Here is an 85,179-nt window from a genome sequence, read left to right as displayed (position 1 = left end):
CCCGGGCGGGGGCGGGCGGCCCCCGGGGGGTGGGGCGGGCGGGGGGGGGGGGGGGGGGGGTGCGGGGGGGGCGGGGGGGTCGTTTGGGGGGGGGGGGGGGGGGGCGGTGGGGGGGGGGGGGGGGGGGGGGGGGGGGGGGGGAACGAAAGTCCGCCGCCCAACCGATGTGAACGAACCGGCGCCCGTGCGGTGACGCCCACCTTACCGTGACGCGCGTCACTGTCCCGCCGGTTCCGGACCGGTGCGGCCCGCCGCGCCCCGCACCGGAGCAGGGTGGGATCATCGGGGGGTGAGCAGTTCCGACACCGTCCGGTTCCGGCACAACCAGGCCATCGCGGCGGCCGCGCTGATCGCCTTCATCGGCGCCCTGCCGCTGGCCAACGCCGGGTGGTACTTCCTGCCGGTGCTGCTCGTCCCCCTCGCCGTGGGGGTGTGGGCGTGGCGGGCCGGCACCGACGCCGACTCCCGCGGGTTGCGCCTGCGGGCGCTCACCGGCGAGCGCCGCATCGCGTGGGACCAGGTCGTCGAGCTCGCCAGCGATCCGCGCGGCCGGGCGGTCGCCCGCCTCGACGACGGCCGGGAGGTGCCGCTTCCGGCGGTACGCGGGAAGGACCTGCCCCGACTCGTCGCGGCCACCGGCCAGAGCCTGCCCGACGAGCCGGCTCAGTAGCCGTCCGCGACGGCGTTCATCAGCGGCTCCCCGGCGGCGAACCGGCGGACCTGGTCCCCCACCAGCCGGTACGCCCGCGGCAGCAGGCCACGTACCGAGCCGGCGACGTGCGGGGTGAGCAGCACGTTCGGCATCGTCCACAGCGGATGGTCGGAGGGCAGCGGCTCCGGGTCGGTCACGTCCAGCGCGGCCGAGATCCGGCCGGTACGCAGCTCGGCGACCAGCGCCTCGGTCCGGGCCACCGGGCCGCGCGCCGCGTTGACCAGCAACGCGCCGTCCCGCATTGCCCCGAGGAACGCCTCGTCGACCAGCCCACGGGTCTGTTCGGTCAGCGGCACCAGCAGCACCACCACGTCGGCCTCGGGAAGCAGCCAGGGCAGCTCGGCCACGCCGTGCACGCCCGGCCGGGCCGTCCGGGCGACCAGGGTGATGCTCACCTCGAACGGTTCGAGGCGCCGCTGGACCGCAGCGCCGATCGAGCCGGCCCCGACGATGAGCACCCGCTTGCCGATCAACTCGTCGGTCGGCGTCACCCCGGCGTACGCCCACTCGCGGCGGGCCTGGGCCCGGGCGAGCGCCGGGAAGGCCCGCAGGTGGGAGAGGATCGCCGCGACCACCCACTCGGCCGTGGCCGGGTCGTGCACCCCGCGCGCGTCGCAGAGCGTCACCCCGGGCGGCATCCGGCCGACCCACGCGTCCGCCCCGGCGGAGAGCAACTGCACGACCTCGAGGTCGGGCAGGTCCCGCAGCAGGGCGGTGGCCGCCGGGCCGGCGAGGAAGGGCGGCACCCAGAACCGGACGTCGGACACCGCGGAGGGGAGTCGCTCCGGGTCCGGCGCCACCTCCACCGTGACGCCCGGTGGCAGGTCACCGAGCAGGGACGGGCCGCTCTCGTGGGGGATCCACACCTTCACGCCCGCCGACGATAGGCCCTCGGCCCGCCGGCCGCCGTTCGGGGCGCTCTCCCGCACCCGAACGGGCGCCGGGTCGCGGGTGATCAAGGTGACAAAGTGGCGGCATCGATCCACCCCTCAGGGGGGTATAACGGGACCCGGAGCGCCAGCCGCACTCCGCATTATCCGTACGCGGCCAGACAGGTGGTTCGATGAGCGACGGCACCGACCGACCCTCCGGGCGGTCCGTCCCGATCCCGGGGCTCGGCGACCCCGCCCGGCTGCGGGCGCTCGCCGAGACGCGCCTGGACGCCGCACCCGACGACGCCTTCGACCGCTTCGCCCGGCTGGTGGCGGACCTGCTCGACGTGCCCGTCGCGCTGGTGTCCCTGGTCGACGCCGAGCGACAGTTCTTCCCGGGTGAGATCGGGCTGCCCCCACCGTGGGCGGACCGGCGCCAGACCCCGCTCAGCCACTCGTTCTGCCAGCACGTGGTCGACCTGGAGACGCCCATGGTGCTGCCCGACGCGCGGCTCTACCCCCGCGTGCGGGACAACCTGGCCGTCCCCGACCTCGGTGTGGTCGCGTACGCCGGGATGCCCCTGACCGACCTGAGCGGTCGGGTCCTGGGCTCGCTGTGCGCGATCGACAGCAAGCCCCGGGCCTGGACCGCCGCCCAGCTGCGGACGCTCGCCGACCTGGCGGCGGCCTGCTCGTCCGAGCTGCGGCTGCGGATCGCGCTCGACGGCGCGGAGCAGGCCCGGCGGCGGGCCGAGGAGGCGCACTCACGGCTGGCGCTGCTGGCCGGGCTGAGCGAGACGCTGGCCGGCACGCTCGACATCGGCACCGCGCTGCGCCAGCTCAGCGCCACCATGGTCCCGCTGCTCGCCGACTGGTGCGTGGTCAGCGTGGTCGGCCCGGACGGCGGGCTGCACGACGTGGTGGCGGCGCACCGGAATCCGGCCTGCGCGCCGGACGTGGCCCGCTTCGCCGAGCTGATGCGCACCCGGCTCGGACCGGAGTCGATCACCCTCACCGTGCTGCGCACGGGCGCACCGGTGCTCGGCAGCGCCGCCACCCTCGCCGACGTGCGGGACGGCACGATCGGCCCTGAGATGCCCGAGATCGCCGAGCGGCTGGGCTTCGCCTCGCACCTCACCGCGCCGATCACGGACACCGGCCGCGGGCGCGTGCTCGGGACGGTCACCCTCGTCAACGGTCCGGCCCGACGGCATCTCGACGACGGCGACCTGCTCACCGCCGTGGAGATCGGCCGCCGGGCGGGGCAGGCGATCGGCAACAGCTCGATGTACGGGGAGCAGCGGCACGTCGCCCACGTCCTGCAACACAGCATGCTGCCGCCGCTGCCCACCGACGACCGGCTGGAGCTCGCCGCCCGGTACCAACCGGCGGCGGACCGGGTCGAGGTCGGTGGCGACTGGTACGACGTCTTCCGTCAACCCGACGGCGACCTGGTCGCCGCGATCGGGGACGTGGCCGGGCACGACATCGAGGCGGCAGCCACCATGGGGCAGCTCCGCAACCTGGTCCGGGGCAACGCCTACGGCCGGAAGGACGCCGTCGCCGACCTGATGTGCCACCTGGACGACACGATCCGCGGGTTGCGGATCCCCGCCGCCGCCACCGCCGTCCTGGTCCGGCTCCGGCCCGACGGCCGGGGCGGGCTGGCGGTCACCTGGTGCAACGCCGGGCACCCGGCGCCACTCGTGGTCCGCGCGGACGGCGCGGTGGAGGCCCTGACGGCGCTGCCGGAGCCGCTGCTCGGCCTGACCGTGCCGGTACGGCGGACCACCCACCACGCGACGCTCGCCGCCCGCGACACGCTGCTGCTCTTCACCGACGGTCTCGTGGAGCGGCGGGACGAGCCCATCGACGTCGGCCTGGCGGAGCTGGTCGACCGGCTCCGGGGTACGCACAGTCTGTCCCTGGACGGGCTGTGCGAGCTGCTGGTGACGTCGGCGCACCACCGTGAGGACGACATCGCGCTGCTCGCCGTCCGCGCCCGCTGACCTCCGTTCCGTCGACCGTCGACGCCCGGCGGGCCCGCATCGCCGCCGCCGCGGGCTACCCTGGGCCGGGTGAGCGCCCGTCCCCCGTACCCTCGCACCCGCCGCCTCCGGGCGGCCCTGGCGGCGTCGTGCGCGGCGCTGCTGGTGACCACCGGTTGCACCTTCGGCGAGCCGGAGCCGGACCCGGCCGGTGAGCCGCCCACCTTCCCCACCCCGTCGGCGACGGCGAGCCCCGGCGGTGTCGGCCAGGAGGTCGTGGCCACCGTGCTCGCCAAGGGGCTGCGCGTGCCGTGGGGCATCGCCTTCCTGCCCGACGGGGGCGCGCTGGTCACCGAACGGGACACCGGCCGCATCCTCCAGGTCGGCCCGGAGTCCGGGCCCGACGGCCTGAAGGTCACCAGGGTGCAGACGATCGCCGAGGTGGCGGCGGGCGGCGAGGGCGGGCTGATGGGCATCGCCGTCTCGCCGGGCTACCAGCGGGACCGGACGGTCTTCATCTACTACACCGCCGGGCGCGACAACCGGATCGCCCGGCTCCGGCTGGGCGAGCGGCCCCAGCCGATCCTCACCGGCATCCCGAAGGCGGGCATCCACAACGGCGGCGGCCTCGCGTTCGGGCCGGACGGCCAGCTCTACGCCAGCACCGGCGACGCCGGCGACCGGACCCAGTCGCAGGACGCCAAGCGCCTCGGCGGCAAGATCCTGCGGATCACCGCCGACGGGAAGCCGGCGCCCGGCAACCCGTTCCCCGACTCGCCGGTCTGGTCGCTCGGGCACCGGAACGTGCAGGGGTTCACCTGGGCCGCCAACCGGAAGATGTACGCGGTCGAGTTCGGGCAGAACACCTGGGACGAGATCAACGAGATAGTCAAGGGGCGCAACTACGGGTGGCCGGAGGTCGAGGGGCGCGCCGAGGACCGCCGGTTCGTCAACCCGATCACCCAGTGGCCCACCTCGGACGCCTCGTGCTCCGGGCTCGCCCGGTCGGAGTCGGTGCTGGCGACGGCCTGCCTGCGGGGCCGGCGGCTCTGGCTGGTCGAGCTGACCGACACCGGGACGGTGCTCGGCCAGCCGCATGACCTGCTGACCAACCGCTTCGGCCGGCTGCGGGCGGTCGCGGCGGCGCCGGACGGCTCGCTGTGGGTGAGCACGTCGAACCACGACGGGCGCGGCGACCCGGCGCCGGAGGACGACCGGCTGCTGCGCCTGGTGTTCGCTGAGGGCGGAGCCGGACGAAGTTGACGTCGGGGGACACCACGCGCGCAGGTTTGCCAAGATCCGTCGGCGGGCAGGTCAGAATCTCAGCATGGACGGGCAGGAGAACGAGCAGCAGGAGAGCCGGGACGGCCAGGCCCCGCAGGCCGGCCGTACGCGGCGGTTCACCCTCCGCGGATTGACCGGTGGCCGGCGGGGGTGGCGGGTCCTCCGCGTCACCGGTGTGACGCTGGCCGTCCTCGCCGTCACCCTGGCCGGGGTCATGATCGGGGCGCTGGCCGGCGGCCGGGTCAGCACCGACATCGGGCCGTTCCAGGCGGACCTGACGGTTTCCCCGGCCCTCGACGGCAGCACCACCGTCGACGTCCCCCCGCTCGGCGCGCTGCTGCTCGACAGCCACGACGGGCCGACCCACCTGACCGTGGAACTGGGTGCGCTCGACCAGAGCCGCACCGAGGCGCTGCTCGACGACCCGGCCAGCATCAGCCAGGCGAGCCGCACCGCGGTGGACGACGTCCGCGAGGGCGTGATGCGGCTCGGGGTGCGTACGGTGGCCTCGACCGTGCTGGTCACCCTGGTGCTGGCCCTGCTGGTGTTCCGCGACGCCCGCCGGGCCGCCTGGGCGGGCGGGCTCGCGCTGGCGGTGACCGCGGGCAGCCTCGGCACCGCGGCGGCCACCCTGCGGCCCTCGGCGATCGAGGAGCCGCGTTACGAGGGGCTGCTGGTCAACGCGCCGGCGATCGTCGGTGACGCCCGCCGGATCGCCAACGACTACACCCGGTACGCCGAGCAGCTCCAGCACATCGTCGGCAACGTCAGCCAGCTCTACACCACCGTCTCGTCGCTGCCCGTGTACGAGCCGGACCCGGACACCACCCGGGTCCTGCACATCTCCGACATGCACCTCAACCCCACGGCCTGGCAGCTGATCCGTACCGTGGTGGAGCAGTTCAACATCGACGTGGTGGTCGACACCGGCGACATCACCGACTGGGGCAGCGAGCCGGAGGCGTCCTACGTCGGCGCGATCGGGCTGCTCCAGAAGCCGTACGTGTTCATCCGCGGCAACCACGACTCGGGCCGTACGGCGGCGGCGGTGGCCCGCCAGCGCAACGCGATCGTGCTCGACAACACGACCACCACCGTCGCCGGGCTGACCATCGCCGGCATCGGCGACCCCCGGTTCACGCCGGACAAGAGCACCTCGCCGGCCGGCAGGGGCCTGACCAGGGAGACCGCCGACCAGCTCATCAGCACCGGCGACAAGCTCGCCGCCACGGTACGCAGCTCGCCCCGGCCGGTGAACATCGCGCTGGTGCACGATCCCGCGTCCGCCGGACCGCTAGCCGGCACCTGCCCCCTGGTGGTCGCCGGCCACACCCATAACCGCCAGGTGTCCAAGCTGCCGCAGGAGCCCGGCCAGTCCCCCACCCAGCTGATGGTGCAGGGCTCCACCGGCGGCGCCGGCCTGCGCGGCCTGGAGGGCGAGCAGCCGACGCCGCTGTCGATGAGCGTCCTGTACTTCGACGACGAGGACAAGCTGCTCCAGGCGTACGACGACATCACGGTGGGCGGCACCGGGCAGGCCCAGGTCAACCTCCAGCGGCACATCGTGGAGGACCCGAAGGCCGGCGCCCCCGCCCCGGTCACCCCGACCCCGACGCGCTGATCCGACCCCGGCGCGGGTGGCGCGCCGGGGCCGTGACCGGCGTACGGCCCGCCGGTCCCCTCGTCAGCGCAGGGACAGGGCGGCGAGAGCGGCGTTGACGATGCTGCCGGGGAGCAGGTCGTGCAGTTCGTACAGCTCGGTGACGCTGCCGGACTGGCCGAACTCGTCCACCCCGAGGGGCACCGCCGGGGCGCCGACGGCCGAGCCGAGCCAGGCCATCGCGTGCGAGGCGGCGTCGTGCACCGTCACCACCGGCACCCGGTCGGCGAAGGCCGACCGCAGGGCACCGGGGACGCTGGGAACCGTGGCGGTCCGCACGCCCTGCCGCAGGGTCCGCTGCCAGGCCCGGTAGAGGCGGTCCAGGCTGGTGACGTCGACGACGTGCGCGGCGACGCCCTCCTCGGCGAGTTCCGCGGCGGCGGCGAGCACCTCCGGCAGCACCGCGCCGGACGCGGCGAGCTGCACGACCGGGGCGTCGGCCAGGTGCGGGTACGCCTGGTGGGCGTCGACCAGGCGGTACGCACCGGCGAGCGCCTGCCGGCGCAGCACCGCGTCGCCGAGGCGGGCGCGGGCCGCCTCGAAGGGCGCCTGGTCGATCGGGCGGGTGCTGAGCCGGAAGTAGTAGGCGCCGTCCTCGGCCGGTGCGGCGGTGGCGGCGGGTGCCGCTCCCTGCGCGATCTGGCCGAAGGCGTCGCAGAGCAGCCAGTCCAGGGTGGCCGCGTACGCGGGCTCGACGAAGGTGACCCCGGGCAGCTCCAGACCGACGCTGGCGGTGATCGTCGACTGGTGGGCGCCGCCCTCGGGCGCGAGGGTGATGCCCGACGGGGTGCCCGCGACGACGAACCGCGACCCCGAGTAGGCGCCGTACAGGAACGCGTCGAGGCCGCGCAGCACGAACGGGTCGTACACGGTGCCGACCGGCAGCAGCGGCTGCCCGGACAGGTCCCAGGACAGGCCGAGCTGCCCGAGCAGCAGGAACAGGTTCATCTCCGAGATGCCCAGCTCGATGTGCTGCCCCGCCGGGCTCTCGGTCCAGCGCAGCATCCGGTCCTCGCTCCAGGAACGCTGCGCGGTCGGGGCGAACACCCCGGTCTTGTTGATGAACCCGGCCAGGTTGGTCGAGGTGGCCACGTCCGGCGCGGTGGTGACCAGGTACCGCCCCACCTGCGGGTCGCGGGCCAGGTCGACCAGCACCCGGCCGAAGACCTCCTGGGTGGAGATCGGCTTGTTCGCGCGTACCCGGGTGGTCTCCGGGACGGTGACGCCCAGCGCCCGCGTGCGGGGCGCCCGGGACAGCGCCTCCCGGCGCTCGCCGGCCCGGATGCCGGCCGGGGACGCCGGGTCGAGGCGGTCCCACTCGGTCTCGGGGGTCAGGCCCTGCGCGGCGCGCAGCGCGTCGACCTGCTCGGTGGTGAGCAGGGCCGAGTGGTTGCGCGGGTTGCCGGCGATCGGCAGCCCCCAGCCCTTGACGGTGTACGCGAAGACGACGCTGGGCCGGTCGGTGACCACGTCGCACTGGGCGTACGCGTCGAGCATCGCCTCCAGGTCGTGCCCGCCGAGGTCGGTGACGAGCGGGCCCAGCTCGTCGTCGGAGATGTCCGCGATCAGTTCGGCGATTCCCGCCGGGGCGCCGTCGAGGAACTGCTTGCGCTGGGCCGGCCCGGCCAGCCCGAACAGCGACTGGTACTGCTCGTTCGGCATCGCGTCGATCCAGTCGCGCAGCGCCTCGCCGCCGGGCCGGGCGTACGCCTCGGCGAGCCGGCGGCCGTACTTGACCTCCACCACGTGCCAGCCGGCCGCCTCGAACTGCCCCCGCCACTGGTCGATCCGGACGCCGGGAACCACCCGGTCCAGCGACTGCCGGTTGAAGTCGACCACCCACATGACGTTCCCGAGGCCGGTGGTCGCCGGGTCGGCGACGGCCTCCCAGATGTTGCCCTCGTCCAGCTCGGCGTCACCGATCAGCGCGATGAACCGGGACCGCGGGCGCTCACCGAAGTGCGCGTCGACGTAGCGGCGGGTGGCCGCGGCGAACAGCGGCGCGGCGGCGCCCAGCCCGACCGAGCCGGTGGAGAAGTCCACCTCGTCGGGGTCCTTGGTCCGCGACGGGTACGACTGGAGCCCACCCCGCGCCCGCAACCGGGTCAGATACGACCGGTCCAGGTTGCCGAGCAGGTACTGGATGGCGTGGAACACCGGCGACGCGTGCGGCTTCACGGCGACCCGGTCCTCGGCGTCGAGGTGCGCGAACCACAGCGCGGTCATCGCGGTGACCAGCGAGGCGCTCGAGGCCTGGTGCCCGCCCACCTTCACCCCGTCACCGGTGTCCCGGTCGTGGTTCGCGGCGTCGACGATGCGGGTGGCGAGCCAGAGCACCCGCCGCTGGATCTCGTCGAGGGCGTCGGGGTCGTGCTGGTTCACGGTGACTCCATTCGGGCGTCGCCGTTGACGCCCTCCGAGGGGGGTGGGAGTTGGGAAGGGCCCCTTCTTGTGCACGAGGTGTTGAGAAGGGGCCCTTCCTTGCACGTCAGCCCTGGACGCCGAGGCGCTCCAGGATCAGCTCGCGGACCGTCTTGGCGTCGGCCTGGCCGCGGGTGGTCTTCATGACCGCGCCGACCAGCGCGCCGGCCGCGGCCGTCTTGCCGCCGCGGACCTTGTCGGCGATGTCCGGGTTGGCGGCGATCGCCTCGTCCACGGCGGCGGTCAGCGCCCCGGTGTCCGAGACGACCTCCAGGTTCCGGTTGGTCATGATCTCGGTGGGCGTTCCCTCGCCGCCCACGACGCCCTCCAGGACGGTCCGGGCCAGTTTGTCGTTGAGCTTGCCCGCGTCGACCAGGCTCTGCAGCTCGGCCACCTGCGACGGGGTGGCCCCGACGTCGGCCAGCTCCACGCCGGCCTCGTTGGCGCGGCGGGACAGCTCACCGAGCCACCACTTGCGGGCGGCGGCCGGGGTCGCGCCGGCGGCGACGGTCGCCTCGATCAGCTCGACCGCGCCGGCGTTGAGCACCGACTGCATGTCCAGGTCGGACAGACCCCACTGCTCCTGCAGGCGACGCCGGTGCAACCGGGGCAGCTCGGGCAGCGCGGCCTTCAGCTCGGCCACCCACGTCGGGTCCGGCGCGAGCGGCACCAGGTCGGGCTCCGGGAAGTACCGGTAGTCGGTCGCCGTCTCCTTGGACCGGCCCGGCGTGGTGTCGCCGGTGTCCTCGTGGAAGTGCCGGGTCTCCTGGGTGATCCGGCCGCCCGCGTCGAGCACCGACGCCTGCCGGATCATCTCCGAGCGGACCGCCCGCTCCACCGAGCGCAGCGAGTTGACGTTCTTCGTCTCGGTGCGGGTGCCCCACTCCTCGCCCGGCAGGTTGAGGGAGGTGTTGACGTCGCAGCGCAGCGAGCCCTCCTCCATCCGCACGTCGGAGACGCCGAGCGAGCGGATCACGTCGCGCAGCTCGGTCACGTACGCGCGGGCCACCTCCGGCGCCAGCGCGCCGGTGCCGGTGACCGGCTTGGTGACGATCTCGACCAGGGGGATGCCGGCCCGGTTGTAGTCGACGAGCGACTCGGTGGCGCCGTGGATGCGACCGGTCGCGCCGCCGACGTGCAGCGTCTTGCCGGTGTCCTCCTCCAGGTGCACGCGCTCGATGCCGATGCGCACGGTCTCGCCGTTCACCTCGACGTCCAGGTAACCGTCGACGCAGAGCGGCTCGTCGTACTGGCTGATCTGGAAGTTCTTCGGCATGTCCGGGTAGAAGTAGTTCTTCCGGGCGAACCGGCACCACTCGGCGATCGAGCAGTTCAGCGCCAGGCCGATCCGGATCGTCGCCTCGATGGCCGCCTTGTTGGCCACCGGCAGCGAGCCGGGCAGGCCCAGGCAGACCGGGCAGACCCGCGTGTTCGGCGCGCCGCCGAAGTCGGTCGGGCAGCCGCAGAACATCTTGGTGTTCGTGCCCAGCTCGACGTGGGTCTCCAGGCCGATCACCGGTTCGAAGCGCGCGACGACCTCGTCGTACGCGGGCAGTGTCGTCGTCATCGGTGCTCCTGCCTCACAGTGCCGGTGGGGTGAACGTGCCGACGGCGCTCTCCAGCGCGGCCGCGACCCGGTACATCCGGTCGTCGGCCATCGTCGGCGCCATGATCTGGAGCCCGACCGGCAGCCCCTCGGACAGGCCGCACGGCACCGAGATGCCCGGACCGCCGTACAGGTTGGTCGGGATGGTGAACAGGTCGGCCAGGTACATCTGGTACGGGTCGGAGGTGCGCGCCCCGATCGGGAACGCCACGAACGGCGTCGTCGGCGAGATCAGCGCGTCGACCTGCTCGAACGCGGCGGTGAAGTCCCGGGTGATCAGCGTACGGACCTTCTGCGCCTGCCCGTAGTACGCGTCGTAGTAGCCCGACGAGAGGGCGTAGGTGCCGATCATGATGCGGCGCTTGACCTCGGGGCCGAAGCCGGCCTCGCGGGTCAGCGACATGACCTCCTCCAGCGACCGGTTGCCGTCGTCGCCGACCCGAAGGCCGAAGCGGACGCCGTCGAACCGCGCCAGGTTGGAGGAGCACTCGCTCGGGGCGATCAGGTAGTACGCGGGCAGCGCGTACTTGAAGTGCGGGCAGGACACCTCGACGATCTCGGCGCCCAGCTTGGTGAGCGTGTCGACCGCGTCGCGGAACGCGGCGGTCACGCCGGGCTCGGCGCCCTCGCCGGCGAACTCCCGCACCACGCCCAGCTTCACGCCGGTCAGGTCGCCGGTCGCGCCCAGCTTCGCGGCGGCCACCACGTCCGGCACCGGGGCGGGGATGGAGGTGGAGTCGCGCGGGTCGTGGCCGCCGATCGCCTCGTGCAGCAGGGCGGCGTCCAGCACCGTACGGGCGCACGGGCCGGGCGTGTCCAGCGAGGACGAGAACGCCACCAGGCCGTACCGGGAGGTCCCGCCGTACGTCGGCTTGGCACCGACGGTGCCGGTGACCGCGCCGGGCTGGCGGATCGAGCCGCCGGTGTCCGACCCGATCGCGAGCGGCGCCTCGTACGCCGCGAGGGCCGCGGCGCTGCCGCCGCCGGAGCCGCCCGGGATCCGGCTCAGGTCCCACGGGTTGTGGGTCGTGCCGTACGCCGAGTACTCCGTGGAGGAGCCCATCGCGAACTCGTCCATGTTGGTCTTGCCGAGCATCACCGTGCCCGCGTCGCGCAACCGCTGCACGATCGTCGAGTCGTACGGCGGGCGCCAGCCCTCCAGGATCTTCGACCCCACGGTGGTCGGCACGCCCTTGGTGGTGAGCACGTCCTTGACCGCGACCGGCACGCCGGCGAGGGGACCGAGCTTCTCACCGGCGGCACGGCGCTCGTCCACCGCGCGGGCCGCGGCCAGCGCGCCGGCGGTGTCGACGTGCAGGAACGCGTGCACCCGGTCGTCGACGGCGGTGATCCGGTCCAGGTGGGCCTGGGTGACCTCGACGGCGGAGGCCTCGCCCTTCGACACCAGGCCGGCGAGCTCCGCGGCGGTCAGTCTCGTCAGATCGTTGCTCATGCCGGCACTCCGCTTCGCTCCGTGCCGTCATGAGGCACGATGGCGCTGAGCCTGATGATTCGCTCGCTGCGCTCGCTCATGAGGCCACATCCTCGTCCAGGATCCGCGGGACGCGGAACCGCTGCTCCTCGGCGTCGGGCGCGCCCGACAGCGCCTCCTCGGGGGTCAGGCAGGGCGTCACCACGTCCTCCCGCAGCACGTTGGTCAGCGGCACGGAGTGGGAGGTCGGCGGGATGTCCGCCGCGGCGACCTCGCCGACCTGGGCGACCGCCTGGAGGATCACGTCGAGCTGGCCGGCGAAGGTGTCCAGCTCCTCCTCCGTCACGGCGAGCCGCGACAGTCGCGCCAGGTGCGCGACCTCCTCGCGGGAGATGGCGGCCATCGGTGCCCCCTTCGTGGCTGTCCTGCTGGGTCCTCCTGCGCCGACCGCGCGGCGGTGGTGCGTGACGCGCGGTGACCGGAGCGAGTCTATTGTTCCGCTTCGGCCGCGCGTCCCCGACTCCCCCTCCGAACCCGCCGGCCGCCGCGACCCCGGCCACGACGGGAGCCGGCGGCGCCCGCGTCCCGCGCCCGCTCAGCGCGGGTGCCGGCGCGGAATCGCGGTGTCCGGGCCGGCGGCCGGGCGGACCGGGCGGTACCGGGCGAGCCAGGCGACGAGTTCCTCGGCCGGCATCGGCCGGGCGTAGAACCAGCCCTGCGCGGCGTCGCACCCGGCCGCGTACAACATCCGCCAGGTGCGCTCGTCCTCGACTCCCTCGGCGACCACCCGCAGCCCGAGCGCGCCCGCCAGCTCGATCATCGACGTGACGATCGCCGCGTCGTCGGCGTCCTGCGCCATGCCCAGCACGAAGGAGCGGTCCACCTTCACCTCGGACAGCGGCAGCCGGCGCAGGTGCTGCAACGACGAGTACCCGGTGCCGAAGTCGTCCAGCGCGATGCCCACCCCGAGGCGGTGCAGCCGGGAGATGGTGGCCAGCACTCGGCGCGGGTCGGCCATCAGCGCCCCCTCGGTGATCTCCAGCTGGAGGCGCTGCGGCGGTACGCCGTACCGGGTCAGCCGGTCGGCGATCCGGTCGGCGATCTCGCCGGTGTGGAGGTCCCGCACGCTGACGTTGAGCGAGGCCCGCAGCCCGAGGCCGGCGGCCGACCACTTCGCCACCTGCTCCACCACGTCGTCGACCACGCGGAAGGTGAGCAGGCGCATCACGGCGCTCTGTTCCGCCACCCGGATCAGCTCCTCCGGGTCGACCATTCCCCGCCGCGGGTGCCGCCAGCGCAGCAGCGCCTCGACACCGACCACCTCCCCGGTGGCGATCGCGATCTGCGGTTGGTAGTACATCGTGATCTCACCGGCGTCGGCGGCCGGCTCGCCGGAGCGCCGGTCGGCCGCGCTGTGGTCCCGGCGGTGCGGGGTCCCGTCGGGGCGGTCGCCGCCGCCCCGGCCCCGCGATCCGTTCCGTCCCCCACGGGCGCGGTCGTCGCGCCGCGCGGGCTCGGTCCGGTCGGCGGCGGTCGACGCGGCTCCGGTCGGCTGGGTGGAGGCGCCCGTCGGGTGTGCGGCGGCTTCGGCCGCGTGCGCGGCCCGGCGACGGATCGGGTCGGCGGCGGTGACGATCTGCTGGATCAGCTCGTCGGTGTGGGCCAGGTCGGCGCGCTGCCGCCGGCCACGCAGCCGCCAGCGGCCGGTACGGGATCCGTCGTCCCGGGCCGGGAGCGCGGCGCCGTCCCCGCCCCGCGCGGTGGCCGGGACCGCCGCGAGCGCGGGCCCGCCGGGGGCGAGCACCGGCTGGGTCACGTCTCCGTTCCGGCCGTTGGCCCCCGCGCCCACGCTCTCCGCTTCCGCCGGTCCGGCGTCGGGGTCACCGACCTCCGCTCCCGCCCGGCCGGCGTCGAGGCGCGCGCCGCCCGCCGCGCCCTCGGCGCCCTCCGCGTCGCCGGCCGGCGTGCCGCCCGCCGCGCCCTCGGCGGTCGACGGGCCGGCCGTTGCGCCCTCGGCGGCCGACGGGCCGGCCGTTGCGCCCTCGGCGGTCGACGGGCCGGGCATCGCCCGGTCGCCCGTCGGGGTGTCGGTGGCCGACGTTCCGGATTCCAGGACCCGGCGCAGGTCGGCCAGGAGCCCGAGCCGCTCGGCGGAGTTGTGGTCGGACTCGGCCGCGTACACGGCGACCGTGTCGTTGCGGTGCTTCGCGTCGTACATCGCCACGTCGGCGTGGCGCATGAGGGTGGCGAAGTCCTCCCCGTGGTCGGGGAAGAGCGCGACGCCGATCGACCCGCCGACGTCCAGCGGCAGCCCGTCCAGCGGCACGGGCTCGGCCAGCGCCGCGACCACCCGGTCGGCCAGCTCGCGCGCCTCGCCGGCGTCGGTCAGCCCCGTCATGACGATGGCGAACTCGTCCCCGCCGAGCCGCGCGACCATGTCCCGCCCGACGACCTCGGTGAGCCGGGCGCTCACCTCGACCAGCAGGCGGTCACCCACCGCGTGCCCGAGCGCGTCGTTGACGTGCTTGAACCGGTCCAGGTCGATCAGCAGCAGCGCCAGCCGGGCGTACGGCTCACCGCGCGCCGCCCGCTCCGCGTGCAGGTGCAACTGCTCGCCGACCTCGGCGAGCAGCGCCTTGCGGTTGGGCAGCCCGGTGAGCGGGTCGAGCGAGGCGAGTTGCTGCTGCTCCACGCTGAGCCGGGCCATCCGGTAGACGGCGAACAGCGGCACGAGCACCAGCGGGATCAGCGCCGCGCTGGCCCGGGCGGCGGTCACCAGCACCGGGGCGAGCAGCAGCAGCGAGCCGGTGGACAGCAGCTCGAACCCCAGACCCTGCCGCAGGCCGGGCATCCAGCGCTCCCCGAAGCGCAGCCAGACCGCCGAGCTGACCAGGCCGTAGTTGACGGCGAACCAGGCGAGCATGGCCGCGCCCACCACCGCCACGTCGGCGCCCCGCAGCCGGCCGCCGTCGAACAGATCGCCGGGACCGAGGCGGGTGACGGCGTACGCGGCACCGAGCGCGCAGGCGTACTGCCCGGCGTTGAAGGCGGTCCGCCAGGGGGCGTACCCCATCCGGGCTCCCGACACGACCACGGCCACCGCCTGCACGGCGACCGCGGGGCCCAGCCCCCAGCCGAGCAGGATCGCGAAGGTGAAGCACGTCGAGGGGAACACCGCCGACGACTGGCGCCGCCCGGGCGGGACGAACGGACGGGCGTCGCAGGCGACGGCCAGCACGGCCATGGTCCAGAACGCGGCGGGCAACCGGGACACCTGGTCGGCGAACGCCAGCAGAGGAGCGGCCGAGAGCAGCGTGGCCACGGCGATGACCGCGGCCACGAAGGCGGAGAACGGCGCCACCCGTCCTGGTGGGACGGAGTTGCGCGGGTCGGCGGTCTCCATCACACCTCCGGCGATCACGAACGGCGTACCCGTCCGTACGCCGTGCCCCAATGAAACGCCCCAGGTGCCGGGTTTCCCCCTACGACAGTCACGAATCGGTCGTAGTCGTAATTAAGTTGGTATACGCGCGCAAGATCCCCACTCAGCCCTCGATACGGGCGACCTTCTGGGCGGCGCCCGGACCGGAGTCGAGCAGGACGCGGAAGCCCTCCTCGTCGAGCATCGGCACCTTGAGGCTCGCGGCCTTGTCGGCCTTGGAGCCCGGGTTGTCGCCGACCACCACGAACCCGGTCTTCTTGGAGACCGACCCGCTGACCTTGCCGCCCCGGGACTGGATCGCCTCGGCCGCCTGGTCGCGTGAGAAACCGGCGAGCGTGCCGGTCACCACCACGGTCACGCCCTCCAGGGGGCGCGGCCCCTCGTCGACCGCCTCCTCCGCCATCCGGACGCCGGCCTCGGCCCACTTCCGCACCACCTCGCGGTGCCAGTCGACGGCGAACCACTCCCGGATGCTCGCGGCGATGGTCGGGCCGACACCGTCGACGGAGGACAGCTCCTCCTCGCTGGCCTTGTCGATCGCCTCGATCGACCGGAAGTGCCGGGCGAGCGCCTGCGCGGCGGTCGGACCGACGTGCCGGATGGAGAGCGCCACCAGCACCCGCCACAGGTCGCGCTCCTTGGCCACGGCCAGGTTGTCCAGCAGCTTCACGGCGTTGCTGCCGAGGCTGCCGTCCTTGTTGACGAAGAACGGCGACCGGGCGAGCTGCTCGGCGTCGAGGGCGAACAGGTCGCCCTCGTCCGTGATGATCTGCGCGTCGAGCAGCGCGGCGGCGCCCTTGTAGCCGAGGACCTCGATGTCGAAGGCACCCCGCCCGGCGAGGTGGAAGACCCGCTCACGGAGCTGCGCCGGGCAGCTGCGCGTGTTCGGGCAGCGGATGTCGACGTCGCCCTCCTTCGACGGGGCGAGCGGGGTGCCGCAGGCCGGGCAGGTGGTGGGCATGACGAACGGCCGGGCGTCCGCCGGACGCAGGTCGACCACCGGGCCCAGCACCTCGGGGATGACGTCGCCGGCCTTGCGGATCACCACCGTGTCGCCGATCAGCACGCCCTTGCGCTCGACCTCGCGGGCGTTGTGCAGGGTGGCCAGCGCGACGGTCGACCCGGCCACCCGGACCGGCTCCAGGACCGCGAACGGGGTGACGCGGCCGGTGCGCCCGACGTTCACGTCGATGTCGAGCAGCTTGGTGTTGACCTCCTCCGGCGGGTACTTGAAGGCGATCGCCCAGCGCGGGGCCCGGCTGGTCGAGCCGAGCCGGCCCTGGATGGAGACCGGGTCGACCTTGACGACCACACCGTCGATCTCGTGCTCGACGTCGTGCCGGTGCTCGGCGTAGTAGGCGATGAACTCCGCGACGCCGGCCAGGTCGGGCACGACCCGCCACCGGTCGCTGGTCGGCAGGCCCCAGGCCTTGAGCGCCGCGTACGACTCGGACTGGGAGGCCGGCTGGAAGCCGCGGCGGGCGCCGATGCCGTGCACGACCAGGCGCAGCGGGCGGGACGCGGTGACCCGGGGGTCCTTCTGCCGGAGGCTGCCGGCCGCCGCGTTGCGCGGGTTGGCGAACGGCGCCTTGCCCTGCTCGACCAGGCCGGCGTTGAGGTCCGCGAACCCGGCCACCGGGAAGTAGACCTCGCCCCGGACCTCGATCAGGTCGGGCACCTTCGGGAACTCGGCCGACGGCGTCAGCTCACCCGGCACGTCTCGGATGCTGCGCACGTTGGCCGTGACGTCCTCGCCCGTGCGGCCGTCACCCCGGGTGGCCGCCCGCACCAGCCGACCCTTCTCGTAGGTCAGGTTGATCGCGAGCCCGTCCACCTTCAGCTCGCACAGGTAGGGAACCGGGCCGCCGGCGTCGCGTTCGACCCGCTCGGCCCAGACCGCCAGCTCCTCGTCGCTGAAGGCGTTGTCGAGCGACATCATCCGCTCGGCGTGCGCCACCGGGGTGAAGTCGGTGGAAAAGGTGCCGCCCACCCGCTGGGTCGGCGAATCCGGCGTGCGCAGGGCCGGGAACTCCGCCTCCAGCGCCTCCAGCTCCCGCAGCTGCCGGTCGAACTCCGCGTCGGAGATCGTCGGCGCGTCGAGCACGTAGTAGCGGTACTGATGTTCGGTCAGCTCACGGCTGAGCGTCGCGTGCCGATCCCGCGCCTCCGGGGTCGGCTCGGCGCCGGCCGCCGCCTCCTGCGCCGGACTGGCCTGCTGGCCGATGACATCCTCGGACACCGCCGTGACCTCCCGTTGTTCCGTTACCCGGCACGGTATCCGGAAGGTGGGACACTCCGCCGCCCACCCGCCGCACGGACGGGCGACCCCGCCCGGAACGTGCGAGGATCGCCGGACGACGCGCCCACCGGCCCCGGCCGGCCGTCGCGCGGCGCGTGCGGCGTCCGCGCCGCGCCGACTCATGATCAAGGGGGTACGCGTGCCCGACTGGCTCCTCTGGGCGGCGGCGATCGTGCTGGCCGTGGCGGCCGGCTGGGCGTGGAACGAGTGGCGGCACCGCGCGGCCGGTCGCCGCTCGGCGGGGCCGGGCGACACCCGTCCCGAGGCGGGCGGCGGCACCCGCGACCGGCGCGGCGGCACCCGTGGCGGCGGCAGCCGTGGCGGCGTCGGCGGAACCCGACCCGGCGGGCGTGGCGACACGCGGACCCGCTCCCGCCGGGGCAGCCGCGACCGTGTCCCCGCCCCGCCCCGCCCGCGTACCGGTGAGGCGACACCGGCCCGGACGCCCCGCCCCGGGGAGATCTGGTGGGCCGACGTCCCGTACGCCGACGGCAGCGGCTCGAAGGTCCGTCCCTGCCTGGTGCTGCGCGCCGACGAGCGGGCCGCCGACGTCCTGAAGATCACCAGCCAGGACAAGAGCGACCGGGACGACCACGTCCCCATCCCGACCCGGAGCTGGGACCCGGACGCCGACCACGACAGCTTCGTCAACCTCACCGAGCCCGTCCGCGTCCCGCTCGCCGACTTCGCCAACCACGCCGGGACCTGCGACCCGACCCTCTGGCGCCAGATCCGCCGCCTCCCCCACTGACCCCCCGCCAGCAGAGAGTTGACCAAGAAGTTCTGGCTCCGGGGAACGCCTCCGAGGACCGAAAACCTCTTGATCAACCCAGCGGGGGCCCGGTCAGGGGGTGTCGGGTGGGCAGGGTGCTGAGGGTGAAGAGCTGGTCGGCGTACTCGATGCGGGTGGCCCAGTCGGCGGGCCAGGCGGGCGTGCCGAGGGCCGCGCCGACGAAGGCACCGGCCAGCGCGGCGATCGAGTCCGAATCGCCGGTGGTGGTGGCGCCGCGGGCCAGAGCGGCGACCGGGTCGTCGGCGTGCCGGATCGCGCAGTACAGGGCCGTGGCGAGCGCCTCCTCGGCGATCCAGCCCTCACCGGTGTGCCGGCACGGGTCGCCGCCGTCGTCCGGTCCGGCCAGCGCCGCCCGGAGGCGGTCGAGGATCGCGAGGCACTCGTCCCAGCCGGCGGCGATGAACGTCTCCGGGCTGGCGGCACGAGCGACCTGCCACAGGTCGCCGAGCCACTCCTCCCGGTAGGTCTCCCGCTGCTCCCGGGCCCGCTCCGCGAGCAGCGCCGGCACCTCGGCCGGCTCGGCGCCGTCGCGCAGCAACCGCACCGCGTACGCGGTCAGCTCGCTGGCCGCCAGACCCGTCGGATGGCCGTGCGTCAGCCCCGCCTGAAGCTGGGCCAGCCCGGCGAGCGTGTCGAGGTCGACGTCGAGCAGACCGACCGGGGTGACCCGCATGTTCGCGCCGCAGCCCTTCGACCCGATCACCGCAGCGTGCTGCCAGCGGGTGCCCCGGGCCAGCTCCGCGCAGGCCCGCAGGCAGGTCACGCCCGGGGCCCGGTCGTTGTCCGGGCTCACCGACCAGGCCACGAAGCGCCGCCGCAGCAGCGGCTCCACCGTCTCCGGCGTAAGCCGCTGCGCCTCGTGGAGCGCCCAGCCGACCGCCAGCGCCATCTGGGTGTCGTCGGTGACCAGGGCGGGGTCGCCGGTCAGCTCGCGCGGGCCGGCCGGCCCGTACCGTCGGACGATCTCGGCGACGGTCAGGAACTCGGTCGGCTTGCCGAGCGCGTCACCGTAGGCCAGGCCGAACAGCGAGCCCGCGGCCCGCCGGAGGGAGGGGTCGGTCATTCCCGCGATCATGCCGTCCACCGGCGACCTCCGCCAGACCCTCCGGCAGCCCGACGCGCGCCACGCGGGGCGAGATCGTGGACGGGTCGACCCAGCGGGGCGCCCGACACCTTCCCGGGCGTGCGGCCGGCCGGCTCAGACGTCGAAGACCAGGCAGAACGGGTGACCGGCCGGGTCGGCGTAGACCCGAAAGTCCTGCCCGCCGCCGGGCAGCCGGCGCGCCCCGAGCGCGAGCACCTGCTTCTCCGCCGCCTCCACGTCCTCGACCTGCACGTCGAGGTGGAACTGCTGGGGGACGCCCGGCTCCGGCCAGGTCGGCGGACGCAGGTTGAGAGCCTGCTGGAAGGCGAGCCGGTGCCCGTTGCCCGAGATCACCACCCAGCCGTCACCGTCGGTGCCATCCGGGTCGAGCGGCAGGCCGAGCAGCTCCGAGTAGAACGACGCGAGGGCCCGCGGATCGGGGCAGTCGATCACCACTGAACGCAGCTGTCCAATCATGCCGGCCATCCTGCCCCGCCCGTACGACGGAAACCTCAGAGCGTGTTTGAGGAGTGTCGGTCGAGCCGAGCCGGAGGCCAGGCGTCGTCCGGCAAGGCGTCGGGGGTCCGGAACCGGTGTTGTATCCGGACCTCCCGACAACGCCGCCGGGCGGCGGCTGGGCCCGGCGCAGGCCGGCCAGCACTCCTCAAACGCGCTCTCAGTCCTCGGCGAGCCGCCGCCCGGCGTCCCGGCAGGCCGTGAGCACCGCCCGGGCGTACTGCGGGCTGGCGTTCGCGAGCCCGCACGCCGGCGTGACGACCACCTGCTCGGCGAGGCGGCGGCGGGGGAACCCGAGGCGGTCCCAGAGCTGGCGTACCCGGTCGGCGACCTGCGCCGAGGTCGGCGCGCGCCCGCCGGACGGCGGTCCGGTCGGCGCGGCGCCGGCCAGCAGCCCGAGCCCCGCGTCGACGGCCTCGCCCAGCGGATCCAGGTCGGTGACGAGGCCGAGGTCGAGCGCGACGCCCACCGCGCCGGCCGTCCGGATCAGCTCCAGCGGCACGTCGGGCGCGCAGCAGTGCACGACCACCGGCACCCCGGCGGCCTCGACGACGTCGCGGAGCAGCGTGCCGGCCACCCCCGGCTCCATCGCGCGGTACGTGCCGAAGCCGCTCTCGGTCGGCACCCGGCCGGCGAGCACCGCGGGCAGCGACGGCTCGTCCAGTTGCAGCAGCACCGAAGCCCGGGGCAGGCGGCGGGCCACGGCGGCGACGTGGTCGCGTACCCCCTCGGCGAGCGACCCGGTCAGGTCCCGGACCGCTCCCGGGTCGCGGACCATCCGGCCGCCGATCGGAAGTTCCAGCGACGCGGCCAGGGTGAGCGGCCCGCCGACCTGGATCTTGATCGCACCGGAGTACGTCTCGGCCTGCTCGGCGAGCTGGTCCAGGTCGCGTTCCATCAGGTCCCGCGCGCGGCGCAGGTCCCGCCCCGGGCGGGGGGCGATGCGCCAGCGGGCCGCGTACAGCTCTACGGGAAGCTCCACCAGCAGACCGGCGGTGCGGCCGATCAGGTCCGCGCCGGGACCGCGGGCCGGCAGCTCCGGCAGGTGCGGCAGGGCGGGAAGCTCACCGAGGACGATCCGCTGGGCCTCGGCGATGTCGGTGCCCGGCAGCGACCCGATACCGGTCGCCGCCCCGGCCGGCCACGGCCACCCCTGATCTGTCACGGCCCGAAGACTATCGGGTCCGCCGTGCCGCGCCGCCCGGACCGCCGCCGCCGGCCCCGGACGGGTCCGTGCCCACCGGTCAGGCGGCGATGGTGGCGGAGCCGAGCACGACGTCGCCGGCCGGGTCCGGCCGGTACGCCACGATCGCCTGACCGGCGGCGACGCCCCGGACGGGGCGGCGCAGCTCGGCGCGCAGGCCGTCGGCGGCCACCGTCACCGTGGCGGGCACCACGTCACCGTGGGCGCGCAGCTGCACCTCACACTCGACCGACGCGTCCGGACGGGGCCCGCCGGTCCACACCGGACGGTCGGCGCGGACGTGCGACACCTCCAGGGCCTCGGCCGGGCCGACGGTCACCGTGTTGGTCTTCGGGGTGATCGACAGGACGTAGCGCGGGCGGCCGTCCGGTGCCGGGCGGTCCAGGTGCAGGCCCCGCCGCTGGCCGACGGTGTACGCGTACGCCCCGGCGTGCGTGCCGACGACGGCGCCGGTGGTCACGTCGACCACGTCACCGGGCGTCTCGCCGAGGCGCTGGGCGAGGAAGCCGCGGGTGTCCCCGTCGGCGATGAAGCAGATGTCGTGGGAATCCGGCTTGTCAGCCACGGCGAGCCCGCGGCGCGCCGCCTCCTCGCGGACCTGCGCCTTCGTCGAGTCGCCCAGCGGGAACATCGACCGGTCCAACTGCTCGCGGGTGAGCACGGCGAGGACGTACGACTGGTCCTTGGCCAGGTCGACGCTGCGCCGCAGCAGGCCGTCCGGGCCGAGCCGGGCGTGGTGGCCGGTGACCACCGCGTCGAACCCCAGGGCGACGGCCCGGTCCAGCACCGCGGCGAACTTGATCTTCTCGTTGCAGCGCAGGCAGGGATTCGGCGTACGGCCGGCGGCGTACTCGGCGACGAAGTCGTCCACGACGTCGGCGTGGAACCGGTCGGCCATGTCCCACACGTAGAACGGGATGCCGATGACGTCGGCGGCCCGGCGGGCGTCCCGCGAGTCCTCCAGGGTGCAGCAGCCCCGGGCGCCGGTGCGGTACGTCTGCGGGTTACGGGCGAGCGCCAGGTGCACGCCGGTCACGTCGTGCCCCGCCTCGACGGCCCGCGCCGCCGCCACGGCGGAGTCCACGCCGCCCGACATCGCCGCCAGCACCCGCACCCTGACCACCCTTCCCCGGCCATCCCGGTTCCCACCCGAGCGTAACGACCCGAGCCGGCCTGCCGAACTCCCCGCGCCCCTCCTGCGACCGACCCCACCCGACCAGCCCCGCCTCAACCCCCACGATCTTGCACTTCCTGCCCGGGCGAAAAGGGCGGATCACCACAGAAGGGGGACCGAAACCGCAAGATCGCGGGAGAAGGAGGGGGTTAGCGGGGGGTGCGGTAGTTGGCGGCGCGGCGGGCGCGGTCCACCGCCCCCGGGAGGGCCTTGATGACGGCGTCGACTTCCGACGGCGTGCTGGTGTGGCCGAGGGTGAAGCGCAGGGAGGAACGGGCGCGGTCGTCGTCGGCGCCCATCGCGATCAGCACGTGGCTCGGCTGGGCCACCCCCGCCGAGCAGGCCGACCCGGTGGAGCAGGCGATGCCCTGCGCGTCGAGCAGGAGCAGCAGCGCGTCGCCCTCGCAGCCCGGGAAGGAGAAATGCGCGTTGCCGGGCAGCCGGTCCACCGGGTCGCCGTTGAACACGACCTCCGGCACCGCCTGCCGTACCCGCTCGACGAGGTCGTCGCGGAGGGCGGCGACGCGGGCCGCGTACTCCTGCTGGCGCTTGACCGCCGTCTCCACCGCCACCGCGAAGGCGACGATGCCGGCGGTGTCGAGCGTGCCGGAACGGACATCCCGCTCCTGACCGCCGCCGTGCAGGAGCGGGGTGGCGGCGACGTCGCGGGCGAGTAGCAGCGCACCCACGCCGGCCGGCCCGCCGAGCTTGTGCCCGGTGACGGTGAGCGCGGAGACCCCGCTGGCGGCGAAGTCGACCGGCACCTGGCCGACCGCCTGGATCGCGTCGGTGTGGAACGGCACCCCGTGCTCGGCGGCGACCGCCGCCAGCGCGGCGACCGGCTGGACCGTGCCGACCTCGTTGTTCGCCCACATCGTCGTCACCACGGCGACCCGGTCGCCGTGCGCGTCGAGCTCGGCGCGGAGCTGATCCGGGCCGACCCGGCCGGCGGCGTCCACCGGGAGGAGGGCCACCTCGGCGCCCTCGTGGGCGGCGAGCCAGTCGACCGCGTCCAGCACGGCGTGGTGCTCGACGGCGCTGGAGACCACCCGCGTCCGCCGGCCGTCCACGGCCCGCCGCGCCCAGAAGACGCCCTTCACCGCGAGGTTGTCGCTCTCCGTCCCCCCACCGGTGAAGATCACCTCGGAGGGTCGGGCGCCCAGCGCGGCGGCCACCCGCTCCCGCGACTCCTCCACCCGCCGGCGGGCACGACGGCCCGCCGCGTGCAGGGAGGACGCGTTGCCGACCTCGCGGGCGGTGGCGACGTACGCCTCCAGTGCCTCGTCGAGCATCGGAGTCGTCGCCGCGTGATCCAGGTAAGCCATCAGGGTTCAGCCTAACGACCACCCGGGCACCCGCCGGACGCCGGAGTACGCGGGCTGCGAACGGCGGAGGTCGCCCGGGTACGCCGGAGCCGGGGCGGGGGTGCTTCTCCTCCCCCGCCCCGCTCGGCGCGGCCCGGTCGGCCGGCAGGTCGGGCGGCCGGCGGGCGCGTCCCAACGGTCACGCCGGCACGGCCGTGAGCTCGACTCCGCCGGACGCGAACGGCGAGGCCCGGGTGTTCGACAACGGGCGACTGCACCTGCACGTGGCGAATCTCCGGGACGTGTCGGGGTACTACGAGGTGTGGCTCATCACCCGGACACCACGGAGATGTTCTCGGTCGGCGTGCTCGGTTCGGAAAAAGACGAGCTGCTCCCGTTGCCACCGAACGTGGACCTTGAGGCATACTCGGTTGTCGACGTTTCCGCCGAGGCGTACGACAACAACACCGCCCAGTCCGGCAACAGCTTGCTGAGGGGCACCCTGACGGGCTGATCGGCGGGCCGGCTCAGCTCCCCGGCCCGCCGATCAGCTCCCCTTCCGCCGCACGGGAGGGGCCGCAACGACGAAGGAGGGGCCACCCGCCACGGGTGGCCCCTCCTTCGCGTGGGGGCGGGGCGCCGCGCGCGGCGCCCGCTGCCGTCACTTGCGCTTGCGGATCTCCTCGGCGGCCTGCGGTACGACCTTGAACAGGTCACCCACCACGCCGAAGTCGGCCAGCTCGAAGATCGGCGCCTCCGCGTCCTTGTTGACGGCGACGATCGTCTTCGAGGTCTGCATGCCGGCCCGGTGCTGGATCGCGCCGGAGATGCCGAGCGCGACGTACAGCTGCGGGGAGACGGTCTTACCGGTCTGACCCACCTGGAACTGGTGCGGGTAGAAGCCCGAGTCGACGGCGGCGCGGGACGCGCCGACCGCACCACCGAGCAGGTCGGCCAGCTCCTCGACGAGCTTGAAGTTGTCGGCGTTGCCGACCCCGCGACCGCCGGAGACGACGACCGACGCCTCGGTCAGCTCCGGGCGGGAGCCCTTCTGCTCGGCGACCCGGTCGACGACCTTGGCCAGCTTGTCGGTGTCGGTGACCGACACGGTGAGCTGCTCGACCGCCGGGCTGGCCGCGGCCGGCTCCGGGTTGAGCGAGTTCGGCCGGACGGTGACCAGCGGCAGGCCACGGGTGACCTTGGACTTCACGATGGTGGAGCCGGCGAAGGCCACCTGCGTGGCGGTGCCGTCGGCCGCCAGGGCCACCACGTCGGTCAGGATGCCGTTGTCGAGCTTGACCGCGAGGCGGGCGGCGATCTCCTTGCCCTCCTGCGACGAGGCCAGCAGCACGGCGGCCGGCTGCACCCGCTGGACCAGCTCGGCCAGCACGGTCGCCTTCGGGGCGACCAGGTAGCCGTCGATCTCCTCGCTCTCGGCCGCGTAGATCTTCTCCGCGCCGTACTCGCCCAGCTTCGCGCTCAGCGCCTCGGCGGCGCCGGGACCACCGAGCACGACCGCGCTGGGCGTGCCCAGGCCGCGGGCGAGGGTGAGCATCTCCAGGGTGACCTTCTTGACGCCGAATTCCCGGGTGGCTTCGACGACGACGAGAACCTCAGACATGTCCGTACCTGCTCTCACACGAACTTCTCGGTGGCGAGGAACTCGACCAGCTTCACGCCGCCGTCGCCCTCGTCGGTGACCTTCGCGCCGCCGGAGCGCGGCGGGCGCTTGCTGTGCTCCAGCACGGTGCTGGTCGCGCCGTCGAAGCCCACCTCGGTGGGGGCGACGCCGAGGTCACCCAGGGACAGGGTCTGCACCGGCTTCTTCTTGGCGGCCATGATGCCCTTGAAGGAGGGGTAACGCGGCTCGTTGATGGTGTCCCAGACGGAGACCACGGCCGGGGTGGAGGCGGTGACCACCTCGTAGCCCTCCTCGGTCTGCCGCTCGGCGGTCAGCGTGGAGCCGTCCACGGTGAGCTTGCGCGCGCCGGTCAGCGCGGCGACGCCCAGCCGCTCGGCGATCATGTGCGGCATGACCTGGACGCGGCCGTCGGTCGACTCGGCGCCGCAGAGGACCAGGTCGGCGTTCAGCTGGCCGAGGGCGGCGGCGAGCACCTTGGAGGTGGCGACGGCGCAGGACCCGTGCAGGGCGTCGTCGACGACGTGCACGGCCTTGTCCGGGCCCATGGAGAGCGCCTTGCGGATCGATTCGGTCGCCCGGTCCGGACCCATGGTCAGGATGGTGACCTCGCCGCCGTGCGCCTCCTTGATCTTCAACGCCTCCTCGATGGCGTACTCGTCCATCTCGTTGATGACGTTGTTCGCCGAACCGCGGTCGACGGTGTTGTCGTCAGTGCGCAGGTTGCGGTCCGCGCCCGAATCGGGCACCTGCTTGACGAGTACGACGATGTTCATCGCGCTTCGACGACCCTCCTGTGGTTGTGGCGATCGCTCGCCCGGTCTGGGGCGCAGCCTCCCGCGTGACTTAACGCTCGGTCAACCGCGGGCCGCTGTGCAGTTGCCCACGGCGCAATGTTACCCACAAGTAGGTTGCCCTCTTCCGAGGGCGGGAGTGACTCAGCTCACGCAGCTCAGGCCGGCTGTGCCAGCGCGGCACGGATCCGTTCGATCATCACCGCCTCCTCCGGACTGACGCCGTGGTGCGCCTGGGCCACCCGGTCCGCCGCGGCGAGGACCACCTCGCGGTAGGTCCCGACCTCCGACGGAGCCTTCGTCCGCAGGATCGTCACCGCCCGGGTGAGCGCGGGCAGCACCACCGACTCGATCTCCAGCGCCGAGTCCCTCGGCAGCTTCGGCAGCGGACCGGTGGTCAGCGCCTCCTTGACGATCCCGCTGGCGTCGGCCATGGCGCCCGAGGCGGCGAAGCTCTCCCGCACCAGCGCCAGCATCCCGGGGTCGGCGTTGGACACCAGGAAGACCGCACCGAACGCGCCGGTCTTGAGAGTCAGCCGTTCCTCGGCCGTCAACCGCTGCTCCATGATCACGGAGTGTAGACGTACGGCGTGGTCGTGGTGACGGCGACGAGGCCGAGTCGCTCCAGGATCGGTCGGCTGTCCGCGGAGGCGTCCACCTGGAGCAGCGTGGCGCCGCGCTGGGCGGCGAGCCGGGCCCGGTAGGTGACCACGGCCCGGTAGACCCTCCGGCGGCGCCAGGCCGGCAGGGTCGAGCCGCCCCAGAGGGTCGCGAAGCCGGACCCGTGCGGGTACCGCACCCAGCCGGCACAGACCACCTCGTCGCCGGCCTCGGCCACCACGACGGTGATCGACTGCGGATCGGCGGCGATCTCCTTCTCCAGGCCGGGCCCGAGGTGGCTGCGGTCGGTGCCCCACACCGCCTCCTCCATGGCCACGATCCGGTCCAGGTCCGCACGCGAGGTCACCTCGCGCAGCCGTACGCCCTCGGGAACCACCGGGAGCGCGGCGGCCAGCGGCGCGACCGGCCCGATCATGACGGTCTCCGGCTCCTCCGGCACGAACCCGCCGGCGCGCAGCCGGTCCGGCAGGTCCGCCGGCTCGTCGTGGCCGTGCAGTTTCCACTCGACCGGCTCGCCCCGCTCGCGGAAGATCGCCACCTGCCGGGCGATCAGCTCGTCCAGCTCCGCACCCGTCAGGCCGCCCAGGTCGTGGTACGTGAGGAAGCCGCCGTGGTCGAAGCCCAGCAACCGCAGCAGCGGGCCGTCCCGCTCGACCGACACGCCGGCCGGCAGCGGGTCGGGGACGAGTGCGCGCAGGTCGCGGTCGTACGCCCTCCGGAGCGTGTCCACATCAAGATCCGTCATCAGACCAGGCTACGACCGGGCGGAAGCGGATAATCGGCCCGTGTGGCAGGCGATCAGGCGGTGGTTCGACCCGCAGGAGCTGCGTTCGGTGGGGACGACCCCGGACTACCGCTTCTCGCTGGCCAACGAGCGCACCTTCCTCGCCTGGCTGCGGACCGGCCTGGCGCTGGTCGCGGGCGGCCTGGCGGCGGCACAGTTCCTGCCGCCGCTGCCGCTGGCCCACCTGCGTGAGGTGATCGCCATCGCCCTGCTGCTGCTCGGCGGGGCTGTCGCGGTCCGCGCCATCGACCACTGGGCCCGCACCGAGCGGGCGATCCGGCTCGGCGAGGAGCTGCCCGCCTCCCGCTTCCCGGCCGTCCTGGCGCTCGCCGTGGGCATCGGGGCGCTGCTCCTGGTCGCCGCGGTGCTGGTCCGCGCCATCGGCGGGGATGGCTGACGGGCCGTCCCGGGTCAGCCGGCCTGATCCGGGCCTGCAGCCCGAACGGACCCGGCTCGCCTGGCGGCGCACCGCGCTGGCGATGACGGTCGTCATGGTGTTGACCGTGCGCTTGGCGCTGCCCCTCGGCAGGGCCGGTGTGGCGCTCGGCGCGGTGGCGGTGCTCGGCTGGTCGGCGGCGTTGCTCGTCTGCTGGTGGCGGGTGACCGTCGCCCGGCGCGCCGCCTACAGCCGGGCGCTGCCGCTGGCCGCGCTGGCCACCGCCGGGTACGCCACGCTCGGTGTCGTGGTGCTGATACGCGGGGTGTGGTAGCCGGCACGGGTGCGCCATCATGGAGTCATGGCCCGGCTGTACGTCCTCCTCTTCCTCGCGCAGATCGTCCTCGCCGTCTGCGCACTGATCAGCTGCCTCTCGGCCGAGGAGGGCGACATCCGCGCCCTGCCCCGGGTCGCCTGGGTGCTGATCATCCTGTTCTTTCCGCTGGTCGGCTCGATCGCCTGGTTCGTCGCGGGCCGTGACCGCGGTGCCGCCGCCACCCGGACGGCGTGGCCGGTCGGCAACGGCTTCGCCGAGCGCAAGCGCCGACGGGTCGCCCCGGACGACGACCCCGAATTCCTCCGCTCGATCGAGGAGCGCACCCGCCACCAGGACGAGGAGCTGTTCCGCCGCTGGGAGGACGACCTGCGCCGCCGCGAGGACGACCTGCGCCGCCGCGAGGGCGACCCGCCGCGCGAGGAGAAGAGCCCCGACGCCTGACCGGCCGCCGGCACCGCGTGCCGGCGGCCGGTTCGTCTCAGGCCAGGTTCGACGAGCGGGGGTACGCGTCGGTCGGGTCGGTCAGCACGTTCACCAGGTACGGCACGCCCGCGTCGAACGCCCGCTTCAGGGCCGGCCCCAGGTCGGCGGCCTTCGCCACCGTCTCACCGGCGCCGCCGAGCGCCCCGACCACGGCGTCGTAGCGCAGTTCGGGCTGGAGGTCGGCGGCGACGTCGTAGCCGTACATGGCCCGCATCGGGTGCTTCTCCAGGCCCCAGATGCCGTTGTTGCCGACCACGATCACCACCGGCAGCTTCTGGCGGACCAGGGACTCCACGTCCATCAGCGAGAAGCCGGCCGCGCCGTCGCCCATCAGCACGCAGATCTGCCGGTCGGGGTGGGTGACCCGGGCGCCCATCGCGTAGCCCATGCCGGTGCCGAGGCAGCCGTACGGGCCGGGGTCGAGCCAGGTGCCGGGCTGCGCCGGTTCCAGGTAGCGGCCGGCGTACGAGACGAAGTCACCGCCGTCGCCGATGGTGATGGCGTCGCGGGCGAGCACCTTGCGCAGCTCGCCGTAGACGCGGGCGGGGCGGATCGGGTCGGTCTCGGCGGCCATCTCCTCGGCGTCGCGGGCCTTCGCGGCGTCCTCGGCGGTCCGCAGGCCGGCGATCCAGTCGGCGTGGTCGGCCCGGTCACCGGCGTGACCGGCGAACGCCGAGAGGATCAGCCGCAGGTCGCCGGTGGGAGCGGCGGCCGACTGGACGTGCCCGGCGCGCTGGCTCGGCGCGTCGACGACGTGCACCACCTTCGCGTCGCCGAAGCCGCCGAAGTTGAGCCGGAAGTCGAGCGGGGTGCCGACGACCACGACCACGTCGGCGCTCTTGAGGGCGGCCCGCCGGGCCTTGGCGAAGGCGAGCGGGTGCTCCGGCGGCAGCGCGCCGCGTCCCATGCCGTTGGTGAAGACGGGCACCTGGAGCGCCTCGGCCGCCTCGCGCAGGGCGGTGACGGCGTCACCGGCGTACACGTCCGAACCGGCGATGATGACCGGACGCGCGGCGCCGGCGATCAGGCTTGCCGCCTTCGACACCTCGTCCGGGTCCGGCTCGATCGGGGCGATGCCCGCCGGGGCGGGCAGGTCCGCGTCGGCGACCGAGAAGACCGCCTCGAGCGGGAAGTCCAGGAAGACCGGGCCCCGGTGCGGGGTGAGCGCCGCGGTCAGCGCGGCGCCCACCGCCCGCGGGATGTCGTCGGTGCTGAACACCGTCTCGGCGTGCTTGGTCACCGGGGCGACCAGGGGCAGGTGGTCCATCTCCTGGAGGCTGCCCGAGCCCCAGCGGAACTGCGGGGCCCGCCCGCCGAGCACCAGGACCGGCGACGCGTTGAAGTACGCGCTGGTCAGCCCGGAGATCCCGTTGGTGACACCGGGGCCGGCGGTGAGTACGGCGAGACCGGGCCGCCGCTGAAGCTTCGCCACCGCCTCGGCCGCGAAGACCGCCGACTGCTCGTGCCGCACGTCGTAGATCGGGAAGTCAGCCTTGTGCGCGGCGTCGTAGAGCGGGAAGACGTGCCCGCCGGAGAGGGTGAACATCTCCCGCACCCCGTACGCGCGCAGCGCCGCGAGCGCCAGCTCGCCGCCGTGACCTTCGATCCGCTCCGACATCGCCGCTCCCCTTCGTCCGGATGACCGGTGTCACACGCTACTCAGCGGTAGCCCGAATGTGAACACTCCTCGGGTCAGCGGCCGGTGAAGTCCGGCTTGCGCTTCGCCACGAACGCGGCCATGCCCTCGCGCCGGTCGTCGGTGGCGAACAGCGCCGCGAAGAGCTGGCTCTCCCAGGCGAGGCCGGAGTTGAGGTCCATGTCCAGGCCGCCGTCGACCGCGAGCTTCGCCGCGCGCAGCGCCTGCACCGGCCCGGTCAGGTACGGCTTCACCAGCGCCACCGCCGCGTCGTACACCTCGGCGGCCGGGACGACCCGGTCGGCCAGGCCGATCCGCAGCGCCTCCTGCGCGTCCACCATCCGGCCCGACATGATCAGGTCCTTGGCGCGGGCAGGGCCGACCAGGCGGGCCAGCCGCTGGGTGCCACCGGCACCCGGGATGATGCCGAGCTTGATCTCCGGCTGGCCGAGCTTGGCGTCCTCGGCGACCACCCGCCAGTCGCAGGCGAGGGCCAGCTCGCAGCCGCCGCCGAGCGCGTACCCGGTGATGGCGGCGACCACCGGCTTGGGGATCCGGGCGATCGCACCCAGCGCGCTGGACAGGTCGGCGGCCCGGTCGGCCATGTCCACGTAGGACATGTCGGCCATCTCCTTGATGTCCGCGCCGGCCGCGAAGACCTTCTCCCCGCCGTACACGATGACGGCGCGGACCGCCGGGTCGGCGGTGGCCGCCGTCGCCGCGGCGCGCAACTCCTCCTGCACCTGGGTGTTCAGGGCGTTCATCGGCGGCCGCTCCAGCCGGATGGTGCCGATGCCGTCCTTGGTCTCCAGCCGCACGAACTCGCCCACGCTGAGCCTCACTTCCTCGTCGAAGTCGCGTGCCAACCTTACGGCGCGGGTCGTTCGGGTACGTAGTCTGGTGTCAGGCCCGCCACCGGGAGTTCCGCCATGGTCACGTACTACGACGACAGGTCCGTCCAGGTCACGTCCACCGCCGTCCGGGTGGACGGCCGCACCTTCCCGCTGACCGAGATCAGCGCGGTGTGGCACCACCGCGGCAACCGCTCCTGGCGGGTGCTCGCGGGCCGGGGTGCGATCGGCGCGGCCCTCGCCGGGCCCCTGGTCGCCGCCGGGCTGGGCATCGCGCTCGCCCTCTGGCTGGACCGCTCCGCCACCGTCACGGTCGCCATCGTCGGCGCCTCGGTGCTGGTCGGGCTGGCCGTCGGGCCCGTCGCCGACTTCCTCTTCGAGCATCTGGACCGCTCGTACGCCCGGGGCGCCCGGCAGCTGGAGATCTGGGCCCGCTGGCGCGGCCGCCCGGTCCAGCTGCTGACCACCAGGGACGCACTGCGGTTCGGTCAGATCTACCGGGCGGTGCAGCGGGCCGTCGAGGCCGGCCAGCCGCCCGCGGTTCGCGGCCGGAACGCGATCGGCGCGGGTCAGAACGCGATCGGCGCGTCCGGCAGCATGCCCAGGCCCCGCAGCAGGCCGTAAAGGTCCTGCTCGCCCCAGAACTGGACGATCGGCTCGCCCGCCAGCCGTACATCTCGACGTCGCGGTCGACGACGGCCCGCAGCTCCGCGAGATCCTTGGTGACGAAGGTCCGCAGGTACCGCCGGACCACCTCGACGTTGCGCTCCTGCTCGGTCGCCCCCGGCCCCCTTGCCGGTGTGCGCCCGGAAGCCTGTGTCCCCATTCGACGCACGCTACCCGTAGCTCATCCTGGCCCTTTGGAGCTGACGTCGTTGATGGATCACCCGCGTTGACACTCGGGTGACAGGGTCTCCGCCGCGCGGCATTCGCGCCGAGCGCCGCTGCGAGTTCAGGGCCGGACCGCCGAACGCCCCTGGGGGCCCGGAACGGACGCCGAACCCCGCCGGGAGACCCTGGTAGGGCGGCTAGATATCGGCTGATGTCGTAAACGAGTCAGTTCCAAAGGCGGCGGCCGGCAACCATGGGACCGGCCCGCGTGCGACGAGGGTGAGCCGCCACCGGCACGTCGCGGCGCACCGACGGGGGCAGTCCGACGGACTCGACGAGAGATGCCGACCCGTCCTCTCGGGCACCGGGGGTTCGCCGCGGGATGGTTAGGCTTAGTGATGGCCCTCTATTACCGGGACGACGTGGTGCAGGTGACGTCCGAGTCGATCCGGGTCGGTGGACTGGCCGTGGCGATCGCCGACGTGACGTACGTCTGGCACGCCAAGGGGCGGACGACCCTCGCCGTCCGGGGACGGGTGCTGGGCCGCGGCGTCCTGGTGCTGCTGCTGTCGCTGCCGCCGCTGGTGGCCGTCGTCTGCGCGCTCTCGCTCGCGTGGTCGGTGCCGGACCGGGGCTGGGTGCCGGTGCTCATCACCCTCGTCGCGTGCGTCGTGCTCGCGCTGGCGCTGACGCCCTTCCTGGAGATCCCGCTCGGGTGGCTGGACCGCTCGTACGAGCGGGGCAACCGCGTGCACGAGCTGTGGGTGCAGGCGCACGGCCGCGAGGTGCTGCTGCTGCGCACCCCGGACGCGCTCCGGTTCGGACAGATCTACCGGGCCGTGCAGCGCGCCGTCGAACAGTACGGGGACCACCGCTGACCTCCGGCGGCCGGCGCCACCCGGATCCCTCGACCGGCGGGACGTGCGCGGCCGACGCACACTGGGTGCCATGGCGATTCCCCTCCCCCGGCCCGCGTCGGTCGTCGGCCTCACCCGCTCCGCCTTCGACTCGGCGGTCTCGTTCACGGCGATCCCCGCCCGCGCCTTCGCGGTCCTCGACGGGGTGGAGGCGCTGCTGACGCGGATCAACGGGGTGGTGGACCGGATCGAGACGTCCCTGGACCGCACCGACCGGGTGCTCACCGACGCCGAGGCCGCGGTGGCCGAGGTGGCGGTCATCAGTGCCGCCGCCACCACCGCCATCGAGAACGCCGCCGAGGTGGCCGCCGCCGCGACGGTGGCGGTCGGCGAGGCGGAGAAGGTGTCCCGGACGGCGGGCGCCGTGGTCGGCGCGGCCGACGCGATCGCCGGCCGGGCGGCCGAGACGGTGGGTGTCGCGGCGGAGGCGGCGGCCACGGCGGCCGAACTGCTGACCGCGTACGAGCCGGCGCTGCGCCGGGGCGCCCCGATGGCGAACCACTTCGTGGAGCAGCTCAGCCACGAGGAGGTGACCGCCGCCATCCGCCTCGTCGACGAGCTGCCCAAGCTGCGGCAGCACCTCACCGCCGACGTCCTGCCCATCCTGGCCACCCTCGACCGGGTCGGCCCGGACCTGCACGACCTGCTCGACGTCACCCGCGACCTCAAGCTGGCCGTCGCCGGCATCCCCGGCCTCAACATGCTGCGCCGGCGGGGCGAACGGCTCAGCGACGAGCCGGCCGAGTGACCGGCCTCGCCGCCCGGCGGGCGGCGGCGGCAGGGATCAACAGTCGCAGGTGATCGCGGCGCGCGGCGCGGTCAGCACGTCGACCGGCCGGCGGGTGAGCCCGCCCGGCGTGACGACGGGGAGCCCTTCGCGGACCCAGTACTCGTAGCCGCCGAGCATCTCCTTGACCGCGTACCCGAGCCGGGCGAACTCCAGCGCCGCCCGCGTCGCGCCGTTGCAGCCCGGACCCCAGCAGTAGGTGACGACCCGCGATCCGGCCGGTACGAGCCCGGCGGCACGGGCCGCGACATCGGCGGTCGGCAGGTGCACGGCACCCGGCACGTGCCCCTGGTCCCAGGCGGCGACGGTCGGCGCGGCGGCCGGCATGGCGAAGGTACGTGTCATGCCGTCGATCCTCGGCCGAGCCGCGCGTGCGGACGAGTGGCGCGTACGCCGTTCTCCGCTAACATTCCGCCATGCCGCTCCGGGCCCCCGGCGACCGCAGCGTCGCCGTCCTCGCGTACCCCGGGATGTCGGTCTTCGAGACGGGCATCGTCACCGAGGTGTTCGGGCTGCCCCGACCCGAGTTCGACGTCGACTGGTACGCGCCCCGTCGCCGGAACTGGTCGCCGCGCTGCGCCGGGCACATCGATCCGGCGCCCGCATCATGTCGATCTGCTCCGGGGCGTTCGCCCTCGCCGGCGCCGGTCTGCTCGACGGGCGCCGCGCCACCACCCACTGGCGGTACGCGGACCGGCTGGCCCGCCGGCACCCCCGCGTCACGGTCGACCCGGACGTGCTCTACCTGGACGACGGCGACATCCTCACCAGCGCCGGCAGCGCCGCCGGACTGGACCTGTGCGTACACGTGGTCCGCCGCGACCACGGCGCGGCGGTCGCCAACGCGGTCGCCCGCCGCCTGGTGATCCCGCCGCACCGCGACGGCGGGCAGGCGCAGTTCATCGAGGCGCCGGTGGCGGTCGACCCGGAAGACCACCGGATCGCCGGGAGCATGGCGTGGGCGCTGGCGCACCTCGCCGAGCCGCTCACCGTGGCGCGGCTGGCCGCGCAGGCGCACATGTCGTCCCGCACGTACCTGCGGCACTTCGCGCGGGCCACCGGGACCAGCCCGATCCGGTGGCTGGTGGACCAGCGGATCCGGGCCAGCCTGGCGCTGCTGGAGACGACCGACGCCCCGGTCGAGGAGGTCGCCGGCGCGGTCGGCTTCGACGCCCCGGTCACGTACCGGCACCACTTCGCCCGCGCGATGCGGACGTCGCCGTCGGCGTACCGCCGGGCCTTTCGCACCGGGACGGCGGGCGACCGGCCGGCGTAGCGCAACCCGCCACGGACCGGCCGACCGACGTGGTGCGGCGCGGCCACACGCCGGCCGGCGGTCAGCCCGGCTGGTACAGCTCGTCGATCTCGGCGCGGCGGGGCAGCGCCACGGAGGCGCCGAGCCGCCGGACGCACGCCGCGCCGGCGGCCGCCGCCCAGCGCACCGCGTCCACGATGTCCCGTCCCTCGCCCCACCCCACGGCGAGGGCGGCGGTGAACGCGTCGCCGGCGGCGGTCGAGTCGACGACCTCGACCCGGACCGCCGGCACGTGCACGGCGGTCCCGTCCCGGTCGCCGTACCACGCACCCGACGCGCCCAGGGTGAGCACCGCGCGCGGTGCCAGGTCGAGCAGGGCGTGCGGCTCCTCCCGACCCCGGCCGGTGAGCGCCTGCGCCTCGCTCTCGTTGACGACCAGCAGGTCGGTGGCGGCGAGCAGTTCCGGCGGCACGGGCCGGGCGGGAGCGGCGTTGAGGACCACGCGGGTGCCGGCGGCACGGGCCGCCAGGGCCGCCTCGGTCACCGTCTCGACCGGGATCTCCAGCTGCGCGACCAGGACGTCCGCCTCGCGTACGGCGGTCAGCTCCGGCTCGGTCAGCGCGGTCAGCGTGGCGTTCGCGCCCGGGCTGACCAGGATGGCGTTCTCCCCCTCGGCGTTGACCATGACCAGCGCGACGCCCGAGGTGCCGTACGCCACCCGCAGGTGACTGGTGTCCACCCCGGCGGCGGTGATCCGGGCGCGGAGGGTGACGCCGAACGAGTCGGAGCCGATGGCGCCGAGGAACGCGCAGGACGCGCCGGCCCGGACGGCGGCGACCGCCTGGTTGGCGCCCTTGCCGCCCGGCACCATGAGGAAGTCGGTGCCGAGCAGGGTCTCGCCCGGCCTCGGCAGGGCCGGGGCGGTCGCCACCAGGTCCATGTTGGCGCTGCCCACGACGACGACGCGGGTCTGCGGCACGTGGACACCTCCCCGGTGTCGAGGAGAGGCTCAGGCGGCGCGGGCGGTGTACCGGTCGCCGTGGCGTTCGACCAGCAGCGGCAGGCCGAAGGTCTTGGAGAGGTTGTCCCCGGTCAGCGTGTCGCCGAGCAGCCCCTGCGCCACCACGCCGCCCTCGCGCAGCAGGAGCGCGTGGGTGAAGCCGGGCGGGATCTCCTCCACGTGGTGGGTGACCAGCACCAGCGCCGGGGCGTCCGGGTCGTACGCCAGCTCGGCGAGCCGGCCGACCAGGTCCTCACGGCCGCCCAGGTCGAGCCCGGCGGCGGGTTCGTCGAGGAGCAGCAGCTCCGGGTCGGTCATCAGCGCCCGGGCGATCTGGACCCGCTTGCGCTCGCCCTCGGAGAGAGTGCCGTACGGGCGGTCGGCGAGCGCGCCGACCCCGAGCTGGCCGAGCAGGGCCCGGGCGCGGGCCTCGTCGCCGCGGTCGTAGCTCTCCCGCCACCGGCCGACGACCGACCACGCGGCGGTGACCACCACGTCGGCGACCCGCTCGTCGGCGGGGATCCGCTCGGCGAGGGCGGCGGTGGAGAGCCCGATGCGGGTCCGCAGCTCGGTCACGTCGGTGCGGCCGATCCGCTCGCCGAGCACGTGGGCGGTGCCGGTGGTGGGGTGCAGCCGCCCGGCGGCGAGGTTGAGCAGGGTGGTCTTGCCGGCGCCGTTGGGGCCGAGGACCACCCACCGCTCGTCCAGCTCGACACGCCAGTCGAGGTCGTGCAGGAGGGCCGTGCCGGAGCGGCGTACGGCGACACCGTCGAGGTTGACCACCAGATCCGCGTCCACGGGCGAGGGGGCGGCAGCGGCGCCGGGGGCGCCTGGGATCAGGTCACCAGTCACGAGCCCATCCAACCACGCACCGCCGCGGTGCCCCCCACGGGCGGCGTGCCGGGCCTAGGCTGAGGCGCCGTGTCGTTGATCACCCCCACCGGAGGACCGCCGATGCCCATTCGGAGCCCGGAGCTGCGCGGATGAGCGCGGTCATCGAGATCGAGGGTCTGCGCAAGACGTTCCACAGCCTGCGGCGCGGGCGTCGGGTGGCGGTCGACGGGTTCGACCTGCTCGTGGAGGCCGGCCAGGTGCACGGGTTCCTGGGGCCGAACGGATCGGGGAAGACGACCACGCTGCGCGCCCTGCTCGGGCTGGTACGGGCCGACGACGGCCGCATGCGGGTGCTCGGGGAGCCGGCGCCGGACCGCCTGCCCCGGGTCGCCGGGCGGGTGGGCGCGATCGTGGAGAGCCCGCAGTTCTTCGGCAACTTCACCGGCCACCGGACGCTACGGCTGCTGGCCCGCGCCGGCGGCGTACCGACGTCCCGGATCGACGAGGTGCTGGAGCAGGTGGGCCTGCGCGATCGGGGCCACGAGCGGGTGAAGGGCTACTCGCTGGGCATGAAGCAGCGCCTGGCGGTGGCGTCGGCCCTGCTCAAGAGCCCGGAGCTGCTGATCCTCGACGAACCGGCGAACGGGTTGGACCCGGCCGGCATCCGGGAGATGCGGGACCTGGTGCGGACATTGGCCGACTCGGGCGTGACCGTGCTGCTCTCCAGCCACATCCTGGCCGAGATCCAGCTGATCTGCGACCACGTGACGATCATCTCGCGGGGCCGCCGGGTCGCGGCGGGGCGGGTGGACGAGGTGCTGGCCGGCTTCGACCGCCACGAGGTGCTGGTGCGGGTCGACGAGCCCGACCGGGCGGCGGAGCTGCTGCGCGCGGCCGGGCTCACGGTCACCGAGCACCCCGACCACCTGGTGGTGCACGGGGTGGACGACGGCGCCACCGTCAGCCGGACCCTCGGCGAGCAGGGGGCCTGGGTCCGCGAGCTGACACCGCTCCGGCCGGATCTCGAAAGCGTGTTCCTCGAGCTGACCGGGCCGGCCGGGCACCCGGCGGTGCCCCGGCAGGTGGACGGCTCCCCGGAATCCGGCGCGGACGCCCGCGACGGCGAGATCGACCTGGACCGCAGAGGAGTGGACGCGTGAACCTGGTCCGTGCCGAGTTGGAGCGCCTCGGGGCCCGGCGCTTCGTCCAGCTGATGGTCGTGCTGCTGGTGCTGGCGTTCGGCGTCACCGCGCTGACGAACGTGGCCATCTCCCACCAGCCGAGCCCGAGCGAGATGACGGTCGCCCAGCAGAAGGCCGACAGCGAGCGGCGCGAGATGGATCTGCTCCACGAGCGGTGCCTGGCCCGGCAGCGGGGCGAGTTGCCGGCCGAGCCCTTCGACGGCAGCTACTACCCCGCCGACTGCAGCGAGGTGGATCCCGGCCTGCGTGAGCGGTTGCCGGTGGCCGCCGACCATCTCGTCGGCGTCTTCACCTTCAGCAAGGACACCCGACCCCTCCTGTACTTCCTGATCGCCTTCCTCGTGCTCTTCGGCTTCCTGGTCGGGGCCTCCTACATCGGGGCCGACCTGAACTCGGGCGGGGTGGTGAACCTGCTGCTGTGGCAACCGCGCCGGATCGCCGTGCTCGGCGCGAAGCTCGGCACGCTCATGGCGGCGGTGCTGCTGCTGTCCCTGCTGGCCACGGTGGCGTACCTCGCCACGTTCTGGATGATCGCCCTCGTCGACGGCCACGTCGGTCCGGTGGACGCGGAGTTCTGGTCCGACCTGGGGGCCGTCTGGGCGCGCGGCCTGGTCGTCGTGCTGCTGGCCACCGTGATCGGCTTCGCCATCGCCACGCTGGGCCGGCACACCTCGGCGGCGCTCGGCGCGGTCGCCGCGTACGCGGTGGTCTGGGAACTGGGTGCCCGGCTGGTGCTGGAGATCCTGGAGGTGTCCCGCCCGGACCAGCTGATGCTCTCCAGCTACCTGGGTGCCTGGCTGGCCGGGCGGGCGCAGTTCTGGGACCGGAACGCCTGCACGGATCCCTTCGCCGGGTTCTGCGACGGCACCTACACGCTGACCTGGCCATCGGGCCTCGTGGTCCTGCTGCTGCTCGCCGGCGGCCTCACCGCGGCGGCCTTCGCGGTGTTCCGCCGTCGCGATCTCCTCTGAGGCACGTCGCCCGGCCGGCGAGCTGCGGCAAGAGCTTGCAGCCCGCCAGCCAGGGGTGAAATATTCCTTCACATGGCGGACGGCGGCGACACCCGGTCAGCCGACCGTGGAGCCGAACACCTCGTCCCGAACGGCTTCCAGGGCGGTGTGCAGGGCACCCCGCAGGATCGGCTCCTCGGTCAGCCCGGTCGGCACCACCCTCGGGCGGACCAGTGTGATCGCCGCGACCTCGTGCTGCACCCGCTCGGCGAGCGCCGTCCCGCCGGCCTGGCCGACCTCGCCGGCGAGCACCACCAGTGGCGGGTCCAGCACGACGCAGGTGCTGGCCACGCCCAGCGCGAGCCGGCGGGCCAGCTCGTCGAGCATCGGGCCGCCGGCCGCGCCGTCGGCGATCGCCGCGCGCACCGCACCGGCCGCCGTGTCGCCCGGGTACCCGTGCTCGTCAGCCAGCGCGCGGACCGCGTCGGCGCCGACGAGCTGCTGGAACGCCGGCTTCGCCCGGCGGGAGACGTCGCGCGGGATGGGCGCGCCGGGCACCGGCAGGTAGCCGATCTCACCCGCGGCGCCGGCGCTGCCGTGGTGCAGCCGCCCGCCCAGCATGATCGCCAGACCGACGCCGGCGTCGACCCAGACCAGCACGAAGTCGGGTACGCCCTGCGCCGCGCCGGACTGCGCCTCGGCCATCGCGGCCAGGTTGACGTCGTTCTCGAAGACCACCGGGGTGTGCAGGTCGTCCCGGAGCGCGCCGAGCAGGCCGGCGTGCCAGCGCGGCAGGTTGAACGCGAAGGTGATGTCGCCGGTGGTCGGGTCCACCAGACCGGGGGTGCCCAGCACGATCCGCCGCACGCTCGACAGCTGCGCCTGGGCGCTGCTCGCCACCTGGACGACCGCGTTGTGCACCACGCCCACCGGGTCGTCGGTGTCCCGCGTCGACTGCTCGACCCGGCCGATGACCGCCCCGGTGATGTCCGCGCAGGCGGCGACCACCCGGTCCGCCCCGACGTCGACGCCCACCACGTGTGCGCTGCCCGGCCGGACGGCGTAGAGCTGGGCGTTCGGGCCCCGCCCGCCGGCCTGCTCGCCGACCCGGGTGACCAGCCCGCGCTCCTCCAGGCGCTCGACCAACTGGGACGCGGTGACCTTGGAGAGCCCGGTCAGCTCGCCCAGTCGGGCCCGGGTCAGCGGGCCGCGCTCCAGCAGCAGTTCCAGTGCCGCGCGGTCGTTGAGCGCCCGCAACAGACGGGGGGTGCCGGGGAGCCGGGTCGCACTCATGCCACGTCCTCGAGATTCTGTAAAGTTTGCTAACTGTAAACCGACCTGCGAACGGGTAGCCGTAGCGTATCGGCCACCCGTGACCGGGGTGTTCGCCCGACCCGGTAGCCGGCGACGGCCTCCGGTACGACGTCCGTGCCACCGGGCACCGAAAGGGGAAGATCAGTGGGGCTGGATCCAGGACTCCGCCGGCTCGCGCTGGGCACGCTGCTCGCCGCGTACCCGGGCCCGGTCCCGCCGGACTGGGCCGTCGACCTGGTGGGCGAAGGGCTCGCCGGGCACACCCTGTTCGGCACCAACGTCCACGACCCGGCGCAGGTGGCGGCGAGCACCGCCACGTTGCGCGCCGCCCGGTCGGACGTGCTGATCGCGATCGACGAGGAGGGCGGGGACGTCACCCGGCTCGCCCACGCCACCGGTAGCCCGTACCCGGGCAACGCCGCGCTCGGCGCGATCGGCGACGTGGCGCTGACCCGACGCGTCCACGAGGCGATCGGCGCGGAACTCGCCACCCTCGGCATCACCGTCAACCTCGCCCCGACCGTGGACGTGAACAGCGCCGACGACAACCCGGTGATCGGCACCCGCTCGTTCGGCGCCGACCCGGTGAAGGTCGCGGCGCACGCCGCCGCGGCGGTGGCCGGGCTCCAGGCCGCCGGCGTCGCCGCCTGCGCCAAACACTTCCCTGGGCACGGCGCGACCGTCGCCGACTCCCACTACGAGCTGCCCACCGTCGACGTGCCCGTGGACGTCCTCCGCGAGCGGGACCTGCCGCCGTTCGCCGCGGTCGTCGCCGCCGGGGTGCGCGCGGTGATGACCGCGCACATCCGGGTCCCCGTGCTGACCGGGGACGGCCCGGCCACCTTCAGCCGCGCGGTCCTGGTCGACCTGTTGCGGGGCGAGTACGGCTTCACCGGCACGATCGTGACCGACGCCCTGGAGATGAAGGGCGCGGCCGTCGCCGCCGGCGGCGTCGGCCCCGCCGCCGTCCGGGCCCTCGCCGCCGGGGCGGACCTGCTCTGCATCGGCGCGCAGGTCGACGCCGAGCTGGTGGAACAGGTCGCGGCGGAGATCGTCACCGCGCTGGGCGACGGCCGGCTGGACCGGGCACGCGTCGAGGAGGCGGCCGGCCGCGCCGCCGACCTCGCCGCCTGGACCCGGGCCGCCGGCAGCGTCGAGGCCGCGCCGACCGACCTGGGGTACGCGGCCGCGCGCCGCGCCGTGCGGGTGGAGGGCGTGCTGACCGGGCTGGACCGCCCCCTCGTGGTGCAGCTGCACTCGACCTCCACGATCGCCGAGGGACGGGTGCCGTGGGGCCTCGGCCCGCACCTCGCCGAGGCGGAGGAACTGCGGGTGGTGGCCGCCGAGACCGACCCGGCGACCCTGCGCGGACTCGCCGGCGACCGGCCGATCGTCCTGGTCGGCCGCCACCTGCACCGGTTGCCGGGCGCCGCCGACCTGGTCACCGCGCTGGCCGCGCAGCACCCGGTGGCGGTGGTCGAGATGGGCTGGCCCGCGCAGTGGCGGCCGGTCGGCGTCCGCGCCTTCGTCACCACGTACGGGGCGAGCCACGCCAACGGGCGCGCCGCCGCCGAGGCCCTCGGCCTGGCCGGCTGAGCGCCGCCCGTCCCCGGTCGCCGGGATCCGGCCGGGGACGGGCGCGGGGCCGGGTCCGGGCGGACCCGGCCCCGCACCGCCGCCGCGCATCGGACCGGGCGGGTTTGGGTATGCGGGTCGGATGACCGCGACCGAACCCTGGCTCCGGGCGCTCGCCGACCTCGCCGACCGATCGCACCGGCTGCCGCCCGACGAGCTGCCGGTCGCCGTGAACGCCGTTCTCCGGCCGCTCCGGGTCTCGGTGACCGTCTACCTGGTCGACGCGGAGCAGTGCGACCTGCGCCCCCTGCCCGAGCCCGGCCGCCCGGCAGCCGAGCCCCTGCCGATCGACACCAGCCTCGCCGGGCGGGCCTTCACCCAGGTGGCGGTGCACGCCGGACAGGGTCCGCCGCCCCGGCTCTGGCTGCCGATCGTCAACGGCACCGACCGGCTGGGACTGCTGGTGGCGTTCCCGCCCGAGGACGCCGACCTTGCCGACGAGGCGCTGCGCGACGGCCTCCGCCTGATCGCCGGCCTGATCGGTCACCTGGTGACGAGCAAGATCGGGTACGGCGACGGCCTGCACCGCGCCCGTCGCAGCCAATCGATGGCGGTCTCCGCCGAACTGCTGTGGCAACTCCTCCCGCCGCTCACCTTCAGCACCGCGGACACCACGATCAGCGCCCTGCTGGAACCCTGCTACGAGGTCGGCGGCGACGCCTTCGACTACGCCCTGAACGGTGCGACGGTGTCGCTGGCGCTCCTCGACGGCGTGGGGCACGGCCTGCCGGCGGTGCTCACCACCTCGGTCGCGCTGGCTGCGCTGCGCTCCGCCCGGCGGGCCGGCGCCGACCTGACCGGGCTGGCCCGGGCGGTCGACGTCACCATCGCCGGCCAGTGGACGGACGCCCGCTTCGTGACCGCCGTCCTCGCCGAGTTCGACACGGACACCGGTGTGCTCCGGTACGTCAACGCGGGGCATCCACCGCCGGTCCTGCTGCGCCGGGGGCGGGCCGTGCAGACCCTCACCGAGGGGCGGCGTCTCCCCCTGGGCCTCCGGAACGACCGTACGGACGTGGCGCAGGTCCGCCTGGAGCGCGGTGACCGGCTGCTGCTGCACACCGACGGGGTGACCGAGGCCCGCGACACGGCGGGTGACCTGTTCGGCCTGCCGCGCCTCGCCGACCTCGCCGAGCGGCACATCCGCTCCGGCCTGCCGGGACCGGAGACACTGCGGCGGATCAGCCACGCGGTACGCGACCACCAGGCCGGGCCGACCCGTGACGACGCCACGCTGTTACTCGTGCAGTGGTCCGAGCGGGCCGCGGCCGACACCGAACCCTGACCGCCGGCTCAGGTCAGGCGGCGCCAGGTGGGACCGTCGGCGCGGAGCGGGTCGGCCAGGCCGAGCAGCGGACCCACCGCGGTGATCTGCAGGACGCGGGCCACCACCGGCTGCGGATCGGTCACCCGCAGGACCGCGTCCCGCTCCCGGGCGGCGGTGGCGGCCAGGACGAGCACGCGTACGCCGCTGGAGTCGAGGAAGCGCACCTCGGCCAGGTCGACCACGATCTCACGCAGGCTCGGGCGGGCCAGCGCGTCGGTGAGCGCCGCCTCGAGGGTGCCCACCGTCGAGATGTCGAGTTCGCCGGCGGGACGCAGGGTGACCCGGCCGGGGTCCTCGCCGGACCCGGCACCTGTGGAACGCTCCACCGAGCCCTCACCTCCGCCCGCCATCGTCCGCCCACCGACCATACCGATCGCCGCCGCGTACGGCACCACGGGCACGGCGGGCTGCCGGCAGCGTCCGTCACACACCGCATCACCGCTCCGAATCAGCGCCTGACCGCTCCCGCCCAGGTCAAAGTCTGTTTCTCGACACTCCGACCCGCACGCGCCACCCTTGCCGTCGAAGCGATGGATACGTAGCGTGACCGATACGGTGTCCGGCCCGCCCGCCGGATGCCCACGGGGCCTGGGGGGAAGGGCGCGGACCGGGGATCCGGCCCGGGAACTCCGGTCCGCGCCCTGCCGACGGTCAGCTCGGGTAGACGCCGAACGACCGCCAGCCCCGGTCGGGGAAGCCGGCCGCCTCGGCGACGCGGGCGGAGGCGGCGTTGCGCCGGTTGTGCAGGTACGTCGGCACGGCCCCCTCGTCGAGCACACGGCGGGCCGCCTGGGCGACCAGCCGCCGCGCCAGACCGCGCCCGCGCGCCGCCGGTACGGTCCCCACCGCCAGCTCGTGGCCGTACGCGTCGTGCCGCTTGATGCCCACGCCTGACAGGCACCGTCCCCGCTCGTCCCGCACCACCAGCACCGGCCGGTCGAACAGCCGCAGCCAGGGCGGCAGGCCCGGGGTGGTCGGGGGGACCCACTCCCCGACGTCCGGCAGCGGCGTCGGCGCGAGGCTCCACCGGAACACGTCGTCGTGCACCGCCCACCCGGGGTGGCCGACGGCCGCGGGCAGGCCGGACAGCAGCCGCCGCGTGGAGCCCCGGGTCAGGTCGCGGACGGCGGCGACCCGGTCCGGCGCCACGGACAGCACGGTGCTCGCCCCGGCGGCGACGGCGATCGCCGGGCGGAGCCGGCCGTCCCAGGCGGGCTGCGCGCGGCGGTGGGATCCGACGACGTGCAGGCCGGGGCCGGCGGGCCACTGGCCGAGCCACGTGGCCAGGTGCAGGTGGAGCCGCCGGTCGCGCATCGGCTCCTCACCTCCGGCCCCTGTCGTCCCTCCGGTGATCACCGTACGCCGACGGCCCAGCCCCGCGGTGCCCGTACGGACCGCCGCCCGAGGCAGCCGGACGGGGCTGGACCGGCCGACCCGGTCCGGCTCAGTACCGGCCGTGGGCGACGTGCCCGCCGTGGCCCGTCTCCTCGGCGTGGCCCGGCTGCCCGGCGTGGCCCGTCTCCTCGGCGTGGTGGTCCGCGCCGGCCGCGTGGCCGGTGCCGTTGTTGGGGGTATCTGCCAAGAGACCGCGGTCACTGCGCCGACGCGTAAGCGGCTCGCAAGGATTGCGCCGGCCGCGCGTGGCTAGGCTGTGCGGACACGAGGGAGGTCCGGTGACGCAGCGGGTGCTGGTCGTCGACGACGACCGGACGGTCAGCGACGTGGTCTGCCGCTACCTGGAGCACGCCGGCTACGACGTGACGCACGTGGGCGACGGCGTCTCGGCGCTCGCCGCCGTGGCGACCGAGCCGCCGCATCTCGTGGTGCTCGATCTGATGCTGCCGGGGCTCGACGGCCTGGAGGTCTGCCGGCGGCTGCGCGCACGGCCGGACGGCGTACCCATCATCATGCTCACCGCGCGCGGCGACGAGGCCGACCGGATCCTCGGCCTGCAACTGGGGGCCGACGACTACCTGGGCAAGCCCTTCTCCCCCCGCGAGCTGGTGCTGCGGGTCCGGTCCGTGCTGCGACGGACCGGCGGCGAGCCGGCCACCGCGCCGCCCGACGTGCTGCGCGACGGCGGTCTGGTGGTCGAGACCGGCCCCCGGGTGGCCCGGCTGCACGGCACCGAGCTGACCCTGACCGTGCGGGAGTTCGACCTGCTGGTGCACCTGATGCGGCACCCGGTGCGGGCGTTCCGCCGGGCCGAGCTGCTGGAACGGGTGTGGGGCTGGAGCTTCGGCGACCAGTCCACGGTCACCGTGCACGTCCGGCGACTGCGCGAGAAGGTCGAGGCCGACCCGGCGAACCCCCGGCGGATCGTGACCGTGTGGGGCGTCGGCTACCGCTACGAGCCCGGCGATGCGTGACCTCGCGCTGATCTTCGCGTTCGCGCTCCTTGCGGCACTCGGCGTGGGCGCGGTCGGCGCGCTCGCCCTCCGCCTGCTGCGCGGCCGGTCCGTCACCGTCCACATCGTCGCCCTGCTGGCGGTCACGGTGACGGCGGTGGTGGCCGGCGTCGCGGTGGTCGCCGAGGCGATGTTCCTCTCCGCCCACGACCGGGACGTGGTCCTGATAACCGTGGCCGCGGCGGCGGTGGTGAGCCTGGCGGTGGGCTGGCTGTTCGGGCGACGCCTGGCCGCCGCGGCGGTCTGGGCCGATCAGGCCCGGCAGCGGGAACGGCGGATCGAGCAGGGACGGCGCGATCTCGTCGCCTGGGTCTCGCACGACCTGCGGACCCCCCTCGCCGGGCTGCGGGCGATGGCCGAGGCGCTGGAGGACCGGGTGGTCGACGACCCGGCGACGGTGGGCGAGTACCACCGCCGGATCCGGGTGGAGACCGACCGGATGACGCGCCTGGTGGACGACCTGTTCGAACTCTCCCGCATCAACGCCGGCGCGTTGCGGCTGACGCTGTCGGCCGTGCCGCTGGGTGACGTGGTCTCCGACGCGCTCGCCGGCGCCGCGCCGCTGGCCGCCGCCCGCCGGGTCCGTCTGGAGGCCGCCGACTCGGGCTGGCCGACGGTGCTGGCCAGCGAGCCGGAACTGGCCCGGGTGGTGGGCAACCTGTTGCTCAACGCGGTCCGCTACACGCCGTCGGACGGCACGGTCCGGGTGGACGCCGGGTGCGACACGGACAGCGCCTGGCTCGCCGTGGCGGACACCTGCGGCGGCATTCCGGAGGAGGACCTGCCCCGGGTCTTCGACGTCGCCTTCCGGGGCGAGCCGGCGCGCACCCCGCGCCCGGGCGACGGCGCACCCGCCGGTTCGGGCGGGCTGGGGCTGGCGATCGTGCGCGGGTTGGTTGAGGCGCACGGCGGGCGGGTACAGGTCCGGAACATCACGGAAGGATGTCGATTCGAGGTCCGGTTGCCGCTCGCGGGAACCGGCGGCATCGATCGACCGTCATATCTATTTCCATAGACGTACAACTTTCTTTGGGACGGTAGGGTCATGCCGAATCAGCCGAATGACCGTTACCAACACGACCCCGAGCTGCTCTGGCCGGACAGCGGGGTCGCGGAACGGTTCCCGGCCCAGCCGCCGTACCGGGGCAACCGCACGGCCACGCTCACCTGGGGTCAGCTGAACCGCCTGCCCGCCGGCACCTCCACGCGCAACCTCAACACCCGCTGACCCACCGCGGCGAGCCAGCGCGGGCTTTCGCACACCTGTCGGGTAACGTCTTGTGGTCCTTCGACCGGCCTACGACAGGAGAAGCTCCGCGCATGGGCAAGAAGACGATCCACGTCTCCGACTTCAGCGGCACGGTGCTCCAACCCGACGACGAGGTCGTCCGCGTCGTCGTCCTGGACCACCCTGACCTGGTGGCCGGGCCCGTGCAGCTGGACGCCACCCCGGTCGAGGTGGAGAGCATCGACGACGCCGCCCTGGACGTCGCGGTCGTCGAGATCCACGACCGGCACGGCGGCGGCGAGCCCCGCCGGGTGGTGCTGACGGCCAGCGAGTTCGACGCGATGGCCACCGACGTGCCGATGGCCCAGCTGCTGAAGACCGCCGAGCGGGTCCGCCCACCGAAGACGCGGCGGGCGGCCGAGAAGGTCGACTACGGCACGATCGAGCACGCGGGCAAGCCGCACCGGGGCCGGGTCACCGAGGAGGAGGCCCGACTGGTGCGCGAGCGGCTCGACGAGGTCAACAAGCGCCTCGCCGACGCCGGCCTGCGCCAGATCGACCCGGCCGACCCGGAGCACGCCGCCCGGTACGGCTTCCCCGCCGTACCGGCCTGACCCGCCTCACTCGCTGGCGGCCGCCTGCTGGACCGTCTTGGCGATCGCAGCGACCAGGTCGGCCTCGGCGGCGGCCTTGTCGACGCCCAGGCCGGACAGCACGCCGGTGCCGTCCTCGTGCTCCAGCACCGCGAGCAGGATGTGCTCGGTGCCGATGTAGTTGTGCCCGAGCCGCAGCGCCTCCCGGAACGTCAGCTCCAGCACCTTCTTGCTCTGCGCGTCGTACGGGATCAGCGCCGGCAGCTCCCCACCCGGCGCCGGCGGCAGCGCGGTGGTGGCGGCCTCGCGCACCTGCTCCAGGGACACCCCCTGCGCCACGATGGCCTTCGCGGCGAGTGCCTCCGGCTCGGCCAGCAGCCCCAGCACGACGTGCTCGGGGCGGATCTCGGGGTGCCCGGTCGCCCGCGCCTCGTTCTGGGAGGCCATCACCACGTTGCGGGCCCGCGGTGTGAACCGGTTGAAGCCCTCCTGCGGGTCGATCTGCGTGTCGCCCGACTTCGGCACGAACCGCTTCTGCGCGGCCTGCTTGCTCACTCCCATGCTCCGGCCGATCTCCGTCCAGGAGGCGCCCGAGCGGCGGGCCTGGTCGACGAAGTGCCCGATCAGGTGGTCGGCGAGCTCGCCGAGGTGGTCGGCCACGACGACCGCGCTGGACAGCTGGTCGAGCGCGTCGGTGTGCACCTTCTTGATGCCCAGGATGAGGTCGTCGAGGCGTACGGCGTTGGTCATCTGCACTGGCTCCGTCATGCCGTCAACCTTAGGTTGACGGCGGTAGGTCGTCAACCAAAAGTTGACGATCGCCGTTCCGGATCCGGTCCGCCCGACTTGCGTTCGACCGGGACCGTGACGTAGGAGCTACGCATGTCGAACGAACCGGTCGGGTGCCTGAAGTGCGGCGCCCTGGTGGAGAACGCCGCCCAGCACCGGCGGTGGCACGAGGCGCTCGAACGCGTGGCGCCCGGCGTGGAGGCCGAGGTGCGACGGATCCGGGAGCAGCGGGGCGGCTCCCCCGCCTGACGGGCGGCCGCCGGTCAGGCCGGATCATCTGGGGAAAGGGATGTGGGCATGCGCCTTCACGTGGGATGTGCGATGTGGACGCACAAGTCGTGGCAGGGACGCCTCCTGGCGCATCCGCTGCCGTCCCACGAACGCCTGCGGCACTACGCCGGCTGGTGCACCGCGGTCGAGGGCAACACCACGTTCTACGCGACACCGGCTCGCGACACGGCGGCGTCGTGGGCGCAGCAGACCGACCCCGACTTCCGGTTCGTGCTCAAGCTGCCGAAGGTCGTCACGCACGAACGCCGTCTCGGTGACGTCGACGAGCCGCTCCGGGTCTTCCTCGACGCGATCGAGCCGCTGGGGCCGCGGGCCCACGCCCTCTGGATCCAGTTGCCGGGCTCCTTCACGCCCGCCGACGTCCCCGTGCTCACCCGTTTCCTGCGCCGGCTCCCCGCGTCCCACCGGTACGCCGTCGAGGTCCGCCATCCCGCGTTCTTCGGTGACGATCACGCGACGCGGCTCCTCGAGGAGGCGCTCGCCGCCGTGGCCGCCGAGTGGATCCCCTTCGACACCACCGCCTTCTTCGACAGACCGCCGACCAGCGACGCGGAGCGCGACGCCTGGACGAAGAAGCCCCGCGTGCCGCGCCGGTCGGTCGCGCTCACCGACCGGCCGGTCGTCCGGTACCTCGGCCGCGACGACGACGCGCGGACGATCGAGGGCTGGCAGCACTGGGTGGACGTCGTCGCCCGGTGGCTGCGCGAGGGGCGCTCGCCGACCGTTTTCGTCCACACCCCGGACAACGCCGACGCGCCCGTGCTGGCACGCCGCTTCCATGACGCGGTACGCGCCCGCGTGCCGGACCTCGAACCGCTGCCGGAGCCGATCCCGGTCGAGCCCCTGACCCTCTTCTGACCGCGCCGATGCTCAGATGCTGCCGGTGGCCTCGAGTCCCAGCCACCCGGCGAGGTCCTCGATCTCGGCACAGACGGCGGCGGTCATGGCCTCGGTGAAGCGGACGTCCTCGTGGATCGCGTTGACGACGAGCGTTCCGGCCTTACGGTCCGCGGTCGCGTCGAGTTTCCCGACGTGCCACGACGGCTCGGATCGAGTTGTACTCCGCGATCAGGAGGTTCGTACGGCTGTCGGTGCGCGCCCCCGTCGGGACATACTCCTCGCCCCGCCGGACATCCAAGTGATCAACCAGGTTTTCCCACGCCATGGATCGATGATGGAAAATGGCCGCAACCACTCGGACTCCGCACGCCGCCCACCACACCTGGTCGCCGCATGGAACCCGGTTCCGCTGCCCCTACCGGCGCACGCGCTTCAGTTTGTCGACCGCCTTGGCAGCGATCTGCGCCGTCGGCCCGACCTCGGGCGACCCGACCTGCAGGAGCGTGATCAACACCAGCACGTCGCGGTGGCGGACTGCGACGACGTGACCGTACAGGACGAGTCCGCCGCCAGCGGCGGCAATCACCCGGTACGCGACCGTCTCGTCGGCCAGGGTCGGAAAGCTGAGCTGTTCGAGCCGGACGGTGACGCCGGAGAGATCACCGCTGCTGCTGCTGAACTCGGCGCACTCCTGCGTCGCCCGTCGAAATGCGGCCATCGCCTCCTGCACGTCCGCTTCCGGCAGCGCCGTCAGCACCTCCGCGACGAACGGCCCCAGCCGCCGAGGCCGGGTAGCCGTGGTGTCAGCACCTGGCCCAGCAGCAACCCGCCGACGAAGGCCAGCGCGACCGGCCAAACCGCCCGCCGTCGGCCGCCCGCCAGCTCCCACAGGGCCGACCGCCAAACGGAGCCCGTGATGATCGTCGCGATCAGCGCGCCGAACATGACGCCACAGATCCAGCCGCGCAGGTTCGCGCTGTTGGGCAGGGCGAGCGAGAGGACGTAGTCAGCCGGCGGGTACGCCATGCCGACCAGCAGCCCCGCTGCGGCGGCACCGGGCCGGTCGACTCGAAACAAGCGGTCGTCGCCGCGCAGGGTCCGGTGACGGCTCTCGACGGCCGGATGGTTCCACCGGCGCCGCGACGCAGCGAGGCGGCGCCACCACGGTCCCGTGACAGGAGCCGCCCGCAGCGACAGTGCGGCGACCAGTTCCGCCTCTTCGGCCGGGCTCCGCACCGACCCGACGTCGGCGTAGAACTCCCGGGTCCGCAGCACCAACGCCCTGACCAGGTAGAGCATCCCGAGCAGGACGCAGACACGCCAGCTGAAGTCGCCGAGCAGCGCAGGCTGGCGCCAGGCCACCAAACCGAGCGGCAGCACCGTGAAGGGCACGAACGTCCACCACACCGCCACGGCCGCGTACGTGAGATCGACGTCGCGGTTGTCGAGATGGACCATCTCGTGTGCCAGGTAACGGCGCAGCGCCGTGGTGTCCTCCTGCATGAGGACGGCAGAATCGACGACGACGCGGTAGTCGCCGATCCGCCCGTACGCCCGCGCCCCGCCGGTTACCGGCGCGAGGTCGACGTAGAGCTTGGGGACCGGCCGGCCGGGCGGCAGCTCCGCACGGTAGCGCGCCCAGCACTCAGGCGGCACAAACCCGCTGGCGTCGTGTTCCGCCACGAGCCCGCGACTGCTCAGCCAGGGCAACGCGAGGTAGACGAGCACCGTAGCGGCAACGAAGAGGCCGGTGAACTCGACGACGACGAGAGCCTCGCGTATGCCGAGCCAGCGGACGCAGCCGCCGTACCACTCGATCAGGAGCTCCGGCGGCACGGCGTGCGCGGCCTGCGCACCGCGCACGCAGAACAGCGGAGCGGAGCTGATGGTGTCGTGCTGCTCGGCCAGCCACGCGTAGAGGTAGCCGGCGCTCGCCAGCGCCGTGACGACCAGTAGGACGAAACGGCCCGTCGTCGCGTTCGGCAGTGCGCCGGGGCTCAGCCGGAGGATCTGCACGCCGCGGCGCTCAGTCCGCACCGGCGGAGCCCTTCGGCAGTGCGGCGGCGCCGGGCGCGGTGCCGTGCTCGGTCAGCACGGCGGCGAGCATGATCGCAAGGAGATCAGCCTGTTCGGTGGTCACGCCGGCGTTGAGCGCGATCCGCCGCGCGCCCTCGCCGACCCGGCGGGCATCAGTCGCGGTGAGCCGCGGCAGGCGGGTCTGACCACCGGACGGCGGCGAGCGCCGGGCGAGCCGGCGCCGGGCCCGCCAGCGCCGCCACCGCGCGGCCGTCCCGCGACCGGCACCCAGGACGCTCTCGGTCACCAGGTCCGTCGCGACGCCGCTGAGCACGACCAGGGTCACGTGGACGATGAGGGCCATGGTGGCTTCTGGGTCGACCGAGTTGGGCGACGCCCACCGGCGAGGCCGGAAGACCGCCTGGACGATTCGGCGGCGGATCAGGTCGTTGCCGAAGTAGCCCGCGCTGACGATCGTCAGCGCGGCGCTGTGCTCCGGCGCGATTTCGGCGACGATCCAGCCACTGGCCTGGTCGATCGTCGGTGACCTGCACTCCTGCACGATGCACTCCTTGCTGGTCAGGTGGTCCTCGGCTCGGGACGGCGTTCCAGCCGCTGGCCGGTGACTGCCGCCACCGCGCGGCCAAGCGCGAGCGCGGTGTCGTCGGCGTCGTCGCCGTCGAAACGGATCGGCGGGGCCGCCGGGAAGGCCACCTGCCACTGATCGCTGATCTCCATGTCCTCACCCGGGACCAGCAGGTGGATGCCGTGCACCCCGGCGGTGGTCAACAACCGGCGACCGTCGTTGGCGGTCGCCGGGAGATCGGTGATCAGCGCATCGGAGATGAACATGAGCTCGACGTCGCAGTCGGTCGCTCCGAGCCGGGCCACCTCCGCGATCGGAGGTAGCAGCAGCGTGTCGTTGCCGTCGGCAGCCCCGGTGGGACCGGGCAGGCGGGCGGCCCGATAGTCGGTCGCGGGCACCCGCGTGGCCGCCTCCGCCGCGAAGTCGACCACCGCGAGCTCGTCTTCGGTACGCAGGTTGGCGCTGAGCCAGGTGAATAGTCGCTCGAGCGCGCGGTCCCGGGGCACCGCAAAGTCGAGCATCGAGCCGGAGATGTCGACGACGATGACCATCCGGAGGCAGGCCGGTCCCCGTGGCCCGACCAACTGGTACTCCTCGATCCGTCCGGACTGCTCCACCTGCTCCCGCACGGTGTGCACGGCCAGCCAGCCCAACAGGACCAGCGGCGCCACGACCAGGAGCAGCAGCGGGACGAGCCGCCGGGCGACCCCGTGCGCGGGGCGCAGCCCGGTGCCCCGGACGAGCGGCGGGCCGGGCCGCAACCGGCCGGACGCCATCACAGCCTGCTCCTGCCGCGTTCGGGCCCGCCGGGGTCGGGCGCGGGGAGGGTAGGGCCCGTGCCGTTGGCAGCGGGCGGCACGGCTGTGGTCGTCGACGTGCCGTGCAGCTCCAAGCGGAGCCTGGTGATAGCCCTGTTGACCTCGTCCTTGGTCAGCGGGCGGAAGGTATCGAGCGAGTTGACCGCATCGTAGATCGTCCGCAGTGGCGCGAGGGCGACCGGCGCTCCGAACAGGCGCTGCTGCGTCGGGTCGGGCAGGGCAAGGCCCGGCTCGGCCGAGGTCGTGTGTGCGTCGCGTTCCGTCACGCCGGTGAGCGGGTGCCCGCCGCGCCCGCCCACCGCCCGTTCGTCGAGGACAAGGAGGCCGCCGACCACGCCGAACCGCTCGCACCGGTCGAGCTCCACCTGAATGGCGCTGCGCAGGCCGAGCCAGGCGCGATCATGCGCGGCGTTCTGGGCGATCAGGCGCTTGGCCAGGCGGTCGAAATGCCTCGCCCGCGCGTTGCTCTGCACCCGGATCTCCGAGGTGAGAAACGTACGGGCCACCGTGTCGATCAGCAGCACGAGCACGAAGACCACGGCCATCGGCACGGCTGGCACGGACGTGCCCGCGAAAACCTGCTCGTCGGGCGAGAACCGCACGAAGACCAGCCACGCGATGGCGACGAGCGCCAGCACACCGGTCACGCCGCTGAACAACGTGCCGAGCCTGGCGGTGCGCTGGACACCCGGGTAACGGGCCACCCATCGGTGCGCGAGCTTGCCGATGGTGCGCGCTACCCAGACCCCCACGACGGGGATGAGCACCGCGAGCAGGATCGCGCTCATCCGTTCGGCGTCGAACAGTCCGGCGTCCGGCTCCACGTCGTCGTTGAAGACCTGGTACCAGAAGACCACCTCGACGACGACGAACAGCACCTCGACCAGGCTGAGCAACCATTCGGCGACGAGCGGCCGGTGGGGGTCGAAGTCCTCCTGGAACCCGGCGTCCCCACCGGTTGCGGGCTCCGACCGATCCTGCGCCACCCGCAGTTGGCGGGTGTGCCCGGCCCACCGCGAGTCCGTGCTGACCGCCTGGAGCCGCTGGTACGCCAGCTGCGACGTGGCCGCGGTGGAGACCAGCTTCTTCTGGGCCTTCAACAGCCTGGCGGCGTGCTTGGCGTCGCGGTGGGCGAGGGTCGACCCGGTCTCGAGGGCGACGGCGACCTCGCCAGGGCTGAGCTCCTCCGGTGGGAGGGTCGCAGCCTGCGGGCGTTCGGCGCGCAGGATCCGTACCCGCTCCCGTTCCACCGCGCCGGACGGGAAGATCCCATCAAACAGGCGGCTCGCCCAACGAGGTGTGCTCACCTCGCGCAGCCCTTCCGGATCAGGTCGATCTCCACTCGTCGGTTCTGCGCGGCGCGACTCTCGTCGTGCCGGCCTCCGGGAAACTCGTCGACCTGCGGCCGGCGTGACCCGTACCCGGCGAACCCCACTCGGTCGGCCGGCGCACCCATCTCCAGCAGGGCGGTCTGGACGGCTCGGGCACGGTCCTCGGACAGGCGCTGCCGGTAGCGGGTCGACTGGTAGGCGGCGGTGTGGCCGGTGACCAGGGCGTGCTGGTCCGGGTCCGCGCGCAACTGCTCGACCACCGGGAGCAGGACGTCTTTCACCCCCGGCCGCAACTGCGCGCTGCCCGGCTTGAACAGCACCGTGCTCGGCGCCACGATCCGTGAACCGCAGGGCAGCGGCGAGGACGTGAGGACCAGCGACACCTCGTCGGGCGGGAGAGTGTCGTCGGAACCGCCGGACTCGCGAGGTTGGTCATCGAAGGTCACGTCGGCCTTCGCCTCGGTGAGGATCGCCGACCACAGCTCTCGGAGCGCCGTACGGACGCTGCCGGGCAGCGGTTCGGCGGTGTCACCCAACCCCGCCCAGACGATCGAGGAGCCCTCGATCGTCTGGGCGGAAATCCGCTTCTCCCGCAACAGAGCCCGAGCCAGGGCGGTCGGGTCGGTGTCCAGGGCGTCGCCGTTGACGTCGAGTTCGCCGGCATTGGCCACGCCGTCCGAGACGACGAGGATCTCCCCGGCCTGCTGCCGCGCGGCGAACGTGACGGCGGCGAGCACGTCGCTGCCCTTCGCTTGCGGAGCCGCCTCGCGCGCCCACTGCCGGACGCAGGAGATCACGGCGCGACGCGCGTTGCGCGAGCTCTCCGCATCACCAGGCCTCGGGTCGAGGGCGACCCGGCGGACCACACCGGGCTGCGTCCCCGCGCCGTTGACCGTGATGAGCACGACCTGTCCCGCGCTCTTGCGTTCGCGCGCCCGTCCCTGGGCCTCGTCCAGGGCTCTCGAGGCGGCCGGCGGCAGGTCGCCCCGCGCCGCCGACGCCGTGTTGTCGACCACGAGCGCGAGGTCGACCTTGTCGTTGTCCACTCTGAAGTCGGCCACCTCTTCGCAGGCCTTGGCTGAGACGCCGGCGGGTTCAGCCGTCCGGTCGTCGCCGTCATCGCAGGCGCTCGACAGGGCCAGCAGACCCATGATCAGCAATTTCGCAGCGTGACGGACAAGGGCATGAGCAGGGATGAAGCTCGGCGCGGCACTCATCGGCGCTCCATCAATCAGTCAGTTGGGGGATAACCACCCTGGCGAGGGACGGCAGGGCAGGAACGTGACGACGACCAGAGCGTAGCTCGATTTTTAACGCGGCTACAACTTGATTCCTTGGTCGGATTTTTAATCCCGGTAAAGATCGATTCGACTACCGTGGCGTAGGATGTTCGAGTGCCGGACTCCGCCAATCACCTGACCGCCATCGCCGAAGCCGCCGAGAGCGTCCTCTCCCGCACCACGTATCGGTCGATGCGCATGGATGAGGTGGCCGGGGAGCTCCGGATCGAATCCGGTCGCGGTCGCCCATCGGGCCACCGTGGGCGCAGCGGAGTCTGGCTGTACGGCGAGGTCAAGGCCAAGGGCGTGCTCGCCGCCCTGGCAGTCGCACACGCCTGGCAACGATGGACGGCCGAGCGCCCTCAGCAGGCCCAGCCGCACGCCCACCGCCGGGCCGAAGACGCGCGCGCCGCAGTCCGGCACGCCTTCGCCGATGTCGCCGCGTTCTGTCGGAAGCACGACTTCCTCCTCGGCCAGCTCCGGGCCGGGCTGGGCGACACCGCGGCCGACCGGGTCCGCGGCGCGGCCGCCGGGGGCTCGCACAGCGCCGGCGAGCACGACTTCGGCGAGGGGCATCTGGCCGTGATCGCCCGGGAGGCCTGGCACGGGCGGTCAGCGATCTTCGCCGACTACCTGGCCGGGCACCTCGCGTCGGCGACCGCCGCCTTCGCGCCACCACGGCTGCCCAAGGGCGCGGCCCTGCACCTGTCCAGCGTCGCCACCGTGGCCTGCACCGACGACCGCGAGGCGACGCCCGATGTGCTCGCCGCCGGGCTGGAGGGTTACTGGTTCGGACGGTACGTCTCGAGCAACGTGCCGTGGGCCCGCTCGCTGGAGAGCGCCGAGGCCGTCCTGTCGCGCGCCGAGACCAGCGGCCGAGCCGCCCGGCATCGCATCGACGCGCACGGCGCGTTGATCATGGAGTTGCTCAGCACCAACGTGCTGCTGGTACGCGCGGCGGAGGAAGCCGGCCACGCCGAGCGGTTGGTTGCCGCCGCGATCGACGGTCCATACGCGACCGGGCCGGAGGGGAGCGAGACCCGCCGCCAGCTGATCGAGGTACGGGCCGACCTCACCAGCCGGTTGAGCCTCGCGCTCCATCGACTCGGCCGTCACCAGGAGTCGCTGGCGTCGATCGAGACCTCGCTGCGGCTCTCGGACGAGGCGCTCGCCGACCCGTCCCGCAAGGCCCGCGCCCTGACCAATCTCGCCGACACGCTCGCAGCGATCGGGCGGCCCGATGAGGCCGTCGAGCATGCCGAGCAGGCGGTCCGGATCCGCAGCGCGACGACCGGCCAATCCGACCCGACCAGCCGGGAACGGCTGTCGCTGAGCCGCAACGCGCTCGTCCGCGCGTACGCCGCAGGCGGACGCCTCGACGAGGCCGTTCGCGAGTCCCGGCTCCTGCTGGCGGACCGCGCGCTGCATCCACGCGGCATCCACCTGGCCCGACTCGGCCTCGCCGACGTGCTGTTTCAAGCCGGACACCCGACCCGTGGGGCGTTGCTGGCCCGTCAGACCCACCTCACCGACACACCCGGCTACCTGCCATTCAGCTACGCCTACCAGCACACACTGCTGATCATCGCTCGCTGCACGCTCGACCTGGAGCGCCCCGCCGAGGCGGCCGCCCTGCTCGCCGCGTCGCCGGCTCTGGACGACTGGTTCCGCACGACCGTCTCGCCGCAGCTGGCGATCGAGATCCGGCTGTGCCGGGCCGAGGCCACCGGCGAGCCCGCGGAGTTGAACGCCGTTGCCCGGCTCGCCGATCAGACCCTCGGGCCCGCCCACCCGACGACTCTCCAGGTCCGCCGCACGGTCGCGCGCACCCGCCTGGTGTCCGGCGACGCCGAGGCCGCACTACGCGACTGGAACGCGATCCGCAACGACGAGGCCCGCCTGGCTCCGCGCCACCCCGTACGAGTGGGCACGCTGACCGGAATCGCCGAGGCCCACGCAGCCTTGGGTCAAATCGACCGGGCCCAGGCCCACTTCGCCGAGGCCCGGGCGATCGCCGACGGCACCGCGGCGGACCGCCACCCGCTGGCACTGGCGGCCCGGCTCGGCGCCGCCCGGCTGGCTGCCCGCATCGGCCGGACCGGCGAGGCCGTCGACCTGCTCGAACAGATACTCGACCGCTCCCCCGCATACGACCGTCGCATCGGAGCGAGCAGCGACGACGGCGCGTGGGAGCTACCCGCCCTGGAGGACGACCACCCGCTGCTGCGCGCCGCCCACGCTCTGCTGGCCGAGCTACGCCCGGACGCGGTCAGCGGCCTGGATGGCGCCTGGTGGACCATCACGGAGTGACCGCGGCCCCCTCGCCCCACTTCGACGTGTTCCTGAGCTACTCCTGGGAGGACCACGCTCTGGCGTGCCGACTCCAGGTCGCCCTGGAGGCCCAGCGGCTGCGGGTGTTTCGGGACGAGCGCGGCATCCAGGACTTCCAACAGATCGACGAGGCGATCGCCGGGAACCTCGCCCGGTCGCGGTCCCTGGTCGCGCTCTACAGTCCCGCGTTCCCGGAGAGCCCCTACTGCCGCTGGGAGCTGGCCACCGCGCTCGCTCAGGCTCACCGCCTGGACGGACACACCCGCCGCGTGCTCGCGGTCCGGCACGGCGTGGACTTCGCCGACCTGGTTCCGGCCCAACTGGCCGACGTGAAGTTGCCGGTCGCCACGGTCTCGGTGGAGGCGGTCGCGGAATCGGTCGCAACCCATCTCTCTCAGGTCGACGATCGGGTTCTCGGCGACGCGCCGAGCGCCACCCCGGGGAGGTGGCTGCCGCACGAGCCCCAACCGGCACCCGCCTTCCGCGGTCGATGGGCCGAGCTGTGGCGGATCAAAGCGGCGTTGACCCCCGGGTACACACCCACTCGTCGCGGCCGGGCCGTCGCCGTGCTGCTCGGCCTCGGCGGCCAGGGCAAGACGGCACTGGCCGTCGAGTACGCGCGCCGTTTCGCCGACGAGTACCCGGGAGGCATCTTCCTCCTGCACGGCTTCGGCAGCCACCTGCACAGCCGCGGCGACCACGCGTTCGCACTCGACGTACGGCGGCGCCAGCTCGAGCGGATCACGCGACAGCTCACCAACGGTCAGGAGGCCGACGAGCACGCACTCCGCGATCATCTCGAGCGCGCTGGTCTGCCGTACCTCTGGATCGTCGACGACCTGCCCCGCGACACCGGCGACGAGCTCTTCGACGCCCTGCTCGCGCCCACCGCCACCGGCCACACGCTGATCACCACCCGGTACGAGTCCGCGGCACGGCGCGGCGAACCGATCCGCCTGTCGGCCCTGGCCGACGAGGACGCGGTGGCGCTAATCACCTCGGCCCGGCGCCCGGCCCCCGGCGAGCGAGCAGCTGCCCGTCAGCTCGCCTGCGCCGACCTCGGCGGACACCCCCAGGCACTGTCGCTCGCCGCCGGACTCGCCGCCACGGACGGCTTCGCCGGGTACGCCGCGCTGCGGGCGGAACTGGCCGCGCCCGGCCCGGACGCGATAGCCCTCGCCGCCGAGCTACATGGCGAGATCGCGGGACGGCGCCCGGCGAGCATCGCGGCGACGCTGCTCCGAAGCATCCGCGACCTTCCGGCGCCGGCGCGCGAGACGCTCCAGCTGGTCAGCGTGCTCGCAACGGCTCCGATCGCCGAGCCGCTGCTGGCCGAGATTCTCGCGGCGGCCGACGACGCCGAGCCTGCCCAACGCTCCGATCTGGTGTCCACCGGCCTCGACCTGGCCCGGCAACGAGGACTGGCCCAGCCGGTGCACGGCGACGACCAGCCGCTGTGGCTCGTACACGCTCTCGTGATCCGCACGCTGCGCTTCGTCGACCTGGCGGACGCGCGACGTCAGCGGTTTCGCAGGGCCGCGCTCGAGGTCCTCACCCGACGCCTGGACGACACGCGGCCCGGGCTGCGCTATGGGCAGATCGAGCGGGACCTCCCCCATCTGCGCGAGGTGGTCCGACCGGAGCAGGGCGTCGGCGACCGGTACGCCCTGAACGAAGCCGGGCGCGCCTATGTGGAGCTCGGCGACCTGCCGCAGGCCGAGGAGGTCTTCGCCCGGCTCGCCTCGGCCTGCCGCACGGCCCTGGGCGACGACGACCCGTCAACCCTGGCCGTGCTGGTGGGCCTGGCCGCGACGATGGACCTGCGCGGACGACACCGCGAGGCGATCGAGCTCAAGGTTCGCGTCCACGCGGCCCTCGTCCGGGTCCTCGGATCCGACGACCCGGACACCCTGACCGCCCTGCACAACGTGGCGGTCGGCCACCTGAACCTGCGTGAACCGGCCGCAGCGGCCAAACTGTTCCGGACGGTCTACGGCGCCCGCCGCCGCCTGCTGAGCATCCACGACGCCGACACCCTCGTCTCGCTCGGCGACTACGCGACCGCAGTGGCGCGAGCCGGCCGACCCCGGCTGGCCCATCGGCTGCGGAGCGCCGTCCACGAGCGGATGCGGCGGCTCCGCGGCGACGACGACGTCCTGACGCTGGAGGCGCTCAACAGCCTCGGCGCAAGCCAGCGGGATGCCGGCGAGGTCACCGCCGCCGCGGCGACGTTCGAAGCGGTGTACGCCGGCCGGGTGCGACTGCTCGGCCCCACCCATCCTGAGACGCTGAGCGCGGCGGAGAACGTCGCGATCGTCACCGACCCGGCCCGCCTCCATGCGGTCTACGCCGTGCGCGTCCTCGAACATCACCCCGCCGATCCGCACGTCCTGGCGACCCTGCACAACCTGCTCGTCGCCACTGCGCCAGGGCTGCCGGTGGTGGGTCGGCCTGCCCCGCCCGACGTACCGCTCGCACCACCCCCCGGGCTGCAGCTCGATCCGCTCGAGGACTTCGACGCGAACACGGATTTCCGCGTGGCCGTCTTCACCCGGGCCCATGCCGTCCACGAGGAGCGGGTCCGCCGGTTGGGCCCGGATGACCCGGAGACCTTGCTCGCCCTCTGCTACGTGGGGCACGCGTCCGCGCTGCTGGGGCAGGGCGGGCACCAGCTCGAAGCCGCGCTGTTCATCCTCACCGACGCGGCCGCCGGCCTGCGGGAGGCCCGCGGCGCCAATCATCCGCATGCCCGGCTGGCCGACCGGCTGCGGGACTGGGTGGCCGATCAGGTCGACGGCTGACCGGCCGCCTCGGCGAGGACCCAGTCGTGCGGCGCGGCGACAGACTGCTCCGGCGGCCTGCGGGACGCCGTCGCCACCGTGCGCCACAACGCGCTGGGCAACACGACCAGCGGCATCGCCACCCAGCCCTGGGCGTGGAGGTCGGTCTTGCGGCCGACGGTCCGCGGCGCGACGCGGCGGACGTCGGCGAAGATCCGGGAGGCCCTCCCCCGCTGACCGGTGAGGGCAAGCGCGACGCCCAGCCCGTAGAGGGCATGCACGGTCTGCGGGTGCCGGGGGCCCAGGACCCGATTCATCCCCCGGTGGGCCCGGTCGTGCAAGTCGAGAGCAGCGGTGTAGTCGGCGCGTTGCGCCGCGGCCCGGCCGGCGAGCAGCAGTGCGTGCAGGTGCAGCGGATGGTCGGGGCCGAGCAGTTGTGCCACGCGCGCGCGGGTGCCGTTGAGCAGCGCGGTGGCGTGCCGGGCCAGGCCGTTGCACAGCAGCGCGTGCGCGTACTCGACCTCGGTCGCGAGCGTGGTCAGGTTCAGCGGCCCGATCTCGTCGCGCTGGCTGCGCAACAGCTCACCGATTGACCGGCACGCCCGCCGCCAGTGCGCCGGGTCCGGGTTGAGCCCCCAGAGCCCGAGCGCCAGGTGCGCCCCGTCGAGCACCAGTCGCGCCTGGCGAGCGTGGATGTGGTCGGCGAGATTGTGAGCGGCGTAGTGCTCGACGACGAGTCGCGCGGTGCGCCGGGCCTCCTGCTGCTCGTTGGTGGTCATCTGGACGCGGGCCAGCTCGATGCGCGCCTCCTGAAGGCGTTCGAGCGCGTACGCGCCGTCGTCCGCGGCGAGATCCGCGATGAGCGTACGAAGCCGGGCCGCGGCCTCGGCCAACTCGCCCCGGATCACCCGGCTCCGGATGAGCGCGATCCGGATGGCGGCGCTCTGCGCGCTCAACGAGGCATCCGCAGTGGCGGCGTCGAGAGCGACCCAGAGATGGTCTGCGGCGGCGAACTCGCCGAGCGCGTCGCGAGCCTGGGCGGTGACGAGCTCGACCCGAAGCGCAGTTGCCACTGCCGTCACCTGGTCGGGCCCGACTCGGTGCGCACCTGGCGCCGTTGACACCGTCGCCAAGTGGTGCAGCGCCCGCTTGGCCCGGCCGGCGCCGAGGCACGCCTCGGCCGTGTCCACAAGATCGGACCGGCTCGCCCGCCCTCGGGCGACGATTTCCTCCAGGTAGGTCATCGCGACGTGCGGCTGGCCCCAGGTCGAGTAGTGCGCCGCGAGCAGCCGCAGCAACGCCTCCTGATCCGCGGGACCGACGCGCGGGTCGGCGCGCAGGCGGGCGGCGTGGGCCGTCAACTGCCCACGGCCGTCCGCAGGCAGCTTCCCGGCGAGGTCCAGCACGGCCGACGCCGCGTGACCGGCCAGCACAAACCGATCGACGGCCGCGGTGACGTGGGTGTCGGCGATCTCCCGGACCAACGAGTGCACCTGCCAGCTCGCACCGTCCCGGGTCGCCAGCCCGCGCTCCCGCAGCTCGACCAGCCCGTCGCCAATGGTGGCGGCCGCGTCACGACTGACCGCCGCGGCCCGCTCGAGCACCTGGCGCAGCATGGCCACCGGCACCGGGGCGGCGGCGCAGACCGTCGAGACGTCGAGGATCTGCCGGGCGGCGGTGCCGAGTCCGACCATGACCTCCGCGAGGACGGCGGTGACGGCGTCCAGCGGGACCAGCCCGGCATCCAACCGGCGCACGAAGTCCGAGAAGGACTCCAGCCCCTGCCGATCCCGTAGCTGCCGTCCAACCGTTGTCAGCGCCAGGGCGTGGCCGCCGAGCCGGGCGACGAGTTCGTCGAATGCGCGGCGGTCGGCCGGATCGAGGACCGGCACGCGGTACGCCCGCAGGAGCTGGGCAGCATCAACCGCCGTCATCGGACCGACGGAGACATGCGGAAAGCGCTCGTCTGCGGGACGCTCGCGGCCGATCAGGATCGTCCGCAGCAGCGGGCCCGCCTTCGGCGCCAACCGCTGGATCAGTGCCGGATCCAGACCTGAGGGCACGTCGTCCACGACCCACAACGCGGGCTGCCGACCCATCGCGATCCGGTTGGCGAACTCGCCGCACAGGTGATCGACGCTGGTGTGCGGTGAGATCTCCATCCCGGCGCTGTCGGCCAGCACCCGCAGGGCGTCGCCGTACGCACCGAGGACGTCGGCGGCGGTGGCGCCGGCGAGGCTGATCCAGTGGACCCCGCCGGGGAAGCGCGCGCCGAACCGACGGGCGTAACCGGCGACGAGGCTCGTCTTTCCGCTGCCGGGCAGGCCGTCGACGGTGACCACCCCGCCGGTCGGGATGTCCTGCGTGAGAGTGAAGTCGCCGCGGTGCAGCTTGGAGTGCAGCTCCCAGGTCTCGGCGTAGCGGCCCACAAGGTGGAGGGTTCCCGGGGTCTCTCGGCCGATCCAGCGCAGCCGATCGCTGAGGACAACTCCACCGATGGTGCCCGTGGTGACGTCGACTCGCTCCTTTATCCGCTTGGCGAGCGATTGCAGCGACCGCTCGTCGGTGTCCCCGGTCATCAGGGCGAAGCGCGCGTCGGCGAGTTCCACGGGGTGCAGGTGATCGACCGTCGGCTCCGGGTTGACCACCACCACCCGTCGGGTCGGGTCGCCCTCGCGCTGCCCGGACAAGAACGCCGCGGTCAGTTCGACCTCGCAGGCCGGCCGGCCGGGAAAGCTGCGCGAGAAGTAGGTCACCAGCACCTTCGACGCGTTGAGGGCGTCCTCGATCTCCGCCGTGATCGACTCGAACAGCGGGATCTCCTCGTCGTCGACGAACACCCGGAGGCCTTCGCGGTCAAGGGCTGCGGCGAGCCGGAGGGCGTCGTCCCGGTCCGGCCCGGCCAGCGAGAGGAAGACGTCGTAGCCGCCCATCTGACCTCGCCTTCGCGCGGTGGTCCGGCTCTTCGGCCGGACATGCCCAGAAGGTACCCGGGCTACGCCGCTCGACGACCCAGATGTCACCCGGCCGGGCCGATTGGCTGGAGATACGGGCGAACTCAAGGAGATACCGATGTTCTTACCCACCGAGGGCCGGCTCTCCGGCCTTGAGCGCACCGACCACCGGCCGGCGCGGCCGCGGGCGACGGACGACCACCGCATCCGGTGGTGGCAGACGGAGCAGACCGGCGAGGCTGTCCGGTTCCTGCTGCGGGTCCTGACCGGCCTGTTCGACGACCGGATCGGAGGCTGCTGATGTCCGGGCTCGAACTCGCCGGCACCGCGCGGTTGCCTGCCACCGGCTACCTGGTCCTGCGGGACCTTCCGCTGCTGACTCGAAAGGGTGAGGTCGACGCCGACGGCATGCTGCGTCTCGCCCTCGCGTTCGGCTCCCCGTCGACCCGGGACGGCGGGCGGGCCCTATGGCCGGTGACACCCCGCACCGGCAATCCAGATTCGACGTTCTCGGTGCGGGCCGGCGCGGCCGCCCTGCACACCGACGCCCAGTACCGGCCCGACCCCGAGGAGTTGGTCCTGCTCTTCGTCGTACGGCCGGCCCGGGACGGGGGTGACACCCTGCTCCTGGCCGCGGCTGACGCCGAAGCCTCCGTACAGCGAACCGGCGATCTTCGGGCGCTGCGGGCGTCGCGGTGGAGCTGGTCGGTGCCGGCCGAATTCGCCGCCCAGCCACCCTTCCGCGCACCGGTCCTGGCGGGGGACGGCACCATCCGCTGGCGGCGGGACAACTTCGTCGCGCGCGACCGGCGGCAGCACGAGGTGGCCGAGCGGTTCGCGGCCGCGATCGCGACCTCCGAGAAGATCGTCCAGCTCCGCCTCGACGCGGGCGACGCGGTGATTGTCGACAACCGGCGGGTGCTGCACGGCCGCACCCCTTTCACCGACCCGCGGCGGCTGCTCTACCGCATACGGGTGCGTGCGGCGTGCTGACCCGCGCCGCGCCGCTCGCGATCACGCCGCCGGATCTCGAGCGCGACTATCGCTGGGCGGTCGCTGCTGCCCGGGCCGCCGCCGACGTCCCGGCGGTCGGTGCCGAGGCGGAACTCTGGACCGTGCGGGGCTGGGTTGACGTGGCCGTCGGGTGTGCGGTCGTGGGATCCGCGGCAACCGTGGTCGGCCTGGACGACGTCGTACGGGAGACCGGCGTCTCGTACGGTTGGCGCTTCGCTCAGCGGCTGCGGCTGCTCCGCGAACAATGGGGGCCGGTGCCGCGGTGGTATCCGGAATGCGGGCCGGCTCCGGTCGAGGCCGACGGCGCCGACCGGCGGGAGGCGGTGCGGGCCAGCCGGATCGTCGCGGACTTCTGCGATGCGCTCGCGGCCGTGCGAGGACCCGACAAACCCGCGACCTGGCCGGCCGACACCGGCGAGCTCATCTGCCGCGCCACCCGCTACCGGCCGTCCCCGACCCGCGCGTTCCGAGTGGTGGAGTGCGATATCGACCCAGGTCTGCCGGGTCGGATGTGGATGCGGTTGCCGCAGGGGGCCACCGTCCTGCACCTGACCCGGCGCCCCCTCGGCCGAGCCGCGATCGTGCGTACCGGCATCCATGAGGGCGCCCACCTGGACCACCTGCTGGCCGCCCCGGGCCCGATCGAGTTCGGTGCCGGGCTGCTGGCGGCGGAGAGCTACGCGATGGCCGTCGAGATCCTCGCGGCGGCCGAGTGCGCCGCGCGGGGCGAGGCCGAGCTCACCGCGATGCTCCGCGCCGGCCTGGTGGAGCGGGTCGGTCGCCTGCCGGGTGGGATTCCGGAGCGGGCCGCTCGCGGTTGGCCGTCCGCGGCGCTGCGGGCCGCGCTCGCCACCGGATCGTCGCGCTTCGCCGGTCTGACCACACTGGCCGACACCTACGTCGTGGGGCCGCTGCGCCTGCTCGCGGGGCGTACACCCATCCTGCCGCCGGAGTTGGAGCAGGGCCTCGGGCGGCGGTGGCACGCGGTCACCGATGCTTTCCCGGGCGCGCTGGCGCTCGCCGAGGCCGTCGCTGAGTGCGGCTGGACCCCGGATACTGAAACCGCTTCGGGGGCCGCACGGCCGTCCAGCCCGGACGAAGGGAGACGTTGAGCATGTCCCAGTTGGGCGAACGTCAACCCAGCGACCTCGAACTGGCCGAAGAGCTCCGCCTGGTGCGGCAGGCCGGGTTGGTGAACCTCCGTGGCATGGAACTGGCCGGCCTGCGACACTGCGCCGCCAGGTGTGGCTTCGGCGAGGACGCGCGGTCGTCGGCGCCGGTCGTGGCGCTGTTGACGGCCGTGTTGGCCGAGATCGAGGAGGGCCGCCTCGGCACGGCCGCGCGCTACACGTTCGGGCTCGTCCCCGGAACCCGGGACTGGCCGGGCCAGGACCGCCGCCGCCGGGCGGCGGAGGCGTACGGCGTGACCGTCGACCGCTTCCGCAAGAGCTACGAGCAAATGATCGTGAACCATGTGGCGGAGCTGATTCTGGACCGGATCAACCAGGCGGACGCCGGGCCGGCAGCGGTCCGTTCGGCGCCGATGCGGAACCAGCCCCGAGTGTCCCACCCGCCCGCGATCCTTGGGTTGCCGCCGGAAATCGCCCATTTCGAGGGCCGCTCGGCGGAGCTCGCCGACATCGTGGCCGCGCTCTCCGTCGCGCCCAGCGCGGACAGCGTCCCCGCGGTCTGCGCACTACACGGCATGGCCGGGGTCGGGAAGACGGCGCTGGCGGTGCGGGCGGCGCGGCTCATCGCCGACCGCTACCCCGACGGGTGCTTGTTCCTCGATCTCCACGGGTTCACGCCGGGTACCGATCCGCTCGACGTCGGTGAGGTGCTCGACCGGTTGCTGCGCCGGCTCGGCGTACCCGGGGACCAGATCCCGCGCTCCACCGACGACCGGGTGGCGCTCTACCGCGACCAGATGGCCGTCCGTCGGCTGCTGCTGATCTTCGACAACGCGCGAGACGCGGCTCAGGTCCGCCCATTGATTCCCGCGAACGCCCGGTGCGCGATGCTGGTCACCAGCCGGCACCGGTTGGTCGCGCTGGACGAGGCCCGGCTGGTGAGACTGGACGTGCTGGGCCAGGTCGACGCGCGACGGCTGTTCCGCGCGGTCATCGGGCGTGCGCCCGACCCCGACGAGGCTTTCGACAGCATCGCCGACGCGTGTGGCGGCCTGCCGCTGGCACTGCGCATCCTGGCCGCGCGCTGGCGGGCGGACGACGCGCTCTCGCCCGATGAGCTGGCCGCCCGCCTGGTGACGCGACCAGCCGGTGTCGACGAGTTCGATGACGGCGAGCGGAGCGTCGCCGCGGCGTTGACGCTGTCGCAGGCGGCGCTTGCCGACGACGATCGCGGCCTGTTCACCGTGCTGGGCGTCGATCCTCAGGCCGAGATCGACGCATACGCGGTAGCCGCCATGGTCGGCCGGCCGCTGACCGAGACGCGTGCGGCGCTCGACCGGCTCAGTGTTCGGCATCTGCTCAGCCGGGTGGGCCGTGATCATTACCGGATGCACGACCTCGTGGTCGCCTACTGCGCACGGTCCGCGGCGCGGGAGATCGCCGCACCGCAGCGCGACATCCTGGTGCGCAGGCTGCTCGACTACCACCTCGCGGCGGCGGACAGCGCCGACCGGACCATCACCCCGCACCGGCACCGCGAGCCGCTCGACGTGGCCCACCCACCAGCGGAGTTGCCCGACGTCTCCGCGTACGGGACCGCGCTGACCTGGTTGTCGGAGGTGGAGTCGAGGCTGGTGCGACTCTGCGAAGTCAGCTTCGCCGCAGGCCTCGACGTCACGTGCTGGCAGTTGGCGTACACCCTCCGGGGCTACTTCTTCATCACCAAACGTTGGGCACCGTGGGAGTCGACCCACCGCACGGCCCTCGATGCGGCGCGGCGGGCGGGCGACCTGCGTGCAGCCGCCATGATTGTCAACAATCTGGGTCTCGCGGAACTCGAACAGGGCAACATCGAGGCGGCAGCCAGCCACTACGAGGAAGCGCTGACGCTGTTCCGCACGGTCGGCGACGAGCACGGCGTACACACGGCGCTGGCCAACCGGGCCTGGCTGAGCTTCTACGAGGGCGACTACGCCGAGTTCCTGTCAGCCAGCCTGTCGGCGTTGGCCTTCTACTGCGCCGTCGGCGCTGATCGCAACGCCGCAATCACCGAACGCGGGGTCGCACTGGCCCGGGTCCGGCTGGGCGAGTCGGCGGAGGCAATCGCCCACCTGACCGCCGCACGGGCCACCTTCGCGCGGCTCGGTCTACGTCTCGACGAGGTGATGACCCTCAACTGCCTCGGCGAGGCCTTCCAAGCGGCGGGTCGGCTCGCCGACGCAAGGGACGCGCTGCTACAGGCCATCGACCTCGCAACGCCAGCGGGCACCGAGTACGAGCGCGGTCAGGCGCACCAGCGCCTGGGAGATCTCACGGCGTTGACAGGTGACGCGGGCGGCGCAAGCCGGCACTGGTCGACTGCACTCGAGATCTTCGAGGCCTTAGATGCCCCGCAGGCGGCACAGTTGCGGGAACGGCTGGCGGATGCCGGAAGGGTGCGCGGTGGTCCCTCGACAGGAGCGTCCACGACGCCTGATGAACCGGGCAGAGCAGGCTCCGCCCCCGTTGCCTGAACCGTCCCGGCTCTTGTCGAGACTCCCCGCTGGGGAAGGAGCGGGAGATGGCAGGACCGAAGCCGCATCAGCCGAGCTCCGCTACGGGGACGGAACGCTCGGAAGCAGATCGTCGTCGCGTCCGGTCTGGGGTAGCCCGGCGGCAGCCGCGATGGCCTCGACGGCCTCGTCCAGGGTGGTGGTCTCGGGTAGGACGAGTTCGTCGGGCCAGCCCAGGACGTCGTGAGCGGCGTACCAGCCGCTCATGTGCTCCGCGGTGAACTCACTGGCCTGCGGGCGGGTGAGGTGCCGGCGCAGGGTCTCGGCCAGGGACACGTCGAGGTAGCAGAACAGCGACCGCCCCCGGTGACCGTCACGCAGGGCCGTCAGCATGCTCCGGTAGCGGCTGCTGTGCAGGATGCCCTCCAACATCACGTGGTAGCCGTGGTCGAGGGCGAACCGAACGGTCTGCGCGATCAGCGCCGGCGCGATGCCGCCGGGCAGGTCCCGCTCGCGCAGCACGATGCGGCGCAGGTAGTCCTGCTCCAGCTTACCGACCGCTGTCTGTGCCCGTCGTGTTCCTGAGCTGGGCAAAGTACGTCGTGAACATGTTCGTCACGTCAGGCCGTTGGACTTCGCTTCGTCCGCCGCTTTGGCGGGCTTGGTGACGCTTTTTGTCGGCTTCCGATAGTTGACGGTGAGTTCCAGCACCTTCACGTCTATGTGCTGGGCGCGTAGTCGCATGCCGTGGTCGCCGGTGAGGATCCGGGCGCCGACAAGGAGTGCAGGGTGTTCGGGTCTGCGGCGCAGCGCAGGATCGCGAGGTCCGTGTCGTCGCCGCGTTCATCGGTGTCGGACCCAGGTCTTCAGACTGGCTTCGGGACGGATCTGGGTCGGCTGGCCGGGTTCGCTGTCTTCCAGGGCTTCATGGAGTAGCGCAGCGCATTGGTGGCCCGGTCTGCGAGTCGGCCTTCGCCGTGCTTCTGCTTGTCCGGCTCTTGTTTTGGTCCTTGAGGGCTTCTCGCCAGTTGATCTCGGATGGTCGGCGCCAGTGGATCAGCATGTTGGTGTCGTAGACGATGGGCAGACCCTCTTGGACGTTTGATTCGTGTTCGCGTGGGTCGTGCATGCGCTGCCGGTGGTCCTGGCCGCGGCCGTGGCGGCGGCGCTGACCGGCGCCCGCCGCGCAGCGGCGGTCGTGGGATGGGCCGCTGACGCACCCCAACACGTCCTGGCTGAGCTGGGCGTGTTCCGAGATCCGTTCACCGGGGTGCATCGGGCTCCGGACGAGTCCACGTTCCGGCGGATCCTGGCCGGTGTCGATGCCGACGCCCTGGACGACACGGTCGGGCGATGGGTCCTCACGTGCCGCCCCGCAGGCCATCCTCGTCCTCCACCACGCCAAGAACCCGAGCTGCGCAGGATGAAAGTGGCTCCTTGTTGGAGGGCTGACTGAGATCTAGCATTGTGGACGGAGGTGCGTGTGATCGGTGAACCGTGGAGCACCAGCAACGTTGAATGGCTGATATTCTCCACCCAGGTGATCAGCGGCAGCGGAAACTTCATCTATGTGTCAGACGAGAGAATGGGCCGCGATCTTGTCGTCCGCTCGTCAAGCCAGCCCGACGAGCATGCCCGGTCGACGTTCCTGGTAGAGACAGAAAGTTCCGGGCTCATTAGGATTCGGTCAGCGCGGGGTGAGCCGTACTACCTTTTCTGCTCTTCCGACGAGATCGACGACAACGGAAAGCGCAAGCTCGTCGAGGCAACTACGGACACGTCCGATGACCGGACGTTGTTCAAGATCCGGGCGATGGGGCCGTCGTTCCAGTACGCATTCCAGTGTGTCGCTACCGGGACGTATATCAGGGTCAAACAGGAAACTAGCGGCGGCAACTATCACGTGATCCACGACAGCACCGATCCACCGCAGGTCTTCATGTGCTTCGAGATGTTGGAAGGCGACACCCCGGCCGCAGAGAAGAGGAGCGCATGACGAGCATCTTCAACACTCCGATCATGCTCTTCAGCTCCCCCAGAATCTCCGGCGAGAACGTTTCGGCGTTCGCCTTCGTCTCCCACCGAGCCAGGACAGGTGACCGGGTTGTCCAAGCCAGCCGTGCACCGAAACGGGATGACGACCGGACAATCAGTCGAGCCGTCTTCGTCATCGAAGACGCGGGAAGTCGCCTGAGCCGGATTCGATGTCCCGCGTACGACAATCGGTATCTGTTCTTTTCCTGGGACAAGGAGAAGAGCAGGCACCTCGTCGAAGCGAAAACCGACGGCTCCGACGACAGAACGCTGATGCACATAACAGAGGTCCATCCCGGCGAGTATGTCATTGTATGCCCCGCCACGAGGAACAGCTATATGAACGTGAGCACTATCAAGGACGGCAGCGACCTCTACATCTGCCACGACACTGACGACATTTCCACATTCAAGATCCTGCGACCGGGAGGTCCGTCGTAAATCCCTTGAGTCCGTTCGGCGGGCAGCGCTGGCTCGTCGCCCGCCGCTGGCTGAAATGTCGGCGTCTGGGGATAGGTGTCGTTGACCGCGTCGGTGTAGGCACGGCAGAGCCCGGGGCTGCCGCTGCGGGCGTTGGTCCATGTCGTCTCTGCGCTGCGCAGCACGTCGTCGGCATGTTCGATAGTGATTCCCGGGTTGAGTCTCATGACGCTGATCCTGGCACTGGCCGGGCCCACACCCGGGACACGTCAACGGGTTGGCAGCCCGTCAGCCCGGTGCCCTGCTGTCGGCGAGTCGCGCAGAATCAGGAGAGAGGCGGGGCGCCTGCTGGGTGGTTCAGCTGGGCGTCGAGCAGTTCGGCTTCGAGGTCGGCGAGGCGTTTGTCGAGGAAGCGGTTGTTGGAGCGGGCGGCCTGCAGCTTCTGATCGAGGCGCCGGTTGTCTTCGGTGAGCTGACGAACGCGCTGTTTGAGCTCGGTGTTCTCGGCGGTGAGGCGTTGGGCGGTGCCGTCGGTGTATTCGGCTTGCAGGTCACGGAGTTGTCCGAGGAGGATGCCGATCCGTTCGCGCTGGGTGTCGATCTCGGTGTAGGTGGCCTTGAGGGCGTCCTCGGCGTTGAGGGCGCGCTGGTGCCAGGACGCTTCGATGTGTGCGTCGGCGGCTGCCTGCGTCTGGCGCCGCTGGTCGCCACTGGCGGCGATCGCGGTGGTCACCAGCTTCTTGGCGTCGGGGTTCTGGTAGAGGAAGGTGCGCGAGACGCCGGCCCGTCGGGCGACGGCCGGGTAGGTGATCGTTGTCCGTTCGCGGCGCATGGTGCGCAGCGTCGCCTCGATGCGGTCGAGCTTGTCTCGGGTGCTCTGCTGGCGAGCGTGGTTGGCGGCCATCGTGCGCAGCGTTCCATGGTCGGGGATGGCCATCAGGTGGTCTCCATGCCGCCGACGGCGGCGAGGTCAGAGGTGCGGAACGCGGTGGTCCATAGGCGGTGGAAGTAGTCCTGGGGCCGGCGTAGGTCCAGCGCGAGCGCGTCGTTGAGCAGGCCGAGGCCGGCGAGTGCGCGTTCGAGTCCGGCGATGGCGCGGGCGGTGGGTTCGAACTGCTGGTGCAGCCAGTCGGCCATCTCGTCGCTGGGTGCGCGTTCGGCCAGCGAGTACCAGTGTTCGCGTTTGCGGCGCCAATACAGCAGGTCGGCGCCGGTCATGACGAACTTGTCGCAGTGCTCACAGTCCAGTTTCCAGGGGCAGGCGCCCCCGTCGACGACGACCTGGTAGGTGCAGATCCCGCCTTCGGTCGGGGTGCTGCGCCGGCCAAGGTCGATTGCCAGGGCTTGGGCCTGCTCGCGCGGTAATGCTGGAACCTGATCGGAGATCAGTTCACCGGGTTGCGGTGCGCCGGGCCCGGCGACCCAGACGTGCTGCTGGACGTCGTCGATGTCGCTGAGCGCGACCTTGGCGTAGTGCTCGGTCATCCGCTCGGCGACGTGTCCGAGGTAGCGTTTGATGTGCTGCATGCTGGCGCCGGCGGCCAGGAGCTTCGTCGCGAGGGTGTGGCGGGCTTGGTGCGGGACGGCGGGCTCGAGGTTGAGGCCGCTGACCCAGCGGCGGAAGTGGCCGTGGAACCAGCCGAGGCCGATGGCGTAGGTGCCGTGGGGGTTCTTGTAGCCGCGGGGAAAGATCGCCATGGTCGCGCGTTCCTACGCCGTGGGCGTGCGGGCGTAGCGTTGCTCGAACCGGGCGATGGTGGCGTGTTGCCGTTCCCGTAGCCGCTGGTAGGTGTAGTCGGGGATGCGGATGGCTTCGTTGTAGTTGCCGACCTTGGTCTGGTCGTGCCAGAGCAGAGGCACGCCGTTGTGAATCCCGACGCAGTCCAGCCGCAGCCCGACGACCTCGCCCGCTCGCCGCCCGGTCACGATGATCGTCTCCCAGATGTCGCGTACTCCCCGGTCGGTGACGTCGGCCTGGGCCAGCAGTCCGAGGTTAACCGGGTCGGCGAGGGCCCGGGCGGTGTCGTCGGTGTAGGGGCTGCGGGGCCGAAACGCGCGCTTGTCCCCGGTGGGGAACGCGACGACAAACGCCCGAGCAAGGCCGATGGGCTCGGTGCGGCCGGCCTCCAGCGCCGCGCGCATGATCCGGCGCAGGACGTCAAATGTGTTCTTGCACGTCACGTCGGTGACGACGGGCGACTTGGTGTTGTAGCTGGGCCGTAGCGCGGGTAGCCGGTCTCGGGCCCGGCGGCGGTGATCGGCGACGAACTGGTCGACGTGTTCCGCCGCCAGCAGTGCGGGGTCGTGGCCGGCTGCGGGTGCTGCTGCCCCCAGGAACGCGCCGAGTTCCTGCACCGCGACGCGGATCGCGAAGTAGGTGTTCCGTCCGCGCGGGTTGTCCACCGAGCGGAGGTGGTCGGCGAGGTGGTCCCAGAGCAGGTCCCGCAGCCATCGTTGCGGGATGAGGGTCAGGTCGAACTTGCTGTTGAGCTTGCTGATCCGCCGGCCGAAGTGCTCGAAGTCGATGTATCCGGCGGCTTTGCTCTCGCTCGGCGTCACGTAGACGGTCTCGAGATCGCGGCGGATCTCGTTCACGATCATCCGCTCGTGCGCGCCCGCGCCGTCCAGGTTGACGTCCGCCAGGCAGGCGAGGCCACGGCAGGAGCGCACGACCCGCAGGATCGAGTGCATCCACCACCGGGTGTGGTCGCTGCGCTGGGTGTAGGAGAACAAGCCCCACTTCAGTTCCGCCCTGATCAGCGGACTCAGGCCATGCAGGCTGATCTGCCCCGGGCACGCGGCCGGCTGGACCTCACGGCGCCAGCGGCGGAACACAGACTCGTCGTCATAGTCGACCAGAACGCGCTGACCGTGACGCTCAAACCAGCGGAACCAGTTGGCGGGCAGCCGAGCGCCACCCGGGCGGCCGGCCCGCCGGTAGAGCTTCTCGTGATCCTCACAGAGTCCCAACGGCGAGCGCGCCAGATCATCGCAGCAAGACGCGACGCACCGACCAAAGGAGGCGCAGGGCTCCTGGGCGGACAACCACCGCTCGAACCGGTCGTCGTCCGACACGCGGACCGAGCCGCTGAACTCGAGCCACCGGTTGCGGTGGAACGTGCACACCCCGACGAGCATGCTCCGCTCCGCCGGCCGGCCGCAGCGCGGGACGCGGCAGCCCGTCGGGGCGTTGAGTCGCCTGCGCGCCTTGACCAGCGGGGCGGTGCGCAGGAACTCCAGCCGGTCCATGCCGGCCGCTTCCGCCTCATACCAGCGGGTCGCGTGGTTGGCGCAAAGCTCCTGGCGCTTGATGTAGCCGTCGCAGCCGCTGATCAGACAGTTCCAGTGCAGCGCCGGGTGGTTCCTCGGGATCCGGATGACGTCGCTGCGAAACAGCGGGTCGAACCCGGGCCCGTCGATCAGCGCGGTCAAGATCTCCAGCCGGTCGCGGGACTCCCGATCCGGTCGGATTACGGCCAGCTGCGTCGCGGCCGTCACGTCTGGCTCCAGACCTTGCGCAGGGCCGCATCGAACTGAGGGGCGTGGATGTCGGTGTGCCCGTAAATCTGGTCGACGGTGGCGCTGGACGCCCACCCGCCGGCGTCGCGCGCGATCATGAGATTACCGCCCGAAGCGTCCAAGACCGCGCTGGCGAAGTTGTGCCTCGCCTGGTGCGGGTGCACCCGGCCGAGCCCGGCCCGCAGACCCGCCCGGCGGAACATGCTACGGGCTCCCGCAGCGGACAGGGGTTGCCCGCGGTGATCCCCGGCGAGCTGCACCAGCAGCATCCCGTGACTGGTCGCCGCGGTGCGCGGGTACTCGCTGGTCATGTAGGCGAAGTAGGTGTGGATCATCTCCGGGCTCACCCGGCGGATCAGCCCACCGTGCACCACTCCGTTGACCAACTCCCAGGGGTGCTTCGTCTTCACCCTGGCCTTGTTGGCGTTGCCCTCGCGGTGGCAGATGTGCACGTGCGCGCTACGCGCCTGGGCGCACTCAGCGTTCTCCCGCAGATGCAGGTCGGCCAAGTGCAGACCACACAACTCGCCGATCCGGAAACCGCCGTCATACAGCCACGTGACGATCATGCGGTCGCGAGCCGTCGTCGCCCTCCGCAGAAGCCGGCCACGGCCCTCGTCAGGCAGCATCTTGGGATGCCGCCGACCGCCCGTGCGCGGCGCGAGCGGGTTGGCCGGCATCGTCGAGCTGACGTGCCCCAGCAACGATCTGTTCCGGTCCGCCTTCGACGGCAACCGGACCTGGTCCAAGTCCCGCCGAAGCTCGGCGTTGCCGTGCTCCTCCGGCAGCCCGAGGTAGAAGCCCTTCAGCACGGACGCCGTGGTGCCCAAGGTTGTCGCGCTGTAGGGCTGCTTGCCCACCCGCCACGGCTCGCCCAGCGGCATCCGTACCTCTGCGCCGACGATCCCCATGTACCGCTGGAGATCACGCAGCCGGACAGCCTTCAGCTGCAGCGCCTCGCGTTCCAGCCACCGCAGGTGATCCACCAGCAGGTACGCGTACGTCCGCTGGGTGCCTGGCTCGCCCTCGTACCGGCGCAGGAACCGGTCCGCTTCGTAGTGGACGGCGCCCTCGGGCCACAGGATCGTCCACGACCGCCGTCCACCGCTGAGGAGGATCTCCTGTACCCGGAGATGTCCGATAACCCGCCTGCGGTCCAAGCACTCTCACATCCCCACGTCACGAACGTAGAGATCATGAAAGGTTAGGACCGCCGAAGGATCAACAGCCGTGACGCTCGTGGACGTCGCGTACACCAAAAGGACGGTGGGAAAGCTCGACTAGGGCGCAGCCCCGGCCGTGCCGGCGCCGCAGCTCCCGGGCGATGCTGCTCTTGCCGGAGCCGGAGTTGCCCCGAATGCAGACGAGGATCGTGTCCGGGCTGCCAGTGGGTTCAGCGAGCACGATGCACCCTCGGGTTCACTCGTTGCGGACCGTGAGGTCGAGGACGTCGATGGTCAGCTCGGTGAGGTCAGGAAGTTGGTCCCGGCCGACGGTGACGCCGCGCAGGTTGTCGAGGGACGTCTTGAGCCCGTGGAGGCGGCTGCCCCTCAGGTCTGTGCCGACGAGGTGGCAGGAATCCAGTTCCAGGCCAGCGAGGTCACATGACCGCAGCACCAGGCGAGGTAGCCGGCAGGAAGACCACGCGCCGTTCGTGAGAATGCAGTCGGTGAACGCGACCGAGCCGGCGGCGGCGACGCGCTGGAGGGTGGCGTAGTCGAAGCGGCAGCCGTCGAACAGGACGTCCTTGAGGCGTACGTCGGTGAGTCTGGTGCCGGTGAACCGTGAGCCGGTGATGGCGCAGCGTTCGATGGTGATGCCGGTCAGGGTCGCGCCGGAGAAGTCGGTGCGGGTGATCTCGCAGCCGTAGAGGCTGCCGGCTTCCCAGGTGCTCTCGCTGAGGTCCACGCCGGTGATCAGGCTGCTGCGGATGCTGGCGTCCTCAAGTTGCGCGCCGTGCCACGCTGTGCCCTCGACGAGGGCCTCGGTGAGGCCGCCGTCCAGGTCCGTCGTGGTGTCGAGGTCGTCCGGTTCGAGGTCCGGCAGCAGGACCTTCACGTCGCCGATCGTGGTGGTGCGCATGTGTCCTCAACCTGTGTAGGCGCGGGGTGGGCACGCCACCCCGCGCGTCTAGCGGTGGGGGCCTACTTCTTCTTGTTCCAGTTGTCCCAGCCGGGTCGGCTGTCGAACTTTCCTCGGTTGTCCCAGGTGGGGCGGTTGTCGAACTTTGCCGCGTCGATTGACGCTACCGACCGCTCCGGGTTGACGCCGAGGCGAGCGAGTTGCTCGGGTGCGGCGTTGACGAGGGCCGCGAGAGCGTTGGTCATGGTGCTCCTCCTTGAGGGGTGAGGTGATCCGCGGCGGCGCGGACGAGGGCTTGCCTGCTGGTGCGGCAGTACGCGGTCTCGCGAGCGGTGAACGTCGCGTGCTCGAAGTAGCGGTTGCCGGCCTGGGCGCCCCGGCAGAAGTCATAGAAGGTGCACAGGTCGGCGCAGTCGTTGAGGGCCGCAATGAACTCGGCGACGTAGCCCAGGTCGCCGGCGCGGGCGAGCATGGCGGTGATCGGCTGATGGAGGACGTTGCCGGCGATGAAGTCGCCGTATCGCGGGTCGGTGATGCCGAGCAGCTCCGGTGACAGCAGGACCACCTGCCCATCCCAAGAGACGGTCGGGATCGGCTCGTACGGCGGGTGGTCGACGTGCCCGGCGCGGGTGGCGGCGACATAGTCGGCCAGCCGGTCCACGTCGCGGATCCGCAGCGGGCTGCCGCCGACGCGACGCTCGATGAGGTGCTGCCAGAACCGGTAAGCGGCATTCTCCGACACCGGTGCCCGGTCGGCGCCCTCCTGCTCTTCGATGTTGAAGCCCACCGACTCGCAGCCGGGCAGGCCGGTGAAGAAGTCGACGAGGGCCTCCGCGTGGTCGATGGTTTCCGGTGTGACGACGCAGATCACCGAATACTGCAGACCGGCTTCGGCCAAGGCCTGCATACCGCGCAGGGTTCGGGTGTCCGTCCGGTTACCGGCCCGGTCGAGGCGGTTACGGTTCAACGCCCCCGGCCCGTCGATGCTGACCCCGACCTCGAACCCGTAAGTACTGAACAGCTCGCACCACCGCTGGTTGAGCAGCGTCGCGTTCGTCTGGATCTCATGACGCACCAGCCCCGCACGCCGCCGCTCCTCGAAAGGGACCAGCAGATCCCGAAACAGGCCGATGGGTGTGGCGGTGGGTTCGCCCCCGTGCCACACGACGCTCACCGGATGACTGCTGTTCTGCTGCGCGATCGATTCGGCGCAGGCCTGCGCGACCGCATCGCTCATCAGGCGGAAGGATCTCCGGTCGGGCAGGTAGCAGTAGGTGCAGTCGAGGTTGCAGAAGCTGGTCGGCTGCACGACCAGGGTGTGGAAGCTGCCAGCGATCGCCGGCTGGCCGGTGGCGTTGATGAGGCCGATGCCGTTCACGACGAGGCCTCCTGGCTCCTGACGGCCGTGGTGGTACTGACGCGGTAGGCGTGGGTGTGGCGGGCGGGCCAGCCGAGGAACCGGTCGAACATGTCCGCGGCACTGCCCGTCACGCTCGGATTGAGCCGGTGCAGATCGTCTATCGCGTCGTGCAGGCAGCCGGCCAGGTAGAGGAACAGGCTCACTGGAGCGTCCCGGTACTCGGCCACGAGAGCCACCTTCGCCGCCCCGCAAGGCCACGGCTGCCCGCACCGGCGGCACAGCCACAGCGGACGCATCGGCAGATGCTCAACCCCTGTCGGCACGGTCCGGTGGACCGAGAGGCGGCGCTGCTGGCCGGTCACCGCCGATCACCCTCTTTGGCCTGCTGTTCGAACAGCCGACGCCACACATGAGTGAGCAACGGCGGATCAGCAGGCCGCACCTGCCACTGCGAAGACGAGCACCCCGGCTCGGGCCGCCGGGACTGGTCGGCCATCGCGTTGCGCGAGACATACACCGTCATGCCAGCACCCCCGGTCGAGACGGCCGGCGGTGGGCTCGTCGGGGGAAAGGCGAGCCCACCGCCGCACCACGGCGGCTGGGAGCAGACCGCCGATCACCCACCCACGCAGCCCTCATGGCGGTACGCAGGCGAGGCCTCAGCCGCACGCGTAAGAGGGCGTCACACGATGGGGCCGGCCGACGCGCCGGCGGATACCCTTGCCGTCCGGTGGTCCCGTCGTTCATCTCGAGTCCCCTGGCGTGAGGCTGTGATTCGGTGCCGGCCGCCTACTCACCAAAAGCGGCGCACCGGCACGATCAGGTTCGCTCGTGAACGCGGCGATGGGGATGTCCTGGCGGTGCACTCACGGTGCACCTGCAAGCACGCCGAGTGCCGTTACGATCGTCCGGCCGACTGTCCGTAGGGGAAGGACGTGCGATGGCTGCGGTGACGACTTGGACCGGCCGGGAAGCAAACGCGCTGCGCCGGGCGTTGCGGATGAGCGTCACCAGCTTCGCCGAACACCTGGGCGCTGCCCGGCGGACGGTGGCCAAGTGGAGCAGCCAGGGCGACAAGATCTACCTGCGTGCCGATATGCAGGCTGCCCTGGACACGGTGCTGGCGCGGGCCACCCCGGACGTCCGCGAGCGTTTCGATGCACTGGTGAGAGCAGGTACCAGCGGTGCATTTGCGGATCCCGCGAAGCCATCCGTCACCGCCACGCACGTCCATACTGGCGACGGCAGCATTCACGACATCGACTCGGACGGCGACGTGCGGCGCAGGGACCTCTTGACGGGCGTGACGATCGGCGGCATGGCCTTGCCGAGCGTCGCACCGCTGCTCAACGCGCTGGTCGCACCACCGTCTCGAACCACCACGCGAGTTGCCCTAACGCTCCGGCAGTTCGCTCGGAACGTCGCCGCAGCTAAGACCGACTACCAGGCCTGCCGGTACGAGCAGGTTCTCGCCGGACTCGCGGCCCTGCTGCCCGCGCTGGAACCGACTCGTGCAAACACCAAAGGCGAGCAGCGAGCGCAGGTAGAAGCCCTCGCCAGCGACCTCTACCACGTCGTCGGCAGCATGCTGCTCAAGGTCGGTGACAATGGCATGGCCCTGGTCGCCGCCGAACGCAGCACCCGTGCCGCTGCAACCAGTCAGGACCCGGTGGCGATGGCCACGAGCGCCCGGATTATGACCCACGCCCTGATGAGCAACGGCCACAGCAATCAGGCACGGCAGCTCGCTGAAGACGCGGCCGAGAACCTCCGACTCGGCACCCGACTCGCCTCGACCGACGCGGTCGCCGTCTACGGCGCCCTGCTGCTCCGCGGTGCTATCGCCGCCGCCCGCGACGACAACCGTGACAACGCACAGGCCATGCTCGACGAGGCCTCCCAAGCCGCCAGGCGGCTCGGCTACGACGGCAATGACCGATGGACCGGCTTCGGTGCCACCAATGTCCTGCTGCATCGCGTCAACATCGCGCTGACCCTGGGCGACGCCGGCACCGCCATAGCCCTCGCCCGCCAGGTACCACTGGACAAGATCAGCCTTGCCGGACGCAGGGCCTCCCTGTTCGTCGACGTGGCCCGCGCCTACACGCAGTGGGGTCGCTTCGAGCACGGCCTGAACGCGCTACGCAGCGCGTATGAGGTGGCCCCAGAGGAGATCCGGTGCCGGCCAGCGGTGCAGCGCATCGCCAGCGACCTGGCAGTCCTCACCCGCGGGCACGTCCGCACCGCCGTCATGCATTTCGCCCAGCAAGCCGGGATCCGCGTATGACTGGCGGCCACCTGCAAATCGTCGTCTGCGCTGCTGGGCCCGCCGCCGACGTGACACAACTGATCACCACCGCGATGCAGCAATCGTGGACAACGGCGGTCACCGCCACCCCCAGCGCCCTCGAGTTCATCGACATGGAAGCGATAGAGCGGCTGACCGGGCACCCGGTCCGTTCCACTTACCGGTCGTCCCCCGGCGCCCGCCGCTCGCTCCCCGCCGCGGACGCGCTCATCATCGCCCCCGCCACCTACAACTCCGTCAACAAGATCACCCTCGGCATCGCCGACAACTACGCGATGACCACGGTCGCCGAGCTGATCGGCCGGCGGGTGCCGACAGTGGTCGTCCCGTTCGTCAACGCCGCCCTGGCCGCCCGCGCACCCTTCCAACGTGCCGTGGCGGACCTCCGTGCGGAGCGCGTCCGGGTCCTTCTCGGAACCGACGACGGATGGGAGCCGCACCCGCCCGGCAGCGGCAACAGCCGCCAGAAGGCATTCCCGTGGGCGACGGCGTTCGAAGCGGCGACCCGGCTGGCCGGCGAGGTGCCGGCCGGCAGGACTGATCGCAGCTGACTCCAACGTGCAACGCAGCATCGGAGGCATGAGAGAAATCAGGCTCCGAGGTCGGTCAGCCGCCGGGCCATGCCGTCCCCGGGCAGCCTCCACACCTGATCATTGGGCCAGTGCCGATACAGCATCTCCCTGGTGGTCACCGCAATCTGCGGTCGTAGCGGATCGCGGACCAGGTCGGTCAGCAGTTGCTCTTCCCGTTCGGCGTCCTGAGCGATGATCAACACCGCCCCGACCGGCACCGCTCGGTGGCTACGCCGGTAGCCGGTCAGCAGCCCACTCAGTCCCGACGTCCGCTTCTCCTGCTCGGCGATGGCGTCGCCTACCGGGCCTCGGTCAACGTGCACCAGGAACCGCAGGCAGCGCCCGTCCTCGAGCCAGACGCCGTAGCCGTCGGCGCGCAGGTGGGCCAGGTCATGCTGGCGCAGCCACGCCGAGGTTTCCATCGTCGCTAACCACTGGAACAGCTCGCAGGTCCCGGCATTCCGCCGCGACACCTCGACCAACGGCAGGAACAGCAGGGCATCCGCCGGGCTCGGATGCCGTCGGCCCAGTTGCAGAGGCACCGACCGCCCGGATGCCGCCAGCTCACGACTGAGGAGTTCGGCTCCCTGCGCCGTGGCCGCGTACCACCAGGTGTGGGTGCGGTCCTCCGCCGAGCGATCGCGGCGCACCAGCCCCGCGTCGTGCAACCAGGCCAGGTCCCGGTGAGCCGTCAGCCGCGACACGTCACAGACCAGCGCCACATCCAGTGTCGACGCCGAACCGTGCTGCGCCAGGAACGACAGGATCCGCCACCGCCGCGGCGACAACCGCCGCACGGCCGTACGGTCGTTCATGTCCCGATGATCCCGCCGAACATCAACGGCTCATAGCCATTTCGATCGCTCATCACGCAACGTGATGGGAGGTCCTTCGCCGCGAACGGCCACCAGGATCATCTGCAGCGGCGTCGGATGCCGTATGGACCGCTGAACGAAGCGCTGGCGCACCCCGCGGAGTTCCCTCACCCTTCTAATCGCGGTTTAGGGGCAGATTTTGGAGATCACTGTTCAGCGAATCCACCGAAGGGCCGAGCATAATAACGCCTATAAAACACATAGTGGGCAACCTGTTGTTGATCTCTAAGCCACACCGGCGTCAGAGCCGGCAGCCCCAGAAGCGGTGCCAAACGCCCGCGATCAACTCAACGCCGAGGCATGCCTGAACCCGCCCGCCGTCACCCTCCGTCACAGATGATGATCCTCGTCAACGGAGAACGCTGACTCGACGATGGTCGCGGTCCCGGCCACTGGCCGCTGTTCATGCATCGTGATGACGTCGCCGGGCACGAGACGTCGCCACCGCTGCGGGCTCAGCGGAGCCAGGCGAACCACCGCTCTCCCGCCGGGCTGAAGATCCGGCAGCGACTCGACCCAGAGCCGCGCGACGGACAGGTCCGGGTCGCCCGCCGCCGTCACAGCGCCCATGTCCCACAGCGGACGGAGACGCCCGTCGCCCGGAATGGGAGTCCGCCTGCCGCCAGCGACGCCCGGATCGACGAGCTGAAGGTCCGCGCGAACCACCCCGTGAACGACTTCAGCCCGACGCCAGTGGCACCACCGCTCGGTCCGGGACAGCCACATCATCCTGGCGGCCTCGGCGAGGAGATCCCAGAAGGCGGTCTCGGTGCGGTATGCGTCGCCGAGTTCGACGAGGATGTCCAGCGCGATTTCCCACTCATCGTGGTCGAGGTACTCGTTCGCATCGGCCACCGTCGTGCCGGCCTCACCCGCCGCGACCACGGGCACGTGACAGGCAGCTCGACCAAGAAGCTCGGGGACATCCACGGCATGGATCTTCCCGCATGATCCACAGGACGCCGCGCCCGAGAAGGGACCAGAGCCAAGATAGGGCACGGGGAACTCACGAGACGGAGCGACGTCTCGACCGGCGACCACCGGCCGCGCGGCGACGCCCTGTGGCGTTGTGCGGCTTGATCCAAGGTCACGGCACCGCGTCCATGGCTTGCCGGAACCGTCCAACCGCTCCCAAGCACCCAACGAGCACCCGGCCACCGGCGGGACACGAAAAAGGCCCCGACCCAGCGTGAAACGCCAGGTCAGGGCCTTGATTGCTGGTGCGCCGCCAGGGACTCGAACCCCGAACCCGCGGATTAAGAGTCCGCTGCTCTGCCAGTTGAGCTAGCGGCGCTCGCTGGCAACGGGGAGAACCTTAGCACGGCCCGTCAGCCGGGTTCCAATCCGATCCCCGGCTCCCCCCTTCGGTCGAGCTTATGGGGTAAAAGCGGCGAAAGGGCCTACGCCTGAGCGCCAGGGCACGTACGCAATAGCGGTGATGCGGCACGATGTCCGCCAGGTACGCGAGGACTGGGGTGGGGATGGGCATGTTCACGCGGGCCGGGGCGGCGCTGGGCGCCCTCGGTCTGGTGGCGTCGCTGGCGCTGGCGGGGTGCGGCGGCGATCCGGAGCAGGCGAGATTCGTGGGGGGCAGCGACCCGACCGCGAGCGCCACCCCGGCCGAGCCGACGGCGGTGAACGGGCCGCCGTTGCCGGTCACGCCGGCCGACGGGTCGACCAACCGGCCGGTCAGCGCCGAGATCGCCGCCACCCTGCCGGACGGTGCGAAGGTGTCCGCCGTCACCCTGACGGCGGCCGACGGCAAGCAGGTCGAGGGCCGGCTGCGCGCCGACGGCTCGTCGTGGGTGCCGTCGACGCCGCTGAAGTACGGCACCCGCTACTCGGCGACCGTCACCGCGACCGCGGCCGACGGTGGCACTCGCGAGGGGCGCAGCACGTTCACGACGATGGCGAAGCCGAAGTCGATGATCGGCTCCGGGCTCTACCTCTTCGACGACAAGGAGTACGGCGTCGCGATGCCGGTCGTCGTCGAGTTCAGCCCCGGCATCCCGAAGAAGGACCGGGCGGCGGTGCAGAAGCGCATGTTCGTGCAGACCGACCCGCCGCAGCCCGGCGCGTGGCACTGGATCGACGGCGGCACCCAGGCCTACTACCGTGCCCCGGAGTACTGGAAGCCGGGCACGACCCTCAGCGTCCGCATCGCGCTGGCGGGTATCCCGCTGAGCAACGGCAAGTACGGCAACGTCGACCGGGTCGCGACCGCGAAGATCGGCCGCGCGTTCGAGATGAAGGTCGACAACGCGACCAAGCGGATGACGGTGTACGAGGACGGCCAGGTGGTCCGCACCCTGCCGGTGAGCCTCGGCAAGAAGAAGACCCCGTCCTCCAGCGGCACGATGGTGGTGATGGAGAAGAAGGAGTCCACCGTCTTCGACACCCGCGACGACCCGGACCCGGACAACCGCTACGTCACCGAGATCGACTTCGCGCAGCGGCTCACCTGGGGCGGTGAGTACATCCATGCCGCGCCCTGGTCGGAGCACGTGCAGGGGCGCCAGAACGTCTCCCACGGCTGCGTGAACGTGTCGACGGCCAACGCCCGCTGGCTGTTCGGCAGGACGAAGATCGGCGACCCGATCATCGTCACCGGCACCGAGCGGCGGCTGGCGGCCGGCAACGGCTGGACGGCGTGGAGCCTGAGCTGGTCGGAGTTCGTCAAGGGCAGCGCCCTGCCGGTGCCCGAGGGCGGTGCCGGCTCGCCCTTCTGAGCGCCGGCCCACCCTCCTGACCAGCATCGGAGCTGTCGACGTTCGGACAGCTCGGCCCGTGTGTTTCGGTTCACCCGGTGCAACGGGTATCAGGTCTGGTGCGTCCCTGAGAGAGGATGGGCAATCGGCACCACGACTGTGAGGAAACCATGCGAGTTGTCCAGGACCAGCCGACCCGGCGCGGTGGGCGACGTCGCGCGCTCGCGGCCGGGCTTCTCGCCGCGGCGCTGACGCTCACCGCCGCGTGCACGTCCGGCGGCGACGACAAATCGTCCGGGTGGCGCGACGGCGACGGGAACGCCGCGCCTCCCCCGAAGGCCGCCGTCACCATCGTCGAGCCGGCCGCCGACGTGAAGGACGTACCGGCCTCGACCGGCATCACCTTCACCGCGAAGGAGTCCCAGGAGACCACCGTCGAGCTGAAGGACTCGTCCGGCGAGGCCGTCGAGGGCACCCTCGCCGCCGACGGCGGGAGCTGGCTGCCGAGCGGCGCCCTGGAGTACGGCGAGACGTACACGGCGACCGTCACCGCGACCGGGGACGACGGCCGGCCCGCCACGGCGACCAGCACCTTCACCACCATGGCCAAGCCCGCCAAGCAGGTCCGGATCAGCAGCTTCCTCGGTGACGGCCAGGTGGTCGGCGTCGGGATGCCGCTGATCGTGAAGTTCGGCCGGGCGATCCCGGAGGACCACCGGGACGACCTGCAACGCCGGATGACCGTCACCGCCACTCCGGCGCAGGAGGGCATCTGGCACTGGGTCAGCCCGACCGAGGTCCGGTACCGCCCGAAGGAGTTCTGGAAGGCGAACAGCACCGTGTCGTACCGGATCCAGGCCGGCGGCCTGCCGCTCGGCGACGGCTGGTACGGCCGGTCCGACCTGTCCGTCGACGTCAAGATCGGCCCGTCGCTGGTCATGACCGTGGACAACAGGACCAAGCGGATGACCGTCGCGAAGGACGGCAACGTCGTCAAGACCATCCCGGTGAGCCTCGGCAAGAAGTCCACCCCGTCGTCGAGCGGCACGATGGTCG

The 85,179-nt window shown here is 72.6% G+C and carries 80 protein-coding genes, 1 tRNA gene and 2 pseudogenes (1 of these 83 running past the window's edge); 36 read left to right on the top strand and 47 right to left on the bottom strand.

Translation table 11 applies throughout. The annotated features are described in order from the left end of the window. The first annotated feature begins 289 nt into the window (after positions 1-289). On the top strand, positions 290-670 hold the full coding sequence (locus HCJ94_RS17930) for a PH domain-containing protein (RefSeq protein ID WP_168002175.1): 381 nt from the start codon (positions 290-292) through the stop codon (positions 668-670). Here the strand turns inward: HCJ94_RS17930 and HCJ94_RS17925 are convergent. Next, positions 664-1,584 (bottom strand): 2-hydroxyacid dehydrogenase, encoded by a 921-nt coding sequence (locus HCJ94_RS17925; RefSeq protein ID WP_168002174.1) that lies wholly within the window; start codon positions 1,582-1,584, stop codon positions 664-666. The genes HCJ94_RS17930 and HCJ94_RS17925 overlap by 7 nt on opposite strands. A 191-nt stretch (positions 1,585-1,775) precedes the next feature. Between HCJ94_RS17925 and HCJ94_RS17920 the strand changes: the two genes are divergently transcribed. From HCJ94_RS17920 to HCJ94_RS17910, 3 genes are all read left to right on the top strand, one after another. Next, entirely contained in the window at positions 1,776-3,593 is a 1,818-nt protein-coding gene (locus HCJ94_RS17920) for a SpoIIE family protein phosphatase (RefSeq protein WP_168002173.1), read from the top strand. Between the two features lie 69 nt (positions 3,594-3,662). Continuing rightward, complete coding sequence (locus tag HCJ94_RS17915; protein ID WP_168002172.1) at positions 3,663-4,835, top strand: PQQ-dependent sugar dehydrogenase; 1,173 nt, start codon at positions 3,663-3,665, stop codon at positions 4,833-4,835. 64 nt (positions 4,836-4,899) lie between these two features. After that, positions 4,900-6,477, top strand: coding sequence for a metallophosphoesterase (locus tag HCJ94_RS17910; protein ID WP_168002171.1), 1,578 nt, complete (start codon positions 4,900-4,902; stop codon positions 6,475-6,477). A gap of 63 nt (positions 6,478-6,540) precedes the next feature. Here HCJ94_RS17910 and HCJ94_RS17905 read toward each other — a convergent pair whose 3' ends face one another. The 6 genes from HCJ94_RS17905 to ligA all read right to left on the bottom strand — a co-directional run bounded on the left by HCJ94_RS17905 (position 6,541) and on the right by ligA (position 17,656). Beyond that, on the bottom strand, positions 6,541-8,898 hold the full coding sequence (locus HCJ94_RS17905; protein ID WP_168002170.1) for a thiamine pyrophosphate-binding protein: 2,358 nt from the start codon (positions 8,896-8,898) through the stop codon (positions 6,541-6,543). A gap of 106 nt (positions 8,899-9,004) precedes the next feature. Then, positions 9,005-10,504, bottom strand: coding sequence for an Asp-tRNA(Asn)/Glu-tRNA(Gln) amidotransferase subunit GatB (gene gatB / locus HCJ94_RS17900; RefSeq protein ID WP_168002169.1), 1,500 nt, complete (start codon positions 10,502-10,504; stop codon positions 9,005-9,007). 13 nt (positions 10,505-10,517) lie between these two features. Then, positions 10,518-11,996, bottom strand: a complete 1,479-nt coding sequence (gatA, locus tag HCJ94_RS17895; RefSeq protein WP_168002168.1) for an Asp-tRNA(Asn)/Glu-tRNA(Gln) amidotransferase subunit GatA — start codon at positions 11,994-11,996, stop codon at positions 10,518-10,520. Positions 11,997-12,072: 76 nt separating this feature from the next. Continuing rightward, positions 12,073-12,378 carry an Asp-tRNA(Asn)/Glu-tRNA(Gln) amidotransferase subunit GatC gene (gatC, locus tag HCJ94_RS17890; protein WP_088995614.1) on the bottom strand — a complete coding sequence of 102 codons (306 nt, stop codon included), beginning with the start codon at positions 12,376-12,378 and terminating at the stop codon, positions 12,073-12,075. Between the two features lie 192 nt (positions 12,379-12,570). Further along, complete coding sequence (locus tag HCJ94_RS17885) at positions 12,571-15,378, bottom strand: bifunctional diguanylate cyclase/phosphodiesterase (protein ID WP_168002167.1); 2,808 nt, start codon at positions 15,376-15,378, stop codon at positions 12,571-12,573. Between the two features lie 142 nt (positions 15,379-15,520). Then, entirely contained in the window at positions 15,521-17,656 is a 2,136-nt protein-coding gene (gene ligA / locus HCJ94_RS17880) for an NAD-dependent DNA ligase LigA (RefSeq protein ID WP_168002166.1), read from the bottom strand. A gap of 199 nt (positions 17,657-17,855) precedes the next feature. On the opposite strand from ligA, the gene HCJ94_RS17875 reads away from it, so the two are divergent. After that, entirely contained in the window at positions 17,856-18,467 is a 612-nt protein-coding gene (locus HCJ94_RS17875; RefSeq protein WP_168002165.1) for a type II toxin-antitoxin system PemK/MazF family toxin, read from the top strand. Positions 18,468-18,540: 73 nt separating this feature from the next. Here the strand turns inward: HCJ94_RS17875 and HCJ94_RS17870 are convergent, their stop codons facing one another. From HCJ94_RS17870 to HCJ94_RS17850, 5 genes are all read right to left on the bottom strand, one after another. After that, positions 18,541-19,572, bottom strand: a complete 1,032-nt coding sequence (locus HCJ94_RS17870; RefSeq protein ID WP_205801455.1) for an ADP-ribosylglycohydrolase family protein — start codon at positions 19,570-19,572, stop codon at positions 18,541-18,543. A 135-nt stretch (positions 19,573-19,707) separates the two neighbouring features. After that, a complete protein-coding gene (locus tag HCJ94_RS17865) occupies positions 19,708-20,070 on the bottom strand; it encodes a VOC family protein (RefSeq protein ID WP_205801454.1) in 363 nt (120 codons plus the stop codon). Between the two features lie 199 nt (positions 20,071-20,269). Continuing rightward, positions 20,270-21,274, bottom strand: a complete 1,005-nt coding sequence (locus tag HCJ94_RS17860; protein WP_168002163.1) for a methionine synthase — start codon at positions 21,272-21,274, stop codon at positions 20,270-20,272. Positions 21,275-21,353: 79 nt separating this feature from the next. After that, positions 21,354-22,427, bottom strand: a complete 1,074-nt coding sequence (mnmA, locus tag HCJ94_RS17855) for a tRNA 2-thiouridine(34) synthase MnmA (RefSeq protein ID WP_168002162.1) — start codon at positions 22,425-22,427, stop codon at positions 21,354-21,356. A gap of 209 nt (positions 22,428-22,636) precedes the next feature. Beyond that, on the bottom strand, positions 22,637-23,812 hold the full coding sequence (locus HCJ94_RS17850; protein ID WP_168002161.1) for a cysteine desulfurase family protein: 1,176 nt from the start codon (positions 23,810-23,812) through the stop codon (positions 22,637-22,639). A 328-nt stretch (positions 23,813-24,140) separates the two neighbouring features. Here HCJ94_RS17850 and HCJ94_RS31505 point away from each other — a divergent pair, with 328 nt between their 5' ends. Then, the gene (locus HCJ94_RS31505) at positions 24,141-24,305 is read left to right on the top strand and encodes a hypothetical protein (RefSeq protein WP_373684336.1); all 165 of its coding nucleotides are present in this window, start codon (positions 24,141-24,143) and stop codon (positions 24,303-24,305) included. 147 nt (positions 24,306-24,452) lie between these two features. On the opposite strand, the gene HCJ94_RS17840 is transcribed toward HCJ94_RS31505, so the two are convergent. From HCJ94_RS17840 to HCJ94_RS17825, 4 genes are all read right to left on the bottom strand, one after another. Next, positions 24,453-25,412 carry an electron transfer flavoprotein subunit alpha/FixB family protein gene (locus HCJ94_RS17840; protein WP_168002160.1) on the bottom strand — a complete coding sequence of 320 codons (960 nt, stop codon included), beginning with the start codon at positions 25,410-25,412 and terminating at the stop codon, positions 24,453-24,455. Between the two features lie 14 nt (positions 25,413-25,426). Next, the gene (locus HCJ94_RS17835; protein WP_168002159.1) at positions 25,427-26,206 is read right to left on the bottom strand and encodes an electron transfer flavoprotein subunit beta/FixA family protein; all 780 of its coding nucleotides are present in this window, start codon (positions 26,204-26,206) and stop codon (positions 25,427-25,429) included. 176 nt (positions 26,207-26,382) lie between these two features. Continuing rightward, positions 26,383-26,796, bottom strand: coding sequence for a hypothetical protein (locus HCJ94_RS17830; protein WP_168002158.1), 414 nt, complete (start codon positions 26,794-26,796; stop codon positions 26,383-26,385). After that, positions 26,793-27,590: a GNAT family N-acetyltransferase gene (locus HCJ94_RS17825; protein ID WP_168002157.1), complete on the bottom strand. Its 798-nt coding sequence runs from the start codon at positions 27,588-27,590 to the stop codon at positions 26,793-26,795. The genes HCJ94_RS17830 and HCJ94_RS17825 overlap by 4 nt, the downstream gene beginning before the upstream one ends. Positions 27,591-27,630: 40 nt before the next feature. Here HCJ94_RS17825 and HCJ94_RS17820 point away from each other — a divergent pair, with 40 nt between their 5' ends. From HCJ94_RS17820 to HCJ94_RS17810, 3 genes are read left to right on the top strand one after another with little or no spacing between them, the layout of a single operon-like run. Continuing rightward, on the top strand, positions 27,631-28,026 hold the full coding sequence (locus HCJ94_RS17820; RefSeq protein ID WP_168002156.1) for a YidH family protein: 396 nt from the start codon (positions 27,631-27,633) through the stop codon (positions 28,024-28,026). Then, positions 28,019-28,339, top strand: a complete 321-nt coding sequence (locus tag HCJ94_RS17815; RefSeq protein ID WP_168002155.1) for a DUF202 domain-containing protein — start codon at positions 28,019-28,021, stop codon at positions 28,337-28,339. The genes HCJ94_RS17820 and HCJ94_RS17815 overlap by 8 nt, the downstream gene beginning before the upstream one ends. 27 nt (positions 28,340-28,366) lie before the next feature. After that, the gene (locus HCJ94_RS17810; RefSeq protein ID WP_168002154.1) at positions 28,367-28,783 is read left to right on the top strand and encodes a PLD nuclease N-terminal domain-containing protein; all 417 of its coding nucleotides are present in this window, start codon (positions 28,367-28,369) and stop codon (positions 28,781-28,783) included. A 37-nt stretch (positions 28,784-28,820) separates the two neighbouring features. On the opposite strand, the gene HCJ94_RS17805 is transcribed toward HCJ94_RS17810, so the two are convergent. Next, complete coding sequence (locus HCJ94_RS17805) at positions 28,821-30,443, bottom strand: acetolactate synthase (RefSeq protein WP_168002153.1); 1,623 nt, start codon at positions 30,441-30,443, stop codon at positions 28,821-28,823. A 74-nt stretch (positions 30,444-30,517) separates the two neighbouring features. Further along, positions 30,518-31,291 carry an enoyl-CoA hydratase-related protein gene (locus HCJ94_RS17800; protein WP_168002152.1) on the bottom strand — a complete coding sequence of 258 codons (774 nt, stop codon included), beginning with the start codon at positions 31,289-31,291 and terminating at the stop codon, positions 30,518-30,520. A gap of 99 nt (positions 31,292-31,390) precedes the next feature. Here HCJ94_RS17800 and HCJ94_RS17795 point away from each other — a divergent pair, with 99 nt between their 5' ends. The 3 genes from HCJ94_RS17795 to HCJ94_RS17780 all read left to right on the top strand — a co-directional run bounded on the left by HCJ94_RS17795 (position 31,391) and on the right by HCJ94_RS17780 (position 33,808). Next, complete coding sequence (locus tag HCJ94_RS17795) at positions 31,391-31,936, top strand: DUF6232 family protein (protein WP_168002151.1); 546 nt, start codon at positions 31,391-31,393, stop codon at positions 31,934-31,936. Between the two features lie 605 nt (positions 31,937-32,541). Continuing rightward, the gene (locus tag HCJ94_RS17785; protein ID WP_168002150.1) at positions 32,542-33,021 is read left to right on the top strand and encodes a DUF6232 family protein; all 480 of its coding nucleotides are present in this window, start codon (positions 32,542-32,544) and stop codon (positions 33,019-33,021) included. Between the two features lie 70 nt (positions 33,022-33,091). Then, positions 33,092-33,808 carry a hypothetical protein gene (locus tag HCJ94_RS17780; RefSeq protein ID WP_168002149.1) on the top strand — a complete coding sequence of 239 codons (717 nt, stop codon included), beginning with the start codon at positions 33,092-33,094 and terminating at the stop codon, positions 33,806-33,808. 36 nt (positions 33,809-33,844) lie between these two features. Here the strand turns inward: HCJ94_RS17780 and HCJ94_RS17775 are convergent, their stop codons facing one another. Then, complete coding sequence (locus tag HCJ94_RS17775) at positions 33,845-34,192, bottom strand: rhodanese-like domain-containing protein (protein WP_168002148.1); 348 nt, start codon at positions 34,190-34,192, stop codon at positions 33,845-33,847. A 71-nt stretch (positions 34,193-34,263) separates the two neighbouring features. Here HCJ94_RS17775 and HCJ94_RS17770 point away from each other — a divergent pair. Next, positions 34,264-35,123, top strand: a pseudogene (locus HCJ94_RS17770) (helix-turn-helix domain-containing protein). Between the two features lie 61 nt (positions 35,124-35,184). On the opposite strand, the gene HCJ94_RS17765 reads toward HCJ94_RS17770, so the two are convergent. Both HCJ94_RS17765 and HCJ94_RS17760 read right to left on the bottom strand, forming a co-directional pair. Beyond that, complete coding sequence (locus HCJ94_RS17765) at positions 35,185-36,081, bottom strand: ribokinase (protein WP_168002147.1); 897 nt, start codon at positions 36,079-36,081, stop codon at positions 35,185-35,187. Between the two features lie 30 nt (positions 36,082-36,111). Continuing rightward, complete coding sequence (locus HCJ94_RS17760) at positions 36,112-36,954, bottom strand: ABC transporter ATP-binding protein (protein ID WP_168002146.1); 843 nt, start codon at positions 36,952-36,954, stop codon at positions 36,112-36,114. Between the two features lie 131 nt (positions 36,955-37,085). On the opposite strand from HCJ94_RS17760, the gene HCJ94_RS17755 reads away from it, so the two are divergent. After that, complete coding sequence (locus tag HCJ94_RS17755; protein WP_168002145.1) at positions 37,086-38,096, top strand: ABC transporter ATP-binding protein; 1,011 nt, start codon at positions 37,086-37,088, stop codon at positions 38,094-38,096. Continuing rightward, entirely contained in the window at positions 38,093-39,109 is a 1,017-nt protein-coding gene (locus tag HCJ94_RS17750; RefSeq protein ID WP_168002144.1) for an ABC transporter permease subunit, read from the top strand. The genes HCJ94_RS17755 and HCJ94_RS17750 overlap by 4 nt, the downstream gene beginning before the upstream one ends. A gap of 96 nt (positions 39,110-39,205) precedes the next feature. On the opposite strand, the gene HCJ94_RS17745 is transcribed toward HCJ94_RS17750, so the two are convergent. Further along, positions 39,206-40,381, bottom strand: coding sequence for an ROK family transcriptional regulator (locus HCJ94_RS17745; protein WP_168002143.1), 1,176 nt, complete (start codon positions 40,379-40,381; stop codon positions 39,206-39,208). 165 nt (positions 40,382-40,546) lie between these two features. On the opposite strand from HCJ94_RS17745, the gene HCJ94_RS17740 reads away from it, so the two are divergent. Continuing rightward, positions 40,547-41,998 (top strand): glycoside hydrolase family 3 N-terminal domain-containing protein, encoded by a 1,452-nt coding sequence (locus HCJ94_RS17740; protein WP_168002142.1) that lies wholly within the window; start codon positions 40,547-40,549, stop codon positions 41,996-41,998. 121 nt (positions 41,999-42,119) lie between these two features. Next, positions 42,120-43,322, top strand: a complete 1,203-nt coding sequence (locus HCJ94_RS17735) for a PP2C family protein-serine/threonine phosphatase (protein WP_168002141.1) — start codon at positions 42,120-42,122, stop codon at positions 43,320-43,322. 8 nt (positions 43,323-43,330) lie between these two features. Here HCJ94_RS17735 and HCJ94_RS17730 read toward each other — a convergent pair whose 3' ends face one another. The 3 genes from HCJ94_RS17730 to HCJ94_RS17720 form a co-directional block, all read right to left on the bottom strand. Beyond that, a complete protein-coding gene (locus HCJ94_RS17730) occupies positions 43,331-43,690 on the bottom strand; it encodes an STAS domain-containing protein (RefSeq protein ID WP_168002140.1) in 360 nt (119 codons plus the stop codon). A 325-nt stretch (positions 43,691-44,015) separates the two neighbouring features. Then, on the bottom strand, positions 44,016-44,678 hold the full coding sequence (locus HCJ94_RS17725; RefSeq protein WP_168002139.1) for a GNAT family N-acetyltransferase: 663 nt from the start codon (positions 44,676-44,678) through the stop codon (positions 44,016-44,018). A 130-nt stretch (positions 44,679-44,808) separates the two neighbouring features. Continuing rightward, positions 44,809-44,946 carry a hypothetical protein gene (locus HCJ94_RS17720; protein WP_168002138.1) on the bottom strand — a complete coding sequence of 46 codons (138 nt, stop codon included), beginning with the start codon at positions 44,944-44,946 and terminating at the stop codon, positions 44,809-44,811. A gap of 91 nt (positions 44,947-45,037) precedes the next feature. Between HCJ94_RS17720 and HCJ94_RS17715 the strand changes: the two genes are divergently transcribed. The 4 genes from HCJ94_RS17715 to HCJ94_RS17700 all read left to right on the top strand — a co-directional run bounded on the left by HCJ94_RS17715 (position 45,038) and on the right by HCJ94_RS17700 (position 47,614). Next, positions 45,038-45,733 (top strand): response regulator transcription factor, encoded by a 696-nt coding sequence (locus HCJ94_RS17715; RefSeq protein WP_168002137.1) that lies wholly within the window; start codon positions 45,038-45,040, stop codon positions 45,731-45,733. Then, complete coding sequence (locus HCJ94_RS17710) at positions 45,726-46,787, top strand: sensor histidine kinase (RefSeq protein WP_168002136.1); 1,062 nt, start codon at positions 45,726-45,728, stop codon at positions 46,785-46,787. The genes HCJ94_RS17715 and HCJ94_RS17710 overlap by 8 nt, the downstream gene beginning before the upstream one ends. 30 nt (positions 46,788-46,817) lie before the next feature. Continuing rightward, positions 46,818-47,000, top strand: a complete 183-nt coding sequence (locus tag HCJ94_RS17705) for a hypothetical protein (protein WP_168002135.1) — start codon at positions 46,818-46,820, stop codon at positions 46,998-47,000. 92 nt (positions 47,001-47,092) lie between these two features. Continuing rightward, positions 47,093-47,614, top strand: coding sequence for a hypothetical protein (locus HCJ94_RS17700; RefSeq protein WP_168002134.1), 522 nt, complete (start codon positions 47,093-47,095; stop codon positions 47,612-47,614). Positions 47,615-47,620: 6 nt separating this feature from the next. Here HCJ94_RS17700 and HCJ94_RS17695 read toward each other — a convergent pair whose 3' ends face one another. Next, positions 47,621-48,361, bottom strand: coding sequence for a Clp protease N-terminal domain-containing protein (locus tag HCJ94_RS17695; protein ID WP_168002133.1), 741 nt, complete (start codon positions 48,359-48,361; stop codon positions 47,621-47,623). 114 nt (positions 48,362-48,475) lie between these two features. Here HCJ94_RS17695 and HCJ94_RS17690 point away from each other — a divergent pair, with 114 nt between their 5' ends. Together HCJ94_RS17690 and HCJ94_RS17685 are read left to right on the top strand one after the other, a co-directional pair. Beyond that, positions 48,476-48,631, top strand: coding sequence for a hypothetical protein (locus HCJ94_RS17690; RefSeq protein WP_168002132.1), 156 nt, complete (start codon positions 48,476-48,478; stop codon positions 48,629-48,631). A gap of 48 nt (positions 48,632-48,679) precedes the next feature. Further along, entirely contained in the window at positions 48,680-49,531 is an 852-nt protein-coding gene (locus HCJ94_RS17685) for a DUF72 domain-containing protein (protein ID WP_168002131.1), read from the top strand. Between the two features lie 397 nt (positions 49,532-49,928). Here HCJ94_RS17685 and HCJ94_RS17680 read toward each other — a convergent pair whose 3' ends face one another. The 6 genes from HCJ94_RS17680 to HCJ94_RS17655 are packed head-to-tail and all read right to left on the bottom strand — an operon-like array spanning position 49,929 to position 55,415. Further along, entirely contained in the window at positions 49,929-50,270 is a 342-nt protein-coding gene (locus HCJ94_RS17680; RefSeq protein ID WP_168002130.1) for a hypothetical protein, read from the bottom strand. Beyond that, entirely contained in the window at positions 50,264-51,550 is a 1,287-nt protein-coding gene (locus HCJ94_RS30310) for a M48 family metalloprotease (RefSeq protein WP_168002129.1), read from the bottom strand. The genes HCJ94_RS17680 and HCJ94_RS30310 overlap by 7 nt, the downstream gene beginning before the upstream one ends. Beyond that, positions 51,540-52,091: a hypothetical protein gene (locus tag HCJ94_RS17670; RefSeq protein WP_168002128.1), complete on the bottom strand. Its 552-nt coding sequence runs from the start codon at positions 52,089-52,091 to the stop codon at positions 51,540-51,542. The genes HCJ94_RS30310 and HCJ94_RS17670 overlap by 11 nt, the downstream gene beginning before the upstream one ends. A 17-nt stretch (positions 52,092-52,108) precedes the next feature. Further along, positions 52,109-52,891, bottom strand: a complete 783-nt coding sequence (locus HCJ94_RS17665; RefSeq protein WP_168002127.1) for a vWA domain-containing protein — start codon at positions 52,889-52,891, stop codon at positions 52,109-52,111. Beyond that, on the bottom strand, positions 52,891-54,240 hold the full coding sequence (locus tag HCJ94_RS17660) for a hypothetical protein (protein WP_168002126.1): 1,350 nt from the start codon (positions 54,238-54,240) through the stop codon (positions 52,891-52,893). The genes HCJ94_RS17665 and HCJ94_RS17660 overlap by 1 nt, the downstream gene beginning before the upstream one ends. Further along, positions 54,237-55,415: an OmpA family protein gene (locus HCJ94_RS17655; protein WP_240944312.1), complete on the bottom strand. Its 1,179-nt coding sequence runs from the start codon at positions 55,413-55,415 to the stop codon at positions 54,237-54,239. The genes HCJ94_RS17660 and HCJ94_RS17655 overlap by 4 nt, the downstream gene beginning before the upstream one ends. A 243-nt stretch (positions 55,416-55,658) precedes the next feature. On the opposite strand from HCJ94_RS17655, the gene HCJ94_RS31210 reads away from it, so the two are divergent. After that, entirely contained in the window at positions 55,659-57,854 is a 2,196-nt protein-coding gene (locus HCJ94_RS31210; RefSeq protein ID WP_168002124.1) for a tetratricopeptide repeat protein, read from the top strand. Continuing rightward, positions 57,851-60,676, top strand: a complete 2,826-nt coding sequence (locus tag HCJ94_RS17645; protein WP_168002123.1) for a tetratricopeptide repeat protein — start codon at positions 57,851-57,853, stop codon at positions 60,674-60,676. Before HCJ94_RS31210 ends, HCJ94_RS17645 begins: the two co-directional genes overlap by 4 nt. On the opposite strand, the gene HCJ94_RS17640 is transcribed toward HCJ94_RS17645, so the two are convergent. After that, complete coding sequence (locus HCJ94_RS17640; protein WP_168002122.1) at positions 60,661-63,588, bottom strand: tetratricopeptide repeat protein; 2,928 nt, start codon at positions 63,586-63,588, stop codon at positions 60,661-60,663. The genes HCJ94_RS17645 and HCJ94_RS17640 overlap by 16 nt on opposite strands. 139 nt (positions 63,589-63,727) lie before the next feature. Here HCJ94_RS17640 and HCJ94_RS17635 point away from each other — a divergent pair, with 139 nt between their 5' ends. From HCJ94_RS17635 to HCJ94_RS17620, 4 genes are read left to right on the top strand one after another with little or no spacing between them, the layout of a single operon-like run. Further along, complete coding sequence (locus HCJ94_RS17635) at positions 63,728-63,910, top strand: hypothetical protein (protein ID WP_168002121.1); 183 nt, start codon at positions 63,728-63,730, stop codon at positions 63,908-63,910. Next, complete coding sequence (locus HCJ94_RS17630; RefSeq protein ID WP_168002120.1) at positions 63,910-64,602, top strand: TauD/TfdA family dioxygenase; 693 nt, start codon at positions 63,910-63,912, stop codon at positions 64,600-64,602. Before HCJ94_RS17635 ends, HCJ94_RS17630 begins: the two co-directional genes overlap by 1 nt. Then, positions 64,596-65,735: a hypothetical protein gene (locus HCJ94_RS17625; protein WP_168002119.1), complete on the top strand. Its 1,140-nt coding sequence runs from the start codon at positions 64,596-64,598 to the stop codon at positions 65,733-65,735. Before HCJ94_RS17630 ends, HCJ94_RS17625 begins: the two co-directional genes overlap by 7 nt. A 2-nt stretch (positions 65,736-65,737) precedes the next feature. Continuing rightward, positions 65,738-68,266, top strand: coding sequence for an ATP-binding protein (locus HCJ94_RS17620; protein WP_168002118.1), 2,529 nt, complete (start codon positions 65,738-65,740; stop codon positions 68,264-68,266). 81 nt (positions 68,267-68,347) lie between these two features. Here the strand turns inward: HCJ94_RS17620 and HCJ94_RS17615 are convergent, their stop codons facing one another. Beyond that, the gene (locus HCJ94_RS17615; protein ID WP_240944302.1) at positions 68,348-68,839 is read right to left on the bottom strand and encodes a P-loop NTPase family protein; all 492 of its coding nucleotides are present in this window, start codon (positions 68,837-68,839) and stop codon (positions 68,348-68,350) included. 514 nt (positions 68,840-69,353) lie between these two features. Here HCJ94_RS17615 and HCJ94_RS17610 point away from each other — a divergent pair. From HCJ94_RS17610 to HCJ94_RS17600, 3 genes are read left to right on the top strand one after another with little or no spacing between them, the layout of a single operon-like run. Further along, the gene (locus HCJ94_RS17610) at positions 69,354-69,701 is read left to right on the top strand and encodes a transposase family protein (protein ID WP_309227326.1); all 348 of its coding nucleotides are present in this window, start codon (positions 69,354-69,356) and stop codon (positions 69,699-69,701) included. 27 nt (positions 69,702-69,728) lie between these two features. Beyond that, positions 69,729-70,241, top strand: a complete 513-nt coding sequence (locus HCJ94_RS17605) for a hypothetical protein (protein ID WP_168002117.1) — start codon at positions 69,729-69,731, stop codon at positions 70,239-70,241. Continuing rightward, positions 70,238-70,720 carry a hypothetical protein gene (locus tag HCJ94_RS17600; protein WP_168002116.1) on the top strand — a complete coding sequence of 161 codons (483 nt, stop codon included), beginning with the start codon at positions 70,238-70,240 and terminating at the stop codon, positions 70,718-70,720. The genes HCJ94_RS17605 and HCJ94_RS17600 overlap by 4 nt, the downstream gene beginning before the upstream one ends. A gap of 304 nt (positions 70,721-71,024) precedes the next feature. Here the strand turns inward: HCJ94_RS17600 and HCJ94_RS17595 are convergent, their stop codons facing one another. From HCJ94_RS17595 to amcA (HCJ94_RS30935), 10 genes and pseudogenes are all read right to left on the bottom strand, one after another. Continuing rightward, positions 71,025-71,636, bottom strand: coding sequence for a DUF6262 family protein (locus tag HCJ94_RS17595; protein WP_168002115.1), 612 nt, complete (start codon positions 71,634-71,636; stop codon positions 71,025-71,027). After that, complete coding sequence (locus HCJ94_RS17590) at positions 71,636-72,397, bottom strand: tyrosine-type recombinase/integrase (protein ID WP_168002114.1); 762 nt, start codon at positions 72,395-72,397, stop codon at positions 71,636-71,638. Before HCJ94_RS17590 ends, HCJ94_RS17595 begins: the two co-directional genes overlap by 1 nt. A 12-nt stretch (positions 72,398-72,409) precedes the next feature. Continuing rightward, positions 72,410-74,197: a site-specific integrase gene (locus HCJ94_RS17585; protein ID WP_168002113.1), complete on the bottom strand. Its 1,788-nt coding sequence runs from the start codon at positions 74,195-74,197 to the stop codon at positions 72,410-72,412. After that, on the bottom strand, positions 74,194-75,378 hold the full coding sequence (locus HCJ94_RS17580; protein ID WP_168002112.1) for a tyrosine-type recombinase/integrase: 1,185 nt from the start codon (positions 75,376-75,378) through the stop codon (positions 74,194-74,196). The genes HCJ94_RS17585 and HCJ94_RS17580 overlap by 4 nt, the downstream gene beginning before the upstream one ends. 115 nt (positions 75,379-75,493) lie before the next feature. Next, positions 75,494-75,622: pseudogene (locus HCJ94_RS17575) on the bottom strand (kinase); the annotation flags it as partial. Positions 75,623-75,637: 15 nt separating this feature from the next. After that, the gene (locus tag HCJ94_RS17570) at positions 75,638-76,300 is read right to left on the bottom strand and encodes a pentapeptide repeat-containing protein (protein ID WP_168002111.1); all 663 of its coding nucleotides are present in this window, start codon (positions 76,298-76,300) and stop codon (positions 75,638-75,640) included. Between the two features lie 62 nt (positions 76,301-76,362). Continuing rightward, positions 76,363-76,545: a multiple cyclophane-containing RiPP AmcA gene (amcA, locus tag HCJ94_RS17565; RefSeq protein WP_168002110.1), complete on the bottom strand. Its 183-nt coding sequence runs from the start codon at positions 76,543-76,545 to the stop codon at positions 76,363-76,365. Continuing rightward, on the bottom strand, positions 76,542-77,678 hold the full coding sequence (gene amcB, locus HCJ94_RS17560) for a cyclophane-forming radical SAM peptide maturase AmcB (protein ID WP_168002109.1): 1,137 nt from the start codon (positions 77,676-77,678) through the stop codon (positions 76,542-76,544). The genes amcA (HCJ94_RS17565) and amcB overlap by 4 nt, the downstream gene beginning before the upstream one ends. Beyond that, positions 77,675-78,022: a hypothetical protein gene (locus tag HCJ94_RS17555; protein WP_168002108.1), complete on the bottom strand. Its 348-nt coding sequence runs from the start codon at positions 78,020-78,022 to the stop codon at positions 77,675-77,677. The genes amcB and HCJ94_RS17555 overlap by 4 nt, the downstream gene beginning before the upstream one ends. Beyond that, positions 78,019-78,183, bottom strand: coding sequence for a multiple cyclophane-containing RiPP AmcA (gene amcA / locus HCJ94_RS30935; RefSeq protein ID WP_309227325.1), 165 nt, complete (start codon positions 78,181-78,183; stop codon positions 78,019-78,021). Before amcA (HCJ94_RS30935) ends, HCJ94_RS17555 begins: the two co-directional genes overlap by 4 nt. 417 nt (positions 78,184-78,600) lie before the next feature. Between amcA (HCJ94_RS30935) and HCJ94_RS17550 the strand changes: the two genes are divergently transcribed. Both HCJ94_RS17550 and HCJ94_RS17545 read left to right on the top strand, forming a co-directional pair. Further along, the gene (locus HCJ94_RS17550; RefSeq protein WP_168002107.1) at positions 78,601-79,947 is read left to right on the top strand and encodes a hypothetical protein; all 1,347 of its coding nucleotides are present in this window, start codon (positions 78,601-78,603) and stop codon (positions 79,945-79,947) included. Continuing rightward, positions 79,944-80,519 (top strand): flavoprotein, encoded by a 576-nt coding sequence (locus tag HCJ94_RS17545; protein WP_168002106.1) that lies wholly within the window; start codon positions 79,944-79,946, stop codon positions 80,517-80,519. The genes HCJ94_RS17550 and HCJ94_RS17545 overlap by 4 nt, the downstream gene beginning before the upstream one ends. A 38-nt stretch (positions 80,520-80,557) precedes the next feature. Here HCJ94_RS17545 and HCJ94_RS29665 read toward each other — a convergent pair whose 3' ends face one another. The 3 genes from HCJ94_RS29665 to HCJ94_RS17525 all read right to left on the bottom strand — a co-directional run bounded on the left by HCJ94_RS29665 (position 80,558) and on the right by HCJ94_RS17525 (position 82,709). Beyond that, a complete protein-coding gene (locus HCJ94_RS29665; RefSeq protein ID WP_240944301.1) occupies positions 80,558-81,355 on the bottom strand; it encodes a DeoR family transcriptional regulator in 798 nt (265 codons plus the stop codon). A gap of 390 nt (positions 81,356-81,745) precedes the next feature. Next, positions 81,746-82,345: a hypothetical protein gene (locus HCJ94_RS17530; protein WP_168002104.1), complete on the bottom strand. Its 600-nt coding sequence runs from the start codon at positions 82,343-82,345 to the stop codon at positions 81,746-81,748. Between the two features lie 288 nt (positions 82,346-82,633). Further along, positions 82,634-82,709 (bottom strand) — tRNA-Lys (locus HCJ94_RS17525). Positions 82,710-82,896: 187 nt separating this feature from the next. On the opposite strand from HCJ94_RS17525, the gene HCJ94_RS17520 reads away from it, so the two are divergent. Next, on the top strand, positions 82,897-84,144 hold the full coding sequence (locus HCJ94_RS17520; RefSeq protein ID WP_168002103.1) for a L,D-transpeptidase: 1,248 nt from the start codon (positions 82,897-82,899) through the stop codon (positions 84,142-84,144). A gap of 149 nt (positions 84,145-84,293) precedes the next feature. After that, positions 84,294-85,179, top strand: partial view of a L,D-transpeptidase gene (locus tag HCJ94_RS17515; protein ID WP_168002102.1) — the 5' portion only. 386 nt of this gene lie beyond the right edge of the window; only the first 886 of its 1,272 coding nucleotides appear in the window; its start codon is at positions 84,294-84,296; its stop codon lies beyond the right edge, outside the window.

Source organism: Micromonospora thermarum (genome assembly GCF_012034245.1).
Lineage (GTDB): Bacteria > Actinomycetota > Actinomycetes > Mycobacteriales > Micromonosporaceae > Micromonospora > Micromonospora thermarum.
This window is presented reverse-complemented; position numbering and strand designations above follow the sequence as displayed.

Coding starts and splice junctions, on each gene's coding strand:
- HCJ94_RS17920 (WP_168002173.1), top strand. CDS start 1,776: ATGAGCGACGGCACCGACCGACCCTCCGGGCGGTCCGTCCCGATCCCG.
- HCJ94_RS17910 (WP_168002171.1), top strand. CDS start 4,900: ATGGACGGGCAGGAGAACGAGCAGCAGGAGAGCCGGGACGGCCAGGCC.
- gatB (WP_168002169.1), bottom strand. CDS start 10,504: ATGACGACGACACTGCCCGCGTACGACGAGGTCGTCGCGCGCTTCGAA.
- gatA (WP_168002168.1), bottom strand. CDS start 11,996: ATGAGCAACGATCTGACGAGACTGACCGCCGCGGAGCTCGCCGGCCTG.
- gatC (WP_088995614.1), bottom strand. CDS start 12,378: ATGGCCGCCATCTCCCGCGAGGAGGTCGCGCACCTGGCGCGACTGTCG.
- HCJ94_RS17885 (WP_168002167.1), bottom strand. CDS start 15,378: ATGGAGACCGCCGACCCGCGCAACTCCGTCCCACCAGGACGGGTGGCG.
- HCJ94_RS17870 (WP_205801455.1), bottom strand. CDS start 19,572: ATGACCGACCCCTCCCTCCGGCGGGCCGCGGGCTCGCTGTTCGGCCTG.
- HCJ94_RS17865 (WP_205801454.1), bottom strand. CDS start 20,070: ATGATTGGACAGCTGCGTTCAGTGGTGATCGACTGCCCCGATCCGCGG.
- HCJ94_RS17850 (WP_168002161.1), bottom strand. CDS start 23,812: ATGGCTTACCTGGATCACGCGGCGACGACTCCGATGCTCGACGAGGCA.
- HCJ94_RS31505 (WP_373684336.1), top strand. CDS start 24,141: ATGTTCTCGGTCGGCGTGCTCGGTTCGGAAAAAGACGAGCTGCTCCCG.
- HCJ94_RS17840 (WP_168002160.1), bottom strand. CDS start 25,412: ATGTCTGAGGTTCTCGTCGTCGTCGAAGCCACCCGGGAATTCGGCGTC.
- HCJ94_RS17835 (WP_168002159.1), bottom strand. CDS start 26,206: ATGAACATCGTCGTACTCGTCAAGCAGGTGCCCGATTCGGGCGCGGAC.
- HCJ94_RS17825 (WP_168002157.1), bottom strand. CDS start 27,590: ATGACGGATCTTGATGTGGACACGCTCCGGAGGGCGTACGACCGCGAC.
- HCJ94_RS17815 (WP_168002155.1), top strand. CDS start 28,019: ATGGCTGACGGGCCGTCCCGGGTCAGCCGGCCTGATCCGGGCCTGCAG.
- HCJ94_RS17810 (WP_168002154.1), top strand. CDS start 28,367: ATGGCCCGGCTGTACGTCCTCCTCTTCCTCGCGCAGATCGTCCTCGCC.
- HCJ94_RS17805 (WP_168002153.1), bottom strand. CDS start 30,443: ATGTCGGAGCGGATCGAAGGTCACGGCGGCGAGCTGGCGCTCGCGGCG.
- HCJ94_RS17795 (WP_168002151.1), top strand. CDS start 31,391: ATGGTCACGTACTACGACGACAGGTCCGTCCAGGTCACGTCCACCGCC.
- HCJ94_RS17785 (WP_168002150.1), top strand. CDS start 32,542: ATGGCCCTCTATTACCGGGACGACGTGGTGCAGGTGACGTCCGAGTCG.
- HCJ94_RS17780 (WP_168002149.1), top strand. CDS start 33,092: ATGGCGATTCCCCTCCCCCGGCCCGCGTCGGTCGTCGGCCTCACCCGC.
- HCJ94_RS17775 (WP_168002148.1), bottom strand. CDS start 34,192: ATGACACGTACCTTCGCCATGCCGGCCGCCGCGCCGACCGTCGCCGCC.
- HCJ94_RS17755 (WP_168002145.1), top strand. CDS start 37,086: ATGAGCGCGGTCATCGAGATCGAGGGTCTGCGCAAGACGTTCCACAGC.
- HCJ94_RS17745 (WP_168002143.1), bottom strand. CDS start 40,381: ATGAGTGCGACCCGGCTCCCCGGCACCCCCCGTCTGTTGCGGGCGCTC.
- HCJ94_RS17735 (WP_168002141.1), top strand. CDS start 42,120: ATGACCGCGACCGAACCCTGGCTCCGGGCGCTCGCCGACCTCGCCGAC.
- HCJ94_RS17725 (WP_168002139.1), bottom strand. CDS start 44,678: ATGCGCGACCGGCGGCTCCACCTGCACCTGGCCACGTGGCTCGGCCAG.
- HCJ94_RS17710 (WP_168002136.1), top strand. CDS start 45,726: ATGCGTGACCTCGCGCTGATCTTCGCGTTCGCGCTCCTTGCGGCACTC.
- HCJ94_RS17705 (WP_168002135.1), top strand. CDS start 46,818: ATGCCGAATCAGCCGAATGACCGTTACCAACACGACCCCGAGCTGCTC.
- HCJ94_RS17700 (WP_168002134.1), top strand. CDS start 47,093: ATGGGCAAGAAGACGATCCACGTCTCCGACTTCAGCGGCACGGTGCTC.
- HCJ94_RS17695 (WP_168002133.1), bottom strand. CDS start 48,361: ATGACGGAGCCAGTGCAGATGACCAACGCCGTACGCCTCGACGACCTC.
- HCJ94_RS17690 (WP_168002132.1), top strand. CDS start 48,476: ATGTCGAACGAACCGGTCGGGTGCCTGAAGTGCGGCGCCCTGGTGGAG.
- HCJ94_RS17685 (WP_168002131.1), top strand. CDS start 48,680: ATGCGCCTTCACGTGGGATGTGCGATGTGGACGCACAAGTCGTGGCAG.
- HCJ94_RS17665 (WP_168002127.1), bottom strand. CDS start 52,891: ATGGCGTCCGGCCGGTTGCGGCCCGGCCCGCCGCTCGTCCGGGGCACC.
- HCJ94_RS17655 (WP_240944312.1), bottom strand. CDS start 55,415: ATGGGTCTGCTGGCCCTGTCGAGCGCCTGCGATGACGGCGACGACCGG.
- HCJ94_RS17640 (WP_168002122.1), bottom strand. CDS start 63,588: ATGGGCGGCTACGACGTCTTCCTCTCGCTGGCCGGGCCGGACCGGGAC.
- HCJ94_RS17635 (WP_168002121.1), top strand. CDS start 63,728: ATGTTCTTACCCACCGAGGGCCGGCTCTCCGGCCTTGAGCGCACCGAC.
- HCJ94_RS17630 (WP_168002120.1), top strand. CDS start 63,910: ATGTCCGGGCTCGAACTCGCCGGCACCGCGCGGTTGCCTGCCACCGGC.
- HCJ94_RS17620 (WP_168002118.1), top strand. CDS start 65,738: ATGTCCCAGTTGGGCGAACGTCAACCCAGCGACCTCGAACTGGCCGAA.
- HCJ94_RS17600 (WP_168002116.1), top strand. CDS start 70,238: ATGACGAGCATCTTCAACACTCCGATCATGCTCTTCAGCTCCCCCAGA.
- HCJ94_RS17595 (WP_168002115.1), bottom strand. CDS start 71,636: ATGGCCATCCCCGACCATGGAACGCTGCGCACGATGGCCGCCAACCAC.
- HCJ94_RS17590 (WP_168002114.1), bottom strand. CDS start 72,397: ATGGCGATCTTTCCCCGCGGCTACAAGAACCCCCACGGCACCTACGCC.
- HCJ94_RS17570 (WP_168002111.1), bottom strand. CDS start 76,300: ATGCGCACCACCACGATCGGCGACGTGAAGGTCCTGCTGCCGGACCTC.
- amcA (WP_168002110.1), bottom strand. CDS start 76,545: ATGACCAACGCTCTCGCGGCCCTCGTCAACGCCGCACCCGAGCAACTC.
- amcA (WP_309227325.1), bottom strand. CDS start 78,183: ATGACGGTGTATGTCTCGCGCAACGCGATGGCCGACCAGTCCCGGCGG.
- HCJ94_RS17550 (WP_168002107.1), top strand. CDS start 78,601: ATGGCTGCGGTGACGACTTGGACCGGCCGGGAAGCAAACGCGCTGCGC.
- HCJ94_RS17545 (WP_168002106.1), top strand. CDS start 79,944: ATGACTGGCGGCCACCTGCAAATCGTCGTCTGCGCTGCTGGGCCCGCC.
- HCJ94_RS29665 (WP_240944301.1), bottom strand. CDS start 81,355: ATGAACGACCGTACGGCCGTGCGGCGGTTGTCGCCGCGGCGGTGGCGG.
- HCJ94_RS17520 (WP_168002103.1), top strand. CDS start 82,897: ATGGGCATGTTCACGCGGGCCGGGGCGGCGCTGGGCGCCCTCGGTCTG.